At 38.3% G+C, this 115,343-nt stretch carries 100 protein-coding genes, 1 other RNA gene, 4 pseudogenes and 1 riboswitch (2 of these 106 running past the window's edge); of the genes and pseudogenes, 91 read left to right on the top strand and 14 right to left on the bottom strand.

The features are described 5' to 3' along the window. Together pabB and QUF78_RS14535 are read left to right on the top strand one after the other, a co-directional pair. Positions 1–1,285, top strand: the 3' portion of a protein-coding gene (gene pabB, locus QUF78_RS14540) for an aminodeoxychorismate synthase component I (RefSeq protein WP_289325210.1). 464 nt of this gene lie to the left of the window's left edge; only the last 1,285 of its 1,749 coding nucleotides appear in the window; the start codon falls outside the window, past its left edge; the stop codon is at positions 1,283–1,285. A 101-nt stretch (positions 1,286–1,386) separates the two neighbouring features. Then, positions 1,387–2,718: a D-serine ammonia-lyase gene (locus tag QUF78_RS14535; protein WP_289327323.1), complete on the top strand. Its 1,332-nt coding sequence runs from the start codon at positions 1,387–1,389 to the stop codon at positions 2,716–2,718. 143 nt (positions 2,719–2,861) lie between these two features. On the opposite strand, the gene QUF78_RS14530 is transcribed toward QUF78_RS14535, so the two are convergent. Next, entirely contained in the window at positions 2,862–4,220 is a 1,359-nt protein-coding gene (locus tag QUF78_RS14530; RefSeq protein ID WP_289323635.1) for an IS1182 family transposase, read from the bottom strand. A gap of 856 nt (positions 4,221–5,076) precedes the next feature. On the opposite strand from QUF78_RS14530, the gene ltrA reads away from it, so the two are divergent. Beyond that, positions 5,077–6,339 (top strand): group II intron reverse transcriptase/maturase, encoded by a 1,263-nt coding sequence (ltrA, locus tag QUF78_RS14525; RefSeq protein ID WP_289323229.1) that lies wholly within the window; start codon positions 5,077–5,079, stop codon positions 6,337–6,339. Positions 6,340–6,415: 76 nt separating this feature from the next. On the opposite strand, the gene pdxR is transcribed toward ltrA, so the two are convergent. Then, on the bottom strand, positions 6,416–7,810 hold the full coding sequence (pdxR, locus tag QUF78_RS14520; protein WP_289325209.1) for a MocR-like pyridoxine biosynthesis transcription factor PdxR: 1,395 nt from the start codon (positions 7,808–7,810) through the stop codon (positions 6,416–6,418). Between the two features lie 133 nt (positions 7,811–7,943). On the opposite strand from pdxR, the gene pdxS reads away from it, so the two are divergent. The 27 genes and pseudogenes from pdxS (at position 7,944) to QUF78_RS14385 (ending at position 33,349) form a co-directional block, all read left to right on the top strand. Further along, positions 7,944–8,831, top strand: coding sequence for a pyridoxal 5'-phosphate synthase lyase subunit PdxS (gene pdxS / locus QUF78_RS14515; RefSeq protein WP_061463387.1), 888 nt, complete (start codon positions 7,944–7,946; stop codon positions 8,829–8,831). Position 8,832: 1 nt separating this feature from the next. Then, the gene (gene pdxT / locus QUF78_RS14510) at positions 8,833–9,432 is read left to right on the top strand and encodes a pyridoxal 5'-phosphate synthase glutaminase subunit PdxT (protein WP_289325208.1); all 600 of its coding nucleotides are present in this window, start codon (positions 8,833–8,835) and stop codon (positions 9,430–9,432) included. Positions 9,433–9,599: 167 nt separating this feature from the next. Next, a pseudogene (locus QUF78_RS14505) lies at positions 9,600–10,343 on the top strand (SDR family NAD(P)-dependent oxidoreductase). A 173-nt stretch (positions 10,344–10,516) separates the two neighbouring features. Further along, positions 10,517–11,104, top strand: a complete 588-nt coding sequence (locus QUF78_RS14500; RefSeq protein WP_289325207.1) for a TetR/AcrR family transcriptional regulator — start codon at positions 10,517–10,519, stop codon at positions 11,102–11,104. A 208-nt stretch (positions 11,105–11,312) separates the two neighbouring features. Then, positions 11,313–11,846 (top strand): NADPH-dependent FMN reductase, encoded by a 534-nt coding sequence (gene ssuE / locus QUF78_RS14495; protein ID WP_289325206.1) that lies wholly within the window; start codon positions 11,313–11,315, stop codon positions 11,844–11,846. Between the two features lie 274 nt (positions 11,847–12,120). Continuing rightward, a riboswitch (SAM riboswitch) is annotated at positions 12,121–12,229 on the top strand. 171 nt (positions 12,230–12,400) lie between these two features. Continuing rightward, positions 12,401–12,544, top strand: a complete 144-nt coding sequence (locus tag QUF78_RS14490) for a YezD family protein (protein ID WP_072273036.1) — start codon at positions 12,401–12,403, stop codon at positions 12,542–12,544. Between the two features lie 185 nt (positions 12,545–12,729). Next, positions 12,730–13,434, top strand: coding sequence for a phosphoadenylyl-sulfate reductase (locus QUF78_RS14485; RefSeq protein ID WP_370017047.1), 705 nt, complete (start codon positions 12,730–12,732; stop codon positions 13,432–13,434). A gap of 52 nt (positions 13,435–13,486) precedes the next feature. Continuing rightward, entirely contained in the window at positions 13,487–14,635 is a 1,149-nt protein-coding gene (gene sat / locus QUF78_RS14480) for a sulfate adenylyltransferase (protein ID WP_289325205.1), read from the top strand. A 43-nt stretch (positions 14,636–14,678) separates the two neighbouring features. Beyond that, positions 14,679–15,278 carry an adenylyl-sulfate kinase gene (gene cysC / locus QUF78_RS14475; RefSeq protein ID WP_289316278.1) on the top strand — a complete coding sequence of 200 codons (600 nt, stop codon included), beginning with the start codon at positions 14,679–14,681 and terminating at the stop codon, positions 15,276–15,278. 16 nt (positions 15,279–15,294) lie between these two features. Further along, the gene (locus tag QUF78_RS14470) at positions 15,295–16,920 is read left to right on the top strand and encodes a nitrite/sulfite reductase (protein WP_289325204.1); all 1,626 of its coding nucleotides are present in this window, start codon (positions 15,295–15,297) and stop codon (positions 16,918–16,920) included. 20 nt (positions 16,921–16,940) lie between these two features. Further along, on the top strand, positions 16,941–17,156 hold the full coding sequence (locus tag QUF78_RS14465; protein ID WP_289325203.1) for a DUF3906 family protein: 216 nt from the start codon (positions 16,941–16,943) through the stop codon (positions 17,154–17,156). 19 nt (positions 17,157–17,175) lie between these two features. Further along, complete coding sequence (cobA, locus tag QUF78_RS14460) at positions 17,176–17,952, top strand: uroporphyrinogen-III C-methyltransferase (protein WP_289325202.1); 777 nt, start codon at positions 17,176–17,178, stop codon at positions 17,950–17,952. Next, the gene (locus QUF78_RS14455; RefSeq protein WP_289325201.1) at positions 17,953–18,714 is read left to right on the top strand and encodes a sirohydrochlorin chelatase; all 762 of its coding nucleotides are present in this window, start codon (positions 17,953–17,955) and stop codon (positions 18,712–18,714) included. Beyond that, positions 18,695–19,327 carry an NAD(P)-binding protein gene (locus tag QUF78_RS14450; protein ID WP_289325200.1) on the top strand — a complete coding sequence of 211 codons (633 nt, stop codon included), beginning with the start codon at positions 18,695–18,697 and terminating at the stop codon, positions 19,325–19,327. Before QUF78_RS14455 ends, QUF78_RS14450 begins: the two co-directional genes overlap by 20 nt. 153 nt (positions 19,328–19,480) lie before the next feature. Next, positions 19,481–20,380, top strand: a complete 900-nt coding sequence (locus tag QUF78_RS14445; protein WP_289325199.1) for a sulfite exporter TauE/SafE family protein — start codon at positions 19,481–19,483, stop codon at positions 20,378–20,380. An 868-nt stretch (positions 20,381–21,248) separates the two neighbouring features. Further along, positions 21,249–21,767 (top strand): mismatch-specific DNA-glycosylase, encoded by a 519-nt coding sequence (locus QUF78_RS14440; protein WP_289325198.1) that lies wholly within the window; start codon positions 21,249–21,251, stop codon positions 21,765–21,767. 25 nt (positions 21,768–21,792) lie between these two features. Then, positions 21,793–22,539 carry an AzlC family ABC transporter permease gene (locus QUF78_RS14435; RefSeq protein ID WP_289327322.1) on the top strand — a complete coding sequence of 249 codons (747 nt, stop codon included), beginning with the start codon at positions 21,793–21,795 and terminating at the stop codon, positions 22,537–22,539. Next, positions 22,530–22,856: an AzlD domain-containing protein gene (locus QUF78_RS14430; protein ID WP_289325197.1), complete on the top strand. Its 327-nt coding sequence runs from the start codon at positions 22,530–22,532 to the stop codon at positions 22,854–22,856. The genes QUF78_RS14435 and QUF78_RS14430 overlap by 10 nt, the downstream gene beginning before the upstream one ends. A 319-nt stretch (positions 22,857–23,175) precedes the next feature. Further along, the gene (locus QUF78_RS14425; RefSeq protein WP_289325196.1) at positions 23,176–24,189 is read left to right on the top strand and encodes a glycoside hydrolase family 15 protein; all 1,014 of its coding nucleotides are present in this window, start codon (positions 23,176–23,178) and stop codon (positions 24,187–24,189) included. 258 nt (positions 24,190–24,447) lie between these two features. Next, positions 24,448–26,376, top strand: coding sequence for a 1,4-alpha-glucan branching protein GlgB (gene glgB, locus QUF78_RS14420; protein ID WP_289327321.1), 1,929 nt, complete (start codon positions 24,448–24,450; stop codon positions 26,374–26,376). Further along, positions 26,376–27,542 (top strand): glucose-1-phosphate adenylyltransferase, encoded by a 1,167-nt coding sequence (locus QUF78_RS14415; protein ID WP_289325195.1) that lies wholly within the window; start codon positions 26,376–26,378, stop codon positions 27,540–27,542. The genes glgB and QUF78_RS14415 overlap by 1 nt, the downstream gene beginning before the upstream one ends. A gap of 18 nt (positions 27,543–27,560) precedes the next feature. Then, positions 27,561–28,667: a glucose-1-phosphate adenylyltransferase subunit GlgD gene (glgD, locus tag QUF78_RS14410; RefSeq protein ID WP_289325194.1), complete on the top strand. Its 1,107-nt coding sequence runs from the start codon at positions 27,561–27,563 to the stop codon at positions 28,665–28,667. A 16-nt stretch (positions 28,668–28,683) separates the two neighbouring features. Then, a complete protein-coding gene (gene glgA, locus QUF78_RS14405) occupies positions 28,684–30,138 on the top strand; it encodes a glycogen synthase GlgA (RefSeq protein WP_289325193.1) in 1,455 nt (484 codons plus the stop codon). A gap of 116 nt (positions 30,139–30,254) precedes the next feature. Continuing rightward, the gene (gene cls, locus QUF78_RS14400; RefSeq protein WP_289325192.1) at positions 30,255–31,760 is read left to right on the top strand and encodes a cardiolipin synthase; all 1,506 of its coding nucleotides are present in this window, start codon (positions 30,255–30,257) and stop codon (positions 31,758–31,760) included. Between the two features lie 75 nt (positions 31,761–31,835). Then, the gene (locus QUF78_RS14395) at positions 31,836–32,591 is read left to right on the top strand and encodes an exodeoxyribonuclease III (RefSeq protein WP_289325191.1); all 756 of its coding nucleotides are present in this window, start codon (positions 31,836–31,838) and stop codon (positions 32,589–32,591) included. A 62-nt stretch (positions 32,592–32,653) separates the two neighbouring features. Next, on the top strand, positions 32,654–33,055 hold the full coding sequence (locus QUF78_RS14390; protein WP_289325190.1) for a cytosolic protein: 402 nt from the start codon (positions 32,654–32,656) through the stop codon (positions 33,053–33,055). 15 nt (positions 33,056–33,070) lie between these two features. Further along, entirely contained in the window at positions 33,071–33,349 is a 279-nt protein-coding gene (locus QUF78_RS14385) for an HNH endonuclease (protein ID WP_289325189.1), read from the top strand. A 487-nt stretch (positions 33,350–33,836) separates the two neighbouring features. Here the strand turns inward: QUF78_RS14385 and QUF78_RS14380 are convergent, their stop codons facing one another. Next, on the bottom strand, positions 33,837–34,358 hold the full coding sequence (locus tag QUF78_RS14380) for a DUF2179 domain-containing protein (RefSeq protein WP_289325188.1): 522 nt from the start codon (positions 34,356–34,358) through the stop codon (positions 33,837–33,839). A 242-nt stretch (positions 34,359–34,600) separates the two neighbouring features. Between QUF78_RS14380 and QUF78_RS14375 the strand changes: the two genes are divergently transcribed. The 10 genes from QUF78_RS14375 (at position 34,601) to QUF78_RS14325 (ending at position 45,411) form a co-directional block, all read left to right on the top strand. Continuing rightward, complete coding sequence (locus tag QUF78_RS14375) at positions 34,601–34,945, top strand: avidin-fold protein (protein ID WP_289325187.1); 345 nt, start codon at positions 34,601–34,603, stop codon at positions 34,943–34,945. Between the two features lie 27 nt (positions 34,946–34,972). Then, a complete protein-coding gene (locus tag QUF78_RS14370; RefSeq protein WP_289327320.1) occupies positions 34,973–35,542 on the top strand; it encodes a histidine phosphatase family protein in 570 nt (189 codons plus the stop codon). A 64-nt stretch (positions 35,543–35,606) separates the two neighbouring features. Beyond that, entirely contained in the window at positions 35,607–36,275 is a 669-nt protein-coding gene (locus tag QUF78_RS14365; protein WP_289325186.1) for an NAD(P)H-binding protein, read from the top strand. Between the two features lie 294 nt (positions 36,276–36,569). Continuing rightward, positions 36,570–36,986: a BlaI/MecI/CopY family transcriptional regulator gene (locus tag QUF78_RS14360; protein ID WP_289325185.1), complete on the top strand. Its 417-nt coding sequence runs from the start codon at positions 36,570–36,572 to the stop codon at positions 36,984–36,986. Then, positions 36,986–37,837 carry a M56 family metallopeptidase gene (locus QUF78_RS14355; protein WP_289325184.1) on the top strand — a complete coding sequence of 284 codons (852 nt, stop codon included), beginning with the start codon at positions 36,986–36,988 and terminating at the stop codon, positions 37,835–37,837. Before QUF78_RS14360 ends, QUF78_RS14355 begins: the two co-directional genes overlap by 1 nt. 73 nt (positions 37,838–37,910) lie before the next feature. After that, positions 37,911–38,339 carry a DoxX family protein gene (locus QUF78_RS14350; RefSeq protein WP_289325183.1) on the top strand — a complete coding sequence of 143 codons (429 nt, stop codon included), beginning with the start codon at positions 37,911–37,913 and terminating at the stop codon, positions 38,337–38,339. Positions 38,340–38,706: 367 nt separating this feature from the next. Then, a complete protein-coding gene (locus QUF78_RS14345; RefSeq protein WP_289323635.1) occupies positions 38,707–40,065 on the top strand; it encodes an IS1182 family transposase in 1,359 nt (452 codons plus the stop codon). A 1,334-nt stretch (positions 40,066–41,399) separates the two neighbouring features. Next, a complete protein-coding gene (locus QUF78_RS14335; protein WP_289325182.1) occupies positions 41,400–42,008 on the top strand; it encodes a ClpP family protease in 609 nt (202 codons plus the stop codon). A 1,399-nt stretch (positions 42,009–43,407) separates the two neighbouring features. Continuing rightward, positions 43,408–43,833, top strand: a complete 426-nt coding sequence (locus QUF78_RS14330; protein ID WP_289325181.1) for a VOC family protein — start codon at positions 43,408–43,410, stop codon at positions 43,831–43,833. 939 nt (positions 43,834–44,772) lie between these two features. Beyond that, positions 44,773–45,411, top strand: coding sequence for a hypothetical protein (locus QUF78_RS14325; RefSeq protein ID WP_289325180.1), 639 nt, complete (start codon positions 44,773–44,775; stop codon positions 45,409–45,411). A gap of 578 nt (positions 45,412–45,989) precedes the next feature. Here the strand turns inward: QUF78_RS14325 and QUF78_RS14320 are convergent. Then, on the bottom strand, positions 45,990–46,634 hold the full coding sequence (locus QUF78_RS14320; protein WP_289325179.1) for a 2OG-Fe(II) oxygenase: 645 nt from the start codon (positions 46,632–46,634) through the stop codon (positions 45,990–45,992). A gap of 975 nt (positions 46,635–47,609) precedes the next feature. On the opposite strand from QUF78_RS14320, the gene QUF78_RS14315 reads away from it, so the two are divergent. From QUF78_RS14315 to speD, 6 genes are all read left to right on the top strand, one after another. After that, a complete protein-coding gene (locus QUF78_RS14315) occupies positions 47,610–48,785 on the top strand; it encodes an acyl-CoA dehydrogenase family protein (RefSeq protein ID WP_289325178.1) in 1,176 nt (391 codons plus the stop codon). Between the two features lie 209 nt (positions 48,786–48,994). Then, positions 48,995–50,149 (top strand): betaine/proline/choline family ABC transporter ATP-binding protein, encoded by a 1,155-nt coding sequence (locus QUF78_RS14310; RefSeq protein WP_289325177.1) that lies wholly within the window; start codon positions 48,995–48,997, stop codon positions 50,147–50,149. Between the two features lie 12 nt (positions 50,150–50,161). After that, positions 50,162–50,815 carry an ABC transporter permease gene (locus QUF78_RS14305; RefSeq protein ID WP_289325176.1) on the top strand — a complete coding sequence of 218 codons (654 nt, stop codon included), beginning with the start codon at positions 50,162–50,164 and terminating at the stop codon, positions 50,813–50,815. Positions 50,816–50,826: 11 nt separating this feature from the next. Continuing rightward, on the top strand, positions 50,827–51,744 hold the full coding sequence (locus QUF78_RS14300; protein WP_289325175.1) for an osmoprotectant ABC transporter substrate-binding protein: 918 nt from the start codon (positions 50,827–50,829) through the stop codon (positions 51,742–51,744). A gap of 17 nt (positions 51,745–51,761) precedes the next feature. Next, the gene (locus QUF78_RS14295) at positions 51,762–52,424 is read left to right on the top strand and encodes an ABC transporter permease (protein WP_289316315.1); all 663 of its coding nucleotides are present in this window, start codon (positions 51,762–51,764) and stop codon (positions 52,422–52,424) included. A gap of 828 nt (positions 52,425–53,252) precedes the next feature. Beyond that, a complete protein-coding gene (gene speD / locus QUF78_RS14290; RefSeq protein ID WP_289325174.1) occupies positions 53,253–54,089 on the top strand; it encodes an adenosylmethionine decarboxylase in 837 nt (278 codons plus the stop codon). A gap of 24 nt (positions 54,090–54,113) precedes the next feature. On the opposite strand, the gene QUF78_RS14285 is transcribed toward speD, so the two are convergent. After that, entirely contained in the window at positions 54,114–55,136 is a 1,023-nt protein-coding gene (locus tag QUF78_RS14285; RefSeq protein ID WP_289327319.1) for a YeiH family protein, read from the bottom strand. A gap of 133 nt (positions 55,137–55,269) precedes the next feature. On the opposite strand from QUF78_RS14285, the gene QUF78_RS14280 reads away from it, so the two are divergent. The 11 genes and pseudogenes from QUF78_RS14280 to QUF78_RS14230 all read left to right on the top strand — a co-directional run bounded on the left by QUF78_RS14280 (position 55,270) and on the right by QUF78_RS14230 (position 72,252). Next, the gene (locus tag QUF78_RS14280) at positions 55,270–56,163 is read left to right on the top strand and encodes a selenium metabolism-associated LysR family transcriptional regulator (RefSeq protein WP_289325173.1); all 894 of its coding nucleotides are present in this window, start codon (positions 55,270–55,272) and stop codon (positions 56,161–56,163) included. Positions 56,164–56,403: 240 nt separating this feature from the next. Beyond that, on the top strand, positions 56,404–57,300 hold the full coding sequence (locus QUF78_RS14275; protein WP_289325172.1) for a hypothetical protein: 897 nt from the start codon (positions 56,404–56,406) through the stop codon (positions 57,298–57,300). Between the two features lie 574 nt (positions 57,301–57,874). Beyond that, positions 57,875–58,501, top strand: a complete 627-nt coding sequence (locus QUF78_RS14270; protein WP_289325171.1) for a metal-dependent hydrolase — start codon at positions 57,875–57,877, stop codon at positions 58,499–58,501. Positions 58,502–59,039: 538 nt separating this feature from the next. Beyond that, a complete protein-coding gene (locus tag QUF78_RS14265; RefSeq protein WP_289325170.1) occupies positions 59,040–59,483 on the top strand; it encodes a C40 family peptidase in 444 nt (147 codons plus the stop codon). Positions 59,484–59,879: 396 nt separating this feature from the next. After that, positions 59,880–62,009 carry an ATP-dependent Clp protease ATP-binding subunit gene (locus tag QUF78_RS14260; protein ID WP_289325169.1) on the top strand — a complete coding sequence of 710 codons (2,130 nt, stop codon included), beginning with the start codon at positions 59,880–59,882 and terminating at the stop codon, positions 62,007–62,009. A gap of 406 nt (positions 62,010–62,415) precedes the next feature. Further along, positions 62,416–64,296: pseudogene (gene pulA, locus QUF78_RS14255) on the top strand (type I pullulanase); the annotation flags it as partial. Positions 64,297–64,479: 183 nt separating this feature from the next. Then, positions 64,480–67,443: a formate dehydrogenase subunit alpha gene (fdhF, locus tag QUF78_RS14250; protein ID WP_289325168.1), complete on the top strand. Its 2,964-nt coding sequence runs from the start codon at positions 64,480–64,482 to the stop codon at positions 67,441–67,443. Then, positions 67,436–67,957 (top strand): annotated as a pseudogene (locus tag QUF78_RS14245) (helical membrane plugin domain-containing protein); the annotation flags it as partial. The gene fdhF and the pseudogene QUF78_RS14245, both read left to right, overlap by 8 nt. A gap of 458 nt (positions 67,958–68,415) precedes the next feature. Continuing rightward, positions 68,416–69,909, top strand: a complete 1,494-nt coding sequence (locus QUF78_RS14240) for a spore germination protein (RefSeq protein WP_289325167.1) — start codon at positions 68,416–68,418, stop codon at positions 69,907–69,909. Between the two features lie 25 nt (positions 69,910–69,934). Then, complete coding sequence (locus QUF78_RS14235) at positions 69,935–71,125, top strand: Ger(x)C family spore germination protein (protein WP_289325166.1); 1,191 nt, start codon at positions 69,935–69,937, stop codon at positions 71,123–71,125. 23 nt (positions 71,126–71,148) lie between these two features. After that, positions 71,149–72,252: a GerAB/ArcD/ProY family transporter gene (locus QUF78_RS14230; RefSeq protein ID WP_289325165.1), complete on the top strand. Its 1,104-nt coding sequence runs from the start codon at positions 71,149–71,151 to the stop codon at positions 72,250–72,252. On the opposite strand, the gene QUF78_RS28035 is transcribed toward QUF78_RS14230, so the two are convergent. Next, positions 72,247–72,471, bottom strand: coding sequence for a YczF family membrane protein (locus tag QUF78_RS28035; RefSeq protein WP_483313849.1), 225 nt, complete (start codon positions 72,469–72,471; stop codon positions 72,247–72,249). The genes QUF78_RS14230 and QUF78_RS28035 overlap by 6 nt on opposite strands. Positions 72,472–72,672: 201 nt before the next feature. Here QUF78_RS28035 and QUF78_RS14225 point away from each other — a divergent pair, with 201 nt between their 5' ends. From QUF78_RS14225 to QUF78_RS14210, 4 genes are all read left to right on the top strand, one after another. Next, on the top strand, positions 72,673–73,176 hold the full coding sequence (locus QUF78_RS14225) for a PCYCGC motif-containing (lipo)protein (protein ID WP_289325164.1): 504 nt from the start codon (positions 72,673–72,675) through the stop codon (positions 73,174–73,176). Positions 73,177–73,358: 182 nt separating this feature from the next. Next, the gene (gene uvsE / locus QUF78_RS14220) at positions 73,359–74,330 is read left to right on the top strand and encodes a UV DNA damage repair endonuclease UvsE (protein ID WP_289325163.1); all 972 of its coding nucleotides are present in this window, start codon (positions 73,359–73,361) and stop codon (positions 74,328–74,330) included. A gap of 551 nt (positions 74,331–74,881) precedes the next feature. Continuing rightward, positions 74,882–75,388, top strand: a complete 507-nt coding sequence (locus QUF78_RS14215; RefSeq protein WP_483313848.1) for a tyrosine-type recombinase/integrase — start codon at positions 74,882–74,884, stop codon at positions 75,386–75,388. A gap of 82 nt (positions 75,389–75,470) precedes the next feature. Then, positions 75,471–75,950: a DinB family protein gene (locus QUF78_RS14210; RefSeq protein WP_289325162.1), complete on the top strand. Its 480-nt coding sequence runs from the start codon at positions 75,471–75,473 to the stop codon at positions 75,948–75,950. 206 nt (positions 75,951–76,156) lie between these two features. Here the strand turns inward: QUF78_RS14210 and QUF78_RS14205 are convergent, their stop codons facing one another. Next, positions 76,157–76,552: a GyrI-like domain-containing protein gene (locus QUF78_RS14205; RefSeq protein WP_289325161.1), complete on the bottom strand. Its 396-nt coding sequence runs from the start codon at positions 76,550–76,552 to the stop codon at positions 76,157–76,159. A 323-nt stretch (positions 76,553–76,875) separates the two neighbouring features. Between QUF78_RS14205 and QUF78_RS14200 the strand changes: the two genes are divergently transcribed. The 6 genes and pseudogenes from QUF78_RS14200 (at position 76,876) to QUF78_RS14175 (ending at position 82,231) form a co-directional block, all read left to right on the top strand. Then, positions 76,876–77,550 carry a GntR family transcriptional regulator gene (locus tag QUF78_RS14200; RefSeq protein ID WP_289325160.1) on the top strand — a complete coding sequence of 225 codons (675 nt, stop codon included), beginning with the start codon at positions 76,876–76,878 and terminating at the stop codon, positions 77,548–77,550. Between the two features lie 14 nt (positions 77,551–77,564). Next, positions 77,565–78,782, top strand: a complete 1,218-nt coding sequence (lhgO, locus tag QUF78_RS14195; RefSeq protein ID WP_289325159.1) for an L-2-hydroxyglutarate oxidase — start codon at positions 77,565–77,567, stop codon at positions 78,780–78,782. A gap of 21 nt (positions 78,783–78,803) precedes the next feature. Next, positions 78,804–79,145 (top strand): DUF3870 domain-containing protein, encoded by a 342-nt coding sequence (locus tag QUF78_RS14190; protein WP_289325158.1) that lies wholly within the window; start codon positions 78,804–78,806, stop codon positions 79,143–79,145. Between the two features lie 328 nt (positions 79,146–79,473). Beyond that, complete coding sequence (glaH, locus tag QUF78_RS14185; protein WP_289325157.1) at positions 79,474–80,412, top strand: glutarate dioxygenase GlaH; 939 nt, start codon at positions 79,474–79,476, stop codon at positions 80,410–80,412. Between the two features lie 186 nt (positions 80,413–80,598). Next, positions 80,599–81,591 (top strand): annotated as a pseudogene (locus QUF78_RS14180) (IS1595 family transposase). A 148-nt stretch (positions 81,592–81,739) separates the two neighbouring features. Next, the gene (locus tag QUF78_RS14175) at positions 81,740–82,231 is read left to right on the top strand and encodes a DinB family protein (RefSeq protein WP_289325156.1); all 492 of its coding nucleotides are present in this window, start codon (positions 81,740–81,742) and stop codon (positions 82,229–82,231) included. A gap of 210 nt (positions 82,232–82,441) precedes the next feature. Here QUF78_RS14175 and QUF78_RS14170 read toward each other — a convergent pair whose 3' ends face one another. After that, a complete protein-coding gene (locus QUF78_RS14170; RefSeq protein ID WP_289325155.1) occupies positions 82,442–83,560 on the bottom strand; it encodes an NAD(P)/FAD-dependent oxidoreductase in 1,119 nt (372 codons plus the stop codon). A 174-nt stretch (positions 83,561–83,734) separates the two neighbouring features. Between QUF78_RS14170 and QUF78_RS14165 the strand changes: the two genes are divergently transcribed. Together QUF78_RS14165 and QUF78_RS14160 are read left to right on the top strand one after the other, a co-directional pair. Further along, positions 83,735–84,328: a branched-chain amino acid aminotransferase gene (locus QUF78_RS14165; protein ID WP_289325154.1), complete on the top strand. Its 594-nt coding sequence runs from the start codon at positions 83,735–83,737 to the stop codon at positions 84,326–84,328. Positions 84,329–84,543: 215 nt separating this feature from the next. Further along, positions 84,544–85,482: an MBL fold metallo-hydrolase gene (locus QUF78_RS14160; RefSeq protein ID WP_289325153.1), complete on the top strand. Its 939-nt coding sequence runs from the start codon at positions 84,544–84,546 to the stop codon at positions 85,480–85,482. A 197-nt stretch (positions 85,483–85,679) separates the two neighbouring features. Here the strand turns inward: QUF78_RS14160 and QUF78_RS14155 are convergent, their stop codons facing one another. Then, positions 85,680–87,287, bottom strand: coding sequence for an FMN-binding glutamate synthase family protein (locus tag QUF78_RS14155; protein WP_289325152.1), 1,608 nt, complete (start codon positions 87,285–87,287; stop codon positions 85,680–85,682). Between the two features lie 126 nt (positions 87,288–87,413). After that, positions 87,414–87,536, bottom strand: coding sequence for a helix-turn-helix domain-containing protein (locus tag QUF78_RS27880; protein ID WP_353957912.1), 123 nt, complete (start codon positions 87,534–87,536; stop codon positions 87,414–87,416). A 247-nt stretch (positions 87,537–87,783) separates the two neighbouring features. Here QUF78_RS27880 and QUF78_RS27875 point away from each other — a divergent pair, with 247 nt between their 5' ends. The 6 genes from QUF78_RS27875 (at position 87,784) to QUF78_RS14135 (ending at position 90,515) form a co-directional block, all read left to right on the top strand. Then, positions 87,784–88,101, top strand: coding sequence for a glycerate kinase (locus QUF78_RS27875; RefSeq protein ID WP_353957911.1), 318 nt, complete (start codon positions 87,784–87,786; stop codon positions 88,099–88,101). 43 nt (positions 88,102–88,144) lie between these two features. Beyond that, complete coding sequence (locus tag QUF78_RS27870; protein WP_353957910.1) at positions 88,145–88,354, top strand: glycerate kinase; 210 nt, start codon at positions 88,145–88,147, stop codon at positions 88,352–88,354. Continuing rightward, positions 88,347–88,889: a glycerate kinase gene (locus QUF78_RS27865; protein WP_353957909.1), complete on the top strand. Its 543-nt coding sequence runs from the start codon at positions 88,347–88,349 to the stop codon at positions 88,887–88,889. The genes QUF78_RS27870 and QUF78_RS27865 overlap by 8 nt, the downstream gene beginning before the upstream one ends. 28 nt (positions 88,890–88,917) lie before the next feature. Next, on the top strand, positions 88,918–89,019 hold the full coding sequence (locus QUF78_RS28030; protein WP_289325151.1) for a hypothetical protein: 102 nt from the start codon (positions 88,918–88,920) through the stop codon (positions 89,017–89,019). A 157-nt stretch (positions 89,020–89,176) separates the two neighbouring features. Then, positions 89,177–89,524, top strand: coding sequence for a PadR family transcriptional regulator (locus tag QUF78_RS14140; protein ID WP_289325150.1), 348 nt, complete (start codon positions 89,177–89,179; stop codon positions 89,522–89,524). Continuing rightward, on the top strand, positions 89,511–90,515 hold the full coding sequence (locus tag QUF78_RS14135) for an HAAS signaling domain-containing protein (RefSeq protein WP_289325149.1): 1,005 nt from the start codon (positions 89,511–89,513) through the stop codon (positions 90,513–90,515). Before QUF78_RS14140 ends, QUF78_RS14135 begins: the two co-directional genes overlap by 14 nt. A 203-nt stretch (positions 90,516–90,718) precedes the next feature. Here the strand turns inward: QUF78_RS14135 and QUF78_RS14130 are convergent, their stop codons facing one another. Then, complete coding sequence (locus QUF78_RS14130) at positions 90,719–91,252, bottom strand: IseA DL-endopeptidase inhibitor family protein (protein ID WP_289325148.1); 534 nt, start codon at positions 91,250–91,252, stop codon at positions 90,719–90,721. A 675-nt stretch (positions 91,253–91,927) separates the two neighbouring features. Here QUF78_RS14130 and QUF78_RS14125 point away from each other — a divergent pair. From QUF78_RS14125 to QUF78_RS14115, 3 genes are all read left to right on the top strand, one after another. After that, complete coding sequence (locus tag QUF78_RS14125) at positions 91,928–92,320, top strand: sporulation protein (RefSeq protein WP_289325147.1); 393 nt, start codon at positions 91,928–91,930, stop codon at positions 92,318–92,320. Positions 92,321–92,340: 20 nt separating this feature from the next. Further along, the gene (locus QUF78_RS14120; RefSeq protein ID WP_289325146.1) at positions 92,341–93,222 is read left to right on the top strand and encodes a mechanosensitive ion channel family protein; all 882 of its coding nucleotides are present in this window, start codon (positions 92,341–92,343) and stop codon (positions 93,220–93,222) included. A 448-nt stretch (positions 93,223–93,670) separates the two neighbouring features. Further along, positions 93,671–94,921, top strand: coding sequence for an MFS transporter (locus tag QUF78_RS14115; RefSeq protein ID WP_289325145.1), 1,251 nt, complete (start codon positions 93,671–93,673; stop codon positions 94,919–94,921). A 161-nt stretch (positions 94,922–95,082) separates the two neighbouring features. On the opposite strand, the gene QUF78_RS14110 is transcribed toward QUF78_RS14115, so the two are convergent. Next, a protein-coding gene (locus tag QUF78_RS14110) for an IS3 family transposase (protein WP_289325144.1) occupies positions 95,083–96,428 on the bottom strand; the annotation gives its coding sequence in 2 pieces (ribosomal slippage) (positions 95,083–95,987 and positions 95,987–96,428; 1,347 coding nt in all). 274 nt (positions 96,429–96,702) lie between these two features. On the opposite strand from QUF78_RS14110, the gene QUF78_RS14105 reads away from it, so the two are divergent. Together QUF78_RS14105 and ssrS are read left to right on the top strand one after the other, a co-directional pair. Continuing rightward, on the top strand, positions 96,703–98,184 hold the full coding sequence (locus tag QUF78_RS14105) for a UDP-N-acetylmuramoyl-L-alanyl-D-glutamate--2,6-diaminopimelate ligase (protein WP_289325143.1): 1,482 nt from the start codon (positions 96,703–96,705) through the stop codon (positions 98,182–98,184). Between the two features lie 114 nt (positions 98,185–98,298). Next, a non-coding RNA gene (ssrS, locus tag QUF78_RS14100) (6S RNA) lies at positions 98,299–98,485 on the top strand. Positions 98,486–98,643: 158 nt separating this feature from the next. On the opposite strand, the gene QUF78_RS14095 is transcribed toward ssrS, so the two are convergent. Beyond that, positions 98,644–99,186 (bottom strand): ribonuclease H-like YkuK family protein, encoded by a 543-nt coding sequence (locus QUF78_RS14095; protein ID WP_289325142.1) that lies wholly within the window; start codon positions 99,184–99,186, stop codon positions 98,644–98,646. Positions 99,187–99,770: 584 nt separating this feature from the next. Between QUF78_RS14095 and QUF78_RS14090 the strand changes: the two genes are divergently transcribed. From QUF78_RS14090 to cobA (QUF78_RS14075), 4 genes are all read left to right on the top strand, one after another. Beyond that, positions 99,771–100,976 (top strand): nitrate/nitrite transporter, encoded by a 1,206-nt coding sequence (locus tag QUF78_RS14090; RefSeq protein WP_289325141.1) that lies wholly within the window; start codon positions 99,771–99,773, stop codon positions 100,974–100,976. Between the two features lie 57 nt (positions 100,977–101,033). Further along, a complete protein-coding gene (nirB, locus tag QUF78_RS14085; protein ID WP_289325140.1) occupies positions 101,034–103,355 on the top strand; it encodes a nitrite reductase large subunit NirB in 2,322 nt (773 codons plus the stop codon). 112 nt (positions 103,356–103,467) lie between these two features. Further along, on the top strand, positions 103,468–105,618 hold the full coding sequence (gene nasC, locus QUF78_RS14080) for an assimilatory nitrate reductase catalytic subunit NasC (RefSeq protein WP_289325139.1): 2,151 nt from the start codon (positions 103,468–103,470) through the stop codon (positions 105,616–105,618). 152 nt (positions 105,619–105,770) lie between these two features. Next, the gene (cobA, locus tag QUF78_RS14075; RefSeq protein ID WP_289325138.1) at positions 105,771–106,541 is read left to right on the top strand and encodes a uroporphyrinogen-III C-methyltransferase; all 771 of its coding nucleotides are present in this window, start codon (positions 105,771–105,773) and stop codon (positions 106,539–106,541) included. Between the two features lie 271 nt (positions 106,542–106,812). On the opposite strand, the gene QUF78_RS14070 is transcribed toward cobA (QUF78_RS14075), so the two are convergent. Further along, positions 106,813–107,151, bottom strand: a complete 339-nt coding sequence (locus tag QUF78_RS14070) for a MerR family transcriptional regulator (protein ID WP_289316351.1) — start codon at positions 107,149–107,151, stop codon at positions 106,813–106,815. 195 nt (positions 107,152–107,346) lie between these two features. On the opposite strand from QUF78_RS14070, the gene nirB (QUF78_RS14065) reads away from it, so the two are divergent. From nirB (QUF78_RS14065) to QUF78_RS14035, 7 genes are all read left to right on the top strand, one after another. Continuing rightward, positions 107,347–109,764: a nitrite reductase large subunit NirB gene (nirB, locus tag QUF78_RS14065; RefSeq protein ID WP_289325137.1), complete on the top strand. Its 2,418-nt coding sequence runs from the start codon at positions 107,347–107,349 to the stop codon at positions 109,762–109,764. Between the two features lie 17 nt (positions 109,765–109,781). After that, positions 109,782–110,099: a nitrite reductase small subunit NirD gene (gene nirD, locus QUF78_RS14060; RefSeq protein WP_289316353.1), complete on the top strand. Its 318-nt coding sequence runs from the start codon at positions 109,782–109,784 to the stop codon at positions 110,097–110,099. A 291-nt stretch (positions 110,100–110,390) separates the two neighbouring features. Beyond that, a complete protein-coding gene (locus tag QUF78_RS14055) occupies positions 110,391–112,010 on the top strand; it encodes a family 14 glycosylhydrolase (protein WP_289325136.1) in 1,620 nt (539 codons plus the stop codon). A 323-nt stretch (positions 112,011–112,333) separates the two neighbouring features. Next, positions 112,334–112,759: an OsmC family protein gene (locus QUF78_RS14050; protein ID WP_289325135.1), complete on the top strand. Its 426-nt coding sequence runs from the start codon at positions 112,334–112,336 to the stop codon at positions 112,757–112,759. 468 nt (positions 112,760–113,227) lie between these two features. Beyond that, positions 113,228–113,548, top strand: coding sequence for a hypothetical protein (locus tag QUF78_RS14045; protein WP_289325134.1), 321 nt, complete (start codon positions 113,228–113,230; stop codon positions 113,546–113,548). Positions 113,549–113,926: 378 nt separating this feature from the next. Then, positions 113,927–114,388, top strand: coding sequence for a hypothetical protein (locus tag QUF78_RS14040; RefSeq protein WP_289325133.1), 462 nt, complete (start codon positions 113,927–113,929; stop codon positions 114,386–114,388). Positions 114,389–115,220: 832 nt separating this feature from the next. Beyond that, positions 115,221–115,343, top strand: partial view of a transporter substrate-binding domain-containing protein gene (locus tag QUF78_RS14035; RefSeq protein ID WP_289325132.1) — the 5' portion only. The gene runs 1,887 nt beyond the window's last position; only the first 123 of its 2,010 coding nucleotides appear in the window; its start codon is at positions 115,221–115,223; its stop codon lies beyond the right edge, outside the window.

Genomic DNA, 115,343 nt, shown 5'->3' with positions numbered 1-115,343 from the left:
TGATCGCTTGAAGAGAGCTCAACGCTCGAACTATAGTGCATATTTGAATGTGGGGACACATCGAATCCTCTCTGCTTCACCTGAGTTGTTTTTCCGTTGGGAAGATGGTCAGCTGATTACTCGACCAATGAAAGGAACGGTAAAGCGGGGAACGACACTGAAAATGGATCAACTCAATGCAGACTGGTTAGCAGCCTCGGAAAAGAATCAAGCTGAAAACTACATGATTGTGGACCTGCTCAGAAATGATTTGGGAATGATTGCAGAACCAGGAAGTGTCGAGGTTCCACAACTAAAGGCAATTGAAAAATATCCGACCGTTTGGCAAATGACATCCACGATAACAGCCGATACGAAACCCGGAACAACAATCATTGATATATTCAAGGCCCTTTTTCCATGTGGATCGATAACAGGGGCACCTAAAATAAAAACGATGGAAATCATCACTGATATCGAAAATTCCCCACGTGAAGTTTATTGCGGTGCAATCGGGTTTATCACTCCTGATTCCGAAGCCGTTTTTAATGTGCCGATTCGTACGGTAGTGATCGAAAAGGAAACAGGTAAAGCCGAGTATGGGGTAGGCGGGGGAATCACTTGGGATTCCGAGTTAACGGAAGAATATGACGAAGCCTTTTTAAAGGCCAAATTATTGTCAGTGGAAAGTCCTGCATACAAACTATTGGAATCGATCAAGCTTAACGATGGAGAATATGATTTGTTGAATGATCATATCGATCGGATGAAACAATCCGCTGATTACTTTAATTATCGGTTCTCTGAATTGAAACTTAGAGATCAACTCCAAAAGTATGCGGATATGAATAAAGGCACGTTGCAAAAGGTAAGGGTACTACTTAATGAATATGGTGAAATTGAAGTCTCCGGACAAGCAATTAAGCCCCTTGATTCAGAATTAACAGCTATCTTGGCTGAAACTCCAATATCAAGCGGAAATCCCTTTCTTTTTCATAAGACGACAAATCGTGATGTTTATGAAGGCTTTCAAATGAATAATCCTGACTTCCATGACGTTCTACTTTGGAATGAAGAAGGATACATCACGGAATTCACGAATGGAAATGTAGTGGTGAAAATAAATGGAGACCTTTTTACGCCTCCTGTGGAATCAGGCCTACTTGCTGGAACTTTTCGTCAAGAGTTAATCAGGAAGAAGGAAATCAAAGAAAAGCCCATTTCAAAGGCTGACCTTAATAGCGCTGAGGAAATTTGGTTTATTAATAGTGTGCGAGGGAAATTAAAAGTGAATTTAACATTTTAAGCTGATTTCCCTGAAAAAATGATAATTGTAATCTTTATTGCAGTTTGTTGAGTTATAGTAGATGATGAATACTACATATACTGGGAGGGACTGCTGTGGAGATGCATAAAATCGCAGGTTTATCGATTATGGAGTGGAAGACGAAAGATCCAATGCTTAAAAATCTTATAAACATGGATGAAGTCTTTTGGATGAATCCAAATTACGGTGCCAAACAAGAAAACCCAATCGTCCATGCTGAACAGGTTAAAGCGGCTGAGGACAGATTGGATAGATTCGCAAATTATATGATTAAGGCCTTTCCGGAAACTGGACCAATGGAGGGAATCATTGAATCACCACTAGTTGAGATTCCTTCCATGCAAAAAAAATTGGAAGAATCCTATGAGACTGAAATGGCTGGGAAACTTTTGCTTAAATGTGACAGTCATTTACCTATTTCAGGATCTATCAAGGCACGTGGAGGTATTTACGAGGTGTTGAAACGTGCCGAGGAAATTGCCATGAAGCATGGTGGTTTAAGACTAACTGATAACTATGGAATACTTGCGAGTGATGAATACAAAGAGCTTTTTTCAAAATATTCGATTGCAGTCGGTTCAACCGGCAATTTAGGAATGAGTATTGGTATAATAAGCGCTAAGCTGGGGTTTAAGGTAACAGTCCATATGTCGGCAGATGCCAAACAGTGGAAAAAGGATAAATTAACAAGTCTTGGTGTCATTGTAAAAGAATATGATGATGATTATAGTAAAGCTGTAGAAGAAGGCCGTAAGGAAGCATTACTTGATCCAAATTGCCATTTTATTGATGATGAAAATTCAGTGGATTTGCTGCTGGGATATGCGACGGCTGCAACGCGGCTGAAGAAGCAACTGAAAGATATGTCCATTCCAGTTGACGAAGATCACCCTTTGTTTGTGTACTTACCGTGTGGAGTCGGCGGCGGACCAGGCGGTATCACATATGGGCTCAAGTTAGCCTTCGGAGATGATGTTCATTGTTTTTTTGCAGAACCGACACACTCACCATGCATGACGCTCGGATTGATGACAGGCCTTCATGACATAGTCTCGGTGCAGGAATTTGGAATCGATAATAAGACGGAAGCGGATGGACTTGCTGTCGGAAGACCTTCAGCATTAGTTTCCAGTATGATGACTACCATGTTAAGCGGCAGCTATACCATAGAGGATAAAAGGTTATTTGAACTGCTCCGGGAGATGGCAGAGACGGAAGGCTATTATTTAGAACCATCTGCCCTCGCAGGAGCATTCGGACCCATACAACTTTTTTCAGGTCCAGAAGGAAGGAAATATCTTAGGGACCAAAAACTGCTGGATAAAATGAACCAATCCACACATATCATCTGGGCGACTGGCGGGAGCATGGTACCCAAGGATATGATGGACCAATATTTATCTAAAAGTTAAAAAAAAAGAAGTTCACGACAGTGAACTTCTTTCAGTTTGTAGACAAAAGGGGTTCGGAATTAAAAAATTCCGAACCCCTTTTTGAGATTCCCTTTGAATTTTTGCCTGAAGTTAGGAGATTGGGGCTCTACGAGCCCACTATGTTAGGCCATTTTTGGACCTCGCCATGTCCAATTGGCCATCTTCTTTAAATTAATGGCAGCGAAAGTAAGCATCGCCTGCATCGACAATTTTTTAAGTCCCCTTAAAGTTGTCCAACGCATACCATGCTTTTCTTTTGCATCTGCGAATACACGCTCAATCGTTTCTTTACGTTTCGCATATATAGTTTTTACATCTTGATGATGACGCAGATGATCTGCTTCTTCCACATGTGTTTGCCAAATATGCCGTGTCACCACTTTTTGATGGTCTTTGCTTTCTGTACACTGAGATAAAAATGAGCATGTCGCACAAGTGTGTTTGGGTGATTTATACTCGCGATAGCCCTCTTTATTGGTTGTTGAGTACTTTAATAGCTCTCCCGAAGGACAAAGGTAACAATCAAAATGTTCATCGTATACATAGTCCTGTTTGCGGAAAAATCCTTCTTTGGTGCGAGGACGTGTATAAGGTAAAGCCGGTATGATTTCTTTGTTAAATAGGTAGCTTGTAATCGCTGGTGTTTTATAAGCTGCATCTGCGGCAACGGCTTCCGGTTTTCCAACTTTCTCAATCACTTGTTCAACTAGTGGCTCTAAGATCTGACTGTCATGTATATTTCCAGGTGTTACAATCGTTCCCAATACAAAACCGTTGCGGTCTGCGGCCGCATGGAATGAATAGGCAAACTGTTTTGTTCGTTCATCTTTCACATAGTAGCCACTCTCAGAATCCGTTGTACTTTCTTTAATCTCTTTGGTCTCTTCTTTATCAAATTTATCTGATGGAAAAGGCTTCTTTCCATGTTTTTCACGATCTTGATTGATTTCTTCTTGAAGACGCCCTTGATACGCTCGTGTTTCTTTACGAACGATTTTCTTTTCAAATTTCCTTTTATTCGCACTGGCTTTCACATGTGTGGAATCCACGAAAACGTGTTCAGCACTTATTAACTTTTTATTAGCAGCTGTCATTAAAATGCGATAGAAAATCTGTTCAAACAGGTCTGTATCTTTAAAGCGTCGCTCATAATTTTTCCCGAACGTAGAGAAATGAGGTACTTTATCATGGAAACCATAGCCTAAGAACCAACGGTAAGCCATATTGGTTTCAACTTCTTCAATCGTTTTACGCATGGAACGAATACCGAAGGTATATTGAATGAATGTCAGTTTAACTAAAATAACTGGATCAATACTTGGGCGTCCTACCTCTGAATACATCTCTTTCACCAAGTCATAAATGAAAGTGAAGTCAATGGCAGCCTCCATTTTACGAACCAAATGGTTCAGTGGCACCAGTTGATCTAACGTAATCATTTCAAGTTGATCTCGCTGAATAGAATCATGTTTAGAAAGCATCCTCATCACCTCAAGTTTTAATACTTCTATTTTAAAACAAAAATGACTCCAGGCAAAAGTGTTTATCTAAAAGGTAAGACAAAGTTGATTGGAACGGAAGGTACGAGACTCCTGCGGGAAAAGCGCGTCTAGGGGAGACCCCGCAGGCGAAAGCCGAGGAGGCTCCCCGACCGCCCGCGGAAAGCGAGTGCCTGGAGTGGAAAATCAACGGCCAAATTGTACAACTCATAAAAAATAGACAAACTCGATTTTCATCGAGTTTGTCTACAGTCTGAAAGAAGTTCACGACAGTGAACTTCTTTTTTCGTGCGCCCGGCATGGGTGCAATCTATAGGGTGTGAGTCCCGAACCATGAAGGCAGTAGTAATGGTTAGCTTAATGCAAGGGTGTCCATGGTGACGTGGAATCTGAAGGAAGCAAGCGGCAAACCTCCGGTCTGAGGAACACGAACTTCATATAAGGCTAGGTATCATTGGATGAGTTTGCGAAACAAAACAAAGTCCTTACTGCCGAAGGTGGTACAGAGTAAATGAAGCAGATAGATGGAGGGAAAGATTGCACTCTTACCCGGGGAGGTCTGATGACAGCCAAGTACACTTGGTAACCTGTCCAGTGATGGACAGCTGAATCATCAGAAGTCAGCAGAGGTCATAGTACTTGTCTACTCGAGAAGATAAGGAAGGACCGAACAGATTAAGGAGGATGAATACTAGGCGTTCGTTATCTGCGAAGAAGCAAACAATTCCTAACGGAACTTATTTGAAGGAAGAAGTGGTGAATACACGGGGAACTTCAAAAGGGTGGAGCAGATAAAGGCACAAATAGACCATTTATCCACGTAGAAAGGATATCAACGATGTTAATGGAACAGATACTAGAGAGGGAAAACTTAATACAGGCATTGAAGCGTGTAGAAAGAAATAAGGGAAGCCATGGTGTAGATGGAATGCCGGTTCAAAACCTGAGACCGCACCTCGCAACTGAATGGTACAACATGAAAACTGCCCTTTTACAGGGTACCTATCAACCGCAGCCCGTCCGTCGTATCGAAATCCCGAAACCAAACGGCGGAGTTCGGCTATTGGGTATTCCAACCGTTCTAGACCGTTTCATTCAACAAGCCATTGCCCAAATATTAACCAGGATATATGACTCAACCTTTTCGGAGAATAGCTATGGTTTTCGCCCTAACAAACAAGGGCACCAGGCGGTTCGAAAGGCAAAGTCCTATATAACCGAAGGTTATACATGGGTAGTGGATATGGACTTGGAGAAGTTCTTCGATAAAGTGAATCATGACAAGCTCATGGGAATGTTAGAGCGGAAAATTGAAGATAAACGAGTTCTCAAACTGATTCGTAGATTCCTTCAAGCAGGCATTATGATAGGCGGACTTTTTCATAAAAGTGAGGAGGGAACTCCGCAAGGAGGTCCGTTAAGTCCTTTATTATCTAATATCATGTTAGACGATTTAGATAAAGAACTAGAGAAACGCAATCTTCGATTCGTAAGGTATGCGGATGACAGTACTATCTTTGTGAAGACACGAAAAGCCGCCAAACGTGCAATGGGAAATATCTCAAGCTTCATTGAAAATAAACTGAAGCTAAAGGTCAACTACGAGAAGTCGAAGTATGATCGCCCTTGGAACAGAACGTTTCTCGGTTTTAGTTTCACGAAGTCAAAGAAGAACCCGAAGGTTCTACTGGCTAAACAAACGGTGAAGAGAGTAAAGAAACGAATCAGGGAAATGACCTCGAGAAAATTACCGAAACCCATGAAACTCCGAATAAATAAGTTAAAGCAATACCTTAGAGGTTGGATGGGTTATTTCGCCCTCATTGATACTCCGAACGTTTTGAAGAATTTAGATTCATGGATTCGAAGAAGACTCAGGATGTGCCTATGGAAGCAATGGAAATTGCCAAGAACGAGAGTGAGGAAACTCAAAGGATTAGGCGCCCCATTTGGAAAAGCGTATGAATGGGGAAATAGCAGAAAGGGTTATTGGCGCATAGCGCATAGTCCTATTCTAGACAAAACCCTTAATAATGTTTATTGGCACCACCAAGGGTTAGTAAATCTATATGAACGATATACAAAACTACGTCAGACTTAAACTGAACCGCCGTATACCGAACGGTATGTACGGTGGTGTGAGAGGTCGGAGGCTAGGCGCCTCCTCCTACTCGATTTTATAAACCCCATGATTTCAATAAAAGGTGAATGGCTTTTTCTAATCCAGATTCAGGAATCCCTGCAAAGCCCAATATGATTTTAGGAGGATGTTCGTCAATTTTTTCGATCGAATATGTGGATAATCCATAAATTTTAATATGGTCTTCGTTTGCCTTTTGAATAAGTGTCTGTTCATCCATGCCGTTCTTAACGATGAGGACGATATGTAATCCTGACCGCTCACCAGTGATGGTTATTTGTTGATGTGGTTTAAACAGCTCGATCACTTTATCCAACTTGCGCCGGTAAACTTTCCTCATCCGATTTAAATGCTTTTCGAAATCCCCTTCCTTCATGAACTGTGTCAACACATGTTGATCAATCCGTGAAACGGTCGAATGGTAAAAAGATAATTTCTGTTGATGCATTTGTAACAGCGAAGCGGGTAGAACCATATAACTGATCCGAATTGATGGCATCAATGATTTGGAGAATGATCCTAAGTAAATCACCTTATCACCAGCATCCATACTTTGTAAGGAAGGAATTGTTTTTCCACTATAACGAAATTCACTATCGTAATCGTCTTCGATAATATAGCGGTTTGCTGCACCTTGAGCCCAGTTCAGCAATCGCGTCCGTCTGTTAACGGATAAGATCGTCCCATAGGGGAAGTGATGTGAGGGAGTTACATACACTACATCGATCTTTGAATCTTCAATTGGGTTTACCTTTACGCCTTCTTCATCAATTTGCAGTGGATGGACTTCATTTGGGTAGCTGCGTAAAATCCGGTGAATCAAGTGATATCCAGGATCTTCAACACCATAAATGGCATTTTTATCGAAAAGAAGTACAAGCTGCTGCAATAAAATTTCCATTCCTGCACCAATGATGATCTGTTCGGGCACACATTGAACCCCACGTGCATGATACAAATAATGGGCAATTTCACATCGTAATTCATATTCCCCTCTAGAATCCCCCAGTAAAAGAAGATCTTGATGCGATTCATCAATTTTATTTTTCGTGTATTTTCTCCATTTTTCAAATGGGAAGTTTTCCGTGTCAATTTGGCTGGGATGAAAATGATACAGTAAATCCCCTTCATTATCATTAATTTGTTCCAAGGAAACTTGGTCGGTTTGCGTATACTCTAAATCCTCGAATGTTTGAATATAGTACCCTTTTCTTGGTATGACTTCAACGTATCCTTCAGCAGTTAATTGTTCATATGCTGTCTCGACAGTATTTTGACTAATCTGAAGGAACTCTGCCAATTTACGTTTGGAAGGCAGTTTTGTGCCATAAAGAAGACGGCCATCAATGATTTCTTTTTTAATATGTGAATATAATTGTTCGTACAAAGGTACTTCACTAAATCGATTTAAATCACAAGTTAGCATATTCATATTGTTTCCGCCTTTTAGATAAAATTATACTGACCCCATTAAATTAATTAAAACTGACACTTTCAATACGGTCAACTATTTTTTATACTAAACACAACAAATCTAAAAAATGCAAATATTAGGGGGAAGAGAAATGGAAAAATTATTAGGAACTGACACAGTAAAAAGAGGAATGGCACAAATGCAAAAGGGTGGCGTAATTATGGACGTCATAAATGCAGAACAAGCAAAAATTGCTGAAGCATCAGGTGCTGTCGCTGTCATGGCATTGGAGAGGGTTCCTTCAGACATCCGTGCGGCTGGCGGGGTAGCAAGAATGGCAGATCCGCGAATTGTCGAGGAAGTAATGAATGCAGTATCCATCCCGGTCATGGCTAAAGCAAGGATTGGCCATATTGTTGAATCAAGGATCCTGGAATCAATGGGAGTGGATTATATCGATGAAAGTGAAGTGCTGACGCCTGCTGATGAAGAATATCATATATTAAAAAGTGATTTCACAGTTCCTTTCGTTTGTGGCTGCCGTGATTTAGGCGAAGCTTCACGCCGTATTGGAGAAGGAGCATCGATGCTTCGTACAAAAGGAGAACCAGGTACAGGTAATATCGTGGAAGCTGTGCGTCATATGAGAAAGGTACAGTCCCAAATTCGTAAAGTGAGCATCATGAGTGATGATGAATTAATGACGGAAGCAAAAAATATTGGTGCCCCTTATGAAATTTTAAGAGAAATCAAACGGACGGGTAAATTGCCTGTAGTTAACTTTGCAGCTGGCGGAATTGCCACTCCAGCAGATGCAGCACTGATGATGGAATTGGGAGCAGATGGCGTATTCGTGGGGTCCGGTATTTTTAAATCGGAGAATCCAGAAAAATTCGCATCGGCAATCGTTCAAGCGACTACATATTTCACAGATTATGAATTGATAGGCCGGTTGTCAAAAGAGTTGGGCAGTGCAATGAAAGGAATCGATATTTCCAAACTAGCTCCAGCAGAACGTATGCAGGAACGTGGATGGTAATATGATAACTATCGGTGTTTTGGGATTACAGGGTGCAGTTGAAGAACACTTGAACCAAATCAATGCTGCCGGTGAACAAGCAATACTTGTTAAAAAACCGGAACAGCTGCAAGAAATCGATGGCTTAATCATTCCAGGCGGAGAAAGCACCACGATGAGAAAGCTAATGGATCGTTATGGATTCAAGGAACCAATCAAAACTTTCTTCGAACATAAAAAACCTATTTTCGGTACTTGTGCGGGGATGGTATTGGCGGCCAACGAATTGACTGGTGATGAGAAGGCCTATCTTGAACTAATGGACATTTCCGTGAAAAGGAACGGATTTGGACGTCAACGGGATAGTTTCGAGGCTGAATTATCAATTAAAGGAATGGAAGAACCTTTTAAGGCCGTTTTCATCCGAGCTCCATTTGCGGATGGAATTGGAGAAGATGTAGAGATATTGGCTGTTTATGAAGAGAATGTTGTTGCTGCGAGACAAGAACATGTCCTTGTCAGTGCGTTTCATCCAGAATTAACAGGGGATGATCGTTTCATGCAACTTTTCATTGAAATGGTTAAGACATCCATATGTAAAGTCGAATTGAAAACCTGTTAAACAAATGAAGCTGTCCTTTTATTAGGACAGCTTTTCTTTCTAATGCACTAAAAGCTAAAAGGGTATGATTAAATAACATATTGCTTGAAATTCTATTTTATATTTATATAACAAATAAGTAAGTAATTACTCACTTATTTGTTATGAGCTTTGAAAGAGGGATGTATATGACAGCAAGAGTTGCAGTTATTACAGGAGGAGCAAGCGGAATTGCCGAGCGACATGCTTGAAATTCGCAGCCAAAGGGGACAAGGTCGTTGTTGCGGATTTTAATGAAGAAATGGGACGGGAAACCGTTGAACGTATAACGGCGGATGGTGGAGAGGGCATTTTTGTTAAAACGGATGTTTCCAATCATGAAGATGTTGAAGCGTTAATCAATAAAGCGATCGAAGCCTACGGTAGGATCGATATCATGTTTAATAATGCCGGCATTGGTGCTGGAGGGATGATCTTCGATCAAGATATGGACGGGTACTTCAAAACGATTGGAGTGAACCAGCACGGAGTGGCCTTCGGCATCATGGCAGCAGGCAGGAAAATGAAGGAACTGGGTATCAAGGGTGTCATTATAAATACCGCCTCTGTGTTTGGCTACTTAGCTTCCCATGGGACTTTTGCCTATCAGGCGTCCAAAGGTGCTGTTAGAATGATGACACAGACAGCACCTTTGGAATTGGGTGCTTATGGAATACGCGTAGTAGGGATTGCACCAGGCGGTGTTGATACTCCAATCATACAAGGCTATAAAGATATGGAATCATCGATAAATTGAATGCAAGTCAAATGCACGGTAAATTAATTAAGCCAGAAGACATTGAAAATGCTGTCTATTTATTATCCTGGAAGAAGCGGATGCAATCAATGGAAGTGTAGCCATGGTCGATGATGGCTATGCATCTTTTAAATGATTATCTGAAAAAGAAAACATCGTCCAAATTAGACGATGTTTTCTATATACGATATATGGGAATATTGATTTCTAATAGATCGAAGGTAATATTGACCGATTGGTACCATCGGGATATCATGTAAAATAGATTGGTGAAACCAGTCTTATCTTTATAAAAGAAGGTTGATATTTTTGAAAAAAGGGCAGCAAACCAAAGAACGAATCATAAATGTAGCCCGGACTCTTTTTGCGACAAAAGGGTTTGACATGACAAGAACGAATGAAATTGCCTCTGCATGCAATGTTTCCGAAGCTACTATTTACAAATACTTTGAAAGCAAAAAAGATTTGCTTCTGGCTACTATTACTCCTAATGAAAAAGAGGAGGCTGAAGATGGGACAAACCATCTGTCAACTGATGATCTTGTGGAAAATCACGTTTGCACCATGATTAAAAACGTTATTGAAAATAAAGAACAGTTTTCGATATTATTTCGGGAAACACAATTCGATCAAGATATTTCAAAGCAATATGTTGATCAAATTTTCAAGCCGAATGCCAAGCATATTGAAATACAGAAGAGAATAGATAGCGGAGAGATCCAATATATTTCTGATATTATCCTTTTTAATGTGGGGATCATTTCTTTCACATTGGCATTATCTACACATTATGAGATTCATCAACAGAAAAAGGAACCATATTTTACTTCTGAACGAATTAAGAGCATTGCACAACTTTTGGTATATGGTATTCATGGAAAACAAAATCATACATAATGAAACGGTCATATTAAAAGGCTTGTGCATCAAGCCGCAAATATGACCGTGTTTTTTTGAATGGTAAGCATTCATTACTTGTGAAATTAATAAACCGGAGTGTAAGATTTGACTTATATTTTTCAGACTATTACGATAAATGCATGCTGCAACAAATTCATTACGAGGATTTTTATTCTAAAACCATGTAATATGGGAGGGGATTTATATGAGCGATATCGTAATTTTATCAGGAAGTCCAGCGATTCCATCAAGAACGGACATTTCACTAAAACATATTCAATCATTAGTCGAAAACCAAGGATTTACCACAGCTTATTACTCAATTACGGATTTCTCAGCAGATGATTTATTCCAAGGGAAATATAATAGCGAAGATATCTTAAAGCTTTCGGAGAAAATACAAGCAGCCAGAGGAATCATCATTGGTTCACCGGTATATAAGGCTTCTTATACAGGGGTATTAAAAGCCTTGATTGATTTGCTGCCAGAAGGAGCTTTTAAGCGGAAGCCAGTGCTGCCCATTATGATTGGCGGAAGTAACAGGCATTTATTGGCGATTGATTATGCGCTTAAACCATTAATTTCAATATTAAAAGGCGAGCCGTTGCAGGGCATATATTTTGTGGATAAGGAAATAGATAAACAGAATTCAGAAAACCCGATCAATGACTTGAATTTAGTTGATCGCGTCCAGAGTCAGGTTCAAGAATTTATAGAAGCGATTCAGTTAAGAAATTAATAAGTAATCGACTTCAACAAAAGGAATTGAATTCAAGTAATTACTTTTTCAATGAATGACAGGCATCAATAATAGCTTAATAATGAAAATAGACTCATTTTTTTGGAGACTTTATCTAAAAAGACGAGTCTATTTTCATATTTAAATGAACATAAAATCATGAATGGAATAGTGTGTATAAAAATAACAGTTCCTCCATAATATTAAACCAAGTTATTTTATAAGAAAACTCCATTGACAAGGATTAAATATATGTTAATATTTAAAATAATAAAACTTATCCAGAGCGACGGAGGGAATTGGCCCTTTGAAGTCCAGCAACCTGCATGATGGATGCAAGGTGCTACCTCCAACAAAATGTTGATCATTTTGGAAGATAAGGTAAAGAATATTTACCTTGAAATCTTTCCATCATGGAAAGATTTTTATTTTTCGGAAAATTCTTTGGAAAACCATAACAATTTAAAGTTGTTTGGAATTATATAAATTTAATAAATTCATTTAATCAGCGGTGAAATAATATATTCGCGGATTTTCTTAAAGGAGGAACAGGTTTGGATAAAGAGAATCAGCTTGAAGAAATATTTGAACGACTTCAAGAAATGCTTAATTCAATGAAGTATGGATCGATTACACTTATTGTCCAAGATGGTAAAATCATTCAAATGGAAAGAAATGAAAAACTAAGAATTAAATAAGGTATCTGCTGACTAGAAAAACTAGAGGCGGGTTTAACTGATATAAAGAGAGTATTGGTTAGATTCGTCTCTTTTTCCTAGGGTCAGTTAAACTGGGGAAGATTATAACGGGCATTGATCAAAAGTAACTCTAACCAGCGACATACAGCAAGTTCTTAGAGGGGGCTACAAGGTTGGCTGCATTAATAAACTATGAAAATTTCAACACCGGGGATTTACCTGTATTTCCTGAAGATAGTGAGACAAAAGGTGCTTTGGAAGTACTGCAATGGGCGAATGACCATTATGGAAACAAACTGATATATGCGTGTAGTTTCGGTATAGAAGGCATCGTGCTTACGGATTTATTGGCGAAGGTCAATCCCTCGGCAAAAATAGTTTTCCTTGATACAGATGTTCATTTTGAGGAAACTTACCAATTGATCGATCAAGTGAAAAAGCGATATCCAAATCTTTCAATCGAAATGAAGAAACCAGCATTGACGCTTGAAGAACAGGCGGCGGAACATGGGGATGAATTATGGCTTAGCGATTCCAATAAGTGCTGTAACATCCGTAAAATCACTCCGCTTACAGATGTGCTTTCAACGGCAACAGCCTGGCTTTCGGGACTACGGAGGGAGCAATCTGAAACAAGGGCTCTGACAGAGTATATCAATAAGGATAATAAGTTCAAGTCAGTAAAAATATGTCCACTCATACATTGGACATGGAAAGATGTTTGGCGTTATGCCCACAAAAATGGACTTCCATATAATATCCTGCATGATAATGGATATCCAAGCATTGGTTGTAAAACATGTACGGCACCTGCCTTCAATGCAGATGATTTACGCTCAGGCCGTTGGCAAGGAGCCCAAAAAACGGAATGCGGATTGCATTTATCTTAAATAAATAGAAATTATAGGCTTAAATCAATAGAAACCATAGGGGGAAATTAGCATGACAATCAGTTTACCGCACGGAGGAACACTAATCGATCTTTGGGAACCAAAATATGATTTTAGTAAAATAACAAATTCAATTGAAATTGACGAAATAGCTTTAAGTGATCTTGAATTGATAGGCACTGGTGCCTACAGCCCGATCAAAGGTTTCTTTACTAAAAGTGACTATGAGACAGTTGTCAAGGATATGAGGCTTAGCAGCGGCCATGTATGGAGCATCCCGATTACGCTGCCTTTGAACGTTGAAGTTGCAGAAACTCTTACTATAGGTGAAGAGGTAAAGCTGACTCATGAAGGTGAAACATACGGAGTTCTCTCCGTTTCCGATATTTTCACTCCCGATAAACAATTGGAAGCGACATTAGTATATCAAACGGATGATGAGAAGCATCCTGGTGTGAAAAATTTATATAACCGCGGGGATGTATATGTCGGCGGAGAAATAAAGTTAGTCAAGAGAATAGAGCGTCCGCTATTTCAAGCAAATTATCTGGACCCAGTTGAGACAAGGAAAGCTTTTGCTGAAAAAGGCTGGGAAACGGTTGTCGGATTCCAAACGAGGAACCCTGTTCACCGTGCACATGAATATATTCAAAAGACAGCATTGGAGATTGTCGACGGCTTATTTTTAAATCCTCTTGTAGGTGCCACTAAATCCGATGACATTCCGGCAGATGTCCGAATGGAAAGCTATAAAGTGTTGCTTGAAAAATATTATCCCAAGGATCGCGTCTCACTTGCAGTTTTCCCTGCTGCCATGCGTTATGCAGGACCAAGAGAAGCGATTTTCCATGCGATGGTCCGTAAAAATTACGGTTGCACCCATTTTATCGTCGGACGTGATCATGCGGGTGTGGGTGATTATTATGGCACATATGATGCTCAAAAAATCTTTGGGAATTTTAACGCAGATGAGTTAGGGATCACGCTATTATTCTTTGAACATAGTTTTTACTGTAAAGAATGTGGCAATATGGCTTCCGCTAAAACTTGTCCGCATGGCAAGGAAGACCATGTCATCCTGTCTGGAACGAAGGTAAGGGAAATGTTGCGTAATGGAGAAATTCCTCCAGCTACCTTTAGCCGTAAAGAAGTCATCGAGGTGTTGATCGAAGGTCTTAAAAAGAATGAAGTTTATAACTGATTGGACATAAATTGAAGGATCACATGAAGAGGGGGATTATTAAATGAGTAAAAGTACGAATGTCACTTGGCATGAAACGTCATTGACCAAGGAGCTCCGCCGGAAGCAGAACGGGCATGAAAGCACAGTTCTATGGTTTACAGGACTCTCGGGTTCAGGAAAATCAACGATTGCGAATGCGGTAGCTAAAGAGTTATATAATCGGAATATTCGAAGTTATGTTTTGGATGGTGATAATATCCGCCACGGTTTAAATAAAGATTTAGGTTTTTCTGAAGAGGATCGGACCGAGAATATTAGGCGAATCGGTGAGGTTTCCAAGTTATTCGTGGATAGCGGGCAGTTCGTATTGACCGCCTTCATATCACCTTTCAGGGCAGATCGGCAGATTGTACGTGATTTACTCGATGAAGGGGAGTTTATTGAAGTATACATAAAGTGTCCGATCGAAGAGTGCGAAGTGCGTGATCCAAAAGGTCTTTATGACAAGGCGCGTAAAGGAATCATTAAAGATTTTACCGGAATCGACTCTCCATACGAAGAACCTGAACAACCGGAAATCATTTTAGAATCCGACCAATACAGCATTGAAGAGTGCGTTGAACAGGTAATCGCCTATTTGACAGCAAAGAAAGCGATCTAATCAAGGAGGAAAAGTAATGGTTTACGAGAAATTTTGGTCGGAAAATCCACTAATCGCTAAAAATAAAACGGAAATCTGGAAATTGGAAAAAGACGGATTGAAGATTTTCGATGATATTCCACATTACGCTGCAAATGGTTTTGATTCCATCCCTAAAGAGAATTGGGATATGTTCAAGTGGGCAGGTCTATACCTGCAACGGCCAAAAGAAGCAGGTTACTGGATGATGCGTGTCGTTATTCCCGGAGGTATCTTGACTTATGATCAACAGATAACTCTAGCTAACATCGCTAAAGATTACGGAAGGGATGTATATGACATTACAACCCGTCAAGCCATTCAATTCCACTGGTTGACCATCGAACAAGTCCCGGATATCTTAAAGCGTTTGGAAAAGGTTGGAATGACTACGGCCGGTGCTTGTGGTGATATCACACGTAATATCATCGGTAATGCATTGGCAGGCGTCGATTCTGACGAACTTTTTGATACTCGCGAGGTACTTTATGATGTATTTGAGTATTTCCGCCTTAACGAAGACTATTCGAACCTTCCTAGGAAATATAAAATGTCCATAAGTGCTAATATCCATAATGCTTCAAATGCTGAAATCAACTGTGTTTCATTCAATCCGGCTACTAAAGTAATTGATGGAGTAACGGAAGTTGGTTTTCACGTAAAAGTAGGCGGTGGGCTATCCTCCGTTCCGATGCTGGCAGAAGAACTTGACTTATTCATTTTACCTGAAAAAACAGTCGAAGTAGCGGCCGCCATCACGACGATATTCCGTGACTTTGGGTACCGTGAAAAACGTCATCGCTCACGATTGAAATTCCTTGTCGCTGATTGGGGTCCTGAACGATTCAAGGAAAAATTGCTGGAATACACTGGTCCGCTTCCTGAAAAGGGAGAAAGTGCTGTGAAGGGATGGAATGCAGGTTATTTCTACGGCATCCATAAACAAAAGCAAGATGGTCTGAACTATGTTGGGGTCAATATACCTGTTGGTCGTCTAAATCCAGACGAAGTGATCGAGTTTGCCGAAATAGCGAAAAAATATGGAAATGGTGAAATCCGCAACTGTAATTCACAAAACCTGATCATTCCAAATGTGCCGGATGAAAAACTTGAGGAATTAAAGCAGGAATCCATCTTTGAAAGATTTCCATATCAACCAAAAAAATTCATTGGTTATTCCGTTTCTTGTACAGGCATCGAGTATTGCAACCTGGCACTCGTTGAAACAAAAAACAGAATGAGGACCATTTCTGAAACACTGGACAAGGAGATAGATCTCGATGTACCTGTAAGGATGCATATGGTAGGTTGTCCTAATAATTGCGGTCAAAGAGCCATCGCCGAGATAGGGCTGCAAGGCATAAAAATGAAGAACCAGGATAAAAAGATGGTCGAGGCTTTTGAGATATACGTCGGAGGAACGTTGAATGAAGGCGGGAAGTTCAATGAAAAACTTAAAGGAAAAGTGGAATCTGAACAGCTCTATCATGTTCTGAAAGAACTGATCCTATTTTTCAAAGAAACAAAGCTTCTATCCGAAACCTTCCTTGATTTCGTGGAAAGGGTAGGAATAACAGAGTTACAAATAAAGCTAGATGATATTTTAGCGGAAGTTGCCGTTTAATAGGGGAAGGTAAGCAATCCATGAATCTATACCGTTTTGAAGTCACTATCAAGGAAGAACCGATCCATGTCATCATTGTTGCCGATTCAGATGAAAAAGCATTCGAGCTTGTTGATATCGAGCTGGAAAAGCATTATTTGAAAATGCCTGAAGTGGATGACATCTCATTATACGAAAAAAGGAAAATTAAAAATGGAGCAGGTTTCGTTTTATCGAAATTCGAAACAATTCTCTAAGGGAAGGCAGGTTGCAAAAATGGGGAAAGTATATCTAGTAGGAGCCGGTCCCGGAGATCCAGATTTAATTACATTAAAAGGATTAAAATGCATTCAAGAAGCTGATGTCATTTTATATGATCGACTTGTCAATAAAGAACTATTGAATCATGCAAAAGACGGTGTAGAGTTGATTAATTGCGGTAAACTTCCGGATTATCATTTGTTGCAGCAGGAAACCATCAATAAATTCCTTGTCAAATATGCAAAAAAGGGAAAAGTCGTCACCCGTTTGAAAGGCGGCGATCCATTCGTCTTTGGAAGAGGTGGGGAGGAAGCGGAAGCCCTTGCCAAAAGTGGCGTGAGCTTTGAAATTGTACCAGGAATTACGGCTGGTATTGCCGCTACAGCTTATGCAGGAATTCCAGTTACACATAGGGATCACGCTTCATCTTTTGCGATTGTTACCGGGCATCGGAAAAAGGATGAAGAAGATAATATCAAGTGGGAATCACTTGCAAAAGGCATCGATACATTAGCTATTTACATGGGTGTTAAAAACTTGCCATATATTCAAGGGAAACTTATGGAGCATGGAAAAAGTCCCGAGACTCCGGTAGCCCTCATTCATTGGGGGACATTAAAAACGCAAAGGACAGCTGTCAGTACATTGGCTAATATAGTGGAAACCGCCAATAACGAACAGATTTCGAACCCTTGCATGATAGTCGTGGGCGATGTCGTTAATTTGCGAGAGAAAATTAAATGGTTTGAAGCAAAACAAACCGAAAATTTGTTGGCAAATGAGGCCTTTTAAATGGAAGCCATTTTATACATATGCCATGGTAGCCGCGTTAAAGAAGCCTCAGCCCAAGCCATTGATTTTATTAAAGTTTGTATGGCGGCACAACCCAATACCATTCAGGAGTATTGCTTCTTAGAGTTGGAAACTCCTACGATAGAAGACGCCTACGAACGCTGTGTACAAAAAGGTGCGACGAGAATAATCGCCATTCCTGTTCTATTGCTAACAGCCGTACATGCAAAACATGATATTCCAGTCATATTGAACAAAATGAAAAAACGGTACCCTGCCGTAGACGTGAAATACGGTAGGCCGATTGGTGTCAGTGATAAAATGGTTGACATTTTAGTGGAACGGTTGGAGGAAACAAGTGTAAGGGTTACAGAGGATTCATTGGTTTTATTGGTTGGGAGGGGCAGTAGTGATCCCGACGTTAAAAGGGATTTAGCTCGATTGGCCGATTTGCTAAGGAACAGGTTTCCAAAAATCCGTGTGCAAGAGTGCTATTTGACAGCTGCCACACCGAGCTTTGGAGAAGCATTGGAATATGCAGAGGAATATCCATCAAACCAAGTATTTATCATTCCTTACCTATTGTTTACCGGTCTCTTAATGCAGTCCATCGAAAATAGTTTAAAAAAGATTCAAAAAACTGGAAGGCAGAAATTCATACTTTGCCGGTATCTAGGTTATCATCCAAAGATTGAACAAGCAATATCGGAACGAATTCATGAAGTGAGTGGGGAGGGAGCTTATGTATCCAATTACGCTTAATATCGAGAACAGAAAGTGTGTCATCATCGGCGGTGGTAAAATAGGTTACTTTAAAGCGGGCCCTTTATTGAAAGCTGGTGCTGAAGTGACCGTCGTAAGCCCCGAGATATGCACGGGTTTTCAACTGTTGGAGAAGGAAGGTAAGATTAAAGTTTTACTTAAAGAAGTGGAAGAAACTGATTATAAAGATGCGTTTTTAATCATTGTTGCAACCAATTCCACTGAAGTTAATGAACGAGTGTATGAGAATGCATCCCAAAGTCAGTTGGTAAACGTAATTAGTAATCATGAGCTAGGTAATTTTCATATACCAGCCACATTGAATAGAGGCATGCTATCCATAAGTGTTTCCACCAATGGAGCAAGTCCAACGCTCGCAAAAAAAATTCGCAATGACTTAAGGGAAGTATATGATGAATCATATGAAGAATATCTTGAATTCCTTTTCGAAGCAAGGATGATTATTAAAAATGGTTCATTCTCAAAAGAGGAAAAAGCTAAGTTATTGAAAGATTCAATAGAGGATATTTATAAATATTCCCTGAAAGAAAGATTTCGTTTTTTAGCTAGGCTTTTGCCAGTAGAAGCTGAAGAAAATATATCATTGGGCTGATCAGAAAAACTGAAGGCACCTAACCAACATGTCATTCCATTGGTTAGGTGCCTCTTTGTGTCTTAATGGAAACCTGAATGATCTATTTATACAGGTGAACTGTACCGTCGGATTGATGTTATCAAGGTTCTATTTTAGTGAAAGGGGAAGGTCATGAAAAAGTTAATCGTTTTAGCCTTTATCGGGTTTTTAGCCCAATTAATCGATGGTTCGCTTGGCATGGGGTATGGGGTGAGTTCAACTTCCTTATTATTGACATTCGGGATTGCCCCTGCAGTAGCATCAGCATCCGTTCATTTATCGGAAGTAGTGACCACTGCGGTGTCCGGAGCTTCACATATAAAGTTTGGGAACGTAGATAAAAATATGGTCTATCGCTTGATCATCCCAGGTTCGGTTGGAGCATTTGTAGGGGCATGTTTCCTGAGCAACCTGCCTGCCGAATTAGCTAAACCATACATTGCCATATTTTTATTTGGCCTTGGTGTTTACGTTTTATTCCGCTTTTTATTTATTTTCAAACCGTCAAAAGAAAATGAAACCGTTAAGCCATTAACCGCAAAACAATCCATTCCGTTAGGCCTTTTTGCAGGCTTTTGTGATGCAACAGGTGGAGGCGGTTGGGGCCCGATTGCAACGCCTGTTTTATTGTCAAAAAAAGGAATGACTGCTAGGAAAGCCGTAGGGACTGTAGATACGAGTGAATTTGCCATTGCTTTCTTCGGAAGTCTTGGTTTTATCCTCTCGCTTGGATGGGAAGCTGTCAATTGGCTTTGGGTGGTGGCGTTGATAATTGGTGGAGTGGTTGCCGCACCAATTGCAGCTTGGCTCGTCAGGATGCTTCCTGCTCAATTAATGGGTGTTTTAGTAGGGGGTTTTATTATCCTAATCAATGTACGAACCCTATTAGCTACATGGATTCCGATTGAAGCCCATATATATATCTATACAGCTATCGTAGTAATTTGGCTTTCAGGAATTCTTCTTACCATCAATAAGATGTCCACAGCAAGAAAACATGATCATATCGAACAACGTCAGAATGTTTCCTAAATCCGTTTAGAAAGAAGCGGATTTAATAAAAAGATAGTCTGATACCTAACATGAAAACTCGTAGGTACATAAATACCTACGAGAAAAGTCATTTGATTGATGCGATTCGCCTTAAAGTTAACACAGGTTGCGTTTAATTTTAATGGTTCCTGATTCTATTTAATAGACTCATTTAATTTCTGGATCCATAGCTTTGTTAATTACCTTATCCATTAAGTATACCCTTTTTAAAATCGAGAGACTTGTGCCTCCAATAACTATATAGTTTTATTCTCCTGACAAAGGATCAAAACCCCCCTATCTTAAAGAAGGCCATCCTTATCTTCATTCATATTGAGAGTTTTGAAGTAATCTGGATATCAATACCCCGCTTAATCAAAAAATTATGATCGAGTGGCTTGCGCACAATAAGGTATATGTATAAGCAGTCATCTATAAGGTGGCTGTTTCTTTTGAACTCGGGTATATACCACTTATCCAGTCCTTTCCCGACTGGTTTGCTAAGCTAGGGTATTTTAGATTTATCAGTCATTCCATTATTCGGGAAATGAATGAAGGAAGCTGGGTTAATGGTCATTTCATTCCTGAACTACACTCATTCGAGAAAGAGAAATGAGTGTAGTTTTTTCTTGTTTTAAAGCATTTATCATTCTATGGAAAAAATGAATACTAAATTCAAGCGGAGCAATAGGTCTTCAATCTTCCATTTGCCAGGTTATCGCTATATTATGGAACTATCATCCTTCATTCTAATTAAAGCGTTTTTAAGTTTTTGGACATAAGTTTGGGAAAATGGCGGAAAAGGTAGTTAAATATTTTTTGTTTTTTGCTCAATAATTATATAAGAGATTTGAAAAGGAGTTTTAACATGGAAGGCATCTCTGATCATTTAAAGGAAAATCTGGATATATTGTTCGTCGGTTTCAATCCAAGCATTCGGTCAGGAGAGACTGGCCATCATTATGCGAATCCAAACAATCGTTTTTGGAAAATCCTATACGAGTCCGGGCTGACACCAAGGAAATATCACCCAACTGAAGACTCGTCATTACTGGATTTAGGTTATGGTTTTACCAATATCGTTTCCAGGCCTACAAAAGGTGCTGACGAAATCACAAAAGACGAGTACATAAGGGGAAGGAAGCAATTAAAAAGGAAAATTGAAAAGTATAAACCTAAACTTGTCTGTTTTGTAGGCAAGGGTGTCTATCAGGAATATCGTCAAATTCGAAAGGTCTCTTGGGGTCTTCAGGAAGATCCTTCATCGAATCGGACCATGGAATTCGTTGCCCCTTCTTCCAGCGGTTTAGTGAGAATGCGGATAGAAGAGATCATTGAAATATATAGTGAGTTACCAATTCTGCTCGGTAAGCTGGAATCTAATTGAAGGAACTTATTTAAACAAGGGTGGAATTCATATGAGTCAGGATCATGCTGAATGGAAAAGCGATGGCACTTCCGAAGTCATTGATGGGGAAGGCTTTTGGCAAGGAGTAAAGGATTGTATTCCTACATTATTAGGGTACCTAAGTATCGGTTTTGCTGCAGGGGTCGTCGAAAAAACGTCAGGATTAAGTATGATGGAAGTGGCACTAATGTCGCTTTTACTCTATGCTGGGTCTGGACAATTCATAGCGGCAGGGATGATAGCTGCAAGTCATCCAGTATCGGCCATTATTTTTACGATTTTTTTTGTTAACAGTCGCCATTTATTACTTAGTGCGGCATTGACTCCATATTTCAGACATCAAAGTTTTAAACAAAACCTGATAACCGGGGCCTTGTTAACTGATGAAACGTTTGGAGTGGCCGTCACAACAGCACAGAAAAAGAAACAACTCGATTTTAAATGGATGCTTGGTCTGAATCTTGCAGCCTATTTAAATTGGTTCATTGCAAATATGGCCGGCGGTTTCTTTGGACAATGGATTCCAAATCCCGAAAAATATGGGATGGACTTCGCTCTGCCAGCGATGTTCATCGGCCTTTTAGTTTTGCAAATAGTAAGTAAAAAGGACTTTTTTATAGATCTTGCAGTCGCTTTTAGCAGCATATTAATCGTTGTTGCAGTAAGTTTCTTATTTCCTGGCAGTACTGGAGTAATAGTTGCAACGATTGTAGCTTCAACGATAGGGATGGTGATTGGCAGATGGAAATAAGCGGATATATCCTTATAGTAATCTTAGGGACTTCGATTGTAACTTTCATACCTAGAGTCGTACCCTTGATGCTGCTTAGTAAAATGCAGATTCCTGAGTGGGGCATCGACTGGTTAAAGCATGTGCCAGTGGCCGTAATGGCGGCGTTATTGGCTCAAGAACTTCTATTATCGGAACAGGTCTTTTCAATTAGGGATAATGCATTGAATTTGGCCGCAGCTTTCCCAGCTTTCCTGGTTGCCATTTTTACGAGGAGTCTATTGGGAACGGTAATGATTGGAGTGCTTTCCTTGATGATATTACGATTTTTCTTTTAATGAATCCTAAACTTTTATGTGATAGGCCGATATAACCAGTAATGGATTGCCATTACTGGTTTTTTATTTCACAAGAATAACCAGCAACTTATTGAATTCGTTCATTTCCGTTAGGCAAATAACGCTTTTTAATGAACATTGAAAGCTTGATTATCAAAACCGGCAGTAATTACATAAACTAGGGTGAATGAACTTCTGAAATGTCGTTTTGGTTAACTGGAATGAAAGCGCTTCTAATAGAAAATGTATGAACCAAGGTTTAGAAAATGGGAGTCTGTCAACAATGGGAATAAGCAAATAACTATGGAGGTGTTCATTGATGAATGTAAATGGTGCCCTAGAGGTTCTTGATCGCATGCGGCTTCCAAATGGCGCATATACTGCAAGCGTTTCCGATGATTATAATTATGTCTGGATAAGGGATGTCGTTTATACAGTATTGCCTTTTATAAATGATCCATCCAATCGTTACGAGAAAGCATATCATGCTTTATTCGACTTACTTCAATCCTATGAGTGGAAGATAGATATTCATACAGAACAGAAACCACAGTTTCTTTTTGAACATATCCATGCAAGGTATTCCACTGAGCTTAAGGAACTTCCCGATGAGTGGGGGCATGCCCAAAATGATGCAATCGGTTCCTTCTTATGGGGTGTCGGTGAAGGATTCAGGCATGGGAAAAAGGTTATAAGAAACCAACGTGATTTACAAATCGTTCAAAAGTTGGTCAATTACTTGGAATGCCTGCAATATTGGCAGTCGGAAGATAACGGGATGTGGGAAGAAAATATCGAAATTCACGCTTCAAGCATCGGTGCATGTATTGCTGGTTTGAATTCAGTCAAGATGCTGGTCAACGTTAAGGAGGAACTGATTAAAAAGGGAGAAGAAACCCTCCGTTTCCTGCTTCCAAGGGAAAGTTATACAAAAGAGACGGATTTAGCCCTTTTATCCTTAATTTATCCTTATCGACTGGTAGATCGTGAAATAGCCCTTAAAATATTGAAAAATGTCACAGAGCGCCTTGAACGAACAAAAGGCTGTATACGATATGAAAGGGACCTTTATTATAATGACGGTCAAGAAGCGGAATGGTGTTTCGGGCTTCCGTGGTTGGGCCTATGCTATCTTGAACTTGGCATGATGAACAAAGTAATGGAATATATAAATAAAACGAAAATGATCATTCCGGAAAATTGGGAAGTACCTGAGCTATATATAGGAGGCAGTGATATTCCAAATAGGAATACTCCACTGGCATGGTCCGTCTCTTTATCCTATTTATTCTTAACGAAAACTGACATGGTTCGAACTGAACAAGCAACATGAAGCATTCATACAAGAAACCATAAAGCTCTTTCCATAAAATGGAGGGGGTTTTTAGTGGTATAATAATATTTTTACATTAAATGGTTATTTTTTTCAAAATAATGTTTTAATTTGCAAAAAAACGGGCATTTATTACAATAACTTCACCTCCATTTGAAGGATTAATGTCATTTTCACCGAATATATATAATAACTGGGGAAGGATAGGTAAAATACTATCGAGTTAATACTGATGGAGGGGTTTTATTGAGTACAATTATGGACCAGCTACAAGAGAATTATCCAAGCGATTTCGATTTATATTTGTTTCATGAAGGCACCCTTTATGAAAGTTATAAAATGCTTGGGGCACACATTGTAACATCATTAGGTAATGAAGGAGTACGTTTCGCCGTTTGGGCCCCCCATGCCAAGCAAGTTTCAGTAGTCGGTAATTTTAATAATTGGGACGGTAATGATCATGTGATGAAGCGGATCGAGCGTTCAGGTATCTGGGTGTTGTTCGTACCAGGGCTACAAGAAGGGGAAATATATAAATACGAAATACATACACCTGGAAATAAACGTATCCTAAAAGCCGATCCATATGCCTTCTATTCGGAAGTCAGACCAAAAACAGCCTCGGTCATTAAAAGGCTTGATAATTTTGAATGGCAAGATTCGAAGTGGATAGCCGATAGGAAAAAGGAAAATATTTATCATAAACCCATGTCCATTTATGAAGTGCACCCCGGAACATGGAAACAGACAGAAAATGGCAAATTTTATTCTTACCGTGAATTGGCTGATAGATTAGTTGATTATGTGATTGATAATAGTTTTACACATATTGAAATCATGGCCATAATGGAACACCCATATGATAAATCATGGGGATACCAGGTCACGGGATATTATTCAGTAACTAGTCGTTACGGATCACCGGAAGATTTTAAGTATTTAATTAACCTTTGTCACCAAAAGGGCATTGGGGTAATCCTTGACTGGGTTCCCGCCCATTTTTGTAAAGACGCTCATGGGCTTTCCCGTTTTGACGGTACGCCTCTCTATGAACCAATTGATCATGCTAGGGCAGAGCGACCGTTATGGGGTACGTACAATTTTGATTTTACCAAACCGGAAGTAATCAGTTTCCTCATATCAAATGTAATGTTTTGGATGGATGTTTACCATATTGATGGAGTCCGTGTCGATGCGGTATCGTCAATGGTTTATTTAAATCATGATAATCCCTTGCCGGTCAAGCTAAAAAACCAGTTTGGCGGCGAGGAGAATCTAGAAGCCATACAATTTTTGCAAAAACTTAATGAAGTGGTTTTCAAGAAATATCCCAATGCATTAATGATGGCTGAAGAAGCAACAGACCGGCCACTTATAACTTCTCCTACCGATATAGGCGGCCTGGGTTTTAACTACAAATGGAATATGGGATGGACGAATGATATCCTTCGTTATATGAAACTTGAAACGGGAGAAAGGCCAAATCACCATAGCCTCTTAACATTTTCATTTTTCTATGCTTTTTCAGAAAATTTCGTCTTGCCCTTTTCACATGATGAAGTAGTTCATGGCAAGAAGTCTTTATTGAACAAGATGCCAGGTGACTATTGGCAGAAATTCGCAAATTTGCGTTTACTCCTTGGATATTTCATGGCGCATCCTGGTAAGAAGCTTCTATTTATGGGCAGTGAATTTGGCCAATTCATAGAATGGAAAGATGAAGAACAATTGGATTGGCTGCTTTTGGAATATGAATCTCACGAAAAGCTGGCATATTACTTCCGTACCCTTCAGGAATTTTACAGGGAAACTTCCTCTCTATGGAGACTAGATCATGTCCAGGAGGGATTTGAATGGATAGATCCAAACAATAGTACCCAGAGTATCATTACCTTTATGAGAAAAGGGAAACGTAAAGGCGATTATTGCATTGTTGTATGTAATTTTTCTGCGCAGACCCATGCTCATTATCAAATAGGTGTACCATCCCATGGGAAATATATAGAGGTCTTCAACAGTGATTCGACAGCTTTTGGAGGATCTGGCCAGATCAATGAAGAACCCATTAATGTCAAAAAAGAACCATACCATAATCAACCATTCAGCATGGAAATAACTGTACCTCCATTAGGCATTTCAATTTATATGAAGCAAACAAAAAAAAGACGGGGGAGAGTGAACGAATAATGGGAGCGAAAAAATGGATAGCAATGTTATTAGCAGGAGGCCAGGGTTCAAGGTTAGGTGAATTGACAATCGGTTTGGCAAAACCAGCTGTTCCCTTTGGCGGTAAATATAGAATCATCGATTTTCCATTAAGTAACTGCACTCATTCTGGTATTGATACGGTTGGGGTACTGACCCAATACCAGCCATTGATTCTAAATGATTATGTTGGTAATGGCAAAGCTTGGGATCTCGATCTGGATGTTGGTGGAGTATCCGTTCTTCCCCCTTATCAAGGGAAAGAAGGCGGTGAGTGGTATAAAGGGACGGCAAACGCTGTTTATCAAAATATCCAATACATTGATAACTATGATCCGGAACATGTACTGATTCTCTCAGGTGACCATATCTATAAGATGGATTACAGTAAGATGCTGGATTATCATGTCAAAAAAAATGCAGAGGCAACCATCGCCGTCATTCAAGTGCCATGGCAGGAAGCAAGCCGTTTTGGAATCATGAATACCAATGATGATGATAAAGTCACCCAATTCGACGAAAAACCAAAGTATCCAAAGAGTAATCTTGCTTCCATGGGCGTTTACCTTTTCAACTGGAAGACCCTAAGACGGTATTTAATAAACGATGAAAAAGATGCAAATTCTTCTAATGATTTCGGTAGCAACATCATTCCAAAGATGCTTGAAGACCGAAAAAAGCTATATGCCTATCGTTTTAATGATTATTGGAAAGATGTTGGAACGGTGGAAAGCCTTTGGCAGGCCCATATGGATTTATTGGAGGAAACGCCAAATTTCCAGTTGGATGATCAACAATGGAAAATCTTTGCCCGCAATGCGAATCACCCTCCGCAATATATATCGTCAGATGCCGAGGTCAGTCAGTCGCTTATCAATGAAGGGTGCTTGATACATGGGAACATTGAACATTCTGTTTTATCCTATAATGTTCAGGTGGGCTATGGGTCAACCATAAAAGATTCAGTCATCATGCCTAATGTCACTATTGGTGAAAACGTTCATATAGAAAGAAGCATCATAGCCAGCAATTGCGTAATAGAAGATGGTGCCGTAGTTGGCAATTCAGCGGTTACATCCGATATTACATTAATTGGCGAAAATCAGACCATTATCAATCCAAACAAAAAAAAGATCACTCTGAACTAGGAAAAAGGGGAAGATGCTATGGAAAACGTGTTGGGTATTATTAACTTAATCAATGAAAAACAACATTTAAAAGATCTGACTGCTCACCGTAATGTAGCATCGGTGCCATTTGGTGGACGCTACCGTTTGATTGACTTTACGATGTCTAACTTCATAAATGCGGATGTATCGAAAGTGGCCGTTTTTCCAAAGGAAAAATATCTCTCGGTTATGGATCATCTTGGATCAGGTAAAGAATGGAACTTGGATCGGCGTTCAGGGGGATTATACATCTTGCCCCCTATCCATCCGGATGAAACGGTAACAGGCGATATGAAGCAATTCTACGATCACCTCAGCTTTTTCGAACGTGCAGAGGCAGATACTGTCATCATTTCTCCTGGAAGCCATGTATGCAAATTGGATTTTAATGAAGTGCTTGATTATCATAAAAAACATAAAGCGGATATCACGGTCGTATATAAGGATTATGAAGGGGAATTGATTGAAAAACCAATCTATCACACCTGCTCAGTAGATTCGGATGAAGACATCACTGACATTAGCTTCTACACAATCCCTAGACCTGGTGACCATGTTTGTCTAGAAACCTTCATCATAAGTAAAACCCTATTGGTGAACTTGATCAAAAGCTGTGTTGCCAGTGGAGAATATGACTTTTTGAAAGATGCTGTGAAAGCCAATCTTCATCGTTTTACCGTCAAAGGCTACAATTTTACTGGAGATATGCCGTTCATCCATTCCATTGAAAGTTTCCATTCCAGTAATATGAATTTCCTGAACCCTTCGGTCATCCGTTCTTTCTTCGGAGATACTTGGGATGTTTATACAAAAATCAAGCATGAGGCACCGACCAAATATTCACGTTCTTCAAAGGTTACCAATTCATTGATAGCCAACGGTTGTGTTATTGAAGGGACTGTCGAAAACAGTATTCTCTTCCGTGGGGTAAAGGTTAAAAAGGGCGCGATTATAAAAAATAGCATCATCATGCAAAAAGGCGTGATCGAAGAAGGCGCTATCGTAGAAAATATCATTACCGATAAAGAAGTGAAAATTACTAGTGAAAAATCCGTAATTGGTTTAAAACAGCCGACTGTAATAAAAAAAGCTGAAGTAATTTAATAGAGGAGGTGCGGCAATGAACGTTGTATTTGCTGCTTCAGAATGCGCCCCCTTTATAAAAACGGGAGGGCTCGGAGACGTTATAGGCGCGCTCCCGAAAGCGCTAAAAAAACAGGGTGTCCATGTAAGTGTCATCCTTCCTAAATACGGGGATCTGCCAAACCGCTTCAAACAGGAACTGAAACATATGACGAGTATCGAAGTTCCTGTCGGTTGGCGCCAGCAATTTTGTGGTATCGAAAAACTTGTTGCTGATGGAATTACATATTATTTCCTGGATAATGAATATTATTTTAAAAGGCATGGGAGTTATGGTTTTTTTGATGATGGCGAAAGATTCGCCTTCTTTTCCCGTGCAGTATTAGAGGCTTTACCCTATTTAGAAGAAAAGCCGGATGTCATACACTGTCACGATTGGCAAACTGGCCTTGTCAGTGTTTTGCTGAAAGCTCATTATCATAACCATCCTTTCTATCAGGATATTAAAACGATATTTACCATACATAATTTACGCTATCAAGGAGTTTATCCTAAAGCTGTTTTAGCAGAATTACTGGATTTGAGTGAGTTATATTTTAATATCGATGGTCTTGAATTCCATGGGAATGTCAGTTATTTGAAAGCTGGATTAGCTTTCTCTAACATAGTCACAACTGTCAGCCCAAGTTATGCGGAAGAAATTCAAAGTCCCTATTTTGGGGAAAATCTGGATGGGTTTTTAAGGAAAAGGAATGGTGACCTTAAAGGGATTGTCAATGGTGTCGATTATGAGGAATATAATCCTGCGGAAGATGAACATCTTCCTGTTCCATTCGATTCCTATGAGGGTAAGATGGAGAATAAACGTCAGTTACAGGAATCGCTGAATCTTCCGATTAATGATGGAATCCCTGTTATATCAATGGTGACCAGACTTGTTGATCAAAAAGGAATCGATCTTATTCTCCATGTATTTCATGAAATGATGAATCAAGGGATTCAATTCATCCTTTTAGGTACGGGTGATGAGCATTATGAATCTTCATTTCGCCATTTAGCTGACCAGTATCCAAATCAGGTTTCAGTAAATACATCTTTTGATGAGGGTTTAGCTAGGCGCATTTATGCAGGTTCTGATTTATTTCTGATGCCTTCCCAATTCGAACCATGTGGTATTGGCCAACTATTAGCCCTTCGTTATGGTACTCTGCCGTTAGTGAGGGAGACAGGCGGACTTCGTGATACGGTCATTCCGTATAATCAATTTACTGGTGAGGGGAATGGCTTCAGTTTTACGAATTATAATGCTCACGATATGCTTCATACAATTGAACAATCTGTTGGGCTGTACAAATTCCAGCCGAAAAGATGGAGGAATCTGGTCGAAAACGCAATGAAGTTAGACTTCAGTTGGACATCATCTTCCTTAAAGTATATGGAGCTATATGAATCTCTGATTCCTGTCTCCTGTCAAGAAGTGATAATTGGATAGGAATTACACAAAACACTTGCGAAAAGAGTCTTCGTAAGTGTTTTGTTTCTTTTACCATCAAATATGGGTATATGTCTAGATATATATAAAATATTGCTGTGTAGGAGAATGAAAAGATGAGAAGAAGAAGAATGGAAATTGTATTTTTATTTATTTTAATGGCTGCAGTTTATATGATCCTGTTCACTCATGTCAGCTTCAACGTGAAGCTATTTTTTATTGGATTATATATTTTTGTCATGTTTGTTACCATGTTTTCACTAATGCTGGAAAATAGATTTGCTCACGAGACCCTTTTATGGATGTACGTGCTTTTGTTTTTCCCTGTATTTGGTTATGTGTTTTATCTATTTTCAGGACAGCTCTATTTAAAGGGGTATTTGTTTAGAAGTAAAAGAAAAAAAGATCGGGAAGAATGGAAGAGTCTTGTCACTCATGTATCATCGCCAGATTTAACGTTCTTGAATAATCATCAGCAAGCATTCGCAGCTTTTGCCAAAAATGCTTCTGAGACCACTATAAGTACATCTTCACAAACGGAAGTATTGAAAAATGGGAACGAAACGTTTACAGAAATCATCAAACAGTTAAAAAAGGCTGAAAAATTCATCCATATTGAATATTATATTTTTCGTTCAGACAGGCTGGGGACCGAAATAATAGATATCCTAATAGAAAAAGCAAAAGATGGTGTGGAAGTTTTATTCATTTTTGATGCCGCCGGTAGTTTAAGCCTTTCAAATAATGAAGTAAAGCGGATGAAAAATGCAGGAATAAAAGCATATCCATTTTCGCCTCTGAAACATGGTTTTTTCAATCAAAAGTTTAATTTTAGGAATCATCGAAAAATCATCATCATTGATGGGGAAATTGGCTTTGTAGGCGGTTTAAACGTAGGGGAGGAATATTTAGGACGAAATAAGAACATTGGATTTTGGAGAGATACACATATGGTCCTAAAAGGTGAAGCAGTATATATGCTTCATACTGTTTTCCTTTTGGATTGGGAATATGTAAGTGGGGAAGATGTATTGCAGAAACGTCCGGTATTCAAAAATAATGTTAAACAAGGGGATGGAGCTGTCCAGGTAGTTGCGAGCGGACCGGATACACAACAGGGAATCATGAGTGATTTTTACTATTCGCTTATCACTAGCGCCACTGAATCAATTTGGATAGCGAGTCCATACTTCGTACCTAATCAAGCGATTAAAGCAGCAATTAAACATGCCGCCATTAAGGGGATACAAGTTAGGGTTATGGTACCCGCAGTAAATGATGGGTTTTTAACTCAATATGGCAGCCGCTCCTACTTCGGGGAGCTGCTACAATTCGGTGTAGAGGTATACACGTATAAAAAGGGTTTTTTACATCAGAAAATTATAATCGTAGATGGTGATATGGCTTCCATAGGGACGGCAAACATGGATATGAGGAGTTTTCATCTGAATTTCGAAGTGAATGTCTTTCTTATGGGCAGCTGTTCCATTGATGATCTTGTCACTCATTATAAAGAGGATATGATCGATAGTGACAAACTAGATCTAATTAGTTATAACAATCGTGGCTTACTGGAACGTTCAAAAGAATCATTTGCCAGATTGTTTTCGAATATCCTCTAATGGGAAAAAAAGCAGATAAATAGTATAGTGGAAATGTAATGAAATTAGTTGGCCATAAGGAGAATTTAAGCGAATATGAAATTGGTTTCCTGGAATGTGAATGGAATTAGAGCTTGTGTTAAAAAAGGATTTTTAGATTACTTTAAAGATGTGGATGCAGATATTTTTTGCCTTCAAGAAACTAAGCTTCAAGAAGGGCAAATTTCACTTGAATTGGAAGGGTACCATCAATATTGGAATTATGCATTGAAAAAAGGATATTCAGGTACAGCCATATTCACGAAGGAAAAACCGCTTTCAGTGAAATATGGTGTTGGGGAGATGGACGAGGAACCCGAAGGCAGAATCATAACATTGGAATTCGAGAATTTCTATATGGTGAATGTATATACACCCAATGCCAAAAGGGATTTATCAAGGCTTGATTACCGTCTCGAGTGGGAAGATGGGATGATTGATTATCTTAAAAAACTTGATTTGGTGAAGCCGGTTATTTTCTGTGGGGACCTCAATGTTGCACATCAGGAAATCGACTTAAAAAACCCGAAACCTAATATTGGGAATTCCGGATTCACTAATGAAGAACGTGGAAAGATGACTGAATTACTCGGTGCAGGGTTTATCGATACATTTCGCCATTTTTATCCTAAACAGGAAGGCGCCTACACTTGGTGGTCATATATGGCAAAAGTAAGAGAGCGGAATATCGGTTGGAGAATTGATTATTTTATTGTTTCAAAACGGCTGGCGGATTCTTTAATTGAGGCTAACATTCACTGCGATGTAATGGGAAGTGATCATTGCCCGGTTGTCTTGGAAACTACCCTCTAAATAGAATAAATCCGGGTAAATGGGGATACTAATGGTTATCCATATTCAACAGGAGGTAGACTATGAACACATTTATCGTGGGCTTTCATCAAGAAGATAATGTAGACAGCATGCAAGTGCAAAAATTGACGGCGGCTGAGTTTGAAAAAACAACATCACGCGGTTTTCGCAGATTATTTGAACTGGATACAAATATCGGTTATTTCGTTTTTTTTGATGCAGAAGATGATGAGGGTGATTTATCTCATCTTGTTTTACAATATGAAGAAGATAACCAGGATCCAAGTGATTGTTACTCCTTTACTAAAAATGATTTTTATGAGTTCATGGCACTTTATTTACAAGGCATGGATGAAGTGGAAGTGGAAGAAGAAGATGATGACAAAGAAGAGTATGGGCCAATCCATCATCTTGCCCATTTGATGTTTCATATTGTTGAAGAAGGAAAATCCGTAAAGCCTTAACGGTCGCGTGAAGAGATGAAAGGTACTTGTGAGCTTTGTGACAGGGGTGAGATTCAACTGACCATCCATCATTTAACTCCTAGAGAGTTAGGAGGCAGCCTTTTACCAATTGCCTATCTCTGTAAATCATGTCATAAACAGATTCATGCATTGTATTCAAACCGAGAGCTGGCGATCCGGCTATATAACGTGGTTTTGCTGAAAGATGATGAAGCATTAAAAAAATATGTAAAGTGGATTAAAAAACAACCGGTTACTAGGGCAGTTAAGATTAAAAAATCAAAAACCAAATAATGCAAAAGCCCATCTTTAATAGATGGGCTTTGTTTGTCGACAAAAGGTTAAATGAGAGTTTTATTAAAAGCGAGGGATCAGTACTTGGGTGCCCTACTTCTGAATACATTTCTCCAGGTGGTTCAGGGACACAAGTTCGACTAACGCGATAATTTCAATTTGGTCTCGTTGAATATTTACGTTTCGAAAGCATAGTGGTCAACTCGAGGGAATTATAACCATGATTTTAAAACAAGATTTGGTTATATTTTTTTACTGTTTTAATATAGGATGAAAACCTCACTGGATTAAAGAAATTCGCGAGACTCCTGCCGAATATGTGGCTAGCCGAGACACCAAAGATGCTTGGGAGACAGCCGGCGGAAAGGGAGTGGAATTCTAAAAACAACAGTAACGATTATAAAGAAAAAACTGTAGATAATACTCGCTTTTCTTCGAGATTGTCTACAGTCTGAGTCCATCTTTATAGATGGGCTTTTGCATATATTCAGCTTGCTTTATTTTTCAACCGGTCCAGTAAAAATCCACCTTTAAAATAACGTGGTTCATATGAAATGATGAAAGCCTTAGGCTCAAACTTTTCAACGGTTGCTATCAATTCTTGTTCCCGGTTGCGTTTTGTCAATATTTCCATTCGATAACGGTTGCTATCCCTGCCTTCGCCCGTATAAAGAGTGACACCAAATCCATTATTCCTCAATGTATCAACTAAGGATTCATTTTTGGTTTGGGTATTAACGGTTACATTTATAAAACCGATGGCGAGTTTTTGCTCAATTTTCGTACCAAAAATTATTCCGATTCCAAAACCGACTGCATATACAACCATGGCGAGTATGCTTTGGTCACCGCCAAATACAAGGGATAAACCAAAAACGTATACTAACATTTCTGCGATACCCAGAATCGAGGCAAGTATGGTAATATTTTTTACTAAGAAAATGGTTCGCAGCGTGTAAATCGGAACATAAATAAGTTGTAATAGTAGAATCAGAAGTATTTCTTTCAAATGAGCACCTCACCAATATCTTCAAATTAATTTAGATGTTTCACCTCTGGGATTGTTCATACCATATGTAACATCTTCCATAATCTAACCACAAAATAATAGAAGAATTCAATGGGAAATATTATGTATTTTTTGTGGCATTTACATTGAGGACGAATTATGTTTTTATAAGATTTTAAATATTCTTTTTTTTCATTAATTTGGTATCATTATCCTTATTAATTCAATATGGGGGAATGATCATGATTAATTATGATGGACGGATATTCAGAGCTAAAGTCAATTCTGAAAATGGAGAAGTATCAGGAAGTACATCCTTCCACTATTCACAAGAAGGTTCAATTCTTTCAGCAAGTTATCAGGGCGGAGAGATTGTTAAGGGTACTTTAATTGGGCTTGTCAATATGGATGGATCTCTGGAATTCAGGTATAATCATGTCAATGAAAAAGGTGAAATTAGAGGAGGTAGCTGTCTTTCCACCCCTAAAATACTCCCTGATGGAAGGATACGCTTGCATGAAAAGTGGAAATGGTCTGATCTCGAGCAGAGTGAAGGACACTCCATCATAGAAGAAGTGATAAAATAACAATCTACATAGAGGGGTTTGAGGACAATTACTACTATATGTTTAGTGCGGCATGGTCAAACAGATTGGAATGCAATAGGAAAACTTCAGGGGCAGACTGATATCCCTTTAAATGAACTAGGAAAGTTACAGGCACGGCAATGTGGTGAATTTTTGTCAAAAGAGGATTGGGATGTAATTATTTCAAGCCCTCTAAAAAGGGCAAGGGAAACGGCTGATATCATTTCCCGTAATATTGAAGTCCCGGTTATCGAAAAAATGGAATTCATTGAAAAGAATTTTGGTGTCGCTGAAGGAATGACAGCGGCTGAAAGGGAAGCTGCATTCAAGGATAAAGTATATCCGGGTCAGGAAAATCAGGATTCTTTACAATACAGGCTGATGAATGGGCTCCAGGAAATTCAAAAGGAGTATCCCGAGAAGAAAGTTATACTTGTTGCACATGGCGCTGTCATTCATTTCATTTTACGGTTGATGTCAAACGAGTCTATCGTTTCCAACGAAATGCGCTTGTTCAATGCATGTTTGAGTACGATTAGATTTGATGTCGATTCCTGGATAATAGATGATTTCAATCAAGTTAATCATTTAACTTAGTTTATTTAGGTTAAAAAATGGGTCTGGATGATATTCAGTAACTAATGAAGGAAAGAAGGAAATCATGACTACTAAGACGGCATTGATTTTAGGGGCTACAGGTGTGGTTGGTACCCAGTTGGTTAAAGAGATAAGCAAGAGCAAAATTTATAAGGAAATCCACTTACTGACAAGAAGGGAAATGAAATTCACGGAACCCAAGTGCACAGGACACGTTGTGGATTTTGAAAATTTATCCAAGTATGCCGATTTGTTCAACGTCACCGATGTTTTCATTTGTTTAGGTACAACGATCAAGAATGCTAAATCGAAGGAAGCTTTTCGTAAAGTCGATTATGATTATGTAATAGAGGCAGCTAAAATGGCGAAAGCGTCCGATGTTGAAAAATTACTCGTCATAACAGCCATGGGAGCCGATTCCAAATCAAAGTTTTTCTACAGTCGTGTTAAGGGCGATGTGGAAGGAACACTACAACACCTAGAATTGAATTCTGTCCATATATTTCGTCCATCCTTACTTATTGGTGAACGAAAGGAATTTAGGGCAGGTGAAAAGATCTCTGGTATGCTAAGTTCCTTTGCTAAATTTCTCTTTGTGGGCCCATTACGTCCATATTGTGCCATAGAAGCAAACAAAGTAGCTGCTGCAATGTATGCAGCGGCCCAAACGACGGCACGAGGATATTATTTTTATAATTCAGATGAAATAGAGAAACTTGCAACAAAGAGGTAATTATTAATTAGTGAAACGAGCCTCCAAAAGGCTCGTTTTTTTAATATAAAAACAAATTTTTTTTTGAGAATTCATGCCCGTTTAAGAAGAAAGGGGATCTGTTTTAATGAAACTATTGATGCTGGAAAAGCAATTGAAGCTAATGTTAAAGGTTGGCAGGTAAAGTCTTACGAAGGGGTACAATTTCTGTTGTACCGGCCCAGTAGGAATTTTGGATATACTTGATCTAATCTTCCGATTGAAACTTGATTCTAACAAGGATTTCCACTACAATTCGTAGTGGGAGGGTGAAAAATGAATATTAAAAATTTTAAATATGATGAAGTTGGACTGAATCGTTTCTTTGGCCCTTTGGAAGCTAATATCATGGAATATTTATGGAATGAAAATGAACAGAGTATTAAAGCGGTTCAACAGTTCTTGGAGCTTGATAAACCTATCAACTTTAATACGGTAATGACGGTCATGAATCGACTGGTTGAAAAAGGCATTCTTGAAAAGCGGTCTGAAGGAAGGCTTTCATTATTTCGCCCCGTTCAGTCTAAAGCGGAGTTTTTAGAAGAGCAGTCAAAGAAACTTACTGAGAATTTGCTGGATGAATTTGGAGGGGCTGTAATTAGCCATATGTTAGATGCCATGAAAGATGCTGACCAAGGTTTAATTGAAAAATTGGAACAAAAAATTCAATCATTAAAAAAGGATAAATTATAATGTGGAGGAAAAAGTCTTATTTTGTGATAAGCCTGAGTCTACTAATTGCCTGTTTAGTATGGAGCCAAATGGGAGCTTTTTTGGCACACATCTTTTTTGGAGTAAATATTAAAGCCAACTTTTTTAAATTTTGCTTTAGTCTATTCAAGGAAGGTTCAGTATACTACTTTGTGGTCATCACACTGCTCAATATTGTAATAGCCTATAGTATATTGAGCACCCTATTCAAAATTGCAGAGCAATATCTCTTATCCAGAAGGTTTAAACAAAAGCTTTTTATCTACAAAAATGTTGAAAAGACAAGGTCTATAAATGAAACATTCAAACGGGTCAACAAAGATATCTTAGTTGTGAATGCTGATCAACCTCTTGCGTTTACACTTGGTTTCAGGCGACCATTCATTGTTATCAGTACTGGTTTAATTCGATTATTGGACTTTGATGAGCTAGAAGCGGTAGTAGAGCATGAGGCCTTTCACCAAAAAAAATACGATCCGCTGGTAATCTTCATTTTACAGTTGATTTCACATGCGTTATGGTTTATCCCACTGACAAAATGGTGTTATAAAAATTACAAAATAATAAGTGAATTATTAGCCGATGAATATGCGATTAATAAAATGGGGACTGAATTAGGCATAAGTGCTGCTTTGTTGAAGTTAATTAAACATTGTTGCTCTGATAAATCCTCTCCTGTCCTTGTCCACTTCTCGAATGAATCGGTTAACTATAGACTTCAGCAATTAGTCGATCCCCATAAAACAATTCCTTTGAGGGCTGATATTACCACGATTTTTGTTTCTATATATGTTTTGATTATACTATTGGGAATGACTATAGTGATTGTCTGATGACTTTCACTTGATTTTTTTACACCATTACACTACACTTTGTAGTGTGAAATAAAATAAAAGGAGTTGTGTCATGAATAAACAGGAAATCGGTACCTTTTTATTAAGAGTAATATTGGGAGTTACATTTTTGTTGCATGGTCTGTCAAAATTCCAAGGTGGATTGGAAAACACTTCAGGATGGTTTCAAAGTATAGGCATTCCCGGGTTTATGGCCTATGTAGTTGGTACAATTGAATTGGTTGGAGGAATTGCTTTAATTTTAGGTCTTGGAACAAGAATAATTTCTGCCCTCCTTATAATCATTATGGCTGGTGCAATTGTTTATGTGAAATTTCCATCAGGTTTTATGGGGAATGGAGAAGGTACAGGTTTCGAATTAGATCTCATTCTTATGATAATTGCACTTCACCTAGTATTAAATGGAAGTCGATTCCTATCTATAGACTCTAAGTTACCAAATCTTAAAAGAGGACAAGAATCAGAAACAATAGCAAGTTAATAGGGATAAAAATTATCACGGCTTCAAGTTTGTAGCTCACCGAATAGAACGAATAGACTAAAGTCAAAAAGGACCTAATAGATTAGGTCCTTTCAGACTGTAGACAAACTCGATGAAAATCGAGTTTGTCTATTTTTTATGAGTTGTACAATTTGGCCGTTGATTTTCCACTCCAGGCACTCGCTTTCCGCGGGCGGTCGGGGAGCCTCCTCGGCTTTCGCCTGCGGGGTCTCCCCTAGACGCGCTTTTCCCGCAGGAGTCTCGTACCTTCCGTTCCAATCAACTTTGTCTTACCTTTTAGATAAACACTTTTGCCTGGAGTCATTTTTGTTTTAAAATAGAAGTATTAAAACTTGAGGTGATGAGGATGCTTTCTAAACATGATTCTATTCAGCGAGATCAACTTGAAATGATTACGTTAGATCAACTGGTGCCACTGAACCATTTGGTTCGTAAAATGGAGGCTGCCATTGACTTCACTTTCATTTATGACTTGGTGAAAGAGATGTATTCAGAGGTAGGACGCCCAAGTATTGATCCAGTTATTTTAGTTAAACTGACATTCATTCAATATACCTTCGGTATTCGTTCCATGCGTAAAACGATTGAAGAAGTTGAAACCAATATGGCTTACCGTTGGTTCTTAGGCTATGGTTTCCATGATAAAGTACCTCATTTCTCTACGTTCGGGAAAAATTATGAGCGACGCTTTAAAGATACAGACCTGTTTGAACAGATTTTCTATCGCATTTTAATGACAGCTGCTAATAAAAAGTTAATAAGTGCTGAACACGTTTTCGTGGATTCCACACATGTGAAAGCCAGTGCGAATAAAAGGAAATTTGAAAAGAAAATCGTTCGTAAAGAAACACGAGCGTATCAAGGGCGTCTTCAAGAAGAAATCAATCAAGATCGTGAAAAACATGGAAAGAAGCCTTTTCCATCAGATAAATTTGATAAAGAAGAGACCAAAGAGATTAAAGAAAGTACAACGGATTCTGAGAGTGGCTACTATGTGAAAGATGAACGAACAAAACAGTTTGCCTATTCATTCCATGCGGCCGCAGACCGCAACGGTTTTGTATTGGGAACGATTGTAACACCTGGAAATATACATGACAGTCAGATCTTAGAGCCACTAGTTGAACAAGTGATTGAGAAAGTTGGAAAACCGGAAGCCGTTGCCGCAGATGCAGCTTATAAAACACCAGCGATTACAAGCTACCTATTTAACAAAGAAATCATACCGGCTTTACCTTATACACGTCCTCGCACCAAAGAAGGATTTTTCCGCAAACAGGACTATGTATACGATGAACATTTTGATTGTTACCTTTGTCCTTCGGGAGAGCTATTAAAGTACTCAACAACCAATAAAGAGGGCTATCGCGAGTATAAATCACCCAAACACACTTGTGCGACATGCTCATTTTTATCTCAGTGTACAGAAAGCAAAGACCATCAAAAAGTGGTGACACGGCATATTTGGCAAACACATGTGGAAGAAGCAGATCATCTGCGTCATCATCAAGATGTAAAAACTATATATGCGAAACGTAAAGAAACGATTGAGCGTGTATTCGCAGATGCAAAAGAAAAGCATGGTATGCGTTGGACAACTTTAAGGGGACTTAAAAAATTGTCGATGCAGGCGATGCTTACTTTCGCTGCCATTAATTTAAAGAAGATGGCCAATTGGACATGGCGAGGTCCAAAAATGGCCTAACATAGTGGGCTCGTAGAGCCCCAATCTCCTAACTTCAGGCAAAAATTCAAAGGGAATCTCAAAAAGGGGTTCGGAATTTTTTAATTCCGAACCCCTTTTGTCTACAAACTGAAAGGACCTAATAGATTAGGTCCTTTTTTTTGATGGAGCGATATTCTGTTGAAATGCACCAGAACCTTTGATTTTCTACTATTGTACGCAAATAATCGCTAAAGAAAATCGAGTCAGGGTTTAATGGTTTGGAATTTCAAAATTGGGCTATTGTGTTTTTCCCTTTGTAAAAGGTTCTACATTCTCTTATTTGTCCAATACCTACCTTGTCCTATTCTGTGGTCCTTCTGGTGACACTGCTTTTTAGCAGAACAAAACAGGACATTGGTCGGAAGGGGAATATATCGTCCATAATATTATAGAATAGTACTTTGTGCTACAGAAGCCTTATAGTACAAGGTGTATAGTACTAGGAGAAATACGGCAATATTAAATTAACCTTGACAGGGAAGGTGTCGTGGGTTCGAATCCCTCACAGGTCATCAACTAACAAAGGCTCAAATCCTTGATATAACAAGGATTTGGGTCTTTTTTCTGTATGTTTATACATTGGACAAAGACTGCATGTGACGGTTAATTTATCTTACAGTACAAAGGGCTCCGTAGTATGCTGTTAGAACCCGTTATGTCCAGAAGTAATCATCAAACCGATCGGCTTTGGTTTCCCTTCATATGGGGTTCTTTTTTGTAATGAGTAAAAAAAAAATTGGTGAATTTTCAAAAGAGGATAAAACACTTTACTGAAAAGAAATAATAAATAACTTATCGATAAATCCTTATGTGAAATCTGTTAGTTCAAAGTCAATTACATATACTAATGGTTTTAAAAGAATATTTATCGCTGAATAAGGAAAGCTACTACGTCTTATTTTTGAAGAGTATGGATTTGATATTGAAATCATTGGTACTGACAGGATTAAAAAACAGCCTCTAGATGGCGTACTGCTTATAAAAAATATTACTTTTAATGTCAATGTATCTATTTAATTTCATTTATTTCTTTCTTTTTGTCATTGGTTAGGTGCATAAAAAAAAATTACCGATTTTTAAAAAGATTTCACTTATGTAATATTTTCTTACCAAAAAATAAGGGGTTGCTCTCATATTTCTTTTTGTTATGTTTCCTTATTTCACTTATCTATGTTCTAAAAAATAATGGCTTTAAAATGATGATGAATGCTGTTGCGAAGATGGTACTTGCTGAATAGATTAATAAATAGATATGATTGTGTAATTACCCTTTTTCTTCCTATAACTCAGCATATTATTAAGGAGGATTTATAATGAAAATAGTTGAATTCAATAAAGAATATTTGGAGTTAATCGGAAATTTACCTGATTCTCTTGAGGAGTATCAGTTTTACCTTGGACTGAAAGAACGGAAGATTTATTATAATTATGATGTGGATGCAACCATTGTCAATAAAATTGTTTATTGGATTCAAGAATGGAATCGAGAAGATGAAGAGTTAAATATTCCAATAGATAAAAGAAAGACAATACAAATTTATGTAACATCTAATGGTGGAGATGTAGTGGCTGGTTTTTCTGCCATTGATGCAATTAAATCAAGTAAAACGAAAGTTGAAACCATTGGTGTAGGATCTTGTGTTTCTATGGGTGCGTTACTGTTGATTAGCGGACATTATAGAAAAGCATATCCCAATACAATAATTCTTATTCATGATGGAAGTATGTCTGTTCAATCAACTTCTAAGAAGGCTAAAAATACAATGAATTTCTATGATCGTTTAGATAATCGTATTAAGAAGTTTGTTGTGGAAAATACCAACATTTCAGAAGAATTGTATGCTGAAAAGGAAGATGAAGAATGGTACATGTTTGCAAATGACGAAGGTTTGAGTTTAGGAATTGTACATGAAATAATTTAAAGTTATAGTTAATAGGGAAGTGAAATTGGTTATAATTCTTGCTTGTTACTAAAGACATCATTCAATTATTTTTAGAAGAAAAACGTGAACTTTTTTCAGTTATATAGTTAAATTGGTGCTAACAAGCACAAGATAAATTACCTCTAAAACTTTTATATCAACATTCTATAGCTATTTTCCATCTTTTTTAGAACGTGAGAATTTAAACAAGATGGGTAACTTATATAATAGTGGGATACAAATTTAGTCTGAGAGCCATTGGACAACCAGGGGCAAATTAGTATGATTCTAAGCTACAAAAGATTAAAGACTAGACAAACTTTCAAAAAAAGTGGGAATGAAAAGAACTGATAGTCCGGAATATATGACTGACTACTCAGTTTTTAAGTAAACTATGAACGCTAAAATTAAGTAAACGTCAAGTAGCCCCAAAATATACTACATAAATGGTGTATTTCGGGACTACTTTTTGTTCGCTTCATTTTTTATTGGTACTCTGCGTATGGAAGGCAAAGTGCAGGAGAGAAAATCTACCATGTACCGGGCAGGGAATTTTACGATGAATCTGCTGCGGAGGAAAAAAGAATTGATTGGTCTATGCAATCCTTCAGGTTCCTTTTTTAGTTAAGTACGGCTAAAAGAGGAATACTGAAGGATTTTTCTATTAGTCCAGCAAAGAGATTCAAGAAATTCCATCTTAAACGTAATTGGGTGTCATGATCATTAGGCTTGATAAGGACCGTGATTTCTCCTGCTACTATAGCTTTTATGAATAACAAACAAAAAATAGATTTTTTTAATGCAACAGTAAATGGTAGATAAGGTGGGCTACTCTCTTGATTATTTTCGCTCGTGATGCCTCTTACTGATAATTATATTAGTAGGGATAACTGCAACAGAGTTAACCGGTATAAAGCATATTAAACTATATATGTAGATTTAATATAAATCTTATTGAAAACTAGAAGGAGTATATGCAGTGACCAACTTATTTCATAACTACTCTATTTTTGAAAATGATGAAAGGCAAAACAATTTTTGTAATGGAAAATTTACTGAACAAGTTGGATAGACTGTTCATTTTAATGCAAAAGTATTTGTTTTTGTTTAATCGAAGAAAATCAAGGTGAATGGTTCAGTGTTTTGTAACAATGTGTTCATGAACAAAACAAACACTTTAAGCTAGTGGGATAATCATTTAATATTTTATTTAAACCAGTCTGTCACCTGAAAAATTGTTAGTATTCAAGTGATTTTCGTTGACGAACACATGTTCTCTATTATAAAATACAGTCATGGGTAATAATGGTATAGTGGTTATTGCCCACAAGTTCAAAAGGAGGCTTGGAAGTTACTCAAGCTTTCTAACAAAAATTAGAACAAAAGGAGCTATATAATTATGACCATGCGACTGTCTCCCTATTTAATGATGAACGGAAATGCAAAGGAAGCGATTCAATTTTACGAACAAGCACTTGATGCGAAAGTTCTTATTAATCAAACTTTTGGAGAAATGCCTGAAAACCCGGAATTTCCTCTACCAGAAGAAGCAAGGGATCTTGTGGCACACGCAATGTTAAAGGTTGGAGAAACAGACCTCATGTTTTCAGATACGTTTCCAGGTCAGACCAGTCAAACTGGGGACCAAGTTACGATTTGTATTTCTATTGATGATATCGAAAAATCAAAACAGATCTTTGAAACCTTGTCGCAAGATGGAGAAGTGAAAATGCCGCTGCAGGAAGCTTTTTTTAGCCCTGCTTATGGGGTTGTATTGGACAAATTCGGTGTAACCTTCCAAATTTATACAGAGGGTAAGCAATAATTTTTTCTAGTTAAAAATAGCCCCATGGAAAAAGTCAAAAGCGGCTGTTTTGGTGAATCAAGTTTCAACTTAAGGCGCAAAAAAAATCCCGATTTCTCATTTATATCACTGAGAGATTGGGATTCTTAATATTGGAATATCCCTAACGTTGTAAAATCCACGTTTTGCTTTAGGTCCTTCTTATGGAATTTAACTGTGATCCTTATCGCTTTTCATGAGCAGCTAAAGATCCTCCCACACGTTAAGCATATCAGGTATCAAAAGAAGAACAAGACCACGTTTATGCATGATGTAGGCTCCCGGAAAAAGATTTGAATATTATTAGCTCAAAAAATACCCCTTACGTTGATGATTCCAGTGCCATTTCATGATTTTGATACGTTAACGTTATCCTTTTGTGATATCTGTCATCAATTCTTTATCTGTTTGTTCTTTGTATAGAAAATGGCTATGCTATCATTTAAACCATTAGCATACATACTAGCCAAATAGGATGTAACAACATATGAAAAATGAAATATCATATCGCCAATAGGGGAGATGACACGCAGTGCTGAAAATAGGGCGTTAAAAACGAAAAAATGCAAGTCTTGAATGAACTAAATTCATATAATTGATCGTTTTATATGAAAATTGACTTAAATCAATTCAAATATATATTGATCATTTTCTCGCCAATCTGCCACATCATCCAAAGCCTGTTATTTACCAATGTTGAATCGATTCATTTTTTTCTATTAATAAGCTAATATCACTCAGTAACTTTACATGGCGTAATATGGGGGAAGGGGGAACATTGTGAACACAGATCAAGCTTTCGACCTGTTAAAGGATGCAGGGGTAACAGAAAGTAGTAGTATACAAACTGTCAGACGTTGGCTGCGAGAAGGGAAAATTAAATACGAGGGAGGAAACGGGAATAGAAAAACTGGATACATAATGGATGACACAGATCAAGCATTCGACTTGTTAAAGGATGCAGGGGTAACAGAAAGTAGTAGTATACAAACAGTCAGACGTTGGCTGCGAGAAGGGAAAATTAAATACGAGGGAAACGGGAAGAGGAAATCTGGATACATAATCGATGACACAGCCTCAAGGCTGGCTATAAATGATTCTATCGATCAAAATAAGGATGAAATCATACACCGGTTAAAATTAAAAATACAAGCTCAAGAAAAGCATATAGAAGGAATTGAAGAACTTAATGAGACTTCAAAAAAAATATTGATTCAGCAAAGGGATATGTTTAAAAAGGAAGTTGTAATTCTAAAGAATGAGAAAAGTGAATTACAAAAAGAAACAAAGGATTTATTAAAAGAAAATATTGAATTACGTAATGAATTGATAAAAGTAAAAGAGAACCTAAGGGACAAATACAATCTAGGCTCCACTACTCATACAAATGATTATATTAAAAAATTAGGGCTTTCAAAAATGGCGAGTAATAAAGAAGTGTTAGCAGGATATAAAGGGTTGTTAAAAATAACTCATCCAGACCATAATGGTAACGCAAAGGTATTTCATTACATTAAGACTGATTACGATATTTTTAGAAATAGTAACAGAGGAAAATGATCATTAGAGTTTAAGTCCCTAACATGCTGAATGGGGGAAAGTAAATGCAAAGAAAGGCTAATCAGAATTAGGATTTGCACAGCTTAGGAGCCTCAGGGAAGTTCCGCCAGCCAATATTTTGGAATTAAATAAAATTTTAGAAAAAGAGCATTTTAAAATCCTTGATAGTTGGAATACATATTCAATATTGGGATCAGAACGCCTAGGAACTTGAACTTGAATGAAACGAATTCATCAATTCATGCTGATGCTTGAAATAGACGCAAAAATTTACCAGTACATATAACGATAACGGTGGGATTGCTATAAATATTTTGCCTTATAAACATATAAAAGAAGAGATGAAGTTTTGGAGGTTCAATGGACAAGTCTTCTTGGCTGTTGATCTTTCTTTTTTTATGAACTCAACGTGTGCCCATTTTAAATAGGCAGATTCCTAATGAACTAATAGGTACATTAGTTCATTAAGAAAAATTAAAATTGTTCATTCCAATAGTTTTTTGCCCGCACTTCATTCTTCATCCATTAATAAAAGATATAAAGGATTGGCTTGGACAGTCATGTGGGAAATCTATAGTCTATTTTTGTCTTCTCATCCATTGTGTTGCAACCCATTTTTCTCCGGTTATAACTGGCGCTCCACCGTGTAAAGTTAGTTCGTTTAGGTTTTTATCGTTATAGAAATATTCGAAATACACCGCCATGCCTTTTTGTGGGGACACTGAAAAGTTCAGTTTAGGAAAAAAAGTTTCCCCCCCTTGCTCCACATCATTTAAGTACATGATGATTGTGCTAATTCTATTATTTTTTGCGGCTTTACTTGTAGGTGTAAAAAAATCAAAGTGAGCTTTATATTCTTGACCAGGAGTATATTTAAGAATTTGAATACCATCCCCATGTTCAATGGGTATATTCATGATTGATGATACTCTTTTTTCAATTTTGGAAATGATGTCATTTTCATTATCTTGAAAAAACATACTACTACTTGTTCTTATCTCATTTAATTCGTGTGTAACTCCAATTTTAGAACGATGCATTTTGTCTTTTGACAATCTAATAAGTTCGTCACATTCTTCGTCACTCAAAACATTTTCTAAAACCACAATTAGAGGTTCTTCTAATCTAGTAATTATATTAATTTCTCTATCTTCCGTTTTGATTTTATTTCCAATGTGATTAAAAATAGTTTGTTCTTTACTTATTTTATTGTCCACTGTCAACTTTCATCGACTCCTAAAAGAATGAATTTTCTGACTGATCATTTTGTTTTATTTCTGTAAACGGTTTCTATGATAATTATATCATGAACGTTGTTATATAACTGTTTCTTATTCTGCTTACACGTGCTTTATCTTTAATGAAGGTTGTTAAAACATCATTTTATTATGTAACTATGGGGGAAAGTATTCATGTAATGAATGAAATAGAGTTTGAGCGTGAAAAGTCCGATTGATAAGATGAGGATGTCGCAAAGCTTAGCAGCGAAAAGGAGAAATACAAAAAAATAACATAAAAATAAATAAACTTTTAATTCCTTCGGATGTTACATAAATCCTGGTGATTCATGCTTTAGTAACGATCAAGTCTTGGATTGAAGAGGGAATCCACAAATTCAATGCTGGAAGCCATTAAACGAATACTTGCCAATTTTAAATAGGACTTAGACAACCGTACTCATAATCTAATAATTAACATGTAAAAAGGATTTCCTTCAGTATGGAAGTCTTTTTACTATTTTACTTAACTATCCATTACTTTAACTTTCGATTGGATTAAGGAGTTATAACACTTTTATACGATCGCCTTCATTTGATAACCAGACTTGCTTCCCCAAGTGCCATCTAGTGATGAAATTTCCTTTTGTACGAACTCGATATTTCAATAAATCTTAAAATAATGATATACAATATTTCAAAAATAACCTCGCTAGAATATATGGTTAAACCATATTTAAGCAGTTAAGTATTAACCATCTTTTTCTTAAATCGGATTTCTTTTCAATTAATATAATCAAAAATAAATTCAAAATGGTAAAAAATAGATTTTAAAAAGGGAATTCAAATCTTTTGTTGAACATGAATATTGTGGGCCATTTTAACAGTTTCGTGATTTTGTGTAAGCGATTACATCGGGATTTATCATATTTATCTTGATCATGGTAGTGGATTATATTATTAGCGAATGGAGGTTAACCCATGATTGGCACGATGGCGATCAATATGAATGATTCACGTTCTTTCCTCACGGAAAAACACTTATTATTTAAACAGTCAATTCGTGAATTTCTCGACAAGGAGGCTGTCCCCTTTTATGATCAGTGGGAAAAAGAGGGGGGGATCCCTCGCTCCTTTTGGAAAAAAGTTGGGGATAACGGACTTTTATGTCCTTGGCTTGATGTGGAATTCGGTGGGGTAGGAGCAGATTTCGGATATTCAGTTGTATTGGCAGAAGAATTCGAAATGGTTGGATCAGCCTTAAGAGGAATATCAATTCATTCTGACGTTGTAGCCCCTTATATTGCTTCATTCGGAACAATGGATCAAAAACAAAGATATTTACCTAAGTTCATTACAGGAGAAATGATTACCGCCTTTGCAATGGCAGAGCCAGGGATGGATTCAGAATTTGCTAGTATCCAAACAACTGCCATCAAGAAAGATGGGTATTATATTGTAAATGGAGCTAAAACGTTTATCACAAATGGCTTTAAAGCCGACTTCATGATAGTAGCATGCAAAACTGATCATGATGCTGTTCCTTCCCATGATGGAATCAGTTTGTTGCTAGTAGATAAAGATACTCCAGGGTTTACCCGAGGCAGAAAGCTTGAAAAAGCAGGCCAGGATAGCTCAGGCACAGCCGAACTATTTTTCGATGATGCTCCAGTTCCAGTTGGGAACCTCCTTGGGGAGGAAGGGAGGGGCCTTTCATATATAATGCAAAAACTGCAGCAGGAAAGACTTATGTGTGCGATTGGGTCTTTGATGGCAGCTAAAGACATGCTCCACTTAACGGTGAATTATATAAAAGGACGAAAAGCATTTGGTAAGAAAATAAGTGAATTTAAAAAGTTACAGTTTACCATTGCTGAAATAGCGACCGATATTCAGTTGGGAAGAACGTTTGTTGATGGTTTGATCTGTAAACATATAAATGGCGAGAATATCATAACTGAAGTATCGATGGCTAAATACTGGATCACGGAGATGTCCAAGCGAATATCCGAAAAATGCATGCAGTTACATGATCGATACGGAAATATGGGCGACGATAAAATTGCCCGGCGTCATCGGGACATTCCTTTGACAACACTCTATACAGGGTCAGATGAAAACATAAAAACCCTGATTTCTGAAAATATCGGGTTTTAATTCATTATTAATCACTTAAATCTATTGACTGCCTCAATTAAAATGAGGTAGTTTTTTTTATTCCATTTATTCAATATAATTACAATGAACTAGTTTTTTTAATTAAAAGGTTTATACCATTTATCTTATGGGTAAAAGAGACTGTGCATATGAAAAATTAATATTTTTGTAAAATTTGTAATTGTATGCGAAAGATGGAGGTGCTTTTTGTGTTAAAAATCGAAAATGTATCAAAAATCTATAAGGGAGGAAAGAAAGCTGTAAAGAATATATCATTGGATATTAAAAAAGGGGAGTTCATTTGCTTCATTGGTCCGAGTGGATGTGGTAAGACAACGACTATGAAAATGATTAACCGGCTTATTGAACCATCTGAAGGCAAGATACTTATTAATGGGGAAAATATAATGGATAAAGATCCAGTCGAGCTAAGAAGGCAGATTGGGTACGTTATCCAGCAAATCGGACTTTTCCCCCATATGACAATTCTTGAAAATATCACCCTCGTTCCAAAACTTCTTAAATGGAATGATCAGAAGAAAAAAGAACGTGCACTGGAATTGCTTCAGCTTGTTGATATGGGACCGGAGTATCTGGAAAGGTATCCCTACGAATTGAGCGGCGGGCAGCAACAAAGGATAGGCGTACTCAGAGCTCTTGCTTCCAATCCTCCGCTCATTTTAATGGATGAACCTTTTGGCGCACTGGATCCCATCACCCGAGATGCCCTTCAGGAGGAATTTAAGAATCTGCAGCGCACACTTGATAAAACAATCGTTTTTGTTACCCATGATATGGATGAGGCCATTAAGCTAGCCGACAGGATCGTCATCTTAAAGGCTGGTGAAATCGTCCAAGTTGGAACACCTGATGAAATCCTTAGAAACCCAGCCAATGAGTTTGTTGAAGAATTCATCGGTAAAGATCGATTGCTTCAAACAAGACCTAATGTTGAGTTGGTTGAACAAATCATGAGTCGTAATCCCATATCCATTACAGAGGAAAAATCCCTTACCGATGCTATTACGATAATGCGCGAGAAACGGGTTGATTCTTTACTTGTGGTCGATGAGCAAAATGTTTTGAAAGGATACGTAGATATTGAAACGATCAGTGAATATCGAAAAAAAGCTAAATTTATCAGTGAAGTCATCAATACTGAAGTTTATTCAGTGAAACAGGATTCTTTAATCCGTGATTCCGTCCAGAAGATATTAAAACGGGGATTCAAATACGTGCCGGTAGTTGACCAGAATAAACTTTTGGTCGGAATTGTTACTAGGGCAACCTTGGTCGATATCGTCTATGACAGTTTATGGGGAGAGGAAGAAAATCAAGTGGCAGAAATGGTAGAAATGTTTTAGGAGGTGCAAGAGATGGAAACATTGCTCGATTTTTTACAGACGAACTGGCAAGAGTTGATTTATAAGGCATGGGAGCACTTATATATATCCATGATCGCTGTTTTCCTTGGAATAATAATCGCCGTACCGCTAGGCATTATGTTGACCCGAATGAAAAGGAGCGCATCAATTATAATCGGAATTGCAAACATTATGCAAACACTGCCGAGCTTAGCAGTCCTTGCCTTTTTCATTCCTTTCCTCGGTGTTGGGAAAACCCCTGCAATCATAGCGCTATTTTTCTATTCCGTTTTACCTATACTCAGGAATACATACACAGGCATTAAAGGCGTAAATGAAAATCTGCTGGAATCCGGCCGGGGCATCGGAATGACAAGCTGGGAGAGGATTCGTCTGGTTGAATTCCCCCTTGCACTTTCCGTCATTATGGCTGGAATTCGTACGGCTTCCGTCTACCTAATTGGATGGGCAACCTTGGCTTCCTTTATTGGAGGCGGAGGTCTTGGTGATTACATATTTATCGGTTTGAATTTATACCAAACAGAATATATCATCGCAGGTGCAGTTCCAGTGATCATCATGGCTATCCTGGTGGATTATGTATTCTCGATCATTGAACGAAAAGTCGTACCAAAAGGATTAAAAGGTATGAAGGAAGTTGCTTGAGGAGGAATACCATGTATAAAAAAATGAGAAGTTCAATTTTCATAGCCCTTATAGTATGTTCATTAATCATCAGCGGATGCTCTTTGCCAGGATTAGGTTCATCTTCTGAAACTACTGTAAAGATCGGTGCCCAAAGTATGACCGAATCCGAAATCCTGGCGAACATGATCGCTCAACTCCTTGAAAGGAATACGGAATTCGATACGAAAATCGTCAAAAATCTAGGTTCGAATTTCGTTCAGCAAAAAGCGATGGAGAGCGGTGATATAGATATAGCCGCAACTCGATATACAGGGACGGATTTAACGAGTGTCCTGGGACAGGAAATCGAAAAGGATCCAGAAAAGGCGATGGAAATTGTACAAAGGGAATTCAAAGAACAATATGGATTCAAATTTTTTGATTCTTATGGATTCGATAACACCTATGCCTTTACGATTTCAAATGAATTGGCAGAAGAAAAAGGATATAAGAAAATATCTGATCTGGAAAAGGATGCAGATAATTTAAGGTTAGGTGTCGATAGTGCTTGGCTGAAAAGAAAAGGTGATGGCTATCAAGGGTTCGTCGATACATATGGATTGGAATTTGGGGAAACTTATCCGATGCAGATTGGCCTAGTATACGATGCAGTCAAAAACGGTCAGATGGATATTGTCCTTGCATACTCTTCCGATGGTCGGATTAAGGTTAATGATTTGAAGCTTTTGGAAGATGATAAACAATATTTCCCTCCGTATGACTGTTCACCGGTCGTTACCGAAGAATTATTGGAACAATATCCTGAGATTGAAGATGAACTTAACAAGTTGATTGGCGAAATCAATACTGAAACCATGCAGGAACTGAACTATGAAGTGGATGGGAAATTAAAAGAACCATCGGTCGTAGCAACTGAATTCCTTAAAGCACATAAATATTTTGAATAAATGGGAGGTGCAAACCAATGGAAACCTTGCAACAGCTGGGAACTTATTATTCCCAAAATTGGATGTATGTACTTACTGAGTTTTATCGCCACTTTTTAATGTCCGCTTATGGAGTTTTATTTGCTGCAATCGTAGCCATCCCGATAGGCATTTTCATCGCGAAACATAAGAAATTGAGTAATTGGATATTTTCGATAACGAATGTCATACAAACCACACCAGCATTGGCTATGCTTGCTCTCCTAATGCTAGTAATGGGCTTAGGAACAAATACGGTAATCTTATCATTGTTTCTATACTCTTTACTGCCAATCCTGAGGAACACATATGTCGGAATTACAAGTATCGATCATGCTTATTTAGAATCTGGCAAGGCAATGGGGATGACGAAGCTCCAGTTACTAAGAATGGTTGAACTGCCATTATCCTTGTCTGTCATAATGGCTGGCTTACGTACAGCACTTGTCGTTGCAATAGGAGTAACTGCTGTCGGTACATTCGTGGGCGCAGGTGGCCTGGGGGATATCATTGTGAGGGGAACGAATGCTTCAAATGGAACCGCGATCATACTTGCAGGAGCTATCCCGACGGCATTGATGGCCATTCTGTCAGATCTTTTACTCGGATGGCTGGAACGATTGCTTTCACCGATTAAAAAGAAAAAAATTCATACTGCCTAAAACAAAGTCAAAACAATAAAAGAGCCAATGTTGATGCAATGGCTCATAGTTTCTAGGCGAAAGGGGTTCGGAATTTTTTATTCCGAACCCCTTTCGTTTCTTTCATTTCGCATATATAGGTTTTATCTTGATGATTACGCAGATGATCTGCCTCTTCCACACAAGCTTGCCAGACGCTGTGTCACTCCCTTTTGATGGTATTTGCTTTCTGTAGTGATAAAGATGAGCATGTTGCACTAATTTGTTTTGGCGATTTGTACTCACGATAACCTTCTTTAGTTGTTGAGTACTTTTAAATTTCGTCCGAAGGGTAAAGGTAACAATCAAAGTGGTCATTGTAAAAATAGTCATTTTTCCGAAATAATCCTTCTTTTGTGCGAGGCCTTGTATAGGTTCAAGTGATGTTCCCGAACCAACTGATTCGAAGTAACACCTTAAACTCTCAGGTATGTTTTTAATCTAAATTTTATAACGAAATTGATTTGAGTGGAAGGTGCGAGACTCCTGCGGGAAAAGCGCGTCTAGGGGAGACCCCGCAGGCACAAGCCAAGGAGGCTCCCGGACCGCCCGCGGAAAGCGAGTGCCTGGAGCGGAAATCAACGTTCAATTTGTACAAGTCATAAAAAAACTATAGGCAAACTCATTTTCATCGGTTGTCTACAGTCTGAGAGCCAATGCTGATGCAATGGCTCTTTTTATTAGGTTTCTTTACCAGAAAATTACTATTGCCTATTAGAAGATGGAAGTTGAGCCTTGCCTGCTTAGTTTTTTATTTCAGAAAAAGGGTAACTATAAGGGTAGTTGTAAAAAAATAAAGGGGAATCAATCATGAAACTTACACCAGAGCAACGTATTGAACTTCATGGCTTTAATAATCTTACGAAATCTTTAAGCTTTAATATGTATGATGTCTGTTATACAAAAACCAGGGAAGAGAGAGAGGCATATCTGGATTATATCGATGAACAATATAATGCAGAAAGGCTTTCGAAGATTTTGCATAACGTTTCTGATTTAATTGGAGCACACGTTTTAAATACAGCCAAACAGGATTATGTCCCTCAAGGCGCGAGTGTAACCATTCTTGTTTCAGAAGGTCCTGTCGTTGAAGTACCCACTGGGACTTATGAGGAATCACCAGGACCTTTACCTGATAATGTGGTCATGCAACTTGATAAAAGCCACATTACCGTACATACATACCCGGAATTCCATCCAAATGAAGGCATTAGCACATTCAGGGCCGATATCGATGTCTCTACTTGTGGGGAAATATCTCCGCTTAAAGCCCTTAATTATCTCATACATTCCTTCGATACCGACATTATCACGATAGATTACCGTGTTAGAGGATTTACGAGAGATAAAGATGGCCGGAAATTGTTCATTGATCACGATATTAATTCCATTCAAAACTATATTCCTGAAGAAGTAAAGGGTTTATATGACATGATTGATGTAAATGTATACCAGGAAAATATATTCCATACAAAATGTAAGCTAAAAAGATTCGATATTAATAATTACTTATTCGGTTATACAGAGGAAAAGCTAAATACAGAAGAAAGGGAGGAAATAATTGAAAGGCTACAAACGGAGATGGATGAAATTTTTTATGGTGCCAATGTCCCGCATCCCTCAGTAAAGAACAAGCATGCCGATTAAGGGATGCTTGTTCTTAGTGAAATGTTAATTTAACTGGAAAACATGAACCAATACATAGCCGAGACACGTTAATAAAACAGAACCGATCAGTCCAGCAATAAAAGGTTTACCGCCATATTTTTTAAAAGTTATGAGGTCTATATTCAATCCTAGTCCTGCCATGGACATTGCCATGAGGATGTAGGAAAGTATAACAAGCTTATCAGCTATAGATTCGGGAACTGCACCAGTTGAATAGAGGGCGCTCATTAATAAAAATCCAAAAATAAACCATGGTACCTGAACGGACTTCCAGGAAAATTTCTTTCCGTCTGTTTCTCGCTCTTTCCAGTTCATGATGAATCCAATTAAAATGGCAACGGGAATGAGTAGGGCAACCCTAGTCAATTTGACCATGACTGCCAAGTCGACTGACTCATTTCCTCCTGGTGCTGCCGCAGCGATGACGTGAGCAATTTCATGCAGTGTCGCACCCGAAAATATACCGTATCCTGGCCCGGATAACTCCAATAATGGGTAAAGGATCGTGTAACCGAAAGTGAAGGTTGTACCTAAAACAGCAACCGTCGCTACAGCGAGTGCTGTATCTTTTTCTTTTGCTTTAATTTGAGTGGAAATTGCCAGGATGGCTGCAGCTCCACAAATTCCTGTTCCGCAAGCTGTCAATATGCCTAGCTTTTTCTCAACTTTAAATAGACGGGTCAGCCCATAAACTACTAATATGGCAAATATAAGACTAATGGCCCCAACTGCAAATGTTTTCGGGCCGGCATTAAAAATATCCTTCAAGTTCAAGCGCATCCCCAATAGGATAATGCCCATTCTCAAAAGGACTTTACTTGAATAATTTGTACCTGCAACAGCGTAAGCAGGAACGCCAATGACCGATTTCCAAACAACACCAATCAGTATTGCAATGACTAGCTGTCCCATTATATGCAGGAATGGAAGCTCTGCTAAGTATTTTGCTGCCATGGCAATTAGCAAAGTCAAAGCTATTCCTTTTATAAATCCGAATTTTCTCGTTTGAACCTCTGTTTGTTCCAGTGTGATCACTCCATCTGTGTTGATGCCTTTACTTTAAAGCTTAAGTAAAAATAAGTGAAATATATTTTTGCTATTTCAATGATTACTAATACTTATGATAAAATAAAATGCATAAGTATATAGGGAGGTAACCATGGATCCTTTAAAGGTATTCGTAACCGTAATCGAACAGAAAAACTTTTCTAGAGCAGGCGATATTCTGAACCTGTCGCAGCCAGGAGTCAGTCTTCACATAAGGAATCTGGAAAATGAGTTAGGTACGAAATTAATTTACCGTTCTCCCAAACAAGTTCAAATAACAGAGCCGGGAAAAATTTTGTATAGACATGCAAAGCAAATGCTTAATCATTATGAGACAGCAATAAGGGAAATAAATGACTTTAATAACGTGGTTAGCGGAACGATGAAAATAGGTGCAAGTTTCACGATAGGGGAATACTACCTTCCAAAAGTTTTAGCGGAATATGCTGCTCAATATCCGCTGGTGGACATACAAATCATCATCTCGAATTCTAATGAAGTCATTCAAGGAATACGGTCGAATAAGCTTGATATAGGTTTGATTGAGGGGGAAACGGATTATAAAGATATAGATGTCAGCCCATTCATGAACGATGAGATGATTGTCGTCGTCCCCCCCGTTCATCCACTTTCACAGATGGATATCATCGAGGGTAGCTTGCTCCAAAACCAAACATGGGTACTAAGGGAGCAAGGATCAGGAACCCGGGCATATTCGGATAAGCTTCTGAGTAGCCTGGAACTGAACATAAAGAAAAGTTTTATTTTCACCAGTATCCAAGGAGTGAAAGAAGCGGTGATGGCTGGGCTGGGCATTGCCTTGTTATCCCGATTGACTGTACAAAAAGAATTGAAATCCAATGAATTGAAAACCTTTCATTTAAAAAATGAACCCATTATAAGACCTTTTTCAATCGTGAGAAAGTTAGATTTCGAAGCGTCAAAAGCGATGGAGTTGTTTTTAAGGAAGGTCGAGGAATTTGCGATAAAGGGCCAGCCTAAATAAATCACTTAAACTTTAAGCTCATCCTTTCAATTTTGAAGAGGATGGGCATTTTTTGTATGACGAAATATTTATTATGTTAATGAAAACGTCGAAAGTATTTTGGAATATGTCAATCAATAAACAATATTTACGTATTTTAACATAATTTCAAACATATAAATTAAATAGATAGCCTCCAGGAACTTCTGAGTCCCTGTAGGACTTTTCCTGCATTTATCAATCTTAAAAGGAGCAACCACATTGGCTATAGAGGAGCAGAAAGATAAGCGGATTTCTGTTTTCGACAGGATTATAGGGTTCATGCCAAAATTTTATGTGATAGGAACTATTTTAATTTTTATTTATACCCTTGTTGCGATGGCTCAATTAGGTATCCAAACTTGGAATAAGCCAGAGGAAGCCGTTGATTCAACAATTACACAAAATCCTCCTATTTCTCAAGGCTTTGAACATACATTGATAACGTTAATCATCGAACCGATAGTAACATCAGAATTTTATCAAATCATCTTTAACACGTTATTTCTATACCTTGTATGGATACTGCTTTTCCTATTGGCACCGATTGCTTTTTACCGTTTAAAGCACTTTAAGTTTTTTAATATCGAAATTGAAATTGAAAAACAAGACGCAGCCGTTTATGAGGTATTCAGCGTCAGCAGTTCGAAAATGAAATTTGCAGCATATTTAACATCCGAGGAATATCAATTGGAGATATCAGAGGAAATTGCCAACAGCAAAGACTTTAAAACACCCTTAATCTATACATTGGAATGTGCCATGGACTTTTACTCCAATCAATTAGGACTATCCTTTACCTATGATATCTATACCTTGAACCAGTTCAAGAAAGCTAAGCTGCCTAAATCCATCAAAGCCATGATTGATAAGTCGATCGAAACCGGAGATCCGTGCATTTCGAATAAAAGCAATAGTGATAGTGAATATTACAAGAATTTTCTTCTCCATTATTTTGAAAACACAGACGGGAAATTTGTCACTGTCTTAAATAGTTATCAAACTGAATTCGATACATTCGATAAATCACTACTCAAGATCCTGCAAAATGTCATATACGATTACTATTTACAGTATAACTATATTTATGAAGTAAGCGAGAAGATAGAAAAAGATTGAAACGATTACCCATGATAATTAAAAAAACCACCCTATAAGTGGTTATTTTTTTTTGAAAGGTGATTGTTAATTATATTTTGGACAATTACATTATTACCAATGAGCTCAGACGATTTCTTTACGTCCTGTTCCCGAAAATCCATGTTCTTTATTTTCTTGGACTTTTTCCCTTTTTTAAAATTATTGAAGGCGTTTAAAAAAGCTATCTGAATCACTCCCCTTATAGATTAGTATATTCATATTATGGATAAAATTTCATGAAAAACCTCCATTTACAGAAAAATATTTTTGCGGTTTTGATAAAAATTACATTGAAAAATACATTTATAACCTTTTAGAAGAAAGATTTTAATTTAGATTTTTATAAAGAAAGATAATAGCAATCTATAAACAATCGAGTCCTAAGAACCTTAAATCATTAGGTTCTATTTGTCCTGTAATAATGATTGATCGGGTTTTTTAAAAGAATTAAAGAAATTCCTTCAAAAATATTGTATAGTTAGAATGCAGGGATTCGAACAAACATTCGTTTCTTGGGAGCGAGATTACTTCTTAGAGGGACAGGAGAGAGACAGTGAACGGTACAGCACACATGGCATTAGGGGCATCGGTTGGATTCTTGACGGCTAACACACTTCAAACAGATCCAACCACCACTTTATTCTTGGTTGGGATTGGGGGCGTTTCAGGCCTTATGCCCGATATGGATATTGATGGAAAGTTAAGTAATAGGATTACCTTTTCACATAAGTTTATCCGAACGTTAGCACAAACGATTGGGATTTTAATGATCCTTTATTGTGTTTTGGAAGGTTCTGAAACTGAAAAGTGGATTGGAGTAGGGGCAGGAATCGGAATCATCATTATTTCATCTTTCATTACACAAAGGCATATGCTGACCCTGACTGGGTTAGTTGTATTAGGCGGGGGATTATCTTGGCAGGAAAACTGGTTATGGCTGTTGGGCGTCTATATTATCCTAGCATCCTTTACACCGCATAGAAGTTACACCCATTCGATTGCCGGAATCGTCTTCTTTGGCATCATTGCCTTTCAATTCGAAGAATTCATGGGGATTGATGGGATTTTAACTACTTGTGTTTTAGGATACATAAGTCATTTAATTGCAGATATGAAGTTTTTACCTTTTAATAAACGTGGGGTAAAGTTATTTCTTCCATTTTTCTCAAAAGAATTTTGACAGTGGCTTTCTTACCGCTGTTCAGACTATAGACAAATTGGTGAAGAACCAGTTTACTTTCAATGTTTTCTTTTAAAAAAAGTTTCAGTTGATTTCAGAAATCCGCTCCCTTTCCGCCGACTGTCTGCCGAGCCTCCTCGCCGCAAACGCCTGTGGGTCTCGGCTAGCCAGTTATTCGGCAGGAGTTTCGCAAATTTCTTCAATCTAGAGAGGGTTCCATACGTATAATCAAGTAAAAAAACATGAAGGATAATAAAATTTCATTTAAATCATGGTTCGGGGTGAGAGCATTCCGAAACTCCTTTTGTCGTTAAACTGGACAGTGGTTTTCTTACTACTGTTTTTTCTATGAGGAAAAGTAAAAGTGCTTTGACAATAAGGTGAATGTTGGATGTCTGTTTCGACTTTTTTTTATCTTTTATATGGTCATTCTTCCTATATCTACTAAATGTAACATAATTGTAAAGATCCTGTGATGCGGATGATATGCCTTTTCTAGTATATTAGGTTTAGCAAATCACATCAGGGGGTAAATAATTTGTTTAAGAAAATTGTCGTCGGATTGTCATTGGCTATTATGCTTGGAACAGTATCTTTTACAGGGGACCAAGTTGAAGCTGCTTCATATCATACTAAAGCGATTAAAGTGGCAAAAAGTGAATTAGGTACAAAATATAAAACGGGTGGCATTTCTACTTCTGGTTTTGATTGCTCCGGCTTAGTGAAATATTCATATCAAAAGGCTGGTAAGAATTTACCTAGGACGGCTGCCGATATATATAAAAAAGGAAAGAAAGTTAAGACTTTACAAAAAGGTGACTTAATGTTTTTTGCTCCAAACAAAGCGAAAAAACCTACACACATGGCTATTTACATAGGGAACAATGAATTCATACACTCTTCATCATCTAAAGGAGTGTCATACGCCAAAACAAATAATAGTTATTGGAAGCCAAAGTATATTGGTGCCAAACGTATATAATAGAAGAAAATCAACTTAATATAAAATACTAAGAGACTTAATGAAGTCTCTTTTTTTGTTTTAAAAAATAAGAATTGATGAGACAGATGATTGTTTAACGTAAGTTTTTTCTTGCAAAAAGAGTAAGTGAGTGGTGGTTTATTGGTTATGTGCGTGCTGAAATGGGTAATCAATAATAATTGAAAATGCTAGATGCATAGAATCTTTTTATTTGACTATAAATGGATAGTTTAATATGATTAGCAAACTAATTGGAGGGAATTTATAATTTGTTTCCAAAAAAATTCACAGACAAAATTATTGAAAGTCAAAGAAGGTCAATGTATAATAAAGTCAGAAAGTCAAAGAAGGTCAAAGATTTAATTGAGTTTAATATTTTTAAAGGAGGAGTACTACATGTTTTGTGAAAAATGCCATGTAAACCAAGCTAATATTCAAGTTCATCTAAATATGAATGGTCAGGAGCATGATGTGAAACTGTGCTCCACTTGTTATAAAGAAGAGCGAAATAAACTGGGTGCAGCAATGGGGGGAATGGATTCAGGGAAATTCCCGTATAACGGATCCCTAAACTCATTCAATCCATTTAATTATAATGAAGTTCCTAAACCGGATTCCGTCGAACAAGACGAGGGTGAAGGTTTGCTTGAAGAGTATGGCCGTAATCTGACTGATGTAGCTAAAGCAGGACTTATTGATCCGGTAATCGGAAGAGATGAAGAAATCAAACGTGTCATCGAAGTCCTTAATAGACGCAATAAAAATAATCCAGTTTTAATTGGTGAACCTGGAGTCGGTAAAACAGCCATAGCTGAAGGTCTGGCTTTAGCCATTGCTGAGGGTTCAGTGCCTGGTAAATTACGTAATAAGCTGGTATATATGCTTGATGTCGCGTCCCTTGTTTCGAATACTGGAATTAGAGGTCAATTCGAAGAACGAATGAAGCAATTGATCAGTGAATTACAGGAAAGAAAAAATGTCATTTTATTCATCGATGAAATTCATCAACTGGTTGGGGCGGGTTCAGCCGAAGGATCAATGGATGCAGGAAATATCTTGAAACCAGCACTTGCACGCGGTGAACTTCAGCTTGTCGGAGCCACCACTTTATCCGAATATAGGAAAATTGAAAAAGATGGTGCTCTTGAAAGACGCTTCCAGCCTGTACAGGTTAATGAGCCGACAACAGCTGAGGCATTGGTCATCTTACAAGGTTTAAAAGATAGTTATGAATCCTATCATGGAGTCTCATATAGTGAAGAAGCGCTAAAAGCAGCTGTTGAACTCTCGAACCGTTACATTCAAGATCGTTTCTTGCCGGACAAGGCAATAGACTTGATGGATGAAGCGGGTTCCAAATTGAACTTGACCATAGAAGACGGCCAGGCAGAAAATATGAAAGAGCGCTTGGCGCAAATCTATAAAGAAAAAGAAATGGCCTTAAAAGAAGAAGCCTACGAAAAGGCTGCCGTCCTCCGTGATGAAGAAGAAAGACTGGAAAAATCTTTACAGGCTGGAGAAAATGCAATTAAGCCAACCGTTTCCGTTGAGGACATTCAAAAAATCATCGAACAAAAGACTGGTATACCTGTAGGCAAGCTGCAAGAAGATGAGCAGGAAAGAATGGTTCATCTTCAAGACGAACTTATGAAAAAAGTCATCGGGCAGGAAGAGGCTGTCAAAAAGGTTTCTAAAGCCGTCCGAAGGAGCCGTGCCGGATTAAAATCCAAAAACCGTCCAACCGGTTCTTTCCTTTTCGTAGGTCCAACAGGTGTCGGTAAAACCGAATTGGCGAAAACTCTTGCTGAGGAATTGTTCGGGGACAAGGAAGCGATGATTCGTCTTGACATGAGTGAGTTCATGGAGAAACATAGTGTTTCTAAATTAATCGGTTCTCCCCCTGGATACGTAGGCCATGAGGAAGCGGGGCAATTGACTGAAAAAGTTCGCCGCAAACCTTACAGTATTATCTTATTGGATGAAATAGAAAAAGCTCATCCAGATGTAATGCATATGTTCCTGCAAATCATGGAAGATGGCCGGTTAACGGACAGTCAAGGCCGGACCGTAGCTTTTAAAGATACCGTGATCATCATGACGAGTAACGCTGGAGTCGGAGAAAAACAAAAAGTAATGGGATTCGGTACAAGTACTGCTGTAGAAGAGGCTTCCATCCTTCAATCATTGGGCAATTTCTTCAAACCGGAATTCTTGAACAGATTCGATAGCATCATTGAATTTTCGGCATTGAAGAAAGAAGATCTTCTGCAAATCGTTGATATCATGATTGAAGAGCTTGACGAAACACTTGCTGCTAATGGGTTAACTTTAAGTGTAACTTCTGAAGCAAAACAAAAACTGATTGAACTCGGGTATCATCCAGCTTTCGGGGCGAGACCGCTCCGCCGGGTACTTCAAGAACAACTCGAAGACGGCATCACTGACTTTATCTTTGAGCAACCTGACGTTAAGAACTTCACTGCAATTGTTGAAGATACTTCTGTGAAAATTATTAAAACACCATAAAGAGTACTAGAAATGCCTCCAAGACCGTAAAACTGTTATGGAGGCATTTTTTTCTTTTTTAGGTATGGGCATTCAAAAGGACAAAAAAAGGTCCAGTCAGTAACGTGAATGACTATGTTGTTGCATTTGGTTATTTAAACTAACAAATCCAATATTAGATTTCTGAATTTTCAACATAATCCGATGTTTCGAAGGGGAATATCTGTGGAATCATAGCATTGGGGAAGATTCACCCTTGATTATAAATATAAAAAAATCCTGTTATAAAATGGGAATTTCAATGGAGGAATGACCTATTAAAGATTCACTTTCTTATTTCGAAGAGGAAAATACAAATAATCGCAAACCGGAGGATAAAGAAACGGAAAACCAGGCTGAATCCCTGCCAATTCCAAGTATTAATCCAGTAAATCCGGCAGAATTGGATGCACAGTATTTCTATGAAGGAAAAGATTTAGGAAATTCCTACCTTAAAGATAAAACGGCATTCAGGTTATGGGCACCTCTTGCATCTGAAGCTAAGCTAGTTACTTATAAACGTTGGGAGGATTCAGATGGAATGGAGGTTCAGATGGCTCGTTCGGAAAAGGGAACCTGGACCATTGAACTGGCGGGTGATCAGGATGGGTTGATTTATACATACAAAGTGAAAATTGGAGAAATTTGGAGTGAAGCCGTGGATCCCTATGTTCGTGCAGTTACGGTAAATGGAAATAAAGGGGTCGTGGTAGATTTAACAGACACGAACCCTGAAAAGTGGACACGGGATAAACCACCTCTCGATAAGGCTGAGGACATAATCATTTATGAATTGCATACACGGGATTTGTCGATTCATCCTGAAAGTGGAATCCATCATAAAGGTAAATTCTTAGGAGTAATTGAAACGGGAACAAAAGGTCCAGAAGGAGCGAAAACGGGTCTTGATCATATTAAGGATCTGGGTGTAACCCATGTGCAGTTTATTCCAATATTCGATTTTGCTACAGTCAATGAAATGAAATTGAATGAACCACAATATAACTGGGGCTATGATCCACAGAATTATAACGCTCCCGAAGGCTCTTATTCGACAGATCCGTATCAACCAAAAGTCAGGATTCGGGAGCTAAAGGAAATGATTCAAGGGTTACATGATCACGGTTTACGAGTAATCATGGATGTTGTATACAATCACGTTTATTCAGTGGAAGATTCAAACTTCCATAAACTTGTTCCCACCTACTTTTTTCGCTATAACGGCGACGGTACCTTATCTAATGGAACTGGTGTAGGAAATGATACCGCATCTGAAAATAAAATGATGCGAAAATTCATGGTGGAATCCGTAACCTATTGGGCGAAGGAATTTAACCTTGATGGTTTCCGTTTCGATTTAATGGGGATCCATGATGTGGAAACGATGAATGAAGTGAAAAAAACACTGGCAGAAATTGATCCGACCCTCATTGTTTTGGGCGAAGGATGGGATATGGATACCCCCTTGGCCCAAGAGCTGAAAGCAAATCAAAAGAATGCTTTTAAAATGCCTGGAATCGCTCATTTTAATGATGCAATCCGAGATGGTTTAAAAGGATTTGTAATGAATGAACACGATAAAGGTTTTGTGAATGGCAAACCAGGTATGGAAGATATCATAAAAAAAGGAATCGCTGGTGGCTTGAAATATGGTGATCATATCGCCACATACCAAAAACCAGATCAAGTGATCAATTATGTTGAAGCACATGATAATTATACTTTATGGGATAAGCTTCTCATCACTAATCCAGATGCGACAGAACAAGAACGAAAACAGATGCATAAACTAGCTTCCGCAATTGTCCTGTTATCACAGGGAATACCAATGATACATGCTGGACAAGAATTCATGCGAACAAAGGATGGGGATGAAAATAGCTATCAATCTTCTGATTGGATTAACCGTTTGGATTGGAAAAGGAGAGCGGAGTTAGATCGCGAAGTGGAATATATGAAAGGGCTGATTTCGCTCAGGAAAAACCATTCTGTTTTTAGATTAAGCACGCCAGAAGAAATTGAGGAGCATTTACAATTCATTGATGCTCCACCAAATGCGGTTGCATTCACCCTTATAACAAAGGATTCAAAAATTGCAGTGATTCATAATGCAAATTGGGACGCGATAAACATTACACTTCCCCATGAAAGAGATTGGTCCGTTTTAGTGGATGGTCAGCGGGCAGGCCTGGAAGAAATAGCAAGAATCAAAGGCAGTCAGATAACCGTTCCCCCTTTAAGTTCGCTTGTATTGAAAATAAGCTTGTAATGCATGAACTAAAGTCGAAGTGAGCAACTATGCCTCACTTCGACTTTAGTTCATTATCTGTTGAAATTTATTGGACAAATGAAATCTTCCATAATTTACTCCCGCACGTTTGGTGAAAAATTTGTCGGGGTAGAAAATAATAACGATTGAAATTTATCGTTTATATTGAGGGGAGCGATAATTTTGCCAGAGAAAGTACATATAAAAATCAATGGTGCTGAAGCCACCCTGGAAGGTAATCAAACAATTTTACAAACGCTGATGGACAGCTCCATTGAAGTCCCGAATGTTTGTTACCATCCCAGCCTAGGTCCTATCGAAACATGTGATACATGTCTAGTGAGCGTAAATGGAGAACTTGTAAGGTCGTGTTCTACCAAAATCGATGATGGGGATGTAATTGATACAGTTGGAGCAGATGTAAAAGAAGCACAGGTCATGGCAATGGACAAGATATTGTATAACCATGAGCTTTATTGTACGGTTTGCGATTATAATAATGGCACTTGTGAAATACACAATACCGTTAAGGAAATGAAGGTAAATCATCAAAGTGTGCCTTTTGATCAAAAACCGTATGAAGTAGATCGTTCAAATCCATTCTATCGATATGATCCGGACCAATGCATCCTTTGCGGCCGTTGTGTTGAAGCTTGTCAAGATGTACAGGTCACAGAAACATTGACTATAGATTGGCAAGCAAAACGTCCACGTGTCATTTGGGATAATAAAGTTCCAATCAATGAATCTTCATGTGTTTCATGTGGTCATTGTTCCACAGTTTGCCCGTGTAATGCGATGATGGAAAAAGGAATGGAAGGTGAAGCCGGATTTTTAACCGGTATTGCTAAACAAACCCTTCGACCTATGATAGAAATCACTAAAAATGTTGAAACGGGTTATGGTTCGATTTTAGCAATTTCAGATATGGAATCCGCCATGAGGGATGCAAGAATCAAAAAGACGAAAACGGTTTGTACATACTGCGGTGTAGGATGCAGCTTTGACGTCTGGACCAAAGACCGTAAAATCCTTAAGGTTGAACCGCAAGTTGAGGCACCTGCAAATGGAATTTCGACTTGTGTGAAAGGGAAATTCGGATGGGATTTCGTAAATAGTGAGGAAAGGCTTACAAAACCTTTAATTAGAGAAGGGGATGCATTCAGAGAAGCTGAATGGGAAGAAGCCCTTGAATTGATTTCCCGTAAATTCACCGAAATAAAAGATGATCACGGTCCGGATTCGATGGCTTTCATAACGTCATCCAAATGCACCAATGAAGAGTCCTATTTAATGCAAAAGCTGGCAAGGGGAATCATTGGCACCAATAATGTGGATAACTGCTCCCGGTATTGTCAGACACCGGCTACTTTGGGACTGTTCAGAACGGTTGGATATGGCGGAGATACAGGGGGCATAAAGGATATCGAAAAGTCCGAACTTGTATTGATCATAGGCTCCAATACATCCGAATCACATCCAGTTTTGGCTACGAGAATCAAACGTTCCCATAAACTAGGTAAACAGAAGCTGATAGTGGCGGACATTAGAAAGCATGAAATGGCCGAACGTTCCGACCTCTTTATCCAACCTGCTCCGGGATCGGATATCATATGGCTGTCGGCCGTGACTAAATATATCGTCGACCAAGGTTGGACAGATAAAGACTTCATTAAAAACCGTGTAAATGGGATGGAGGAATACATCAAGACTTTAGAACCTTACACAATGGAATATGCGGAAAAAGTAACTGGCGTAGCTAAAGAAGATTTAATTACGCTTGCAGAAGCCATTCATGAAGCGGGGAGCGTTGCATCGCTTTGGGCCATGGGCGTTACGCAGCATGGCGGAGGAAGCGATACGAGTACTGCAATTTCCAATCTAATGCTCATAACAGGCAACTACGGTAAACCTGGAACAGGTACTTATCCTTTACGCGGACATAATAATGTACAAGGAGCCAGTGACTTTGGCAGTATGCCGGATCGCATGCCAGGTTATGAAAAAGTAACGGATAAAAGGGTCCGCACGAAATATGAAAACATCTGGGGTGCCAAATTACCAGAAAACCCTGGCCTTAATAACCATGAAATGGTCGAAGGGATTCATGCAGGTACCCTTAGAGCAATGTACTTAAAAGGTGAAGATATGGGTCTGGTCGATTCGAATATCAATCATGTCCATGAAGCATTTGAAAAACTGGACTTCTTTGTGGTCCAAGATATCTTCTTATCAAGAACGGCTGAATTCGCGGATGTCGTCCTTCCAGCAAGCCCAAGCTTTGAAAAAGAAGGTACTTTCACGAATACCGAGCGCCGTATTCAACGTCTTTATCAAGTCTTTGAACCATTAGGTGAATCTAAGCCTGATTGGCAAATCATCATGAACGTGGCTAATTCGTTAGGAGCAGGCTGGAATTATGAGCATCCAAGTGAAATCATGGACGAAGCAGCTAAACTATCACCATTATATGCTGGAGTAAGTTACGAACGGTTGGAAGGTTATAAAAGTCTTCAATGGCCCGTAGCACCAGATGGCACAGATACGCCGCTTTTATTCACGGAGGATTTTCCATTCCCCGATGGAAAAGCAAGATTATTTCCAGTCGAATGGACCAAACCGATTGACTTTGGGGAGGAGTTTGATATCCATGTGAATAACGGTCGTTTATTGGAACATTTCCATGAAGGGAACATGACTTATCAATCAAAAGGCATCACATCCAAAACGCCAAAAGTCTTCCTTGAGGTATCCCGTGAATTGGCAAAAGATAGAGGGCTTGAGGATGGCACTCTTGTTCGGCTTACTTCACCGTATGGAAATGCAAAAGTGCAATGCCTGATTACAGATCGTGTAAAAGGTAAAGAGGTTTATCTGCCGATGAACGATTCAGGTGACGGAGCAATAAACCAATTGACAAGCTCCCATTCAGATAAAGATACTGATACCCCTGCTTATAAGGAAGTTCAGGCAAAAATGGAAGTTCTCAGGATCAAAGGAGACAACCCATTACCAAGCATCAACCATCGTAATGGTAATCCACAACCGCAGATAGGTGTACAAGTACAAAAAAAATGGGCCCGCGAAGATTATATTTTCCCTGGTGACCTCTTGAAAATCAAAAAGGAGGAGAGGAACCGTGGCTAAAGCAACGAAAGTGATCAACCGAATCACCATTAGCGATGAAGAAAGAAGAAGAATTGAACTCGAGGATATCGAGCGTACCCTTTTGGAAAATAAAGAAGTGATTAAAGAAACGTTTGAAGTCATGAAAGGTATGCAGGATCGTGGGATTTTATCAATGGTTAACAGTTTGTTGAAGGAAGGGGACAAGGTGCTGAACATTCTTGTCAAGACAGCAGACACTCCCGAAACCGCAAATACCCTAAAAAATCTCCTTCTCATACTTGGTACGTTAGGTACACTGAATGTTCAACAGCTTGAACCGCTTATCCTCAAAGTCAATTCAGGGATTGCCCGTGTAGCCGAGCCTGACGGAAAGCCAGAAAAGCCAAGTTATTTAGCCTTGCTGCGCTCCTTGAATGACCAAGAAGTCAAACAAGCTATGACTTACCTGATGACCTTCCTTAAAGGAATGGGAGAAGATACAAGCGATTTAGAAAGAACCACCCAATTACCAGAGAATCAGCATTTGCATAAAGCGAATGAAACAGCTGACATAGAACGGCCCAACTCGAGAAAGTCATACGGATCAAGTATACCCAGTAAAGGCGGTAGCGAAAAAAAACGAAACACCAGCTGGTTATGGATTGCAGCAGGAGTTTCGCTCGTAACCATTCCGCTTACTTTATCGAAAAGTAAGAAGTAAAAAAACTTGTTATTTTCATATTGGAAATTTGAAACGCAAGTAAATTAGTGAACGATATTGACTTTGTCTTGTATGATGGTGTCGATTACCCACCAAAATATTAAAGCCGATGATTCCCTTATAGGGAATCGTCGGCTTTTTTTGACTGGTTGAATGCGGTAATAAAATTACTAACAAAATTTTTCTCACTAGCCTTTTATTACATATATTTAAATTAGATACAAATAATAAAATCAATCATTAGTGAAACGAACAAATACACATACACTTAATCAAAAGGGGGCGGGGAAGTGCGAATAGGACGTTCTCTTAAAAGGTCTAAAGAAAAACCTACAACAAACCATATACAAGTAAATACCTTATCCGACGAGGTGAATGAAAATGTAGTGAGATTAATGAACGAGCTTGGACACAGTTCTGATTTGTCTGTTCGAATGATTGAATCTCCGCACCATAAATCGGTACAAGCAGCTGTAATCCACCTTGACGGATTGGCTGATGATAACATCATTAACGAGAACATAGTGGATCCATTAATACAGTCGTTTAATGAAAATAATCAAAAATTGATAGAAGAACGAGCAAGCCATATTTTAACAGTATCTCAATTGACCATTAAAGAAAGTTGGCAGGAATTCGTGTCAGCGGTTTTGACAGGAGATACGGCAGTATTGCTGAATGGCAGTACAAAAGCATTCATCGCCAGTACGAAAAAACAGCCGTCACGGGCAATAACTGAACCGACAAGCCAAACGGTCATTAGAGGACCAAAAGATAGTTTTACAGAGAATTTAAGAACCAATACGTCATTAATTCGTACTAGGATTCAAAATCCTGATGTACGCTTAGAAAGCTTGAAAGTCGGAAGCGTCACTCAAACGGATATTGGAATCATGTACATTCAGGGAATCGCGGATGAGAGTATCGTGAAGGAAGTCAAAGAACGAGTAAAGGGCATTGATATTGATGGGGTTCTTGAATCTAATTACATTGAGGAATTAATTCGGGATGATGGAACAACCATTTTTCCGCTTCTTTTAAATACGGAACGACCTGATGCGGTTGTAGGAAATTTATTAGAGGGTAGAATTGCCATCATCATACAAGGAACACCTTTTGTTTTAATCGTCCCGGCTGTTTTCTCTCAATTTTTTCAATCTCCGGAAGACTATTATCAAAATCAATATATCAGTTCCTTTTTAAGGTTGTTAAGATTAGGAGCCTTTTTTCTTGCTACGTATGCCTCCGCTATCTATTTGGCACTGATTACACATCACCAAGGGCTTATTCCTACAACGTTAATCGTCAGTCTAATGGCCCAAAGGGAAACTGTTCCTTTTCCAGCAATTGTCGAAATACTGGTAATGGAAATGGCCTTTGAGGTTTTGCGTGAGGCAGGAGTTCGGATGCCAAGAGCGATTGGGCCGGCTGTATCAATTGTAGGAGCACTCATTTTAGGACAAGCAGCTGTTGAAGCGGGATTTGTGGGAGCGGCAGTGGTTATTATTGTAGCCATTTCTGCAATCAGCAGTTTTACACTGCCGAATACCAGTTTAGTTAATGTGACTCGTGGAATTCGATTTATGTTGATTTTTATTTCAGCATTTATAGGCTTATATGGCATATTGCTTTTCACTTTATGTATCTGGCTTCATATGAGCAGCCTTAGATCTTTTGGTGTACCATATTTTGCTCCATTTGCTCCATTTCGTTTAAAGGAGCAAAGAGATGGTTTTTTTCGTTTCCCGCTTTCATCACTATTGAAAAAACCATCAAGAAAATAAAACTGGCAATTACGGGGGACGAAAAATGAAAATGAATATTTCACTATTATGTATGGCAGCCATTTGCTTACTGATTTCAGGTTGTTCAAATTACCGGGAATTAAACGAGCTAGGTGTCATAATAGCTATGGGAGTTGACCAAAATGACGATCCAAAACAACCGTACCGAGTAACATATCAAGTCATAAATCCTAGCGGCCTATCCCAAACCAGCACAACAGGAGGTCAAGGCCTCGCTGTCATCAACTATACGGTAACAGGAAAAACGTTTTTGGAAACTTTGGGAAAATCAGCTTCCGTTATTCCGAGGGAAAATAACACAACACATCTCTCGCTCATTATTATTGGTGAGAAGTTAGCTCGAAATGATCTGGATTTAATCTTTGATGGTCTCGATAGAGGAAAATATTCACGGGTAAGTATCCCGATCTTTATTGCGCGTGGGAAGACTGCTAAGGATGTACTTGGGGTAATTGAACCTCTTGAGAATACTCCAGGTAAAAATATTATCAGTACAACACAAAATAATCAAAAGTTGTATGGATCATCTAGTGAGGTGTTAGCTTATGAAATCATTTCTTCACTGTTGAGTGAAGGTAAAGATGCATCACTTCCTGGAATCAGTATAAGCAATGCTTCCCAGAAGGGGAAGCAAACAGGAAATTTAGAGACGACGAACCCGACTACTATTAAGGTTAAGGGATTAGCCATTTTCAGAAAAGGTAAATTGGTGAGATGGTTGGATGGAGAAACGGCCCGAGCCGCTCAATTCGTTACATCGAAAGTGAAAAATACCCCCGTTGTGTTACCTTGTGAAAGAGGCAATGTGACAATCAACACAATCGGTGTAAAAAGTAAAATGTTAACCGAAATCCATCATGAAAAACCTGTCATTCATACTAATATCAACGTAATGGGAGAACTGTTGGAAACATCATGTGAGCTTAATTTAAGCGATCCCAGAGTGTTAAAAGAATTCGAAAAAAAAATGGTGAAAGAAATTAAAAAGCAAATTAATAGGACGATTAGCATCACTCAAAAAGAAAAGTCAGATATTTTTGGTTTTGGTGATGCCTTGTCTCGAACAAATCCCGTTTATTGGCGCCAGAACAAAAAAAATTGGGATAACCTATATTCAGATGCGCAGATATCATTGAAAGTTAATGTAGAGATTATCAATTCCGGATTGCTAATGGAACCTTATGAGCCGAAATAAAAGAATGAGGAGGTGAGGATGCATTGCCTAAAATAAAAATTGATGGATTTCAGTTATTTTGTATGATGATCATTTTTATGTTTGGCAGTAATCTACTGCTTAATATAGGTAAGGGGGCCAAGCAGGATGTCTGGATTGTGAATCTCTTATCAACCCTTTTTGGTTGTTTACTTTATTTCGTGTATATTTCATTATACAAAAAATACCCTGACTTACCGATGACCGGTTATGTCCGGAAAATTTGGGGTAAATATATCGGCAGCGTATTGAGTTTTACCTATATCATCTATTTTGTTTATCTGGCTTCAAGAATATTACGCGATTTTGAAGAATTATTAATTAGCTCCACTTATAGACGCACTTCCATTATAACGCTGGGGATATGCATGATACTTGTTTTGATTTATGGAGTTCATCTAGGTTTGGAAGCATTTGCACGTGTTGCATGCTTATGCTTTGCCATTATTATCGTGGCCCTTTTGATTCTGAACATTATGTTTGTATTAGGAGGATATACAAAATTGGAAAACCTTCAACCTGTATTAGGCAACGGATGGGGAATGGTATGGAAAGAGTTGATTCCTACAGGTATCACCGTACCTTTTGGAGAATTGATTACGTTTACGATGATCCTTCCGTATTTGAATAAAAAGAGTTCCGCTTTTAAAGTTGGCCTCTTTGCCATAATTATAGGTGGAGTTTCTTTAACTCTTAATTCGATCATTCTTTTGTCCGTATTAGGTCCAGAGGCGGTATTAAGGTCTAATTTCCCTGCTCTTAGAGCTGTGAGTTATATAAATATCGCTGATTTTATTGAAAGACTGGATTCGTTCATTCTTGTTTTAATGATTATTTTAGGCTTCATTAAGATTTCGATATTTTTCTTTTGTGCCATTATTGGCTCAGCGGACTTATTTCAAATGAAACCATCTCCTATATTCATTTATCTGGTTGGCGGTGTTATTATCATCTCTTCGATTATGATTGCTCCTAGCTATCAGGCACATATAAATGAAGGGTTAAAAGTAGTTCCTTACCTTTTGCATCTACCTTTGCTCATTGGAATCCCCATTCTATTATTGCTTACCGCATATATAAAACAAAAATTAAAACCAGCAGTTTCATGAAGATGGAGGCTGCCGGTTTTTGATTGCTGAGAATACAATCAAATATAGAAAAATTATAGTGAATAACAAGAGTAGAAAGTAATCTTCTCCACGAGCTACTATCAAATATAGTTTGATACTATAGAAAGAGTGCAATATACTCAAGCCCTGTAAGTTGTCAAGGAGTAAAATAAGTAAATACGTTCCTAACAAAATTAACAATGATGGAAGCGCCCTCACGACAATATCACCTCATTCTTATTTCTTAAAGTGTGGTTAATACTTTAAAAATATGTACGAAGTCGTAACAAATAGTCATATAGTATATATGTTATGGATACTTGTCATTTTTTAATCCTTAAAGTGTTGTAACCTTTATGCTTGTAGAATTTCTTTCCAGGCCATAAAATGGGAGTATCAAGATTGTCAAGGAGTGTAAAAATGAAGCTAAAATTAATGACCATTACTTTAGGTGTCTGTTCATCTTTAATACTTTCTGGTTGTTCAAGTGAAGAGAAAAGCGTTGTACAAAAAGAAAGCAGTCATGAAGGACATTCCGAACATACAGTATCCGGAGATCTTCAGGAAGAGACCAGCAGTAAGGAAATAGCGCCGGATTTCTTAGCAGAAAAACCAGATGACATGAAGACAATCTATTTAGCTGTTGCTCAAAATAAAGATTTACTAGAAAAAATACCTTGTTACTGCGGTTGCGGGGAATCAGCTAACCATAAAAACAATTATGATTGTTTCATCCATGAAAATAAAAAAAATGGTGAAGTGGTCTGGGATGACCACGGGACTAGATGTGGAGTTTGTTTAGAAATAGCTGCACAATCCATACTGGACTTGAATGATGGTATGAGCATCAAAGATATCCGAAATAAAGTCGATGAAAAATATAAAAGTGGATATGCCAAACCAACACCAACCCCTGAAGTGTAAGAACTAAAAAAGAAATGAAATTCTACCGTGAAAGATAATTAGGAAAATGGCTTTTGCCCGATATTCATTCGGAAAATGCCATTTTTTTATTTTCTTGGCGTGATGGATTCTTTCACATATATAATATTGGTCACTAAGGGGAATACTTCCATTAACCATTAAATCTTAAAGGAGGTAACCATTTGACATTAATTCGCCTAGGTTATGTAGCCATGAGTAACCATGTGCCAAACTGTTCACCATCCCAAACGATGACTTTTGCTCAGTTTTCGAAAATTAAGGACAGAGATGCAGCGATAAGGAAGCTTGAACGTATTTCAATTTCCAATCTTCATAATTGTTGGCGTTTACTGATCCATAACGAAGCTAATAATATTCAGTTTTTTAGACTTTCTTCTAAACTTATCCCTTTAGCCAATCATCCAGAAATTCCAGAATGGGATTACATTGATCCTATTGCAGAAGAACTTGCTAAATTAAAAACATTCATTACTGATCACCCAAAAATAAGGATAGATTTTCACCCAGATCATTTCGTCATCTTGAATAGTTCAAATATCGATATACTGAAGACATCATTAAAAACATTAAGGATGCATTATACTTTATTGAAAAAAATGGGGGTGGACCCCGAGCATCGCTGTGTTCTGCATGTTGGTGGCGGTTATGGCGAACATGTACAGGCTTTGGAGCAATTTATCCATAATTGGGGGTTGATTCCCGAATCGATTCAAAGGATGGTCATACTTGAGAATGATGATACCACCTACACTTTGTCGGAAACCCTTTACTTATGTGAGAAATTGGGGATTCCCATGGTTTTTGATTATCACCATTACCTCGCACATCAGTTACCAAGTGAAAATTGGAAAGATCATTGGGACAGGGTCTTACATACCTGGAGCAATTCCAAACTACCTCCTAAAATGCATATTTCAAGTCCAAGGTCCGATAAAGAATTTCGAGCACACGCTGACTTTGTGGATACAGGAATGTTCATTGATTTTTTGCAACAAATAAAGGGAAGCTTACCACAATTGGATTGCATGATTGAAGCTAAACAAAAGGATGGAGCACTTTTCCAGTTGATGGATGAACTGAAAAGTTACAAAGAAATAGAAATCATTGATGGTGCCAGTTTTTATATTCATTAATCAATCGGTATGATTTGATAAAGGGATTATGTATAAGTTTCTCTTTATCATCAAATGCAATTGTTTACATAACATAATTATCGTTAACACGTTGGATGCTTCATAAATGGAAAGGGAAGTCATTATTGATATTGATAGGATGATTAATATTTTATACATTATTTTACAAAAGTCTTAATAATGACAAAAAAACGACCTTCATATTTGGGTTTTAAAGCTATTGTTTGAAATACATAGAGTCTTTATTCCAGTTTGAATTAAAATCGCTCTATGAGGCTATATAAGCGTTTAATGGCGATTAATAGATTATTGGGGTTTCACAAAAGAATTTACAAGAATATTCCGAATGTAACAAAGGACCTCTATTGATACATTCGAAAACGCGTTAAATCAAGGTTTATAAGGGGATTGAAATTTATAAAACTTGCCTTTTTTTCGCCTGTTCACGTACAATGAAAGAAGGGGGAAAGGGGAATGAGCCATTCATGCAAGCAACCTCTCAAAGAATAAAAAATGTTCAGCCGATACGGCGGCTGGATCACATAGATAAGATGAAAAAGTCACTATTAAAATATTGCAGCTATAGGGATTATATGATGTTTTCCATCGGGATAAACATCGGGTTACGTATTGGGGATCTATTGCAATTGCGAGTGAAAGATATCCTTGAGGGTACGCATATAGTCATTGTGGAGCAAAAGACAGATAAAATTAAGCGGTTCCTGGTCAATCCTCAACTTCGTAAGGAAGTAAGGAAATATGTCCGGAAGATGAACTTGAAAAATGAACAGTATTTATTTCCAAGTCGAAAAGGGAATGGTCCAATAACTAGGGTACAGGCCTACAGGGTCTTGAACAAAGCAGCTGAAATGGCAGACATTCCGGATGTAGGTACACATACTCTTCGAAAAACTTTCGGCTATTTACATTACCAAAAGTTCAAGGATATTGCGTTACTGCAGCAAATCCTTAATCACTCCAATCCAAAAGATACGATGATTTACATAGGACTCACACAGGATTTAATGGACGAAACATTGATGGATTTCTATTATTAACTGAACGGGACGAGTTACAGCTCTCATGTATTACTTAGTATTTTTTTTATGATCACCATAGTCCTACAATGGCGGGATTCCAGTGCAAACATTATTTCGATATAACTGGATGGTTAGAGAAGACTGGTATCGTTGGTGTGGTGAGGTGAACGAAGAAGAACTTCTTCGTTCCAGAACTGGCGGAGTGGGGAGCATTTTGCAAACACTCTTCCATATAGTTGATGTAGAGTGGAGTTGGATACGCCTTTTACAAGGTAAAAAAGACTTCACTGAGAGTTTTGAAAAATATAAGAGTTTGGATCAGGTCATGAAATTGGATGCTGTTTTTCGGACGGAAGTGAATAACTTTGTATACAATTGGAATGTGGTTATGGAAAATAAATTATTTCATGATACTATGCCAGATGGAAAAATCGTAACAGATACTTGGGGTGAGATTATGCGGCATGTCATTGCTCACGAAATTCACCATGTAGGACAAATATCAGTTTGGGCAAGAGAAGCAGGGAAAAAGCCTGTTTCTGCAAACCTTATTGGACGGGGACTTATCTCATCCGAATGACTTCCTCAAAAAAAGACTATTGTATAGTCTTTTTTTTGTTGAGAAAAATAGACTCATTTTCTAGAGGGATAATTATCAACACATTATATTAGAAGCATTTGTGATGTAACAGCTCTTAGTTACCATAATATTATTATGGTAACTAGGGAGTCGTCAATTGTAAACATAAAAGAACCCTATCGTTAAGATAGGGTTCTTTTTATAGCTTATTTAATCGCAATATGTATTTCCACTTTTCCATCAGGATAATATTTTTCGAAATCCAGACTATAATCCCTGTTCAATTTTTTTTCATCTTCCAACCGCCATATCTTTTTCCACGTTTCACCTATGGAATGTTCATCTTGTAGACATTCAAACACTTCGTATTCATGATCTGGAATGATCAATTTTTCATTCGATACAGGGGTTTCGGTAGCTATAGATAAAGTATAATCTCCTCGATAGTTGCTTACGTACTGATGATAAATCCCATATTTCATATCATTATCAATTGGATAATCATTTGTTTTGCCCCACAACGATCTAATTTTCTCGAAAAGATCCTTATCAGAGAAATTATTAGTCCGTATTTCGCCAATAAGATAGACTTCATTACTCATAAACTAGCAACCCCTCATTTGTATAAATTTGGTTATTGTATCAATGATATCATAATCACAAAAGATGACCAATTAAAAACTTGTGAATTTTAATGGTCTTTAAAAAAATGCAAAGTTATTTATATAGTTGATTCTGATTTCACAGTATCAAATTATTTCGAGGAATGGAAAATGAGATTTATGTTCATATGTGATGTTTACCTAATGTATTGTATCCAGTAATTTTGTAATTGGATACAATATATTTAATTTTCAGTATTGTAATCGCTTTATTTAGTTGATATAGTTAAAATTGTATCCAATATTGAAAGGTGGACGCTGAATTGGATAAATCTAATTCGAATAAAGATAAATCAACAATTGTTAAAAATGTGACAAAAAGCCTCAGGAAAGCGATTTTGAATGGGACGTTGAAAAAGGGGGAGCGACTCATCCAAGAGGAATGGGCTGATCGCCTGGAAGTAAGCAGAATGCCCATTCGCGAAGCCCTTACACAGCTTCAAATGGAAGGGTTGGTGGAAATGGTTCCTCATAAAGGAGCAATTGTAACACCGATTACCCGGGATGATATTGAAGAAATTTATCATACAAGGTCTCTACTTGAAGGCCTTGCCGTGGAAAAATCGCTTCCTTATTTAACAAAGGAGGATAAAGAAAAATTAAAGGGAATTTTGATTGAAATGGAAGGAATTCAGTTATCTGATGAAACCAATGAGCATTATATCATTTTGAATGCGGCTTTTCATGAAACCCTCCGAAAAGGTTGCCCATGGCCAAGGGTTCAAAAAATGGTAGAAACACTAGGGATCTCACCCATTGCGCCGAATTTGCTGATTGACCATTACCCAGAAACGCAACGGGAACACCGGATGATATATGAAGCGGCACTAAGAGGGGATCCTGCAGAACTAAGGGCAGCAGTAGAATTTCACATCTTACGGACTAAGAACAATTTAATATCGTATATGGAGTTGCTGAATACTAAAAATCATCAATAAAAGGAGTGTTAATTGTGTATGATTTCGCAATTGTTGGTGGGGGAATTGTAGGATTATCGACGGGAATGGCACTTTATCAGCGTTTTCCTAATGCTAAAGTGGTAGTCATTGAAAAAGAGGCTGTTGTTGCAGATCATCAAACGGGGCATAACAGCGGCGTCATCCATTCAGGAATTTATTATAAACCAGGCAGTTTCAAGGCACGGTTTGCCCGTCAAGGAAGCAAATCAATGACGGAATTCTGCCGGATGCATGGAATTGAACATGATATTTGCGGGAAAGTCATTGTTGCAACAAAGCCAGAAGAGATGCCCCTACTGGATGATTTATATTCACGCGGTTTGCAAAATGAACTAGCTATACAAAAAATCGGTGTGGGTGAGTTAAAGGAAATCGAACCGCATGTTAATGGACTAGGTGCAATTCGCGTCCCGCAAGCCGGCATCGTCAATTATCGTCAGGTAAGTGAAAAGATGGCGGATATCATCCGAGGCAACGGGGGTGAAATTAAGCTGAATACAAAGGTGGAGAAGATTGACGAGGATTTTGATGATGTCATCATCGACACAAACAACGGTACCATAAAGGCAAGGATGGTCATTAATTGCGCAGGGTTGCACAGTGATCGTATCGCAGCAGCTGCAGGGTATAAAACTGATATGAAAATTGTCCCGTTTCGCGGTGAGTATTTTAAATTGAAGCCTGATAAACGCTTCCTTGTCAATCATTTAATATATCCGGTACCTAACCCGAAATTCCCATTTCTGGGGGTTCATTTTACGCGGATGATTAGCGGAGAAGTAGATGCTGGTCCCAATGCTGTACTAAGTTTCAAACGGGAAGGATATAAAAAGACCGACTTCAATGCGAAAGATTTGACTGAAGTTTTAAGCTATAAAGGTTTTTGGAAGCTGGCCAGTAAATTCATGAAGGAAGGGATGGATGAATATGTCCGTTCATTTAGTAAAAAGCAATTCACGAAAAGCCTGCAGGAATTAATTCCGGAAATTCAAGCGGATGATTTAATCCCTGCACCTGCTGGAGTCCGGGCCCAGGCGTTACAAGATGATGGTAATATGGTGGATGATTTTCATATTATCATGGGAAAACGGACCATTCATGTATGTAATGCACCATCACCTGCTGCAACAGCTTCGATTGAAATTGGAAAAGAGGTTGTAAACCGCATTCCGGAACAATCACACTTATTGGAAGCCATATTAACAAAATAAAATTCGAGAGGAAGAAGCCTCATGTTTAATGGTAAAACAATTTTTATTGCTGGTCATGCCCGTTTACCTCAGGGGATGGCAGCGAAAAGTGTATTTGAAACATTGACCATTACTGCAGAAGTAGATGCTAAATATGGGGTTGTCCTGGAAGCTTCTTGCACACTGGCAACAGAACATGGCCGGGAATTTATTGGGCGTTTGTTAAAAGGGGCCAGTTTAAATGATGGTGTTGATGACTTGCTAGAAATGATTCAATCTTATTATCGTGGGAAAGCAGCTAATGCATTGATTGCGGCCTTGAAGGACCTTGATCTCCATTTTCAGCAAATTAAAGCTGGAGAAAAAACAAAACTACCAAGTTAGTAATTTGATTTATCAGAATAATATGAAAAAAGTGTTGACAATTTTGCGAAAAAACGTTTTAATGGAATTAAGCCAATATTATGACATTAACACCTTTTGGAAAACTCCATTTCAGAATCGTGTAAAGATCTTAATAATTGGAAACAGGAAAAATAAATCATACATAAACTGCATATTCGCTGTGACTCTATTTACATAGAGCAGTGAAGTGAATATAAGCCAGTTGTACAGTTGGATTCCTATTTTATTTGGGGACCATGTGCGACTGGCTTTTTATATTTCCCGTTAACTTTGTCACCTATATTACAAATAACAGGAGGAATTATTCATGAGCATTGCAGAAAAAAAGAGAGCGAAGTTTGAAAGGAAAACAGAAAAATACGAGGTGAAAGTTCACCCTCAAACCAGCCGATTATATCATATTGAAATTTCAAAAGAGGCAATTGCCGCTTTTTTAGAAACTGTATCGAAGGATAATCAGTCTGTTCAACATCTGGAATATACACCATATGCACGACTCATCGTTGCATCATATCTATTGGATCAAGTGGGGGAAGACTTTGGTGAAGTGCTTCGGAACATCGTTCATGACCGGGAATCTGGCGGCTTCACCCTCGGCTTGGAGGGTGTCACGGAAAATACAGATGAATATGTCATTTTTGCGACGGCCATTTCATACTTGCTGGGGACTCCAAACCATGATGCCATGTCAGGAAAATATTATGCCCGCTTTAGTGTTCAAGATACGGATAGCAGTGATTCATATTTGCGTCAGGCCTATCGTTTATTTACACTTCATACGGACGGAACATTTGTAGATGAACCAACTGACTGGTTACTAATGATGAAGATGATCGAACAAAATGCCCGCGGTGGCGAATCACGTTTATTGCACCTAGACGATTGGAAAGAGCTTGATACGTATGTTAATCATCCATTATCTAGCCAAAAATTCACGTATAAGTCTCCAAAAAGCAAGAACATTGATCAGGAAATTGAAAGATTGACTTTCTTCAATCATAATAACAAACCTGGTGTATGTTTTATCGATCAATTTGTTTATCCTGAATCAATCGAACAAGCCAAATACTTACGCGATTTATCCAATTCATTAGAAAACGATGAAAGTGTACTTGAACTGGAACTGCCTGTTGGAGATTTAGTTGTCGTCAACAATATATTTTGGCTTCACGGCCGCGCTGCATTTGAAAAAGATCCAAACCTGAACCGTGAATTACTTCGCCAGCGCGGAAGATTCAATCAATAGTTTCATTTTGTAAACCCAAATGTTTTTTCATCCCCAAATAACATTTTTAAGATAAATTCCTTTCAACCCTTTGGTTGGAAAGGAATTTATCTTTTTTTTGCTTTGTTAAAGAATAATGTTGTTATTTGATTTGCTCGAACGGTCGTTCTACAATGAAATAAAATTACTGAGAGCGAGTGAGTTTTAATGGCGTTAGCGGACATAATTAACCAAATCAGAAATCTTAGCCAAAGAGACCAGCAGCGATTGAAGGAGTTCTTCACAAACTCATTAGGGAGTGCGGGAGAAACAGAGTCTGTATTCACTGATGTATCAGAATAGAAACACAAAGACGGCTACACCTGCACCCATTGTCCATCCACTAATGGCATTCGCTTCTGTAAATTTCAAGTAAAAACTACAATCAATACCAATGAACATCAAAGATACCGCTGCAAAGAGTGCGGTAAAACATTCACAGATATGACGAACACTCCTCTTCACAGAACTCATATGCCTAGTAAATGGCTTCAGTTCATCGAATGTATGATTGAAAGGTATTCCCTTCGGAAATCAGCTTAACTCATTGGTGCTCATTATGTGACGCTTTTTCTTTTCGAAGGCATAGTAGAAATGGATGAAACCTATTTCCTCTATTCCGAGAAAGGAAAACGGAATATCCAAGGTCGAAAAACAAGGTTACGCGGTGGTAGTTCGGAGTTTAGAGGAATAAGTAAGGACCAAGTATGCGTTCTTATAGCCAGAGACCGCCAAAAGAGAACGTTTTCCAAAACAATAGGAAAAGGGCGTATTATAAAAAAGAGTTTGGACGAAGCGTTAGGTTCCAAGCTATCAATACAAAATGTTCTATGTACGGATGCTTGGCGGGCGTTTATGACTTATGCCAAAGAAAAAGGAATTGAGCGTCATCGCTTTAAAGTAAATGGTAGGGAGCGAGTTAAAGGGATTTTTCACATCCAGAATGTAAATAGTTATCACAGCCGTTTAAAGAGCTGGATGGAGCGTTTTAATGGTGTAGCGACTAAATATCTAGACCATTATTTGAGCTGGTTCCCATTCTTAGACACCATCAAACATATAAAAGATAACTTTACGATAACCAAAATGGTTTTAGACAGTTGTTCTTTCTCAGTTAACACAACTTATGATAAACTAAGGATATCAGAATTTTCCAAATAACAGAACGTTCATTGTTCCGTTAAAGGGCCAGTTTAATTGAACAAGGAAATGGCATGACACCTTAATTAGTGAGCTATCTACAACACGCCGCAAATATTTTTACCAAAGGGATTATCTATTAAAGGGATTAAATTGGAGGGAATAGAAAATGGATGTAAAGACACTTTTGTTACAACAATGGGCAAGCTGCTTAGATGAAGAAGACTGGTTTCCACCACTTGAAAAAGTGCTAGAGGACATCACTTTTGAACAGGCAATTTGGAAACCAGCTGATGGGGCAATGAATTCCATTTGGGAATTAGTTTGTCATTTACTTTTCTTTGAAAAAAGATATATGATGCGATTTCTTGGTGAAACAGCGAATGAACCACAGGCAGAAAATAATGACTCTACATTTCGATTACCAACTGAGACGTTAGAAAATTGGAAGGAAACAAAACAAGAATATTTTTATGTTCATCGCGAACTTGGAAAAATACTAGCAAAATCAGAACATGAAGATTTGTATAGACAGGTTCCAGGAGATAATTCATTAGTGCTTGAACTGAAGAGTTTAGCAATGCACGACGCATATCATATTGGGCAAATTGTATTCCTTAGTAAAATGCAAGGTGCTTGGGCAGCGAAACGCAGCTTTTAAAAAAGCTTCATTAGCTTTACAGTTATTCCATTATAGGGGGCTTTAATGGAATAAGAACGGGAACGTCCAAAACGGACGTTCCCATATTTTATACCTAAAAAACAACAATACTACTTAACAAAGCCTTTTTTTTAAAAAAACTGACCTAGGAAAGTTCCAGAGTCAGTTGATTTAATACGTTCATTATCCAGATAGGTAATGTTTTGGCAGTTATGTTAAAAGCGCACCTCTAACATCATACTTTTCTAAATCGATATCGATTTTTCTATCAAGTGCGAGGTTTGCCAATTGGGAGCCTATATAGGGGCCCATAGTTAAACCGGAAGCTCCAAGACCATTGGCTATGATAATTCCTTCCCAATTAGGTAAAGGACCAATAACCGGAAGGAATCCAGGCGTGAATGGACGAAATCCGACCCGCGCTTCAACAAACGTACTATCCGACAAGCCTGGAGCGGTATGCAGGGCCTTATTGAAAACTTCCTGCAGCCCTCCTGCAGTCATTCGGTTATCGAAGACGTCCGTGTTTTCATGAGTCGCCCCAGCAACGATCTTATTATTATCGAAAGCCAAAAGATATTGATCACTGGGAGGCATGACCACAGGCCAGTTATTCGTATTTGTATTTGGTGCTTCCAGATGAATGATTTGAGCCTTTTGGAAGCTGACTTGAAAATTCAGGCCCAGTGGTTTCAGTAATTCCGGTGCCCAAGCTCCAGCACAAACAATCACTTTATCAGCAGGTATGATTTCATCTTCAAGTGTTACACCTGTAACATGTGCACCATTATATGAAAGTATAGCCTCACCATACATAAGTTTCGCACCGTTTTTTTGTGATGCCCTCAATAAGGAATCACGTAGCGCTCGTCCATCGACTCGAGCGGCCCCACTCACGTGAACTGCTGCATATTCACTGGAAAGAGGCGGGAATAAGGCATTTGTTTTCTCTGCAGAAAGTAATGTGATCGTCCCGATCTCCGGTGCATCTTCTTTCCGTTTTTCCGCTCGGTTCTTCATGGCAATCAGTTTTTCTTCATCTGTATGTAAACTTATGGCCCCGACTTGGGCATAACCAGTCTCCGTTTCCCCATCCTGTTCAAGTTCTTCAATTAAACCCGGATAGAAAGCAGCTCCATTTTTAGCAAGGAGATACCAAGCTTGATTGCGCCTTTGCGAAATCCATGGGCACACGATTCCTGCAGCAGCAGAAGTTGCCTGTCCATCATCTTGGCGGTCTATTATGATAACCTCAGCTCCACTTTTAGCCAGCTGATAGGCAGTGGAAGCTCCCAGAATCCCTGCACCAACTACAATGATTTTTTGCATATTTAACATCTCATTTCTCTCTTATATATATATACGCTTACCATTACTATATCGAAGACACGAAACGATTGCCACAGCCGATATTGTAATTTCTTTCACAAAGTTATTTTATCTGTATTGAATATGCTATGATTGAAATTGCGAAAGCTTGAAAAGATATTAGGAGGACATAACATGCTAAAAAAACAAATGGAATCATACATATCGAAATCCGTAATCGAAAACAAGGTTGAGTTGTTCAAAGAAGAAAGGGATTATGCAGAAAAGCATAAATTAATCGCAGATGATATCATAATAGTGGAAAAAGAAAATGCATCCCGTTTTACTGATGCTTATATCGAGCGCAGTAATAAAGAGAGCGAAGAATTGATTTCTGAAGAGAACTCTGCATTTTTATCACAACCGATCGGGTATTTGAAAAATAATAAAGAAGAATTCCTTTACTTTGAATCCAAATGGTTTGAATTAATCGGTGTTGAAGCACTTTCGTTGGAAGTGGATGATGTTTTCGGTACTTATAACGCGATGTTCGGATTGAAATTCCAGAAAAAAATGGGAGAGGTTTTAAAAACCTATTTAACAAAGGAACTTCAAGAAGGCATTGGATCATTCAGTTTAATGTTTAACCAGGGTGACGGACTATGGGATGTGAATTTTGCCTTGGATAACGTAAAAGGTTTTCGAGAGGACATGTCATTGGAACAAGCTTTCAATTTAATTTATCATTTTCTATTTATCCTTGTTCAAACAATCGAGGAAGATATGTAAAACGAGAAACCGCCATCAATTGATGGCGGTTTTTCTTTATACATGCCCTTAGCCACTGGTTAATCTTCTTAGATTTATCCAATTGGCCATAAATGTAGATGATGATTAGAGGAACTGCAAATAATTCGTCGAATTGATTAATAATATACCTTTATTTAACAATGTTCATTTCGAACTTATAAAATTGAAAGTTACATCGGAAGGAGAAGTTATACTTGCTGAATGAATTGAAAGTTACTCAGGTTACCATTCCAATGCCTTTTAGGTTGGACCATGTCCATTGTTTCCTGGCAGAAGGTGAAAAAGGGTGGACAATCATTGATACGGGATTAAATAATAACACTACAAGGGATATATGGAACCCCATTATTGAAAAACATGATATTACCGATATTATCATCACCCACTATCACCCAGACCATTTCGGGTATGCAGGAGCTTTACAACAATTAACCAGTGCAGATGTTTGGATGACAAAAGTGGATGAACATGCGGGAACTACGTATTGGGAAGCGGATTCTCTGAATAAGCTTAAAGAAAATTATGAGGCATGCGGGATGAAAGACGAAATAGCTGTCGCCTTATCTAGTGACGAAAGCAGCTTTATGCCACAAGTAAAACCCTATCCTACTGTAAATCATCATCTTGACGAAGGATTGAAGCTACGTTTTGGCAAATATGAGTATGAAGTGATCTTCACGCCGGGGCATTCAGATGGCCTGATTTCCTTATACAATAAGGAAAATAGTGTCCTTTTCTCAACAGATCATATATTGCCCAGGGTATCTCCTAATATTTCTTATTGGTTTAAGGGTTTAAGCAACCCATTGGAAGAGTTTTTTACTTCTTTAAAAAAAATTCAAAAGTTGGACGTAGAATATGTCATCCCTTCACATGGGAAACCATTTCAAAATGCCAATAAAAGAATTGTTGAATTATTGGATCACCATCAGGACCGGTTGCATGTAATTCATGAAAACATGAAAGAGCCGATTACTGTTAAAAGTGCATGCAATATCTTATTTGGAAATCTACCCATTCACGAAACTAGGTTTGCTGTTGGTGAAACATTGGCTCACCTTGAATACCTTCTTTTGAATGACCAATGCAGAAAGTTTAAACGTGATGGCAAATGGTATTATCAATCCATTTGATATATTGAACATTGAATCTAGCTCATATCATATGAGCTTTTTTTTGATTTAACAACGAATGTCAAACTGTCCCATATTCTAATTGATTTATTATAGTAAGAGGTCTGGTTTACATAATATTGTAAATTATACAGCTACATGCGCTACCTTAATTGATAAAGAAAAAACCGCCCATCACAATTTGGGCGGCGGTTTTTTCATTGTCTAACTCCTATTAGTCCCTTAACTTCTTTCATGATATCTTCAAGGGATGTGACTATTCCTTTATCGTCCTTATAGCTAATGTGCTTCGGTTGAAAATGAATGGGCGAATCCAAACCAGCAGCGGCTGAGATTCGATATAATCCTTTTCTAAGGGTAACAAGAAAGTTGACCACGCGGTATTTCTTTTCATCGATGACAAGTGCCTTTTGCAATTCTGGATCGGTGGTTGCTACCCCGACAGGGCAAGCATTGGATTGACATTTCATCGTCTGTATACATCCAATGGCAATCATGAAACCTCGAGCTATGTTAACAAGGTCGGCCCCCATGGCAAGAGCTATCGCTATTCTATCAGGCGTGAACAATTTACCGGAGGCGATGATTTTTACCCGATTGCGGACACCGTACTTTTCCAGGGTCGATACTAAAATCGGCAAAGCGGATTTTATCGGTAATCCTACGCTATCGATCAATTCCTGATAAGATGCACCCGTGCCGCCTTCACCGCCATCCAATGAAATGAAATCCGGACCTTTCCCGGTTTCTTTCATATAGCTAGCTAGCTCTTCAACACTTTCATTGCCACCGATGACCATTTTGATACCGACCGGGATGCCTGTATGGTCCCTGATTTTTTCGATAAAATCGCACATGGATTCTACGTCATTGAATTGATGAAACCGATTCGGACTATCGATAGCTTTGTACGGTACGACCTTACGGATTTCAGCGATTTCGGGATTAACTTTTTCAGCATCAATATGTCCTCCACGAGTTTTGGCACCTTGAGCCAATTTGATTTCAAATGCTTTGATTTCTGGTATTTCACTTTTTCTTTTTAACTCATCCCAATCCATTTCGCCGATACTATCACGAACCCCAAACATGGCAGGACCGATTTGCATGATAATATCGACGCCCCCAATTAAATGATAAGGAGAAAGTCCACCTTCCCCTGTATTCATCCATGTGCCTTTTGCGGCGGCCAATCCCTCAGACAGGGCAGTGATTGCATTTTTCCCCAAAGAGCCATAACTCATGGCGGACATGCCGATAAGACCTTTTAATCGAAAGGGATTCTTAGTGTTTGGGCCGATGATCACGGCATCTTCATCATCCAATAAGAATGCAGAGGATTCTACATCTCCCCATTGTTCTTCTCGCTGTGAGAAAAGCGGGTCTTTCAAAAGAATGTATCTTTTAGTCGTTACTTTTGTTTCTCTATCGTATTTTTCTTCTTCGGCCAATTTTGGGAACATGCTATTATTAACAAAAAAACCTTCTTCATCAAAGTCCCGTTTTGAACCAAAACCAATGACATCTCGTAAATATTTTGAACTTTTCACCATATGTTCATAGTCATCTCGGGAAAAGGGTTTTCCTTCATTATCACTGTTAAACCAATATTGCCGCATTTCAGGGCCGATTTTTTCCAGAAAGTAACGTATCCTCCCAAGCACTGGGTAATTCCTTAAAATTGCATGATGCTTCTGCATGCGGTCAAAGAAAATCATATAAAGTAATAGGAAAAACAAGACAATGATGATGATGAAGATAATGGAAAATCCAAGGATTATTAAAATATTTGCGATACCACTCATCCAATCCCTCCTGATATGGAAAAAAATCATGTAATGTTAATCTACTCGGTACCTCGATCAATTATACAGAATTCCAATGTAAGGTCTTAATAGGGATAGAAACGAAAAAAATTTAAATGAGCAGTCTTATTTCACAATTTCCTTCAACGATTTTTTTAATCGGTATATAAAGGAATTACGATTTATATACATTCTTTTTGCACATTCCCCGATATTTAAGTTACTTAGGAAAATGGTGCAGAGTTTCAAACCATGGAGGGTGAGGGACCATTATTTTATTATAGCTAAAAAATTAAATACATTATGTCATACTAATTTTCATTTAGTTTGGGCGATGACTAACATATTCCCTAAGATTATAATTAAATAAATATTAAAATAAATTCAAAGGGGGCCTGAGAATGAAAATTGTCATTGCACCAGATTCTTATAAGGGAAGTTTGTCAGCATGCATTAGAGGCTTTCGAAAGCAATCGAGCGAGGGGTGAGGAAGGCTATGCCGGATGCCAAGACAGAATTGGTTCCTGTAGCGGATGGTGGTGAAGGTACGATGGATAGCCTTGTGACAGTTACAAACGGGCGAAAAGTTGAAGTGACCGTTAAAGGACCTTTATTTGAAGACATACCGGCAGCATATGGAATCTTGGGGGATCAAGAAACATGTGTGATTGAAATGGCTAGTGCATCCGGTTTATGCCTAGTCAATCCAGAAGAGTTGAACCCATTGATCACTACTACATACGGTACAGGAGAGCTCATTCAAAAAGCATTGGATGATGGCTGTCGAAAGTTCATTTTAGCAATTGGGGGGTAGCGCTACCAACGACGCCGGCGTTGGAATGCACCAGGCTTTGGGAATGAGGGCATTTGATGCAGTTGGTAATCCGCTGGGATTCGGTGGAGCCGAATTGTCGCGCATATCAGAAATAAATACGGAGGATTTTAATCCAAGAATAGCAGATTCCGAGTTTTTGATTGCCTCGGATGTTCAAAATCCGTTAGTCGGGCCGGAAGGGGCATCAAGTGTATTCGGATCCCCAAAAAGGGGCGACTCCTGCCATGGTTGAGATGCAAGATAAGGCTTTAACATCATGGGCTGATTTAGTGGAAGTCAAGACAGGCATTCACTTGCATGATAAAGCTGGTGCTGCATGTGGAATCGGTAGTGCCTTTCAACCCTTTTTCAATGCGGAAACAAAAAGGGGCGTAGATATTGTTATGGAATATACGAAACTGGGTGAAAAACTATACGATGCTGATTGTGTCTTTACGGGTGAGGACCTAATCGATTACCTAACAGCTTTAGAAAAAACACCGATGGGAGTTGCACAAGAAGCGAAAAAGCATGGTATTCCCGTATTCGTTTTGGCTGGATCAATCGGAACTGGTATTGAAGCTTTATATGATCATGGAATAACAAGTGTTCATAGTCTGGTGAAAGCTCCAATACCTTTAAAGGAAGCTATGGAAAGAGGAGCTGAATTTTTGGAATTTTCAGCTGAACAAGTAATGCGGACCTTTTTGGCAGCGAATAGTCTTGGTTATTGCGTGTTCTGGCGACAACCAAATGTAAGCTTCATCCGTTCTTATCGTTACTTCTAGGCACTTTATTTGTGGGTTTTGCCCTGGGATGCCTCTAAATCAGATTGTGGAGAAAATTAACGGCGGTTTTTGCAGACTGATGACAAGCATTGGACTTGTAATCGTTTTCGGTACAATAATCGGAACATAGTAATAATGGACAAACGGAGAGGCGTAAAACGCTTCTCTTTTTTATGCTTTCAATAAATTATAATTTCATTTTTATGTTGGTGTAAGAACTAAAATAGTGTATGATGCATAGTATAAGGTATGGTGTACGTCACATAGTATAGAGAAGAGGTGATTGGATGAGCAATTTACTGAATTCATTAACAACTGAGCTGCGCAGAGGCACTTTAACGCTAGCTGTTCTAAGTCAGCTCAAAACCCCTCAGTATGGGTACTCGCTTGTCCAGCGTTTAGAGAAGTCGGGAATTACCATTGATCAAAGTACTTTATATCCTTTGCTTCGCCGCCTGGAAAAACAAGAATTGGTGACCAGCAGCTGGGATACTTCTGAAAGTAGACCGCGCAAGTATTATTCTTTAAGTGATTATGGGGGAGAAATTTTCATTCAGTTAAAGCAAGAATGGGAAAAAACGTCACAAGAACTTTATATATTATTAAAAGGAGAGGAAGAAGATGGAGCTGATTGAACTTTATATTCAGGAAGTGACTCGCAGGCTGCCAGAAAAAAGTCGGGAGGATATTGCGCTTGAGCTTCAGTCAACAATCGAAGATATGCTTCCGGAGAATCATACGGAGCAAGATGTAAAAGCGGTTCTATTAAAATTAGGAGATCCTGTTACACTGGCTAGTGGTTATCGCGATCGCCCGATGCATCTGATTGGACCACGTTATTATGATGTATATATCAGTCTGTTGAAAATGATTTTGCCTATCGCTGCAGTTATATCACTAATCGGGTTAGTAGGGGATAATCCGTTTCGGGATATGGGGGATAATACGGTTATGGACGCGGTTCTCACCATAATCGGGAAAGCGATAGCAGGTATCATCAGTACAGGTATCCAAGTGTTTTTCTGGCTAACGCTTTCATTTGCCATTTTAGAACGCATGGATACTTCAAAAGACCAGTCTCCTTTAACGAAAGATTTGAAACCATGGACACCGGAAAACCTAAAAGATATTCCGAACATTTCAAAGAAAAAGGCCATTCATATGATCGAGGTCTTTGCAAGTTTGTTAGGTCTTTCTGTATTTGCGGCCCTTTATTTCAATGCAGCAAACCTCCTTGGCGTCTATGAAAAAAGAAATGGCAGCCTCATTTTTGTGACACCTTCTTTCAATCAAGAGGTATTGAATTCCTATTGGCTGCTGGTTTCTTGCGTCGTAATCTTTGGAGTGATCTTGGCCATATACAAATTATTCTTGAGACAGTGGACTCTGAAACTTGCTTTTTTCCATGCCATTTACCAGCTGCTATCCACTCTGACTTTCATCATCGTCATCAGTAATCCGAATTTATTGAATCCGGAATTCATTGCATACGAAATGACACTGTTTTCAATTGATGATTCAATTGATGAATGGAAAAACTCGATTTACTGGGGGCTTATATTCATCACAATCTTTTTTGCCGCCTACGATTCCTATCAAGGCTTTCGAAAAGCAAAAATCCGTTAAGGCACAGCATCCTTGCTGTGTTTTTTTGTATGAGGGTTTAATTGGTAAGTGGGGAAGGGAGGGAGATAATTCAAGGCTGTGAGCTGATATGAAGGCACTACTGGGTATTTCTCAAGTACTAGCGGGAAACAAAAAAACCTCATATGTTATATAGTTTATAGCTAACTATACGGCATATGAGGTATGGCATTTAACCCATTTTTTTATTGAACTGCATCGAACTGATTAACTTTCCACTTAGATCCGGACTTATAAAAGGTTACAGTTCTTTTTACTGATTCACCGTCGACTGTAGGTACAGTTAAATTGTAGGATCTTACGTTTAATTTTTGATAGACTAATTTAATTTTTGCTTTTTTCCACAACAACATGCTGTCGCCGTCTCCGATAGGACGGGCTAATTTCCCTTTATGGGTAATGTAGTTATATTTATTCAGGCCTTTTTCAACTGCATTATTGGTAAATGTCTCTGCTAAGTAGTTAGTCAATTTAGCTTTTGTATTGAATTCTTGGCAAAGGTATGAATACTCTGTCCCTTTATAATTGAATGTTTTTTGTGAACATGAACGATTAGTGTACCCATGTAATGCATTCCAAAAATGTTTGCTGGCATTATCGGCTATCTTTAATGCATTTACGTTTGATAAATTCTGTGATGTGGTTTGTGCGGTAACTTGAGCACTCAATGTGAAAAATAGAATGATAATGGATAATAGTATACCTGAAAATTTTTTCATACTTAATCTCCCCAATCCCTAATATCTTATGTAACGAAAGTTTAATTAATATTACAATTGTTACATTTATATTACAACATGATTATCATAAGTAAAAGAGAAATATTGTTAATTTTTAAATTTAATTTTAGTTTTCATTAAATATACATAAATTGTTCACTTTATTCTTTTTGAAAGGAGCGTTCATCCAGTTGTAAAATGAAATGGTGATATGGAAGGACAACGGCTGTTACATACTTCATATTCCACTAACTGGCCTATTTAAAACCCAGTAGTTAATTCTTTTGCAATATCTGGACAAGTTAATTCAATATATTTTCATTTATATCAATATATGTGCAAAGAACTGAAATTTCCTGGTTAGAACCCTAAAATAAAAAAATAAAGGTTTGACAACCTTTCTAATCTTACCGTATGATAAACAATATAATTGAATACATTCTCCTAAGGGGAGTAGCTTTTACAACAATATCGTCATTACGGAGTTCATAGCTCTCGGTGTTGTTGGCAGCATATTGTTGTTAGCCAGACCTTACCTATGGGTAAAGGTCTATTTTATTTTAGTAAACCTTTACCAAAATGTGTAAAGGTTTTTTTGTAGTGATGCATACTTAGGAAATGTATGAACTTTTGGGTTGATAATAGAAACAAATAAATATAAATGGAGTGTGTTCTTTGATACTTAGAAAATCTTTGTTACTTTTAGGGATAGGTTCGGCACAAATTGATTTAATCCTTTCGAAAAATACGTATAAATCTGGTGAATGTATAAATGGGTATTTCTTGATTAAAGGTGGTACACAAGAGCAAAGAATAAGGAGAATTGAATGTGATTTAATAATGGATACTCATTCGACAGGGATGGAAAATACCCTTAAGACGAGCACCATTTTATCTTCAAGTGTGATTAAGTCTGGGGAAAGTAATGAAATTCCTTTTAACTTTTGTCTGCCTACGTTGGAGGAGCCTTATAAGCGAGGGGTTTCCTATCGCCTTAAAACGAGACTCATACTTGATAAAGGGATAATAGGCAAAGATGACGACTGGCTTTTAATCGATTCTGAATAAAGTGGAAATGTAGGTGGAACATGGACTTCTTGAATATAACTGAGCGTGCTTTGGATATCCTGGAAGAATTCTTATTAATGAGGCTTTTTATATTGGCATTACTGTTAATGGCGGTTTATTATATTTTGAATAAAATGGTCGAATGGTTCTTTAAGAGGTCCGCCTTTTTTGATGAAGAAGTGGAAAAAACGATACAGGGGGTTACTCGTTCTACACTTAGGTACGGCATTGCTGCGATTTTCCTCATTTATCTGATTGGACAGTTCATAGACCTAAAAGGAATTTTAGCTGGAGCTGGGATTGTAGGGGTCGTTATCGGATTTGCGGCGCAGCAAATGCTTAAAGATATCTTATTGGGATTTGTAAGGCTGTCAGATAATGAATTCCGAGTAGGGAATTTTGTGACTTTCAATGGGACAAGTTCCGGAACCGTAGAGGAAATCGGTATCCGGTTCATGCAGATCAGGGAATGGTCAGGAAAATTGCTGACAATCCCACACAGTGAAATCAGGACGATTCAAAATTTTAATAAAGGGAGAATGCGAATCATTGAGCGCATTACAGTAAGTTACCAAGAAAATCCTGAAAAGGTAAAACGGCTGTTGGAAGATATATGCATTATCTGCAATGAGAAGTATGGTGAAACCCTGCTAAGGCTAGAGGATGGTACACCTGAAGAGGATTTTAGATACATTGGCATTACGGATTTAAATCCGAATCTCAAATATGTTGGATATGAACTATGCTTAGTCGGACTTGTTAAACCTGAACATTACTTTGAAACAGCAAGAAGTGTGAGGTTTGAAATGATGACTGCTTTACATGAGCATCAAATTCTAATGCCATCATCCCATTTGCTTGTACAAGCAAATCAGAATCATGAACGTATGATGGGGAACTGAAAAGAAGAATCACACTTGCTTGAGGTCATGAAGATAATGATCATGGAGTGTAACAAACGGCACTAACATTACTCAGCTACATATCCTTAAAACTTAAGGAAATAAAAGGGCTTTCTTTTAAAGGAAGTCCGTTTTTTTGTACAAAAAATTGAACACGCCTCACCAAAAAAAGTATTATTTTTTTGGATTTTACCTTGATTTATCAGATTAAATCGATTATTATGAAATTAACATAAAATGGAAGGGTGACCTTGAAACGATGATCATTTAATCCTATTCTTTAAGAAAAAAATGCGTGATAAATACGATCTTTTTTTTCTGGATAGGATTAGTCTGTACATTAAAATACAAACAAAGATCATTGTGTTCCTTCCATTAGGAATATTTTGCCTTTTTAAATTTGTATTGTACTGCCTCCTGTCCAGAAATTTCTCAGGAGGTTTTTATATTGGAAAAAAACACATCTTTACCATTAAGTAATAAGGAACAGAACATATTTAAAAATCGTGTTTTTCAGGCCATTATCTTTTCAGGCTTGTTTTTACAAATAGGAATCTGGGTACGAAATTTTGCCGTTTTGTTATTCGTCATGGAAAAGACAAACGGTGATGCCTTTGCCATTTCCATGATTTCAGTAGCGGAATTCGCACCAATTTTCATTTTTTCATTTATTGGTGGAACTTTTGCTGACCGCTGGAGTCCGAAAAAAACGATGGTTTGGTGTGATATTTTAAGTGCAATATCCGTTTTTGCTGTGCTTATCGCACTTATCTTCGGTAGTTGGAAAATGGTGTTTTTTGCAACGTTGATTTCGGCGATACTTTCTCAATTTTCTCAGCCATCAGGCATGAAGCTATTTAAGATGCACTTACCAGAAAGTCAAATTCAGACAGGGATGTCAGTTTATCAGACCGTCTTCGCAGTATTTATGGTTCTAGGTCCGATTCTCGGTACATTTGCCTACCAATCATTCGGAATCAATATCTCGATTGGAATCACCGGCCTGGCGTTTTTACTTTCAGCTGGAGCACTCGCTTTCCTTCCAAAAGATCGCGAACTGAATGTAGAAACCGCAAAAACAACATTATGGCAAGAAATGAAAAGCGGAGTGAGCTACGTGTTGCGAAAAAAAGAACTAAGTCTGCTTGGTTTATGTTTTTTAGCCGCCGGGCTCGGACTGGGTTTCATTCAACCGCTTTCGATATTCCTTGTTACCGAACAACTCCACCTGCCTAAGGAAAACCTCCAATGGTTATTTATGGTGAATGGGTTCGGTATGATTTTAGGCGGAGCTGGTGTGATGATTTTTGCCAAAAAGGTGGCACCTCAGAGATTATTAGCTTTAGGAATGCTTGTGAATGCCATTGGATTGGCTGTAATGGGGCTGTCAACAAATCTTTGGATAACACTTACTGCCGAGTTCTTTAATGGGTTGATGCTGCCTTGTATTCAAATAGGGATCAATACATTGATATTGCAGAGGACAGAAGGCGAGTTCATTGGAAGGGTCAATGGAATCTTAAGCCCATTATTCACGGGTTCGATGGTTTTGACTATGAGTGCGGCAGGCGTGTTGAAGGAGCAATTTTCACTCGTCGCCATTTTTGAAACCGCGGCATTCTTTTTTATTCTAGGTATGGTTTTCATTTTGCCATTGTACAATCAAAAGGCGGAAACACAAACCCTGGAAACTCACTAATAGGCATGGAAAAAGTGTTGTAACCTAGTGAATTACTGGGGAATAAAAGAAAAAAAATTCTCGATTCAACTTAAAAGGGTGTATCTTAGCTATATCCATATAGGACCAAAAAAAAGCAGCCAATTCTGAAGTGAACCCAAAAAGTTAGACACTTTATTTAGTTAGGCAACCTTGAGGGCATGAACCCGGTAATCAACCGGGCTCATGCCTTTTAATTTCACCTTAATTCGTTGGTGATTGTAATAATAAATATAATCTTCTAATTCTTGTTTGAAATGCTTCATGCTGTCGAACTTCTGTAAATAAAGCAATTCGGATTTTAATAAGCCAAAGAAGTTTTCCATGACAGCGTTGTCGAGACAATTTCCCTTCCGAGACATGCTTTGTGTAATCGCATGTGTCTTCAAGGTATGTGAATAGGGTTTCATTTGGTAGTGCCAGCCTTGATCCGAATGAAGGATGGGTGAATCTTCCGATTCCAATCGCATTATGGCTTGGTCTAACATCTTGGAGACTAAAGGGTAAATAGGACGTGATTCGATATTGTAGGCGATGATTTCTCCATTAAATAAATCAAGAATGGGCGATAAGTACAACTTCTCACCTTTTAGATGAAATTCCGTCACATCAGTGACCCATTTTTCATTTGGCTTTGTTGCTTTAAAATTACGCTCGAGAATATTGGGTGCAATCTTTCCAACCTTGCCTTTGTACGAACGGTATTTCTTCAAACGTACCAGACACTTTAACCCCAGCTCATTCATCAATCGAAGCACCGTTTTATGGTTAATCACAATGCCCCGATTATGTAATTCTAAGGTGATACGTCGATATCCATATCTCCCTCTATTCGTCTGAAATATCTCTTCGATGACAGACTTTATCTCCACGTATTTATCCTGACGCCCGAAGGCGTTTCTCCAATAATAATAGGTGCTCCGTGCGATATTCGCGACAGATAGAAGTAGCTTTAAATTAAATTCTCCCCTTAGTTCGTACACTACTTTCGCTTTTTCTTGCGTTCTGACACTTCTCTTTCCTGAACTAAGGCTTTCAACTTTTTTAAATAGGCATTCTCCGCACGCAAACGCTCATTTTCAGCCTTTAATGCCTCTAATGATCCTTCTGCTAGTGGTTTCTTCGTTTCTTTTTTCATGGATGGACGCCCCTTTTTCTTTGGTTTGAGGGCGTCTACTCCTTCCGCTTCACATTGTTTTTGCCAAAGTAATAGGGTAGAAGGTGCCGGAATATTGAAAACCGCAGCAGTTTCACGGAGAGACGTCCCCTGTAAGTTCATATATTCAAGTACTTTCAGTTTATCTTCTACCGTATAAGTTGTATAGCGTTTTACAAATGCACTCTCTCCATGATATTGGTACTGTCGAATCCAAGTGATTAATACTCCAGAAGTAACACCAATAGATTTAGCTATGCTTGCCTGTCCCTCTGTACCTTCAATATATCTCTGTACGGCTTGTATTTTCTGTTGTGCTGTAAATTTGGCCATAAAGAAACTGCACCTCCAATTGTTAGATGTGTCTAACAATTGGGGTGCAGTTCATTCTGGCTGCTTTTCTATTTTTTTTTCTGTGACAAGGTTAAAATCTATCCCGGTAGACTCAACGGAGCTATATTTTTACCAACAACAAATTCTGGATAAACAATTATTTTTAGACTACTGGTAAATACTAATATTGGCTTGTTGTTACTTATGCATTTTTGAAGGTCATATTTATTACAACAGATAGGTGAATAGCTTAAATGATAAAGGAGAAAAGTTAATGATCCTTAAAGACATAATGAATGAAGAAATAAACTGGGATTTGCCGAAGGACATTGAAGATATATCCATCACAGGGGTAACCGATAATTCTAAAGAAATAAAAAATGGATACCTTTTTGTTGCCGTAAACGGATATAAGGCCGATGGCCATAATTACATTAAAGATGCAATACGTCTAGGGGCATCGGTTGTAATAGGCGAACGTGATATTAAGGGATTGGATGTTCCTTATCTACGTGTGGGGAACAGTCGAAAAGCGTTAGGAACAATCGCGAAAAGGTTTTACGGGGACCCCAGCATTAAAAAAATAATGATAGGAATTACGGGTACAAATGGAAAAACCACAACAAGCTATATGCTTCAACAAATATTAGAAGAGAATGGGGTAACCTGTTCCGTCATTGGGACAATACAGCATATTATCAATGGAAACAAAGTCGATTCCCATAATACGACTCCAGGTACCATGGAATTGAATTCCTTGCTGGCTGCCAGTAAGGACATGGTTGTCATTATGGAAGTGTCTTCGCATGGTTTAGCTCAATATCGTTTAGAAGGAATTGAATTTGATTTCTGTGTCTTCACGAATTTATATCATGACCATCTCGACTTCCACGGTACGATGGAGGATTATTTCCTGGCTAAATTACTGCTTTTTGAAAAATTGAAACCCAATGGTCTTGCGATTATTAATGGAGATGATTTCTGGGGAGAAAAACTACAAGAATACTTACGGGAGAAAAATGTCAGTACCTATGTATTTGGAAAATCCAATCGCTTCGATTTAACGATCACCAATTATAATACCGCAACGACCCCCTTTATTTTATTGAATGAGCATCATGACTTTGTGAAAATTGAATTACCATTACCTGGACTTCATAATTTATATAACGCAACCGCAGCGTATTCCATAGCGAAGATGTTTCCGATCAAAAAAGAGGAAATTCTCATGTCACTAAAACAATTTTCTGGTGTGCCAGGAAGATTTGAAATGTATAAGAAAGAAGATGGACCGACAATAGTCATCGATTATGCTCATACTGCTGATGCCATTCATCACATGCTTCAAACTGCCAAAGAATGCGGGGCGGAAAAGATTTTTCATATCTTTGGTTTCCGGGGTGGTCGAGATACAACCAAAAGGGCAGAAATGGTTAAAGTATCATCGGAACATAGTGATGTATCGATTTTGACGATGGATGATTTGAATTCGGAGGGAATTGATGTGATGGAAACGTCACTCAATAAACTGCAAAGCGATTACTCTTCTGGGAATGGGAAGGTTATTCCAGATAGGACTTTTGCCATCCAGGAGGCGATACACGCAGGTAAGGAAGGGGATTGGATTATCATTACAGGAAAAGGTATAGAGAGGTATGAACAAAATTTCGGATTGCCTACTATTTCTGACAAAGAAACGGTATTATATCTACAAAATAAAGACCAAGGAGATTTTATCGGTTATTTTGATCAATAATTTGATACTAACGAATGCTTTCCTTTCCCATTCGAAAGCCATTTTATATTTGAATCGCCAGTTAATGGTGATAATTAACATTGTATGATATGAGGATTTCCGGTAATATAATAATACAAGCTGCTCTGTTCGTAATGATAATAAAGTTTTAACCTTTAAGCTGTAATAGGGAGTTTTATATTGAAACAGGAATGTTATGCCTCGTCACTGACTTGGACAACAGGATTGTTTCTGCAAACACCCACTTTGAGGAGTGGTGGTTTAAAACTTTCTTACTGGGTACGGCAATGGCGGCTTACATCTTTAATATTGAAACCGGTCTCGCTTCGAGGCCGGTTTTTTGGTTTTTCCAATAATGCAGTAAATGAATTGCATGTACCGCTTTATAGTCTGAAAAACCAAACCGAAAAGCATTTTGAAGAAAATGCCATTGTTCATAGATTTACTTCTTTGGAGACATCACTCTTGTTTTGTATATCGGTTGGCATAACTTGAGGCAACGAAGGCATTGGGCTTAATTTTCGGTTCCACTCCCATGGATTCCATCCTTGCTACCATTTCATTTACAAACTCACTGGTTTTGTTCCGCTTTCCAATCCCTATATCAATATGGCCTTCCATGATGAACGTTGCCCCTTGATATACGGCAGGCAAGACAATATCGATTAACTGATTTTTCCTTTCCTCCGTAAACATGGATACAATCTCCTCAGTTAACGACAATTCTTTGGAAATTCGCTCATGTAAATGCAGCATCCTTCTAGGGATCATCACTTTCCTTATACAACCCCATACACCATTCCCGACCTGCCGTATTACGATGCCTGTAATGAAAACCGTATGTTTTTTATGTACTTGGGAATCTGTACCAACCATTAATCGAAAGTTACCGGATGGATTTAATTTCATGAATTCTACAATATGAACGAATACCTCTTCGAATGACATGTTTTTTTCTTGAAGATTTTGAAATGGAATGTTATGAATTGAATTTTGCTTCATATTATTGCACCCAACCTTTCCTCGGATATAATCTGATTATTAAATATCTACATGCCGCTCATAACACATCATATGAAGGAGGTCCTTGTTTCGTGCCGTGGGAAGAACCCGCCGTTAAATGATGATGGTCATCATTTGAGGGTAATTCAACAATGAGATGTGCTTATGATTGCTAAATCTTGTACATATGTAATGTTTGCGATTTAAGAATGAGGAGTTTGTAACGAAGAGAAGCCTGTGCATTAGGCTTCTCTTCTCTTTTTTTTGTAAGGAGAATATTACGAAAAAACTTATTGGAGTATTCGTTTGGTGTATCTCGTCTTTCACTGGAAAATACTTAAAGCTTGTGACTTTATATCACCTTAGAAACCCGAATATCATTCAATTCCTATGGCGGAGTTATGTTTATAGAAGAAAACCTAATTGAAATTATTAAAATTTTAACAAATAACCAATATAAAGTACTCAAATTTTATAACTTTCAAAAAAAGTGTGTAATGTTTTCTCACATAAACAAAGAATTCTCGCTTTTATAAGAGTAAAATAAACGAATATTCAATTAATAAAGTATAGGAGAGATGAAAATGAAAATAACTGAATTGAAAAAAAGCGGTCATGCACCGTCATTATTAGCTTCATTCCTTTATTTTGATATTAGTTTTATGATTTGGGTATTATTGGGTGCGCTCGGTGTCTATATTACAAAGGATTTCGGTCTTTCGCCAGCTGAAAAAGGTTTGATTGTAGCTATTCCGATTTTGGGAGGCTCGTTTTTCCGGCTCGTTCTTGGTTTTTTGACTGATCGCATCGGTCCACGGAAAACCTCGATCGGCGGGATGCTTGTTACGATGATTCCACTTTTTTGGGGATGGTTATTCGGAGAAAGTTTAGCGGAGCTCTATTTAATTGGGATTTTGCTAGGAGTGGCTGGTGCAAGCTTTGCTGCAGCACTTCCAATGGCTAGTCGCTGGTATCCCCCTCATTTGCAGGGTCTTGCGATGGGCATTGCGGGAGCCGGTAACAGCGGAACTCTGTTTGCGACCCTGTTTGGACCGCGTATCGCAGAGTCAATTGGCTGGCATAATGTTATGGGGTTAGCTTTGATTCCATTAACCATCGTGTTTGTCATTTATATTTTAATCGCAAAAGACGCACCATCTCAACCGCCTGCAAAACCGCTCAAGGAATATTTCACAGTATTTAAAATAGCAGATACATGGTATTTCTGTATTCTCTACAGTGTGACTTTTGGGGGATTTGTTGGGTTCACTAGCTTTTTAAGCATCTTTTTTGTTGATGAATATGGGTTAACACGAATAAGGGCAGGGGAATTTGTTACATTATGTGTCATCGCCGGAAGTTTCTTTCGTCCCGTCGGAGGCTTTATTGCCGATAAAATAGGTGGAGTTAAACTGCTAATGTTTTTATTTATTGGACTAACATTATGTATGTTCGGTATTAGTTTTCTTTATTCTTTTTCTACCGTTACGATTTTACTGTTTATCGGAATGTTATTTCTCGGTATGGGTAACGGGGCTGTCTTTCAGTTAGTTCCACAGCGATTTTCTAAAGAAATTGGTTTCATTACAGGAATTGTAGGAGCTGCCGGAGGCGTTGGCGGATTCTTGGTTCCAAACATACTAGGAACGTTGAAACAGATAACTGGGACATACGCTACAGGATTTTTAGTATTTTCCGTAATTGGAATCGTGGCGTTACTAATCCTGGTTCTAGCTCAGCTTTCATGGAGAAAAACGTGGGTACTCGGAAAGAATTCAGTTAAGATTTAGAACCATGTTTACTACTTTTATTGGCTTATTTCATTACTTGTTTTTTGGGGGGATAAAATGTATAAACAAAAACTGGTCTTAATTGGGAACGGAATGGCGGGATTACGATGCGTTGAGGCGATCATAATGAATGATCCAAATGCTTTCGAGATTACTATTTTCGGAAGTGAACCACACGTTAACTATAATCGAATCTTATTGTCGACTGTGCTTCAAGGAAACAATTCGTTTGAAGATATCGCGATAAATGAACGAAACTGGTATACGAAGCATAATATCCAATTGTTCACGGGTGAAACGGTCGTGAAAATCGATAAAGAAACTCAAAAGATAAAAACAGACAAAAGAAGGGAAGTTTACTACGATAAGCTCATAATTGCTACAGGTTCTGTCCCATTTATTCTTCCTGTTACCGGTGTTGATAAAGAAGGGGTTATTGCATTTCGGACGATTGAAGATTGCCAAAAGATGATTGAAAATTCACGGAAGTATAAAAAGGCAGTCGTCATTGGAGGCGGTTTATTAGGTTTAGAAGCAGCGAGAGGGCTGTTAAACCTTGGCATGGAAGTGAATGTTGTTCATATTGCTGAACACTTAATGGAAAGGCAGCTTGATTCAACGGCATCCATTTTGCTGCAAAAAGAGTTGGAAAACCAGGGAATGCACTTTCTTTTACAAAAGGAAACACAGGAGATAATCGGTAACGAGCGTGTAGAACGTGTCCGTTTTAAGGATGGAACGGAGCTGGAAGCCGATTTAGTCGTTATGGCTGCGGGAGTCAGACCGAATATTCAGTTGGCCAAAGAAAGCGGAATTGATATAAATCGTGCCATTATTGTAAACGACTATTTAGAAACTAGCGTCGCTAATATTTATGCGGTTGGTGAATGTGCTGAACATCAAGGCATTGTCTATGGACTGGTGAAACCTCTATATGAACAGGGGGAAGTGCTGGCAAAGCACATTTGTGAGATGAAATGCCAGGGATACCAAGGTTCTGTTCTTTCGACCCAGTTGAAAGTATCAGGTGTTGAGTTATTCTCTGTTGGAGATTTCCTAGGTGATGAAACAACGAAATCAATCACAACCTTTGATGAATTAGATGGTATTTATAAAAAGGTGGTCTTTCAAGGAAGAAAAATCATCGGTGCTGTGCTGTATGGAGATACAAAGGCCAGCACACGATTACTTGATATGATTTTAAAGAGACAAGAAGTATCATCGGAGGAAAAGGGTGCATTGTTCCAAACACCTGGTACGACTGAGGGACTAATCGCTTCAATGGCAAATCATGATATCATTTGCCATTGTAACGCTGTTTCAAAAGGGGCAATTATTGATGCCGTTCAAAATAAAGGATTAACAACAGTGGAACAAGTAAAACAATGTACAAAGGCTTCCGGTTCTTGCGGTGGGTGTAAGCCGGCAGTGACCGAGCTTTTGGCATATATTCAAAGTAATCTTTCTGATGAGGCTAATGTACAAAAGGTAATGTGCCCATGTACGACATTAACGGAAGATGAAGTCGTGTATCAAATGCAGCTCCAAGACTTAACATCTGTTCAAGCTGTGATGGATGTTCTGGAATGGGGAAATAACGAAGGTTGTTCAATATGCAGGCCAGCCCTGAGCTATTATTTAGGAATGATTCATCCAGAGTATGAGACCAGACAGAAAACTCTTTTCATAAACGACCAAAAGAATGCAACAGTTCAAAGCAATAACCATTACTCTGTTATCCCACAAATGTACGGCGGTATGACGAATGCGAAAGACTTGCGAAAAATTGCAAATGTTGCTGATAAATATGATATATCGCAGGTGGCAATAACAAGTGAACAAAGGATTCATTTAATGGGTGTGAAAAAAGAAGATCTCCCAGGTGTTTGGGCTGATTTAGACATGCCATTAAGTTCGAAATATGGCAATACCGTTCAAAACGTCAAAACATGTATCGGGGAACATGTTTGCCAATGTGACAAACAGCAATCCCTTTCACTTGCTGTAGACCTGGAAAAAAGATTTGAGCATCTTTTAACACCTTACCGCATTAAGATGGGCATATCTGCTTGTATGCACAATGGTGCAGGATCAACAACGAAAGATATAGGTGTTATGGGTGTTGACAGGGGCTGGGAAATCTATGTAGGGGGAAGCAGCGGGCGTAATGTGCGTGCCGGCGAACTATTATGTGTAGCCGGGACAAATGAAGAAGCAATTGAAATCATCATCGGCTTTATTCAATATTATCGTGAAACGGCTAATTACTTAGAAAGGACTTGGCAATGGATTGAACGAGTGGGTTTAATTCATGTAAGGGAAGTATTGTTTGATAAGGAACTTAGTCAGCAACTATCTCAACGATTGGAAATGGCGTAGCTCAGAGAAAGAACTAAAGTGGCAAGTACCTTTTGATGCTTCTAAGAGATACGAGTAAATGCTTGTAACATGAATACGATCCAAAGAAATCCATGAGCAAAGGGTGAGGGGCTTGACTGAAATATTATTAAAGTATTTCCGCATGAAGCAACAGGAGGTCCAATCAGAAAAAAGGTATGATACACAATGTCCATTTTGCAGCATGCAATGTAAGATGCAGCTTTTGGAACAAACAATAGTCACAAGAAAAAAGTATATGACGATCGGAAAAGATAATCCAACCTCAGAGGGGCGCTTATGCATTAAAGGTATGAATGCACACCAACATGCTTTGCATAACGATCGAATTAAATACCCATTATTAAAAAAAGATGGGGAATTTGTTCGCATTTCTTGGGAGGAAGCATTAAACCACATTAAGGAGAATTTCGCTAAGATTCAAACGGAGGATGGTATAAATGCATTATCTGTTTACGGGAGTGCCTCCATATCGAATGAAGAAGCATACTTGCTTGGAAAATTTGCAAGAGTAGCTTTAAAAACAAAGTATATAGATTATAATGGGCGTTTGTGCATGTCCGCAGCTGCTTCGGCAGCAAGCCAAACATTTGGTATGGATAGGGGCCTAACGAACAGCTTGTCAGAGGTTCCGTTCACAAAGTGTATTATTTTGGCAGGCACAAATATTGCGGAATGCCAGCCAACAATCATGCCGTACTTTGAGAAAGCAAAAGAAAACGGGGCGTATATAATTGCTGTGGATCCCCGAGAAACAGCAACAACGAAACTGGCTGACTTACATCTAAAAGTAAAACCAGGGATGGATGCCGCCTTGGCAAACGGATTATTGAAAGTAATTATCGAAGAGGGTTTTACTGATGAAACATTTATTCGGGAACGTGCAAATGGCTTTGATGAAGTTAAAGAGTATGTTTCATCTTTAGAGTTGGAAGAAATTTCAGAGATGACTGGGGTTCCAAGCGACCAAATCCGGAAAGCGGCTACAATGTTCGGGAAAGAAGAATCAGGTATGATTTTTACAGCAAGGGGTGTTGAGCAGCAAACGGATGGTTCTGCCGCCGTTCGGAATTTTCTTAATATTCTCATCACTACAGGTAAAATCGGAAAAGTGAATTCGGGCTATGGAGCAATTACTGGACAGGGAAATGGGCAGGGGGCAAGAGAGCATGGGCAAAAGGCAGACCAACTTCCGGGTTATCGTATGATCGAAAATGAGGAACACAGATTACATATTGCACGAATATGGGGAATCGATGAGGCTGATTTGCCACGTAAAGGTGTCTCAGCATATGAAATGATAGAGAAAATAAATGAAGGTGAAATAACCGGCATGTTTTTAATGTGTTCTAATCCAGTTGTTTCCAATCCCAATGCAAACTTTGTCAAAAAGGCTTTGAAGAAATTAAAGTTTCTTGTAGCAGTAGATATGTTTGTTTCAGAAACTGCTAGAATGGCTGATTTAATTTTACCTACTTCGTCTTATTTAGAGGATGTAGGAACGATGACAAATTTAGAGGGACGGGTAACATTGCGGGAAGCAAGTTTTTCAAAACCCGGTGAAGTCAAGCATGATTGGCAGATAATTTGTGATATAGCAAAAGCACTTGGAAAAGGGGAGCATTTTTCCTTTCAATCTGCAAATGAGATTTTCAATGAATTAAGAGTGGCAAGCCGCGGGGGAACTGCTGATTATTATGGGATAACCTATGAGCGTCTAAGAAAAGAAGGAGGCATTTTGTGGCCATGCCCAACCCTTGACCATAATGGGACAAAAAGGTTGTTCGAAACTTCTTTTGCCCATCCGGATGGAAAGGCAGATATGGTTGTGGTTAATAATGTGCCTATTGTTCCAAAAGAACAGCCATGTACGGAGTTTCCACTTTATTTAACAACAGGAAGAATCATGTCACATTATTTAACAGGAGTGCAAACGAGAAAAAGCTCATCATTAGCAGCAAGAAATTTTGAATCATATATGGAAATTCATCCTGAAACAGCCAAGAAATATCATATTCCAGATACTACGTTGGTAAAAATTGAATCAAGGCGGGGAAGTATCGTTGTAAGAAGTAAATGGTCAGAAACTATTCGTCAAGATACTATATTCGTTCCTTTTCATTGGGCAGACTCACAAAATGTCAATCTCCTCGTTTCACAGGAGTTAGACCCGACATGCAAAATGCCAGGTTTTAAAGTAAGTGCCGTAAAAGTAAATCCCATAGTTGAGATAATGTCCAATTAAAGGGAGATTACTTCCCATTCAACATAATCAATTATCAAAATCTAGTTTAATCAAAATCTAATAAGATAGAGCCTAAGCGGACTGTATTCCATACCAATGAAGTTTTAAGGAAAAAGGCGCTTATTCATGACTATCAAAAAAGGGGAAAAAGGATGGGAAAAGGTAAGGTCTATATTGTTGGAGCTGGACCCGGTGATCCGGACTTAATTACTGTCAAAGCAACCAAATGTATCAAACAAGCAGATGTTATCATGTATGATCGATTGGTAAATCGTGAATTGCTGTTATACGGGAAGGCCGAAGCTGAATTCATTTATTGTGGTAAAGCACCTGGAAACCATTGTGTCTCTCAAGGGGACATTCACCAAATGTTAATTAGTAAATCAATGGAAGGAAAAACGGTCGTTCGGCTAAAAGGGGGAGATCCTTTCATCTTTGGACGAGGCGGCGAGGAGGCAGAAGAGCTAGTAAAGCACGGAATTCAATTTGAAATAGTTCCTGGTATCACATCTGGAATTGCTGCTCCAGCTTATGCAGGAATTCCCGTGACACATAGGGATTGGGGGAGTACCTTCGCAATTGTCTCGGGACACTGCGTGACTGGTAAACCTGATAACATCCACTGGAATCATTTGGCTAATGGTGTTGACACCATTGCTATTTATATGGGTATTAAAAACCTTCCTTATATATGTAACCAATTACGATCCTGCGGAAAGGACCCTCAAACTGCTATAGCTGTCATTGAACAGGGAACGACAGGTTTTCAACGAACTGTTATAGGCACAATCGATACAATTGTGGAGCTTGTTAAACAAGAGCAGGTCGCTAATCCCGCAATGATTGTAATAGGAGAAGTGGTGAAGTTATCCGATAAATTATCATGGTTTTCAGAGAAGAAAGAAGATAAGGAGTTTGCATAGAAGTGGAATGATTAGTGGATATTTGTTATTTTGCATTTAGTCAATTCCCCTTTAATTGTAAGGGATCCCTGTCCTGTATTTATAGTCCCTTTTTTGGGTTTGAGTTTCCCTTCTTTAATCCAAAAAAGGGGAATGGTTCAACTGCAATGAAAATTGAAAACTGGACATGATATCATGTCCAGTCGTACTGTATGGGTTTATGGAAGTCTAACTATTGACGGTTATAAAAACCGTATTGGATCGGCTAATATTTCCGGAGCGCTAGCATAAATCAATTACGTGTGCCAAAGTGTGCATTTAATTGACCTTGCAGCATTTTCTTTCGCATTTTTTCCTGTTCGATTTTTCTATTTTCCTTTATTTTTTCCTGTCTAATTTCATTGGTTTGTACTCCATCCTCTATTTTATCTGCGATTTCCACTAATGCCTTGACATCGGAAAAGGAGTATTTACGGCTACCTCCTTTAGACCTTTCGGGGAAAACGAGTTTTCTTTCTTCGTAATACCGAATTTGTCTATCTGATAGACCGGTTAATTCTCTTACTACTCCTATGGAAATTACTTTTCTGTCAATATAAGAATCTTTTTGTGGCTGAACGATGAAAATCACCTCATTTTTGATTTAGGCTAGATCAATAATGATATTATATCCTAATTTTCTGAATATTTGTAATAAAAACTAACATTAATTATTAATTTTCAAAAATCATGTTAGATTATGTAACACAATTGTTGTTATAAATATTGCCGTCACCTATAATCAAATACATAATCCTTTCAAAAAAATCTTATTGGAGGACAATACATGACGAAGCAAAAATTGGTACTAATTGGGAATGGCATGGCAGGAGTTAGATGTATAGAAGAAATTATGAAAATTCAACCGGAAAGGTATGAAGTTACTATCTTCGGAAGTGAGCCACATCCGAATTACAATCGAATCCAACTATCGAATGTATTGCAAGGTGCTACGTCGATAGATGATATTACAATAAATGATTGGAACTGGTACAAAGATAACAATATTACACTGTTTTCAGGTGAAACAGTAACGAATATCGACACAATAAAACAAATCATATATTCAGATGGAAATCGTAAAGTCGAATATGATCAGTTAATTTTAGCTACCGGATCAATTCCTTTCATTCTACCGATAAATGGGGCGGATAAAAAAGGAGTGACAGCTTTTCGAAATATAGAAGATTGTGAAAAAATGATTGAATATTCAAAAAATAATAAAAAGGCAGCAGTCATTGGTGGAGGGTTATTGGGTCTTGAAGCAGCTAGAGGCCTTTTGAATCTAGGTATGCAGGTTGATGTCATTCATCTTGCGGAATATTTGATGGATAGGCAGCTCGATCCAACAGCAGGAAAAATGTTGCAAAAGGAACTTGAAAGCCAGGGAATGAATTTTTATCTTGGTAAACAAACGCAGGAGATTTTTGGTGAGACTGATGTAAAAGGATTACGCTTTAGCGATGGTGAGGAAATCAGCGCCGATTTAGTGGTCATGGCAGTTGGAATCAAACCAAATATTCAATTGGCCAAAAATAGCGGCATCCCTGTCAATCGAGGAATTATTGTGAACGATTATATGGAGACTGGAATCCCGAATATTTATGCCGTTGGTGAATGTGCGGAACACCGTGAGATGGTGTATGGATTGGTCGCTCCCCTTTATGAACAGGGCAAAGTGTTAGCGAAAAGGATTTGCGGGCTTAAAGGCGAAGCTTACGAGGGTTCAGTACTGTCTACCAAGTTAAAAGTATCTGGTGTTGATGTATTTTCGGCGGGGGAAATTTTCGAGGATGAAAAAGCCAAATCAATCAAGGAATTTAATGAATGGAACGGTACTTACAAAAAAGTAATGATCCGAAATGGAAAAATTTCTGGTGCGGTATTATTTGGGGATACAAAGGAAAGCAATAACCTTTTGAGCATGATCAATAAAAATGCCGAAGTTTCCGAATATTTAATAGCTGGAACGAGTGAAGAACTCAGTGTTAGTCTTGTCAGTGCGATGTCAAACGAAGAAATTATCTGTGGCTGTAATGGTGTAACGAAGGGCGATATTGTATCGGCTATCGAATCTAAAGGGTTAACAAGTATTGATGAGGTAAAAAGCTGCACAAATGCTTCAAGATCATGTGGGGGTTGCAAGCCGTTAGTCGGTGATATTCTGGAGCTTACATTGGGCGATGATTTCAGCAAGTCAAATCAAAAGGAATCCATATGCACTTGCACCACTTTAACTAGAGATGAAGTTGTTGCCGAAATACGCGAAAAGAATTTGACCCATACTCGAGAAGTCATGAATGTTCTCGGCTGGAATACAAGTGATGGATGTTCGAAGTGTAAACCGGCATTGAACTATTACTTAGGTATGATTCATCCTGTTGAATATGAAGATGAAAAAGAGTCCCGCTATGTAAATGAAAGGTTACATGCAAATATTCAAAAGGACGGTACATTTTCTGTTGTGCCAAGAATGTATGGCGGCGTCACTAATCCCGATCAATTACGGAAAATAGCAAATGTTGCCGATAAGTATAATGTTAAGTTACTAAAGGTCACAGGCGGGCAGAGAATAGATTTGTTCGGCGTAGAGAAAGACGATCTTCCAAGCGTTTGGGCCGATCTGGATATGCCTTCTGGATATGCTTATGGAAAAACCCTTCGAACAGTGAAAACATGCGTCGGTGAAAACTTTTGCCGCTTTGGCACTCAAGATTCGATTGGATTGGGCATTGCCCTGGAGAAGAAATTTGAACGTGTAGGCACACCGCATAAGGTTAAAATGGCTGTGTCGGCATGCCCCCGTAATTGTGCTGAATCCGGAATCAAAGATCTTGGTGTTGTCGGTGTTGACGGTGCGTGGGAAATTTATATTGGCGGCAACGGCGGAACACATTTAAGAGCTGCTGAATTATTATGCAAAGTGAAAACTAGTGATGAGGTAATCGAAATTACAGGTGCATACATCCAACATTATCGAGAGACTGCCAACTATTTAGAAAGAACGTCTGTCTGGGTTGAGCGTGTAGGGTTCGATACCATTAAAGCGGTTATCGGTGATAAGCAAAAAAGGATTGAGCTTAATCAACGTTTAAATGAGGCCTTATCGGTATTGCAAGAACCGTGGAAAGAAATTATTGAGAGCAATGCGATCCAAACCGATTTATTTCAAAAAGTGAAAATTCCAGTTATATCAAATAAATGAATTTGGGGGAATCCTAAATGGGGAAAACTCTTCAAAAGATAAAGGTTTCAACAGTAAATGAGATGCCAAAAAATCTGGGGAAAACAGTAACGATAGGATCTCATGAAATTGCTCTTTTTCATTTAGCAAATGGTGAATTCCGAGCTATTGAAAATCGTTGCCCACATAAAGGTGGAGTACTGGTGGAAGGTATTGTGAGTGGTGATCACGTCTTTTGCCCGATGCATGACTGGAAAATCAGTGTCGTGAATGGAGAAGTCCAAAAACCTGATAATGGCTGCGTAAAGACATTCAATGTTGCAATAGAAAATGGGGATGTATATATTGTTCTATAAAAATGCATGTAAAACATTGGTATAGAAAATGAGAAATATTGGTGAATAAATATAACCCGCTACTGGATAGTCTTTTATAGGACTATCCATTTTTCTTTCTTTGAGGAGCTATGAACTAAATTTTCACTTCAAATGACTGTATTCCTCACAAAGTAATTGATAAATATTTCCAAAACAAATATACTTTCTAGTAAAGGATATACTTTATTGACCGAATGCAAGTAAGCGATTTCAATAACGTTCGAAAATTTCCACAATTGAATAAGTTATAGGGGAAAGGTTGGCGTTTTTATGAAAAAATTATCTATTGGCGTTTTTACCTTCATGCTGTATTTCGTTCCATTATCAAGTACTTCACCCGGATCAGCAGAAGTAAAACCAGATTACAAGCTTTATGTGATGGCCCCATTGGGTGAAATAACAGATTGGGATGCATTTGAAGCAAAGTTGATTCAGTTGAAGGAAAATGGAGTATACGCAATAACGACAGATATCTGGTGGGGATTGGTCGAGAGTAAAAAAGATAATCAATTTGATTGGTCTTATTATAAAAAATATGGGGAGACAGTGAAAGCTTCCGGTTTAAAATGGGTGCCCATTTTATCTACACATCAATGCGGCGGTAATGTGGGAGATGATTGTAACTATCCCATCCCGAGTTGGCTTTGGAATATAGACTCTGCCGAAAACATGGCATTCAAGAGTGAAAGTGGTTACTGGAATAAGGAGGTACTTGCTCCTTGGTGGGAAGGTACAGCTGATCAATACGAAGAATTGTACAAATCCTTTGCAAAAAACTTTGCTGATGAGAAGGATTTAATAGCTAAAATATATCTAAGTGCAGGTCCAGCTGGGGAACTAAGATATCCCTCCTATCAAAATGCAGATGGCTGGGAATATCCTGAAAGGGGACAGCTTCAAGCTTATACAGAAGGGGCGAAACGGGATTTCAGGCTTACCATGAGAGAGAAGTATTCAACGATAAAAAAATTAAATGCTGCTTGGGGCAAAAATTATAAAAACTGGAGGGAGATTCAGCCGCCAGGTAACGGGGATGAATTTTTCACAAGAGGAGGAGCAGTCGACAAACAATTTGGAAAAGATTTCATGCAGTGGTATCAAGGTGCACTTGAAAAACATCTTTCAAAAATCTCGAAATTTGCCCATAAACATTTTGATGAAGTCTTTGGCGTACCAATCGGAGCTAAAATCTCAGGTGTCCATTGGAAAATGAACGATCCAGTAATGCCGCATTCAGCAGAATATAGTGCAGGGTACTATAACTACTCCCAACTACTGAATCAGTTTAAGAAATCCAATATGGCCCTCACGTTCACCTGTTTGGAAATGGGAGATCAAGACGCACATAATGCACCATCATATAGTGCTCCTAAAACGTTGGTGACCCATATTGCCACTTTAGCCAATCAAAAAGGAATTTCATTAAACGGGGAAAACGCACTCCCACTGATCAATAATGAATGGGGCTTTGACAATATAGCAGAAATGGTTTTTAACTATGATTTTGAGGGCTTTACCTTGCTAAGGATGTCATATTTATTCGATGATGAAGGAAATCCAACAAATGAGTTCAGGATGATGGCAGATAAATTGGAAGGCAAATCGATTCCAGTTACATTCACAGTTGAAAATGTACCTTCCAAACAGGGAGTCTACTTAATTGGGGATAGAGGAGAAATAGGCCGATGGAATCCAGAAGATTACGAATATAAACTCACACAAAATAAAGAAGGCAGCTGGAGCGGAACATTCCGTTTAGCCGCAGATCGATACTATGAATTCAAGTTCGTCATAAAAGATGAAAATGGTAATATTACTTGGCAAGATGGAGAAAATAATAGTTATAAAACTCCTTTGAATGGAATAGGAAACTATAAAACTTCATGGTAGAAGGTTATAGATAGAATCCTGTCGAAATGATGTCTTAAGTTTTATATGACTAACTAAGAAGGGATTGCGGGAAGAATATAAGGTATTGAAAGCTTTTCATCACAAGTTATCTCTACTATTTTTTGAAATGAATACAATGCAAAAACCATCTCCTGTGTAGAAGTACCAATTGAGCAAATTATCCAAATGAATAAAACCTCGATAAATAATGGGGAAATAATGGGGAAAATATTATTTAATACTTAATTGACCTGTACTTTCATTAAATAGACATGTGGACTATTTTTAGGACAAAACAATAAGAAAGGGAGGAATTGATACAAATGAAAACAATGATTACATGGACAGGGGAAATGGCCTTTTCTGGCACAACTCCGTCAGGACATGAAATAAAGATCGATGCTGCCGAAGAAGTAGGAGGAAAAAATAGTGGAGCAAGACCCACAGAGTTACTGTTACATTCCCTTGCCGGGTGCACAGGAATAGATATTGTAATGATTTTGAAAAAAATGCGATTTGAAACAATGGCCTTTCAAATAGAAATAGAAGGGTCACGGGCAGAAAACCATCCAAAACGTTTTACCGATTTTAATATCCACTATTTATTGGAGGGGGAACTGCCTGAAGATAAAGTGGTCCGTGCGATTCAATTGTCGAAAAATACCTACTGTTCAGTATATCACTCATTAAATGCCAACATTAAAATGAGCTATTCAATAAATGGAGTTAAAGGAAAACAAGAAATCTAAGCACTATCATTTATGAGTAAATTGTTATTAGATTTATCGTTTAAGAAAAGCAGCCTTCATTTCCTTAAAGAAATGGAGGCTGTTTTTGACTGGAATGAACGTTTTATAGAATGAATCTTTTTGTTTGTACAGTCAGTAAAGAGGTAACAAATATTAAAATATTTCAGTAAGTCACATTAAAAGCTATGCACAAAAGGTGACAACTGCAGAATCAATTCCTCTTAATGGTAATACAAGGCGTATTTCCCTAGGACATTAAATAATCAACTCTTTTCTCCAGTAAAGAAAATATTTACCTTCAAATTGTTTTTCAGGAAAGCTCACATCCCATTGTCCTGAACCATTTATCGGAATATATGGGTTTATTTAGTCACCAAGTAATCAAAATGTAATCGTTTGTCATTGGAATACCCTTGATGTTAAGAGTTTATCCATATAAACTTTATATATTATTGAGGAGTGGTTAAGTTGAAAGAGATAACAATTGACAAATTAATTTTTAAAAATCATTTATCGATGATTGAACAATATTCATTGAAAGATTTCATGTTTAAGTGGCTCGGCAGCCCCGACGAAGGATTAGATGATTTTCTTCCACTTAAATACACAGATGAAGTCTTTGCAAAAATGGAAACGACAATGGAAACAAAAATAAAGATCCACGGTGATGAGACCTTCAGATATGTCACCATTACGGAAGATAACCAAATTGTAATAGGTGGCTTAGACTCGAATCAAGAGTTAAAGTTTAGAATTTTGTCCTTGGAGGAGCGTTTGAAAAGCTACTAATGGCTTTGCTTGGCATGCTTTCAAGAATGAATCATATTTTCAGATAAAAATAAGGCCGTCCATATCATTTAGGAGATGGCCTTATTTTTGTTATTTAATAATTACCCTCCCCTTAGCGTTTGAACTGTACTCGAAAGTAAAAGGAAGCTGTCGATAATTAAAATTAATCATATTTTTTAATCCAAGCCAGTAATATTAGACTTAAGTGAGGTTTTTCTCTTGTTCGTTGTAATCCTAACCTTCCAAATGCTTCGGTGAGCGTGTAACTCTTTCATTCGTGAAATGTTTGGATTTATTTTACAATATAAAAACGATTATTGATTTGTCTTAGTGTATTATAGTAATGGAGTGGATTAAAACACTTGAGGGGGAATTGTGATGGGCGAAACGTTAGCGAGTTCAATCAAAACGCTTTTGAAAGAAACGTTTGAGGGACCCGGAAATGATGGGAGCTATTATACTGAATCAAGACCGAATACAGGGGTTTTTGGGACACTTGATGGTTTAACCGCAAAAGACGCTTCACTTTCCATAAATGGATCGACTATAGCTGCTCACTCAGACCACATACGATATTATTTATGGGTGATCCGCACAATGATCAGTGGCGCAGACTTTGAAAAAGATTGGGGCGAAAGCTGGACCATTGCTGCTGTTGATGAGGTGAAATGGGCTGAAATCAGGGAAGGATTACATAAAGAATATGTAACTCTATTGGCAGAAATCGATTCAATCGATTTAGAGGAATGGCTGACAAATGTAAATGCGACCATTGCCCACTCTGCTTATCATCTGGGAGCGTTACGGCAAATGATAAAAAGCCTTGAAAACGAAAAATAATCTTGAGGGTTTGAAAATGATTTCCTCTCCACTCTCCAGGCACCTCTTTCCGCGGACGGTCCGACCTCGGCGCTCTTTTCGCATGTGGAGGCTCGTGCTTTCCGTTCCAATCGACTGGACTTTTTTTCAAAGAAAAAACTGTAGGCTGGTCTCATTTCGAAACTTGTTTAAGACTAGTTTATCCTTTAAGTTTTTTACTTTGAAGAAATTTGCGACACTCCTGCCATAACTGGCTAGCCGAGACCCCAAAGACGCTTACGGCGAGGAGGGCTTGGGCAGACAGTCGGCGGAAAGGGAGCGTATTTCTGAAATCAACTGGCTCTTCTAACTACAGACTGAAAAAGGCCGCTAAATAGTGACTTTTTAGTTTGTAGACAAAAGGAGGTTCGGAATGCTCTCACACCGATCCATGATTTTAAAACCCTTAATGTTTTTTTACTGTAATCCTTATAGGATTGAGGTTTGCGACACTCCTACCGAATAACTGACTTGGCAGACAGTCGGCGGAAAGGGAGCGTATTTCTGAAATCAACTGGCTCTTTTTTTGGCAAACCCAGCAAATGTTGCTGGGTTTATATTTATTTCGTTAAGGAGCTAATGTAGCGTTTTTAAGCATGAAAAAGAAATAGAAGAAGCTCTACTTTAATTTTAATCCAACAAGGCAAAATCCAGGTTAGGACAGGTTATACATTCAGAAACACATACCCATTTTGTTGGTTATTGTTGGATTGTGTCAGATTATCCTAAGAAACTTTTACATTTTAAAGGGTTCAAGTCGTAATTGGAGAAGTATTATTATCATGATGTTTTTTAGCCGAGGAATACTGACTGCATGAATTTCAACGTAAAAGGAGGGCTCTTAATTAAAAAACAGCTGTTTAAACTAAGTATATTTTGCTTTATATTCTTTGTTCAAACATTATGGTCTCCCGCTGTTTTTGCTGAACAAAAAACA

The organism is Peribacillus sp. ACCC06369 (assembly GCF_030348945.1).
Taxonomy (GTDB): Bacteria; Bacillota; Bacilli; order Bacillales; family DSM-1321; genus Peribacillus.
The sequence above is the reverse complement of the archived record's forward strand: the minus strand, read 5'-3'. Positions and strand labels throughout refer to the sequence as shown.

Bases quoted from the DNA above. Each gene is read 5' to 3' on its own strand.
- QUF78_RS14535 (WP_289327323.1), top strand. From the start codon at position 1,387: ATGCATAAAATCGCAGGTTTATCGATTATGGAGTGGAAGACGAAAGAT.
- QUF78_RS14530 (WP_289323635.1), bottom strand. From the start codon at position 4,220: ATGCTTTCTAAACATGATTCTATTCAGCGAGATCAACTTGAAATGATT.
- ltrA (WP_289323229.1), top strand. From the start codon at position 5,077: ATGTTAATGGAACAGATACTAGAGAGGGAAAACTTAATACAGGCATTG.
- pdxR (WP_289325209.1), bottom strand. From the start codon at position 7,810: ATGAATATGCTAACTTGTGATTTAAATCGATTTAGTGAAGTACCTTTG.
- pdxS (WP_061463387.1), top strand. From the start codon at position 7,944: ATGGAAAAATTATTAGGAACTGACACAGTAAAAAGAGGAATGGCACAA.
- pdxT (WP_289325208.1), top strand. From the start codon at position 8,833: ATGATAACTATCGGTGTTTTGGGATTACAGGGTGCAGTTGAAGAACAC.
- ssuE (WP_289325206.1), top strand. From the start codon at position 11,313: ATGAGCGATATCGTAATTTTATCAGGAAGTCCAGCGATTCCATCAAGA.
- sat (WP_289325205.1), top strand. From the start codon at position 13,487: ATGACAATCAGTTTACCGCACGGAGGAACACTAATCGATCTTTGGGAA.
- cysC (WP_289316278.1), top strand. From the start codon at position 14,679: ATGAGTAAAAGTACGAATGTCACTTGGCATGAAACGTCATTGACCAAG.
- QUF78_RS14470 (WP_289325204.1), top strand. From the start codon at position 15,295: ATGGTTTACGAGAAATTTTGGTCGGAAAATCCACTAATCGCTAAAAAT.
- QUF78_RS14465 (WP_289325203.1), top strand. From the start codon at position 16,941: ATGAATCTATACCGTTTTGAAGTCACTATCAAGGAAGAACCGATCCAT.
- cobA (WP_289325202.1), top strand. From the start codon at position 17,176: ATGGGGAAAGTATATCTAGTAGGAGCCGGTCCCGGAGATCCAGATTTA.
- QUF78_RS14455 (WP_289325201.1), top strand. From the start codon at position 17,953: ATGGAAGCCATTTTATACATATGCCATGGTAGCCGCGTTAAAGAAGCC.
- QUF78_RS14450 (WP_289325200.1), top strand. From the start codon at position 18,695: ATGTATCCAATTACGCTTAATATCGAGAACAGAAAGTGTGTCATCATC.
- QUF78_RS14445 (WP_289325199.1), top strand. From the start codon at position 19,481: ATGAAAAAGTTAATCGTTTTAGCCTTTATCGGGTTTTTAGCCCAATTA.
- QUF78_RS14440 (WP_289325198.1), top strand. From the start codon at position 21,249: ATGGAAGGCATCTCTGATCATTTAAAGGAAAATCTGGATATATTGTTC.
- QUF78_RS14430 (WP_289325197.1), top strand. From the start codon at position 22,530: ATGGAAATAAGCGGATATATCCTTATAGTAATCTTAGGGACTTCGATT.
- QUF78_RS14425 (WP_289325196.1), top strand. From the start codon at position 23,176: ATGAATGTAAATGGTGCCCTAGAGGTTCTTGATCGCATGCGGCTTCCA.
- glgB (WP_289327321.1), top strand. From the start codon at position 24,448: ATGGACCAGCTACAAGAGAATTATCCAAGCGATTTCGATTTATATTTG.
- QUF78_RS14415 (WP_289325195.1), top strand. From the start codon at position 26,376: ATGGGAGCGAAAAAATGGATAGCAATGTTATTAGCAGGAGGCCAGGGT.
- glgD (WP_289325194.1), top strand. From the start codon at position 27,561: ATGGAAAACGTGTTGGGTATTATTAACTTAATCAATGAAAAACAACAT.
- glgA (WP_289325193.1), top strand. From the start codon at position 28,684: ATGAACGTTGTATTTGCTGCTTCAGAATGCGCCCCCTTTATAAAAACG.
- cls (WP_289325192.1), top strand. From the start codon at position 30,255: ATGAGAAGAAGAAGAATGGAAATTGTATTTTTATTTATTTTAATGGCT.
- QUF78_RS14395 (WP_289325191.1), top strand. From the start codon at position 31,836: ATGAAATTGGTTTCCTGGAATGTGAATGGAATTAGAGCTTGTGTTAAA.
- QUF78_RS14390 (WP_289325190.1), top strand. From the start codon at position 32,654: ATGAACACATTTATCGTGGGCTTTCATCAAGAAGATAATGTAGACAGC.
- QUF78_RS14385 (WP_289325189.1), top strand. From the start codon at position 33,071: ATGAAAGGTACTTGTGAGCTTTGTGACAGGGGTGAGATTCAACTGACC.
- QUF78_RS14375 (WP_289325187.1), top strand. From the start codon at position 34,601: ATGATTAATTATGATGGACGGATATTCAGAGCTAAAGTCAATTCTGAA.
- QUF78_RS14365 (WP_289325186.1), top strand. From the start codon at position 35,607: ATGACTACTAAGACGGCATTGATTTTAGGGGCTACAGGTGTGGTTGGT.
- QUF78_RS14360 (WP_289325185.1), top strand. From the start codon at position 36,570: ATGAATATTAAAAATTTTAAATATGATGAAGTTGGACTGAATCGTTTC.
- QUF78_RS14355 (WP_289325184.1), top strand. From the start codon at position 36,986: ATGTGGAGGAAAAAGTCTTATTTTGTGATAAGCCTGAGTCTACTAATT.
- QUF78_RS14350 (WP_289325183.1), top strand. From the start codon at position 37,911: ATGAATAAACAGGAAATCGGTACCTTTTTATTAAGAGTAATATTGGGA.
- QUF78_RS14345 (WP_289323635.1), top strand. From the start codon at position 38,707: ATGCTTTCTAAACATGATTCTATTCAGCGAGATCAACTTGAAATGATT.
- QUF78_RS14335 (WP_289325182.1), top strand. From the start codon at position 41,400: ATGAAAATAGTTGAATTCAATAAAGAATATTTGGAGTTAATCGGAAAT.
- QUF78_RS14330 (WP_289325181.1), top strand. From the start codon at position 43,408: ATGACCATGCGACTGTCTCCCTATTTAATGATGAACGGAAATGCAAAG.
- QUF78_RS14325 (WP_289325180.1), top strand. From the start codon at position 44,773: ATGGATGACACAGATCAAGCATTCGACTTGTTAAAGGATGCAGGGGTA.
- QUF78_RS14315 (WP_289325178.1), top strand. From the start codon at position 47,610: ATGATTGGCACGATGGCGATCAATATGAATGATTCACGTTCTTTCCTC.
- QUF78_RS14305 (WP_289325176.1), top strand. From the start codon at position 50,162: ATGGAAACATTGCTCGATTTTTTACAGACGAACTGGCAAGAGTTGATT.
- QUF78_RS14300 (WP_289325175.1), top strand. From the start codon at position 50,827: ATGTATAAAAAAATGAGAAGTTCAATTTTCATAGCCCTTATAGTATGT.
- QUF78_RS14295 (WP_289316315.1), top strand. From the start codon at position 51,762: ATGGAAACCTTGCAACAGCTGGGAACTTATTATTCCCAAAATTGGATG.
- speD (WP_289325174.1), top strand. From the start codon at position 53,253: ATGAAACTTACACCAGAGCAACGTATTGAACTTCATGGCTTTAATAAT.
- QUF78_RS14280 (WP_289325173.1), top strand. From the start codon at position 55,270: ATGGATCCTTTAAAGGTATTCGTAACCGTAATCGAACAGAAAAACTTT.
- QUF78_RS14260 (WP_289325169.1), top strand. From the start codon at position 59,880: ATGTTTTGTGAAAAATGCCATGTAAACCAAGCTAATATTCAAGTTCAT.
- QUF78_RS14235 (WP_289325166.1), top strand. From the start codon at position 69,935: ATGAAAATGAATATTTCACTATTATGTATGGCAGCCATTTGCTTACTG.
- QUF78_RS14225 (WP_289325164.1), top strand. From the start codon at position 72,673: ATGAAGCTAAAATTAATGACCATTACTTTAGGTGTCTGTTCATCTTTA.
- QUF78_RS14215 (WP_483313848.1), top strand. From the start codon at position 74,882: ATGAAAAAGTCACTATTAAAATATTGCAGCTATAGGGATTATATGATG.
- QUF78_RS14205 (WP_289325161.1), bottom strand. From the start codon at position 76,552: ATGAGTAATGAAGTCTATCTTATTGGCGAAATACGGACTAATAATTTC.
- QUF78_RS14190 (WP_289325158.1), top strand. From the start codon at position 78,804: ATGTTTAATGGTAAAACAATTTTTATTGCTGGTCATGCCCGTTTACCT.
- glaH (WP_289325157.1), top strand. From the start codon at position 79,474: ATGAGCATTGCAGAAAAAAAGAGAGCGAAGTTTGAAAGGAAAACAGAA.
- QUF78_RS14175 (WP_289325156.1), top strand. From the start codon at position 81,740: ATGGATGTAAAGACACTTTTGTTACAACAATGGGCAAGCTGCTTAGAT.
- QUF78_RS14170 (WP_289325155.1), bottom strand. From the start codon at position 83,560: ATGCAAAAAATCATTGTAGTTGGTGCAGGGATTCTGGGAGCTTCCACT.
- QUF78_RS14165 (WP_289325154.1), top strand. From the start codon at position 83,735: ATGCTAAAAAAACAAATGGAATCATACATATCGAAATCCGTAATCGAA.
- QUF78_RS14155 (WP_289325152.1), bottom strand. From the start codon at position 87,287: ATGAGTGGTATCGCAAATATTTTAATAATCCTTGGATTTTCCATTATC.
- QUF78_RS27875 (WP_353957911.1), top strand. From the start codon at position 87,784: ATGCCGGATGCCAAGACAGAATTGGTTCCTGTAGCGGATGGTGGTGAA.
- QUF78_RS27870 (WP_353957910.1), top strand. From the start codon at position 88,145: ATGAGGGCATTTGATGCAGTTGGTAATCCGCTGGGATTCGGTGGAGCC.
- QUF78_RS27865 (WP_353957909.1), top strand. From the start codon at position 88,347: ATGGTTGAGATGCAAGATAAGGCTTTAACATCATGGGCTGATTTAGTG.
- QUF78_RS28030 (WP_289325151.1), top strand. From the start codon at position 88,918: ATGCCTCTAAATCAGATTGTGGAGAAAATTAACGGCGGTTTTTGCAGA.
- QUF78_RS14140 (WP_289325150.1), top strand. From the start codon at position 89,177: ATGAGCAATTTACTGAATTCATTAACAACTGAGCTGCGCAGAGGCACT.
- QUF78_RS14135 (WP_289325149.1), top strand. From the start codon at position 89,511: ATGGAGCTGATTGAACTTTATATTCAGGAAGTGACTCGCAGGCTGCCA.
- QUF78_RS14130 (WP_289325148.1), bottom strand. From the start codon at position 91,252: ATGAAAAAATTTTCAGGTATACTATTATCCATTATCATTCTATTTTTC.
- QUF78_RS14120 (WP_289325146.1), top strand. From the start codon at position 92,341: ATGGACTTCTTGAATATAACTGAGCGTGCTTTGGATATCCTGGAAGAA.
- QUF78_RS14105 (WP_289325143.1), top strand. From the start codon at position 96,703: ATGATCCTTAAAGACATAATGAATGAAGAAATAAACTGGGATTTGCCG.
- QUF78_RS14095 (WP_289325142.1), bottom strand. From the start codon at position 99,186: ATGAAGCAAAATTCAATTCATAACATTCCATTTCAAAATCTTCAAGAA.
- QUF78_RS14090 (WP_289325141.1), top strand. From the start codon at position 99,771: ATGAAAATAACTGAATTGAAAAAAAGCGGTCATGCACCGTCATTATTA.
- nirB (WP_289325140.1), top strand. From the start codon at position 101,034: ATGTATAAACAAAAACTGGTCTTAATTGGGAACGGAATGGCGGGATTA.
- cobA (WP_289325138.1), top strand. From the start codon at position 105,771: ATGGGAAAAGGTAAGGTCTATATTGTTGGAGCTGGACCCGGTGATCCG.
- nirB (WP_289325137.1), top strand. From the start codon at position 107,347: ATGACGAAGCAAAAATTGGTACTAATTGGGAATGGCATGGCAGGAGTT.
- nirD (WP_289316353.1), top strand. From the start codon at position 109,782: ATGGGGAAAACTCTTCAAAAGATAAAGGTTTCAACAGTAAATGAGATG.
- QUF78_RS14055 (WP_289325136.1), top strand. From the start codon at position 110,391: ATGAAAAAATTATCTATTGGCGTTTTTACCTTCATGCTGTATTTCGTT.
- QUF78_RS14050 (WP_289325135.1), top strand. From the start codon at position 112,334: ATGAAAACAATGATTACATGGACAGGGGAAATGGCCTTTTCTGGCACA.
- QUF78_RS14040 (WP_289325133.1), top strand. From the start codon at position 113,927: ATGGGCGAAACGTTAGCGAGTTCAATCAAAACGCTTTTGAAAGAAACG.